This is a genomic window from Vreelandella indica, from assembly GCF_037070225.1.
GTDB lineage: Bacteria > Pseudomonadota > Gammaproteobacteria > Pseudomonadales > Halomonadaceae > Vreelandella > Vreelandella arctica.
On the sequence record NZ_JBANSO010000003.1, the window covers coordinates 1 to 115,343 of the forward strand.

The 115,343-nt window shown below is 54.0% G+C and carries 101 protein-coding genes, 3 pseudogenes and 2 riboswitches (1 of these 106 running past the window's edge); of the genes and pseudogenes, 39 read left to right on the forward strand and 65 right to left on the reverse strand.

The window, feature by feature from the left end; genetic code table 11:
- Positions 1–110: 110 nt before the first annotated feature.
- From V8L71_RS02595 to V8L71_RS02635, 9 genes are all read right to left on the reverse strand, one after another.
- Positions 111–566 (reverse strand): MCP four helix bundle domain-containing protein, encoded by a 456-nt coding sequence (locus tag V8L71_RS02595; protein WP_336273114.1) that lies wholly within the window; start codon positions 564–566, stop codon positions 111–113.
- 128 nt (positions 567–694) lie between these two features.
- Positions 695–2,560, reverse strand: a complete 1,866-nt coding sequence (locus V8L71_RS02600) for an ABC transporter ATP-binding protein (RefSeq protein ID WP_336273115.1) — start codon at positions 2,558–2,560, stop codon at positions 695–697.
- Positions 2,561–2,704: 144 nt separating this feature from the next.
- Positions 2,705–4,312 (reverse strand): gamma-glutamyltransferase family protein, encoded by a 1,608-nt coding sequence (locus tag V8L71_RS02605; protein ID WP_176304903.1) that lies wholly within the window; start codon positions 4,310–4,312, stop codon positions 2,705–2,707.
- A gap of 46 nt (positions 4,313–4,358) precedes the next feature.
- Positions 4,359–5,873 (reverse strand): tripartite tricarboxylate transporter permease, encoded by a 1,515-nt coding sequence (locus tag V8L71_RS02610; protein WP_336273116.1) that lies wholly within the window; start codon positions 5,871–5,873, stop codon positions 4,359–4,361.
- A 13-nt stretch (positions 5,874–5,886) separates the two neighbouring features.
- Positions 5,887–6,357, reverse strand: coding sequence for a tripartite tricarboxylate transporter TctB family protein (locus tag V8L71_RS02615; protein ID WP_335597292.1), 471 nt, complete (start codon positions 6,355–6,357; stop codon positions 5,887–5,889).
- 65 nt (positions 6,358–6,422) lie between these two features.
- The gene (locus tag V8L71_RS02620; protein WP_336273117.1) at positions 6,423–7,403 is read right to left on the reverse strand and encodes a Bug family tripartite tricarboxylate transporter substrate binding protein; all 981 of its coding nucleotides are present in this window, start codon (positions 7,401–7,403) and stop codon (positions 6,423–6,425) included.
- Positions 7,404–7,442: 39 nt separating this feature from the next.
- Complete coding sequence (locus V8L71_RS02625; RefSeq protein WP_336273118.1) at positions 7,443–8,435, reverse strand: Bug family tripartite tricarboxylate transporter substrate binding protein; 993 nt, start codon at positions 8,433–8,435, stop codon at positions 7,443–7,445.
- A gap of 141 nt (positions 8,436–8,576) precedes the next feature.
- Positions 8,577–9,107: a chromate transporter gene (locus tag V8L71_RS02630; RefSeq protein WP_176304723.1), complete on the reverse strand. Its 531-nt coding sequence runs from the start codon at positions 9,105–9,107 to the stop codon at positions 8,577–8,579.
- Positions 9,104–9,673, reverse strand: coding sequence for a chromate transporter (locus V8L71_RS02635; RefSeq protein ID WP_336273119.1), 570 nt, complete (start codon positions 9,671–9,673; stop codon positions 9,104–9,106). The genes V8L71_RS02630 and V8L71_RS02635 overlap by 4 nt, the downstream gene beginning before the upstream one ends.
- A gap of 179 nt (positions 9,674–9,852) precedes the next feature.
- Here V8L71_RS02635 and V8L71_RS02640 point away from each other — a divergent pair, with 179 nt between their 5' ends.
- Complete coding sequence (locus tag V8L71_RS02640) at positions 9,853–10,539, forward strand: GntR family transcriptional regulator (RefSeq protein WP_336273120.1); 687 nt, start codon at positions 9,853–9,855, stop codon at positions 10,537–10,539.
- A 104-nt stretch (positions 10,540–10,643) separates the two neighbouring features.
- The gene (locus tag V8L71_RS02645; RefSeq protein WP_336273121.1) at positions 10,644–11,207 is read left to right on the forward strand and encodes a DUF1415 domain-containing protein; all 564 of its coding nucleotides are present in this window, start codon (positions 10,644–10,646) and stop codon (positions 11,205–11,207) included.
- Here V8L71_RS02645 and V8L71_RS02650 read toward each other — a convergent pair.
- From V8L71_RS02650 to V8L71_RS02680, 7 genes are all read right to left on the reverse strand, one after another.
- Entirely contained in the window at positions 11,195–12,880 is a 1,686-nt protein-coding gene (locus tag V8L71_RS02650) for a sensor domain-containing diguanylate cyclase (RefSeq protein WP_336273122.1), read from the reverse strand. The genes V8L71_RS02645 and V8L71_RS02650 overlap by 13 nt on opposite strands.
- A 196-nt stretch (positions 12,881–13,076) precedes the next feature.
- A complete protein-coding gene (locus tag V8L71_RS02655; protein WP_336273217.1) occupies positions 13,077–13,571 on the reverse strand; it encodes a GNAT family N-acetyltransferase in 495 nt (164 codons plus the stop codon).
- A gap of 26 nt (positions 13,572–13,597) precedes the next feature.
- Positions 13,598–14,590, reverse strand: a complete 993-nt coding sequence (locus tag V8L71_RS02660; RefSeq protein ID WP_336273123.1) for an LLM class flavin-dependent oxidoreductase — start codon at positions 14,588–14,590, stop codon at positions 13,598–13,600.
- A 169-nt stretch (positions 14,591–14,759) separates the two neighbouring features.
- Positions 14,760–15,446 carry an SDR family oxidoreductase gene (locus tag V8L71_RS02665; RefSeq protein WP_336273124.1) on the reverse strand — a complete coding sequence of 229 codons (687 nt, stop codon included), beginning with the start codon at positions 15,444–15,446 and terminating at the stop codon, positions 14,760–14,762.
- A gap of 110 nt (positions 15,447–15,556) precedes the next feature.
- Positions 15,557–16,840, reverse strand: coding sequence for a nitrate- and nitrite sensing domain-containing protein (locus V8L71_RS02670; RefSeq protein ID WP_336273125.1), 1,284 nt, complete (start codon positions 16,838–16,840; stop codon positions 15,557–15,559).
- Positions 16,841–16,943: 103 nt separating this feature from the next.
- The gene (locus V8L71_RS02675) at positions 16,944–18,296 is read right to left on the reverse strand and encodes an MFS transporter (protein ID WP_008957708.1); all 1,353 of its coding nucleotides are present in this window, start codon (positions 18,294–18,296) and stop codon (positions 16,944–16,946) included.
- Between the two features lie 372 nt (positions 18,297–18,668).
- Complete coding sequence (locus tag V8L71_RS02680) at positions 18,669–19,688, reverse strand: patatin-like phospholipase family protein (RefSeq protein ID WP_336273126.1); 1,020 nt, start codon at positions 19,686–19,688, stop codon at positions 18,669–18,671.
- A gap of 246 nt (positions 19,689–19,934) precedes the next feature.
- On the opposite strand from V8L71_RS02680, the gene V8L71_RS02685 reads away from it, so the two are divergent.
- Positions 19,935–21,662 carry a methyl-accepting chemotaxis protein gene (locus V8L71_RS02685; RefSeq protein ID WP_336273127.1) on the forward strand — a complete coding sequence of 576 codons (1,728 nt, stop codon included), beginning with the start codon at positions 19,935–19,937 and terminating at the stop codon, positions 21,660–21,662.
- A gap of 112 nt (positions 21,663–21,774) precedes the next feature.
- Here the strand turns inward: V8L71_RS02685 and V8L71_RS02690 are convergent, their stop codons facing one another.
- Together V8L71_RS02690 and V8L71_RS02695 are read right to left on the reverse strand one after the other, a co-directional pair.
- Positions 21,775–22,902 carry a CZB domain-containing protein gene (locus V8L71_RS02690; protein ID WP_336273128.1) on the reverse strand — a complete coding sequence of 376 codons (1,128 nt, stop codon included), beginning with the start codon at positions 22,900–22,902 and terminating at the stop codon, positions 21,775–21,777.
- Between the two features lie 282 nt (positions 22,903–23,184).
- Positions 23,185–23,907, reverse strand: coding sequence for a murein L,D-transpeptidase catalytic domain family protein (locus tag V8L71_RS02695; protein WP_101145878.1), 723 nt, complete (start codon positions 23,905–23,907; stop codon positions 23,185–23,187).
- A 105-nt stretch (positions 23,908–24,012) separates the two neighbouring features.
- Between V8L71_RS02695 and V8L71_RS02700 the strand changes: the two genes are divergently transcribed.
- Positions 24,013–25,653 carry a L,D-transpeptidase family protein gene (locus V8L71_RS02700; RefSeq protein WP_336273129.1) on the forward strand — a complete coding sequence of 547 codons (1,641 nt, stop codon included), beginning with the start codon at positions 24,013–24,015 and terminating at the stop codon, positions 25,651–25,653.
- 110 nt (positions 25,654–25,763) lie between these two features.
- Here the strand turns inward: V8L71_RS02700 and V8L71_RS02705 are convergent, their stop codons facing one another.
- The gene (locus tag V8L71_RS02705) at positions 25,764–27,491 is read right to left on the reverse strand and encodes a peptidoglycan DD-metalloendopeptidase family protein (RefSeq protein WP_176304715.1); all 1,728 of its coding nucleotides are present in this window, start codon (positions 27,489–27,491) and stop codon (positions 25,764–25,766) included.
- Positions 27,492–27,928: 437 nt separating this feature from the next.
- On the opposite strand from V8L71_RS02705, the gene V8L71_RS02710 reads away from it, so the two are divergent.
- Positions 27,929–28,852 (forward strand): LysR family transcriptional regulator, encoded by a 924-nt coding sequence (locus V8L71_RS02710; RefSeq protein WP_336273130.1) that lies wholly within the window; start codon positions 27,929–27,931, stop codon positions 28,850–28,852.
- A gap of 92 nt (positions 28,853–28,944) precedes the next feature.
- Positions 28,945–29,937: a glutathione S-transferase family protein gene (locus tag V8L71_RS02715; protein ID WP_336273131.1), complete on the forward strand. Its 993-nt coding sequence runs from the start codon at positions 28,945–28,947 to the stop codon at positions 29,935–29,937.
- Positions 29,938–30,032: 95 nt separating this feature from the next.
- On the opposite strand, the gene V8L71_RS02720 is transcribed toward V8L71_RS02715, so the two are convergent.
- Entirely contained in the window at positions 30,033–30,515 is a 483-nt protein-coding gene (locus V8L71_RS02720; protein WP_035586732.1) for a PRC-barrel domain-containing protein, read from the reverse strand.
- Positions 30,516–30,647: 132 nt separating this feature from the next.
- Entirely contained in the window at positions 30,648–30,845 is a 198-nt protein-coding gene (locus V8L71_RS02725; RefSeq protein ID WP_008957698.1) for a CsbD family protein, read from the reverse strand.
- Positions 30,846–31,097: 252 nt separating this feature from the next.
- Between V8L71_RS02725 and V8L71_RS02730 the strand changes: the two genes are divergently transcribed.
- The 3 genes from V8L71_RS02730 to nfi all read left to right on the forward strand — a co-directional run bounded on the left by V8L71_RS02730 (position 31,098) and on the right by nfi (position 33,920).
- Entirely contained in the window at positions 31,098–31,286 is a 189-nt protein-coding gene (locus V8L71_RS02730; protein ID WP_035559269.1) for a hypothetical protein, read from the forward strand.
- A 91-nt stretch (positions 31,287–31,377) separates the two neighbouring features.
- A complete protein-coding gene (locus V8L71_RS02735) occupies positions 31,378–33,093 on the forward strand; it encodes a DEAD/DEAH box helicase (protein ID WP_101145883.1) in 1,716 nt (571 codons plus the stop codon).
- A gap of 143 nt (positions 33,094–33,236) precedes the next feature.
- Positions 33,237–33,920 (forward strand): deoxyribonuclease V, encoded by a 684-nt coding sequence (gene nfi / locus V8L71_RS02740; RefSeq protein ID WP_336273132.1) that lies wholly within the window; start codon positions 33,237–33,239, stop codon positions 33,918–33,920.
- A gap of 6 nt (positions 33,921–33,926) precedes the next feature.
- Here the strand turns inward: nfi and V8L71_RS02745 are convergent, their stop codons facing one another.
- Positions 33,927–34,643, reverse strand: a complete 717-nt coding sequence (locus V8L71_RS02745) for a glutamine amidotransferase (protein WP_101145885.1) — start codon at positions 34,641–34,643, stop codon at positions 33,927–33,929.
- A gap of 136 nt (positions 34,644–34,779) precedes the next feature.
- Here V8L71_RS02745 and tpx point away from each other — a divergent pair, with 136 nt between their 5' ends.
- Entirely contained in the window at positions 34,780–35,280 is a 501-nt protein-coding gene (tpx, locus tag V8L71_RS02750) for a thiol peroxidase (RefSeq protein ID WP_008957693.1), read from the forward strand.
- Here the strand turns inward: tpx and V8L71_RS02755 are convergent.
- Positions 35,263–35,961, reverse strand: a complete 699-nt coding sequence (locus V8L71_RS02755; protein ID WP_008957692.1) for a gamma-glutamyl-gamma-aminobutyrate hydrolase family protein — start codon at positions 35,959–35,961, stop codon at positions 35,263–35,265. The two genes, tpx and V8L71_RS02755, sit on opposite strands and share 18 nt — an antisense overlap.
- 70 nt (positions 35,962–36,031) lie before the next feature.
- Positions 36,032–37,042 carry an amidoligase family protein gene (locus V8L71_RS02760; RefSeq protein ID WP_336273133.1) on the reverse strand — a complete coding sequence of 337 codons (1,011 nt, stop codon included), beginning with the start codon at positions 37,040–37,042 and terminating at the stop codon, positions 36,032–36,034.
- Positions 37,043–37,185: 143 nt separating this feature from the next.
- On the opposite strand from V8L71_RS02760, the gene V8L71_RS02765 reads away from it, so the two are divergent.
- Positions 37,186–39,690 carry a mechanosensitive ion channel domain-containing protein gene (locus V8L71_RS02765; RefSeq protein ID WP_336273134.1) on the forward strand — a complete coding sequence of 835 codons (2,505 nt, stop codon included), beginning with the start codon at positions 37,186–37,188 and terminating at the stop codon, positions 39,688–39,690.
- On the opposite strand, the gene V8L71_RS02770 is transcribed toward V8L71_RS02765, so the two are convergent.
- Positions 39,607–40,038 (reverse strand): hypothetical protein, encoded by a 432-nt coding sequence (locus V8L71_RS02770; RefSeq protein ID WP_336268630.1) that lies wholly within the window; start codon positions 40,036–40,038, stop codon positions 39,607–39,609. The genes V8L71_RS02765 and V8L71_RS02770 overlap by 84 nt on opposite strands.
- Positions 40,039–40,077: 39 nt before the next feature.
- Positions 40,078–41,106: a J domain-containing protein gene (locus V8L71_RS02775; protein ID WP_101145890.1), complete on the reverse strand. Its 1,029-nt coding sequence runs from the start codon at positions 41,104–41,106 to the stop codon at positions 40,078–40,080.
- A gap of 106 nt (positions 41,107–41,212) precedes the next feature.
- Here V8L71_RS02775 and V8L71_RS02780 point away from each other — a divergent pair, with 106 nt between their 5' ends.
- Both V8L71_RS02780 and V8L71_RS02785 read left to right on the forward strand, forming a co-directional pair.
- Positions 41,213–42,661, forward strand: coding sequence for a hypothetical protein (locus tag V8L71_RS02780; protein ID WP_101145891.1), 1,449 nt, complete (start codon positions 41,213–41,215; stop codon positions 42,659–42,661).
- Between the two features lie 151 nt (positions 42,662–42,812).
- Positions 42,813–43,502: a CBS domain-containing protein gene (locus V8L71_RS02785; protein WP_336273135.1), complete on the forward strand. Its 690-nt coding sequence runs from the start codon at positions 42,813–42,815 to the stop codon at positions 43,500–43,502.
- A gap of 64 nt (positions 43,503–43,566) precedes the next feature.
- Here the strand turns inward: V8L71_RS02785 and V8L71_RS02790 are convergent, their stop codons facing one another.
- The 8 genes and pseudogenes from V8L71_RS02790 to V8L71_RS02825 all read right to left on the reverse strand — a co-directional run bounded on the left by V8L71_RS02790 (position 43,567) and on the right by V8L71_RS02825 (position 51,826).
- On the reverse strand, positions 43,567–44,691 hold the full coding sequence (locus V8L71_RS02790) for an aminotransferase class V-fold PLP-dependent enzyme (protein ID WP_336273136.1): 1,125 nt from the start codon (positions 44,689–44,691) through the stop codon (positions 43,567–43,569).
- Positions 44,692–44,825: 134 nt separating this feature from the next.
- Positions 44,826–45,248, reverse strand: coding sequence for a cytidine deaminase (gene cdd, locus V8L71_RS02795; RefSeq protein ID WP_431313161.1), 423 nt, complete (start codon positions 45,246–45,248; stop codon positions 44,826–44,828).
- A 56-nt stretch (positions 45,249–45,304) separates the two neighbouring features.
- Positions 45,305–46,030: a purine-nucleoside phosphorylase gene (deoD, locus tag V8L71_RS02800; RefSeq protein WP_336273137.1), complete on the reverse strand. Its 726-nt coding sequence runs from the start codon at positions 46,028–46,030 to the stop codon at positions 45,305–45,307.
- 152 nt (positions 46,031–46,182) lie between these two features.
- On the reverse strand, positions 46,183–47,427 hold the full coding sequence (locus V8L71_RS02805; protein WP_336273138.1) for a phosphopentomutase: 1,245 nt from the start codon (positions 47,425–47,427) through the stop codon (positions 46,183–46,185).
- Entirely contained in the window at positions 47,424–48,779 is a 1,356-nt protein-coding gene (deoA, locus tag V8L71_RS02810; protein ID WP_336273139.1) for a thymidine phosphorylase, read from the reverse strand. The genes V8L71_RS02805 and deoA overlap by 4 nt, the downstream gene beginning before the upstream one ends.
- The gene (deoC, locus tag V8L71_RS02815) at positions 48,779–49,576 is read right to left on the reverse strand and encodes a deoxyribose-phosphate aldolase (RefSeq protein WP_336273140.1); all 798 of its coding nucleotides are present in this window, start codon (positions 49,574–49,576) and stop codon (positions 48,779–48,781) included. The genes deoA and deoC overlap by 1 nt, the downstream gene beginning before the upstream one ends.
- A gap of 84 nt (positions 49,577–49,660) precedes the next feature.
- Positions 49,661–50,944, reverse strand: a complete 1,284-nt coding sequence (locus tag V8L71_RS02820; protein ID WP_336273141.1) for a NupC/NupG family nucleoside CNT transporter — start codon at positions 50,942–50,944, stop codon at positions 49,661–49,663.
- A gap of 36 nt (positions 50,945–50,980) precedes the next feature.
- Positions 50,981–51,826 (reverse strand): annotated as a pseudogene (locus V8L71_RS02825) (outer membrane protein OmpK).
- A 311-nt stretch (positions 51,827–52,137) separates the two neighbouring features.
- Here V8L71_RS02825 and V8L71_RS02830 point away from each other — a divergent pair.
- The 6 genes from V8L71_RS02830 to cyoE all read left to right on the forward strand — a co-directional run bounded on the left by V8L71_RS02830 (position 52,138) and on the right by cyoE (position 58,124).
- Positions 52,138–52,905 carry a DeoR family transcriptional regulator gene (locus tag V8L71_RS02830; protein ID WP_336273142.1) on the forward strand — a complete coding sequence of 256 codons (768 nt, stop codon included), beginning with the start codon at positions 52,138–52,140 and terminating at the stop codon, positions 52,903–52,905.
- A gap of 324 nt (positions 52,906–53,229) precedes the next feature.
- Positions 53,230–54,255, forward strand: a complete 1,026-nt coding sequence (gene cyoA / locus V8L71_RS02835; protein WP_336273143.1) for a ubiquinol oxidase subunit II — start codon at positions 53,230–53,232, stop codon at positions 54,253–54,255.
- Positions 54,256–54,258: 3 nt separating this feature from the next.
- Positions 54,259–56,301 (forward strand): cytochrome o ubiquinol oxidase subunit I, encoded by a 2,043-nt coding sequence (cyoB, locus tag V8L71_RS02840; protein WP_336273144.1) that lies wholly within the window; start codon positions 54,259–54,261, stop codon positions 56,299–56,301.
- Complete coding sequence (gene cyoC, locus V8L71_RS02845; RefSeq protein ID WP_176304701.1) at positions 56,301–56,912, forward strand: cytochrome o ubiquinol oxidase subunit III; 612 nt, start codon at positions 56,301–56,303, stop codon at positions 56,910–56,912. Before cyoB ends, cyoC begins: the two co-directional genes overlap by 1 nt.
- 1 nt (position 56,913) lies before the next feature.
- Positions 56,914–57,243 (forward strand): cytochrome o ubiquinol oxidase subunit IV, encoded by a 330-nt coding sequence (gene cyoD, locus V8L71_RS02850; protein WP_035559337.1) that lies wholly within the window; start codon positions 56,914–56,916, stop codon positions 57,241–57,243.
- A complete protein-coding gene (gene cyoE / locus V8L71_RS02855; protein WP_336273145.1) occupies positions 57,201–58,124 on the forward strand; it encodes a heme o synthase in 924 nt (307 codons plus the stop codon). Before cyoD ends, cyoE begins: the two co-directional genes overlap by 43 nt.
- A gap of 86 nt (positions 58,125–58,210) precedes the next feature.
- Here cyoE and pta read toward each other — a convergent pair whose 3' ends face one another.
- The gene (pta, locus tag V8L71_RS02860) at positions 58,211–60,394 is read right to left on the reverse strand and encodes a phosphate acetyltransferase (protein ID WP_336273146.1); all 2,184 of its coding nucleotides are present in this window, start codon (positions 60,392–60,394) and stop codon (positions 58,211–58,213) included.
- Positions 60,391–61,575: an acetate/propionate family kinase gene (locus V8L71_RS02865; protein WP_101145908.1), complete on the reverse strand. Its 1,185-nt coding sequence runs from the start codon at positions 61,573–61,575 to the stop codon at positions 60,391–60,393. Before V8L71_RS02865 ends, pta begins: the two co-directional genes overlap by 4 nt.
- A gap of 178 nt (positions 61,576–61,753) precedes the next feature.
- Between V8L71_RS02865 and V8L71_RS02870 the strand changes: the two genes are divergently transcribed.
- The 4 genes from V8L71_RS02870 (at position 61,754) to V8L71_RS02885 (ending at position 65,345) form a co-directional block, all read left to right on the forward strand.
- Positions 61,754–62,674 (forward strand): EamA family transporter, encoded by a 921-nt coding sequence (locus V8L71_RS02870; protein ID WP_295712533.1) that lies wholly within the window; start codon positions 61,754–61,756, stop codon positions 62,672–62,674.
- Positions 62,675–62,875: 201 nt separating this feature from the next.
- Positions 62,876–63,937: an HlyD family secretion protein gene (locus tag V8L71_RS02875; protein WP_295712536.1), complete on the forward strand. Its 1,062-nt coding sequence runs from the start codon at positions 62,876–62,878 to the stop codon at positions 63,935–63,937.
- The gene (locus V8L71_RS02880; RefSeq protein WP_232774705.1) at positions 63,927–65,036 is read left to right on the forward strand and encodes a DUF2955 domain-containing protein; all 1,110 of its coding nucleotides are present in this window, start codon (positions 63,927–63,929) and stop codon (positions 65,034–65,036) included. Before V8L71_RS02875 ends, V8L71_RS02880 begins: the two co-directional genes overlap by 11 nt.
- Before the next feature lie 123 nt (positions 65,037–65,159).
- On the forward strand, positions 65,160–65,345 hold the full coding sequence (locus V8L71_RS02885) for a CsbD family protein (protein ID WP_336273147.1): 186 nt from the start codon (positions 65,160–65,162) through the stop codon (positions 65,343–65,345).
- A 124-nt stretch (positions 65,346–65,469) separates the two neighbouring features.
- Here V8L71_RS02885 and V8L71_RS02890 read toward each other — a convergent pair whose 3' ends face one another.
- Positions 65,470–66,936, reverse strand: coding sequence for a DASS family sodium-coupled anion symporter (locus V8L71_RS02890; RefSeq protein WP_041157793.1), 1,467 nt, complete (start codon positions 66,934–66,936; stop codon positions 65,470–65,472).
- A gap of 205 nt (positions 66,937–67,141) precedes the next feature.
- On the opposite strand from V8L71_RS02890, the gene V8L71_RS02895 reads away from it, so the two are divergent.
- Positions 67,142–68,221 (forward strand): NAD(P)-dependent alcohol dehydrogenase, encoded by a 1,080-nt coding sequence (locus V8L71_RS02895; RefSeq protein ID WP_035559355.1) that lies wholly within the window; start codon positions 67,142–67,144, stop codon positions 68,219–68,221.
- 189 nt (positions 68,222–68,410) lie between these two features.
- Here the strand turns inward: V8L71_RS02895 and V8L71_RS02900 are convergent, their stop codons facing one another.
- The 12 genes from V8L71_RS02900 to tenA all read right to left on the reverse strand — a co-directional run bounded on the left by V8L71_RS02900 (position 68,411) and on the right by tenA (position 83,096).
- A complete protein-coding gene (locus tag V8L71_RS02900) occupies positions 68,411–69,298 on the reverse strand; it encodes an esterase/lipase family protein (RefSeq protein ID WP_336273148.1) in 888 nt (295 codons plus the stop codon).
- Positions 69,276–70,304 (reverse strand): hypothetical protein, encoded by a 1,029-nt coding sequence (locus V8L71_RS02905; protein WP_336273149.1) that lies wholly within the window; start codon positions 70,302–70,304, stop codon positions 69,276–69,278. The genes V8L71_RS02900 and V8L71_RS02905 overlap by 23 nt, the downstream gene beginning before the upstream one ends.
- Positions 70,305–70,406: 102 nt before the next feature.
- Positions 70,407–71,054 carry a TetR/AcrR family transcriptional regulator gene (locus V8L71_RS02910; protein ID WP_045812156.1) on the reverse strand — a complete coding sequence of 216 codons (648 nt, stop codon included), beginning with the start codon at positions 71,052–71,054 and terminating at the stop codon, positions 70,407–70,409.
- On the reverse strand, positions 71,047–71,568 hold the full coding sequence (locus V8L71_RS02915) for a universal stress protein (protein WP_041157794.1): 522 nt from the start codon (positions 71,566–71,568) through the stop codon (positions 71,047–71,049). Before V8L71_RS02915 ends, V8L71_RS02910 begins: the two co-directional genes overlap by 8 nt.
- Positions 71,569–71,621: 53 nt before the next feature.
- Positions 71,622–73,913 (reverse strand): DUF3141 domain-containing protein, encoded by a 2,292-nt coding sequence (locus V8L71_RS02920; RefSeq protein WP_336273150.1) that lies wholly within the window; start codon positions 73,911–73,913, stop codon positions 71,622–71,624.
- Positions 73,914–73,994: 81 nt separating this feature from the next.
- Entirely contained in the window at positions 73,995–74,741 is a 747-nt protein-coding gene (gene phbB / locus V8L71_RS02925; RefSeq protein ID WP_035559361.1) for an acetoacetyl-CoA reductase, read from the reverse strand.
- A gap of 4 nt (positions 74,742–74,745) precedes the next feature.
- Positions 74,746–75,063, reverse strand: coding sequence for a hypothetical protein (locus tag V8L71_RS02930; RefSeq protein WP_041157795.1), 318 nt, complete (start codon positions 75,061–75,063; stop codon positions 74,746–74,748).
- A gap of 46 nt (positions 75,064–75,109) precedes the next feature.
- Positions 75,110–76,234, reverse strand: a complete 1,125-nt coding sequence (locus V8L71_RS02935; protein WP_035559367.1) for an ABC transporter permease — start codon at positions 76,232–76,234, stop codon at positions 75,110–75,112.
- Position 76,235: 1 nt separating this feature from the next.
- The gene (gene rbbA / locus V8L71_RS02940) at positions 76,236–79,004 is read right to left on the reverse strand and encodes a ribosome-associated ATPase/putative transporter RbbA (RefSeq protein WP_336273151.1); all 2,769 of its coding nucleotides are present in this window, start codon (positions 79,002–79,004) and stop codon (positions 76,236–76,238) included.
- Complete coding sequence (locus tag V8L71_RS02945; RefSeq protein WP_336273152.1) at positions 79,001–80,077, reverse strand: HlyD family secretion protein; 1,077 nt, start codon at positions 80,075–80,077, stop codon at positions 79,001–79,003. Before V8L71_RS02945 ends, rbbA begins: the two co-directional genes overlap by 4 nt.
- 418 nt (positions 80,078–80,495) lie before the next feature.
- Complete coding sequence (thiC, locus tag V8L71_RS02950) at positions 80,496–82,385, reverse strand: phosphomethylpyrimidine synthase ThiC (RefSeq protein ID WP_336273153.1); 1,890 nt, start codon at positions 82,383–82,385, stop codon at positions 80,496–80,498.
- Between the two features lie 27 nt (positions 82,386–82,412).
- The gene (gene tenA, locus V8L71_RS02955) at positions 82,413–83,096 is read right to left on the reverse strand and encodes a thiaminase II (RefSeq protein ID WP_336273154.1); all 684 of its coding nucleotides are present in this window, start codon (positions 83,094–83,096) and stop codon (positions 82,413–82,415) included.
- A 79-nt stretch (positions 83,097–83,175) separates the two neighbouring features.
- Positions 83,176–83,335, reverse strand: a riboswitch (TPP riboswitch).
- A gap of 280 nt (positions 83,336–83,615) precedes the next feature.
- Between tenA and V8L71_RS02960 the strand changes: the two genes are divergently transcribed.
- Positions 83,616–85,328, forward strand: a complete 1,713-nt coding sequence (locus tag V8L71_RS02960; protein ID WP_336273155.1) for a DUF262 domain-containing protein — start codon at positions 83,616–83,618, stop codon at positions 85,326–85,328.
- 37 nt (positions 85,329–85,365) lie between these two features.
- Here the strand turns inward: V8L71_RS02960 and V8L71_RS02965 are convergent.
- Positions 85,366–85,518 (reverse strand): annotated as a pseudogene (locus V8L71_RS02965) (type II toxin-antitoxin system YoeB family toxin); the annotation flags it as partial.
- Positions 85,519–85,832: 314 nt separating this feature from the next.
- Here V8L71_RS02965 and V8L71_RS02970 point away from each other — a divergent pair.
- The gene (locus V8L71_RS02970) at positions 85,833–86,438 is read left to right on the forward strand and encodes an outer membrane beta-barrel protein (protein ID WP_336273156.1); all 606 of its coding nucleotides are present in this window, start codon (positions 85,833–85,835) and stop codon (positions 86,436–86,438) included.
- 178 nt (positions 86,439–86,616) lie between these two features.
- On the opposite strand, the gene V8L71_RS02975 is transcribed toward V8L71_RS02970, so the two are convergent.
- Complete coding sequence (locus tag V8L71_RS02975) at positions 86,617–87,645, reverse strand: NADP-dependent oxidoreductase (protein ID WP_336273157.1); 1,029 nt, start codon at positions 87,643–87,645, stop codon at positions 86,617–86,619.
- Between the two features lie 107 nt (positions 87,646–87,752).
- Between V8L71_RS02975 and V8L71_RS02980 the strand changes: the two genes are divergently transcribed.
- The 5 genes from V8L71_RS02980 to V8L71_RS03000 all read left to right on the forward strand — a co-directional run bounded on the left by V8L71_RS02980 (position 87,753) and on the right by V8L71_RS03000 (position 92,980).
- Positions 87,753–88,637: a LysR family transcriptional regulator gene (locus V8L71_RS02980; RefSeq protein ID WP_336273158.1), complete on the forward strand. Its 885-nt coding sequence runs from the start codon at positions 87,753–87,755 to the stop codon at positions 88,635–88,637.
- Between the two features lie 243 nt (positions 88,638–88,880).
- Positions 88,881–89,036: riboswitch (TPP riboswitch) on the reverse strand.
- A gap of 205 nt (positions 89,037–89,241) precedes the next feature.
- Complete coding sequence (locus tag V8L71_RS02985; protein ID WP_336273159.1) at positions 89,242–89,739, forward strand: hypothetical protein; 498 nt, start codon at positions 89,242–89,244, stop codon at positions 89,737–89,739.
- A gap of 130 nt (positions 89,740–89,869) precedes the next feature.
- Complete coding sequence (locus tag V8L71_RS02990; RefSeq protein WP_336273160.1) at positions 89,870–91,306, forward strand: SEFIR domain-containing protein; 1,437 nt, start codon at positions 89,870–89,872, stop codon at positions 91,304–91,306.
- Positions 91,307–91,388: 82 nt separating this feature from the next.
- Positions 91,389–92,078, forward strand: a complete 690-nt coding sequence (locus tag V8L71_RS02995; protein WP_336273161.1) for a hypothetical protein — start codon at positions 91,389–91,391, stop codon at positions 92,076–92,078.
- Positions 92,078–92,980 carry a hypothetical protein gene (locus V8L71_RS03000; RefSeq protein WP_336273162.1) on the forward strand — a complete coding sequence of 301 codons (903 nt, stop codon included), beginning with the start codon at positions 92,078–92,080 and terminating at the stop codon, positions 92,978–92,980. The genes V8L71_RS02995 and V8L71_RS03000 overlap by 1 nt, the downstream gene beginning before the upstream one ends.
- A 76-nt stretch (positions 92,981–93,056) precedes the next feature.
- Here V8L71_RS03000 and V8L71_RS03005 read toward each other — a convergent pair.
- A pseudogene (locus V8L71_RS03005) lies at positions 93,057–93,137 on the reverse strand (type II toxin-antitoxin system YoeB family toxin); the annotation flags it as partial.
- 67 nt (positions 93,138–93,204) lie between these two features.
- Between V8L71_RS03005 and V8L71_RS03010 the strand changes: the two are divergent.
- Positions 93,205–94,325 (forward strand): IS3 family transposase gene (locus V8L71_RS03010; RefSeq protein ID WP_431313162.1). Its coding sequence is split into 2 segments (ribosomal slippage): positions 93,205–93,463 and positions 93,463–94,325, totalling 1,122 coding nucleotides; the frame shifts between segments, so codons are not numbered across the junction.
- Here the strand turns inward: V8L71_RS03010 and V8L71_RS03015 are convergent.
- The 6 genes from V8L71_RS03015 to V8L71_RS03040 form a co-directional block, all read right to left on the reverse strand.
- Positions 94,278–94,517 carry a Txe/YoeB family addiction module toxin gene (locus V8L71_RS03015; RefSeq protein WP_336273164.1) on the reverse strand — a complete coding sequence of 80 codons (240 nt, stop codon included), beginning with the start codon at positions 94,515–94,517 and terminating at the stop codon, positions 94,278–94,280. The genes V8L71_RS03010 and V8L71_RS03015 overlap by 48 nt on opposite strands.
- A complete protein-coding gene (locus V8L71_RS03020; RefSeq protein WP_022520613.1) occupies positions 94,514–94,765 on the reverse strand; it encodes a type II toxin-antitoxin system Phd/YefM family antitoxin in 252 nt (83 codons plus the stop codon). The genes V8L71_RS03015 and V8L71_RS03020 overlap by 4 nt, the downstream gene beginning before the upstream one ends.
- A 183-nt stretch (positions 94,766–94,948) precedes the next feature.
- Positions 94,949–95,620 carry an MFS transporter permease gene (locus tag V8L71_RS03025; RefSeq protein WP_336273165.1) on the reverse strand — a complete coding sequence of 224 codons (672 nt, stop codon included), beginning with the start codon at positions 95,618–95,620 and terminating at the stop codon, positions 94,949–94,951.
- A complete protein-coding gene (locus tag V8L71_RS03030) occupies positions 95,617–96,564 on the reverse strand; it encodes an aldo/keto reductase (RefSeq protein WP_336273166.1) in 948 nt (315 codons plus the stop codon). Before V8L71_RS03030 ends, V8L71_RS03025 begins: the two co-directional genes overlap by 4 nt.
- Positions 96,561–96,974, reverse strand: a complete 414-nt coding sequence (locus tag V8L71_RS03035; protein WP_336273167.1) for a hypothetical protein — start codon at positions 96,972–96,974, stop codon at positions 96,561–96,563. Before V8L71_RS03035 ends, V8L71_RS03030 begins: the two co-directional genes overlap by 4 nt.
- Before the next feature lie 51 nt (positions 96,975–97,025).
- A complete protein-coding gene (locus V8L71_RS03040) occupies positions 97,026–97,847 on the reverse strand; it encodes an aldo/keto reductase (protein WP_336273168.1) in 822 nt (273 codons plus the stop codon).
- Between the two features lie 280 nt (positions 97,848–98,127).
- Between V8L71_RS03040 and V8L71_RS03045 the strand changes: the two genes are divergently transcribed.
- Together V8L71_RS03045 and V8L71_RS03050 are read left to right on the forward strand one after the other, a co-directional pair.
- A complete protein-coding gene (locus V8L71_RS03045) occupies positions 98,128–98,571 on the forward strand; it encodes an ester cyclase (RefSeq protein WP_336273169.1) in 444 nt (147 codons plus the stop codon).
- Positions 98,572–98,718: 147 nt separating this feature from the next.
- The gene (locus V8L71_RS03050) at positions 98,719–99,033 is read left to right on the forward strand and encodes an antibiotic biosynthesis monooxygenase family protein (protein WP_101145932.1); all 315 of its coding nucleotides are present in this window, start codon (positions 98,719–98,721) and stop codon (positions 99,031–99,033) included.
- On the opposite strand, the gene modF is transcribed toward V8L71_RS03050, so the two are convergent.
- Positions 99,030–100,532, reverse strand: coding sequence for a molybdate ABC transporter ATP-binding protein ModF (gene modF / locus V8L71_RS03055; RefSeq protein ID WP_336273170.1), 1,503 nt, complete (start codon positions 100,530–100,532; stop codon positions 99,030–99,032). The two genes, V8L71_RS03050 and modF, sit on opposite strands and share 4 nt — an antisense overlap.
- Positions 100,533–100,651: 119 nt before the next feature.
- Positions 100,652–102,124, reverse strand: a complete 1,473-nt coding sequence (gene ilvC, locus V8L71_RS03060; RefSeq protein WP_336273171.1) for a ketol-acid reductoisomerase — start codon at positions 102,122–102,124, stop codon at positions 100,652–100,654.
- Between the two features lie 244 nt (positions 102,125–102,368).
- Between ilvC and ilvY the strand changes: the two genes are divergently transcribed.
- A complete protein-coding gene (ilvY, locus tag V8L71_RS03065) occupies positions 102,369–103,247 on the forward strand; it encodes an HTH-type transcriptional activator IlvY (RefSeq protein WP_336273172.1) in 879 nt (292 codons plus the stop codon).
- Between the two features lie 73 nt (positions 103,248–103,320).
- Here ilvY and V8L71_RS03070 read toward each other — a convergent pair whose 3' ends face one another.
- The 3 genes from V8L71_RS03070 to V8L71_RS03080 all read right to left on the reverse strand — a co-directional run bounded on the left by V8L71_RS03070 (position 103,321) and on the right by V8L71_RS03080 (position 106,077).
- A complete protein-coding gene (locus tag V8L71_RS03070; protein WP_232774718.1) occupies positions 103,321–103,452 on the reverse strand; it encodes a putative transporter small subunit in 132 nt (43 codons plus the stop codon).
- A 71-nt stretch (positions 103,453–103,523) separates the two neighbouring features.
- On the reverse strand, positions 103,524–105,176 hold the full coding sequence (locus V8L71_RS03075; protein ID WP_336273173.1) for a sodium:solute symporter family protein: 1,653 nt from the start codon (positions 105,174–105,176) through the stop codon (positions 103,524–103,526).
- A gap of 340 nt (positions 105,177–105,516) precedes the next feature.
- Positions 105,517–106,077 (reverse strand): manganese efflux pump MntP, encoded by a 561-nt coding sequence (locus V8L71_RS03080; protein WP_336273174.1) that lies wholly within the window; start codon positions 106,075–106,077, stop codon positions 105,517–105,519.
- Between the two features lie 590 nt (positions 106,078–106,667).
- On the opposite strand from V8L71_RS03080, the gene V8L71_RS03085 reads away from it, so the two are divergent.
- Positions 106,668–108,077, forward strand: coding sequence for a diguanylate cyclase domain-containing protein (locus V8L71_RS03085; RefSeq protein ID WP_336273175.1), 1,410 nt, complete (start codon positions 106,668–106,670; stop codon positions 108,075–108,077).
- Here V8L71_RS03085 and V8L71_RS03090 read toward each other — a convergent pair.
- Positions 108,074–109,033 carry an AraC family transcriptional regulator gene (locus V8L71_RS03090; RefSeq protein ID WP_176303809.1) on the reverse strand — a complete coding sequence of 320 codons (960 nt, stop codon included), beginning with the start codon at positions 109,031–109,033 and terminating at the stop codon, positions 108,074–108,076. The genes V8L71_RS03085 and V8L71_RS03090 overlap by 4 nt on opposite strands.
- 321 nt (positions 109,034–109,354) lie before the next feature.
- Between V8L71_RS03090 and V8L71_RS03095 the strand changes: the two genes are divergently transcribed.
- Together V8L71_RS03095 and V8L71_RS03100 are read left to right on the forward strand one after the other, a co-directional pair.
- Positions 109,355–110,542, forward strand: coding sequence for an efflux RND transporter periplasmic adaptor subunit (locus tag V8L71_RS03095; RefSeq protein WP_176303808.1), 1,188 nt, complete (start codon positions 109,355–109,357; stop codon positions 110,540–110,542).
- Positions 110,543–110,547: 5 nt separating this feature from the next.
- Positions 110,548–113,730 carry an efflux RND transporter permease subunit gene (locus V8L71_RS03100; protein WP_336273176.1) on the forward strand — a complete coding sequence of 1,061 codons (3,183 nt, stop codon included), beginning with the start codon at positions 110,548–110,550 and terminating at the stop codon, positions 113,728–113,730.
- Here the strand turns inward: V8L71_RS03100 and V8L71_RS03105 are convergent.
- Positions 113,703–114,662 (reverse strand): sodium-dependent bicarbonate transport family permease, encoded by a 960-nt coding sequence (locus V8L71_RS03105; protein ID WP_101145942.1) that lies wholly within the window; start codon positions 114,660–114,662, stop codon positions 113,703–113,705. The two genes, V8L71_RS03100 and V8L71_RS03105, sit on opposite strands and share 28 nt — an antisense overlap.
- Positions 114,663–114,770: 108 nt before the next feature.
- Between V8L71_RS03105 and V8L71_RS03110 the strand changes: the two genes are divergently transcribed.
- A protein-coding gene (locus V8L71_RS03110; RefSeq protein WP_232774720.1) for a LysR family transcriptional regulator crosses the window boundary here: on the forward strand, positions 114,771–115,343 show its 5' portion. Its footprint extends 387 nt past the window's final position; only the first 573 of its 960 coding nucleotides appear in the window; the start codon lies at positions 114,771–114,773; its stop codon lies beyond the right edge, outside the window.

A 115,343-nucleotide genomic window follows, 5' to 3' on the forward strand; every position in this document is an offset into this window, starting at 1 on the left:
CGGAGGTCAGCGTCTGTTGTTCAGGTTCAGTGAGAGGGGCAACGAAGCGTTTTTCCATGGTTCTGTCCGTGTCAGAAATCCTGGCATGGATATTACACGAAAACTTTAGATCAGGTACTTAGCATACTCAATGCTTCAGCCGTTTCTCCGTTTTGATGCAGCTCGAAAACGCGTGTTGCTTCTAGTTTCCAATCGCTATAAAGAACTTCGAAATTTGCGGTTTGAGTGTTGGTTTCAGGTTGCTCTTGCATCAGTTGGAGATAAGCCTGCATGCGATCATAAGCTTGCTGGGCATTCTCTTCAAATTCGGCGATGAGTACTGGTGCGCGCTCGGAACTGGGGGCTGATAACAGGTATTCGATTTCAGCCACTCGTGCTTGATACAGGTCGCGGTCTCCGTTCAGTACGGTTGATGTAGCAGGGATATAGTTAGTAATAAAGGTATGTAAGCGGGCTTTTATCATGTTAACGAGCAGTGCGTCTGCTACGACAATAACCAGTAGAGCTAATGCAACACTTATAAAAGCAAGTGCGTATTTAACTTTTATCTGATGAAAGCGGTTCATTTTTCCACTCCAGTAGTGAGGAATAATGAGCGCAGCTTACCTTTAAAGTATTAACCTGGTCGATCGCTTTGTAATACCTGTCACTTTTGTTTACATTTTAACTTGAGTGGATTGATTAAGAATTGTTTTTATTTGTATCCCTTGGCCTGTAGCCTAAACAGATTTGCGTATCGTCCATTAGCTTCCAGCAGTGCTTCATGGGTGCCGCGTTCAATAATATGCCCTTGGTCGATCACTAAAATAAGATCAGCACTGCGTACTGTGGAGAAGCGGTGCGAGATCAGTATCGCCATCTTATCGCGGCTGTGTTCACGAAAGCGGGCGAAGACTTCAGCTTCAGCGGCGGCATCCATCGCCGCCGTGGGTTCATCAAGCACTATAATATCGGCGTTTTCACGCATATACGCACGTGAGAGAGCAATCTTCTGCCACTGGCCGCCAGAGAGTTCCTGGCCATTTTTAAACCAGCGGCCCAGTTGGGTTTTGTAGCCGTTCGCCATGCGGGTAATAAAGTCGTCCGCCATGCCGTGCCGTGCGGCTTGCTTCCAGCGCTGCTCATCGTCAAAGGCATGGGTATCGCCCACGCCAAGGTTCTCACCCACCTGTAGCTGATAGCGCACGAAGTCCTGAAAGATGACGCCGGTACGCTCTCGCAGTGCTTGAGCGTTCCAATCACGTAGATCGCTGCCATCTAATAGAATGCGGCCTTGAGTAGGTTGGTAGAGCCGCGTCAAAAGTTTGATCAGCGTGGTCTTGCCAGAGCCGTTTTCACCCACCAACGCCAAGCTCTGCCCAGGGGAGAGGTGCAGCGAAATATTGTGTAGAACCGGATATTGGAGAACAGAATCGCTGCCAGGATAAGAGAAACTGACATTTTCAAAGCGCAGCCCATCTCCAGGCAGTGCACCCTGGGTTAGGGTACCTGCATCGGCCTCAACCGGCTGCTCCAGGTACTCATAAAGATTGGAAAGGTAGAGATTGTCTTCATACATACCACTAATGGCAGTCAGGCTGGCGGAAAGTGCCGCTTGGCCTTGCTTAAAGACCATCAAATACATGGTCATTTGACCCAGGGTAAGTGCTCCGGCAATCGTTTCAATCACTACCCAGCCATAGGCTAAATAAAACGTTAGGGTGCCGAGCAAGCCGAGCAGAAATCCCCAGCTTTCCCGGCGAAGGGTTAAACGACGATCTTCTGCAAACAGTTGGGTAAAAATATCGCGGTAGCGTTTAAGAAATAACCCTTCAAGACCAAACAGTTTGACCTCTTTAATGCTGTCTTCCCGTGCAAGTACCGTCTCTAAATAAATCTGCATACGGGTTTGCGGTGAGCGCCAGCGGAACAGGCGAAAAGCATCACCCGAGAACTTGGCCTCCGATACAAATACTGGCAGCGCGCCAGCTACCAGGATCAGCAGTGCCCAAGGAGAGAACTGCACCAGCAATACCCCAAAACTACCCAGTGAGATCGCATTTTGCAGCAGCCCAAAGGTTTTATTCACCAGCGCAAGTGGGCGCGTAGAGGCCTCACGCCGTGCACGCGTGAGCTGGTCGTAAAGCTCAGAGTCTTCGAATTGACTGAGTGACAGCGTGCCCGCTTTTTCCAGGATCATCACATTGACCTTCTGACCCAGCAGCGCTCTTAACAGCGACTGCTGGGCCGAAAGGCCGCGCTGGGCCAACGCGATTAAGCCAATGATCAGGGCTTCAAACCCCACCAGTTTCAACACCGGCGTGATAGAAACCAGCAAATTGGGATCGTTGGCTTCGCGGTGTGTCTCCATAGCATTTACCACGCCATCGACAATTAACTGCCCGACCCAGGCCGCCACCGCGGGCAGTACCCCCGCCACTAAGGTGCAAAGGGCTAAGCCCAGCATCATCCAGCGAGAGGTTTCCCATACTAAACCAAGCGCGCGTCGGCTATAGCGGAATACGCCAAAAAAACCGCTTAACGGTGAGGAGGAAGTAGATTCAGAAGGTGGTGGTGACATAGTTAGACTGGCAAAACACCGAGTAAAAAAGGAGTGCCATGATGCGGTGGTTAAGCGTGGATAGCCAGCTCAACCGCCGGTTGCCTTCAACGGCAACGCGGCGGAGAGGGAATTACCAGTATGGATAATTATCAGGACAGCGATTTACCAGGGCAGCACTGCCCCGTCGGTGCGCGGCTCGGTGCCGCCTTGCAGTACGCCCGTTTCAGGGTCGCGTAAAATGATTTGACCTCGGCCAAAGCTAATAGAGTCAGCAACTTTGACGATGTCGTGGCCACGGCGGGCGAGGGCCAGCGCTAGGTGATTGGGAAAATCGGCTTCCACTTCGATGGTTTTGCCTTTGGTCCACTTCCAGCGGGGCATATCGAGGGCTGCTTGGGGGTTAAGCTGATCTTCTAGCATCGCCGTTACTACCTGCACATGACCTTGCGGCTGCATATAGCCGCCCATCACGCCAAACGGCCCAACGGCTTGATTATTTTTGGTGATAAACCCGGGGATAATGGTGTGATAGGTGCGTTTGCCGGGCGCCAAAGCATTAGGGTGCTGTGGGTCGAGGGAGAACGACCAGCCACGGTTTTGCAGGCTGATGCCAGTGCCGGGAACGACCATGCCTGAGCCAAAGCCTTTAAAGTTACTTTGGATCAGTGACACCATATTGCCATCGCTGTCAGCCGTTGCCAGATACACCGTGCCGCCCTGAATCGGGTTGCCGTGTACTGGGTCAACTGCCTGTTCGCCAATCAGTGCAGCACGGGACTTCAAATAGTCGTCGGCCAGCATCTGATCAATGGTGGGGCGCATAGCATCCAGGTCGGTAACATGTGCGAAGCCATCGACATAGGCTAGTTTGGTGGCTTCAATACGACGGTGCAGCGTTTCCACCGGATCGCGTCCTTCTTCGCCTAAGTGCTCCAGCATACCCAGCGCTTGAAGTACGATCATGCCGCTGCCGTTGGGCGGTATCTCCCAAATATCATGCCCTTTGTAGCGAACGCTAATCGGGTCGACCCACTCCGGCTGGTAAGCTGCCAAGTCTTCTTTGCGCAACAGGCCGCCGTGTTCGCGGGAAAAGGCGTCGATAGCCTCGGCCAGTTCGCCTTCATAAAATGCCTTGCCGTGGGTGTCGGCAATCGCTTTTAGGCTTTTAGCATGGCCTTCCGAGCGCCACAGCTCGCCAGCTTCCGGTGCCCGACCTTCGGGGGCAAACGTATCAAACCAAGGTTTGAAAGAAGCCTCGCTATAAGCTGAATAGTTGGTGAAGGCGTCCTTCCACATTTGATGAATAACGGGAGAGACGGGGAAGCCTTCTTCTGCCAGCGCAATGGCAGGGGCTAGCAACTCTGCAAACGGCAGCTTGCCAAAGCGCTCAGACAGAGCTGCCCACGCAGCAGGAGCGCCGGGTACCGTAACGGGCAGCATGCCGTGGTTTGGCACGGTGTCATGGCCGAGTGCTTTCAGTGCTTCAATGGTAGCCTTTTGCGGGGCGGGGCCACTGGCATTGAGGCCATGCAGTTTGCCGTCGACCCAGACAATAGCAAAGGCGTCGCTTCCTATCCCATTCGAGGTGGGTTCCACTACCGTTAATGCAGCGGCGGCGGCAATCGCGGCGTCAATCGCATTACCACCTTGCTGCAGAATGCTAATACCCACCTGCGCCGCTAATGGTTGAGAAGTAGCGACCATGCCGCGTTTGCCAAATGTGGCCATTCTGCGCGAGGCGCTGGGATAGTACAGTGCATCTTGTTGCATACCAGTTTCCTTTTAAGCAGTGCTGTTGATCTAAATTATTTGAATATCAAATGTTTTCGCGCAGAGCGGCATTTTTTAAGCGCTGGATCTTACGATCCTGATAGAGCGAAAACAGAATGGAAGCGACGGCTAGCGCTAAGAAAAGCGCAGATAGTGGTCGAGTTAAAAAGGTCATCCAACTTTCATTAAGCTCAAGGGCACGGAATAGCTGGCGCTCAAGATTGTCGCCGAGCACCACACCCAGTATTAACGGCGTCAGCGGTACTTCCGCTTTCCAAAGCAGGTAGCCAATGATGCCGAAGATGAATAGCACCCAAATGTCGAACAGGTTGTTATTCAGGGCATAGGCGCCAATGGCACACAGCATTAATACGACGGGAACGAGGATCTGTTGGGGGATCAACGATATTTTGGCGAACCAGCGCACGAGCAGCAGGTTGCATAACACCATGACGACTGCGCCAATTAGCAGGCTGGCATAAATAGCGCCCACCAACACCGGGTTTTGTTCAAACATCATGGGACCTGGCGTAATACCGTGCAGAATCAGTACGCCCATCATGATCGCCATGGGCAAATCGCCCGGTATCCCCAGTGCAAGTGTTGGCACGAACGCACCGCCTGCTACCGCGCTATTGGAGGCTTCAGAAGCCACGATGCCACTGGGGGTGCCGGTGCCAAACTCTTCCGGATGACGAGAGAATTTCTTGGCTTGGTCGTAACTCAAAAAGTTAGCGACGGTGCCCCCCGTGCCAGGAAGGGCGCCCACCAAGCTGCCAATTAAAGAAGAGCGCAGCGTATTCAGCTTTTGCCCCGTCATATCTTTGATTATTTGGCCGTAGGGAATCGTCACATTGGTATCGATTTTCTTGGCTTCGCTTTTCTCATCCTTAAGCTTTTCGATATTGCCAAGCAGTTGGGAGAAGGCAAATATGCCGATCATCACGGGCAGAATTTCGAACCCAGAACCCATCGCCGGAAGACCAAAGTCAAAGCGCAGATTGCTGTTGCGGTCATAACCAACGGTTGTAATCAAAAGCCCCAAAGCAGCGGCCATCAGGCCTTTGAGCAGAGCGCCGCTGGAGAGCCCTGCCACAAGCGTCAGCGCGAAAACGATTAACGCAGTGATTTCCCAAGGGCGGAAATTCATGCTGAAGCTGGCAATTAGCGGGCCGAAGAAGACCAGGACCGCCACGCTGATGATGGTGCCTAAAAACGATGAAGCGACGCCAATGCCTAGGGCGCGGCCCGGTTCGCCTTTCTGTGCCATTGGGTAGCCGTCATATACGGTGGTGATCGAAGAGGGTGTACCGGGTATGCCCAGCATAACGCCAGACACAATGCCGCCTGAGTAACCCCCTACAAACACACCGACCATCAATGAAACGCCGCTTACCGGGTCCATGGCAAACGTGAATGGGAAGACCACTAAAATGGCCATGGTGACGGTAAAACCAGGAATACTACCGCCCACAATCCCAAACAGTACGCCAATAACGATCAGGCCCAGGACCGATGGTGTGCCGACCTCAGCGAGCGCTTGGAGGAAAAAGTTCGTCATTATTTACTCCAGGTTAAGGCAGCCAAACATTCAGGCCATAGCGGAAAACGACAAATATCACGATAGCCAAGGTGAAGCTGAGCGTGAGATTGATCATCCATTTACGTCGCGTATTGATCCCCATTAGTAGCGCAAGGGAAGCGACCAAGAAGCCTATGGTGGCTGCGATATAACCCACCACTGGAAGGAGCGCGGCATAAAGCCCAAACAGTAGAAACAGAGCGAGTATGGTGCGCCGGCTTTGAAACCACTCATTAATGAGCTGCTTTGCGCCAGCCCGTTCAGGTACTTTTACCAATAAGGAGCGCACCAGAATTAGCAGTGAAAAAATGCCGATCACTACCAATAAAATGCGTGGAAACAGCGCTGACCCATACGGCTGCCAGCTGGTGGGCGGGGCAATGCTGCCTGATTCCACCCACATGACGGCCACAATCAAGAGCAGCGCCAGCGCCAGGGCGCGGTCTTTAGTTAGCGTCAGCATAGAAAACTCTCCATAGCGTTCTCCCGCGCATGCCATCTAGATACTGACCTGCGGGGAGAAAAGCCTTAACTGTCGAAATCAATATCGTTAGCCGCTTCCGCCAATCGTTCCTCATTTTTCACGAGGAACTCTCTGTACTCTTCACCAGCCAGGAAGCGAGGAACCGATCCAAATTCATTCTCTATGCGTGCGATCAACTCTTCATTCTGAAGCGCTTTTTCATAGGCGTCTGCGATGATATCTATACGCTCTTGAGGTGTGCCTTCAGGCGCAAATAACCCCCGGCTAGTGGCGTTTTCCATATCAATACCCAACTCATTAAGAGTTGGAACATTCTCTAAACCGTTTAGCCTTTCAGAGTGTGCAACCCCGAGTGGACGCAGTGTTTCATTCTCATAAAAAGATGCGCCTGATGGGATATTGGTAATTGTGAAATCTATTTCTTCAGCCATCAGAGCCGAGACTTGTTCACCTGTATCGGCATAACCAATTAGCCTTACATCACTTATATCGACGTCAATTGCCTCAAAGAGCTGCGCCCAGAAAAAATGATCAGTGGAAGTTGGGATCATGCTGAAGCGAACTTCACCGGGATTCTCACGAATGTAGTCAGCCATTCCTCCTGCATCTTCAACAGGATGCCCTGGATAAGTGGTGGGGATATTGACCGTTTGAGTCAACAACGCGACGGGTTCAAATGCGTCGTATGAGTAATCGACCATGCCTGCTAATTTGGATAGCGCAATGGTGTCGTGGCTACCAAGCAAGGTATAGCCATCGGGGTCAGCATCTTTTACGTTGCGTGACCCTAATGTTGCTCCTGCTCCTGCCATATTGACGGGCACAATTGATACCCCAAGGTGTTTCTCCGCTTCTTGGGAAACCAAACGGAAAATAATATCCGTAGCCCCGCCGGGCCCGTAAGGAATAATCATACGTATATCTTGAGTTGGAAATTCGTCAGCCTGGGTGGTGGCGGTGAAGCTTCCAACTGATATCGCGGCCATCGTGGTAATTAAAAAGGTTGATTTCACAGGATTTATCATGTGTTTGCTCTCTTAAAGATTGATGCAAAATTGTATGAATTAGTTCTGGAAATCGATGTTTTCGGCAGCAGCACTCAGCGCAGCTTCGTTTTCATCTAGGAACGCTTGATAATCATCGCCCGCTAGAAACCTGACGACAGAGCCAAATTCATTTTCGATACGGCTCTGTACTTCTTCGTTTTCCAGGGCTTGTCCATAAGCGTTAGCGATGGTGTCGAGGACTTCTTGAGGTGTGCCTTTGGGAGCGAAAATGCCGCGACTGGTGGAGTGGTCCATCTCAATGCCTTGCTCGCGCAGGGTGGCGACATCCGGCATGCTTTCAAGACGTTCTGGATGAGCGATGCCAAGGGCGCGGAAGGTACCGTCTTCAAAAAATGCACCGCCTGATGGCAAGTTAAACATGGCGAAATCGACTTCTTCCGCCATCAGCGCCGATACCTGTTCGCCCGTATCGGGGTAACCAACTAAGCGCACATCAGCCATATCGATGCCCGCTTCCTGGAAAAACTGTGCCCAGAAAAAGTGGTCAGTAGAGCTAGGAATCATGCTGAAACGTACTTGGCCTGGGTTTTCGCTCACGTAATCAGCAATTGCGTCGGCGCTCTGCACAGGGTGATTGGCATGTGCAGTGGGAATATTGATGGTTTGGGTGAGTAGTGCGACGGGCTCGAAGGCATCAAACGAGTAATCGACGGTGCCTGCTAACTTAGAAAGCGCAATGGTGTCGTGGCTGCCAAGGAGCGTGTAGCCATCGGGGTCGGCATCTTTCACATTGCGAGAGCCCAGGGTCGCCCCTGCGCCCGCCATATTGACGGGAACGATGGATTCACCCAACGTCTTTTCAGCCTCTTGGGAGATGAGCCGGAAAAGAATATCGGTTGCTCCGCCCGGGCCGTAAGGGATGATCAAGCGGATATCCTGCTCCGGATAATCAGCCTGGGCGGTGGAGGCGATTGCCATGCTAGACGCAAGTCCGATGGCGGCGAGGGTAGTACTTAGAGTCGTGCTTAGAGTAAATGTTGAACGCGTCATTCTTATACACCTTTATAGATTGAGTTTGGTGTTGTGGGATGCCGCCCCAACTGCAGCGGCGTGGTGAGCGCGTGGTCCCGTTATCGGGTTCTTGTTGTCACCACACAATCGTCTTTGTAAGAGATCGTGTGTTAATGAGTGTTAGCCGAGAAAGAGCCCTCCATAAATCAAGGCGGCTATGACCACAAACGCAGGATGTGTGTGGAAGCGAATCAGTGCAATAGCCGCCACTGCACCGATAATCAGCGTATGAATCGCTCCGCTGGTGTTAAGACTCTCAAGTAGAAACCCCAAGGTGAGCCAGGCCATCATCATGGCAATAACCGGGCGAACCCACTGGCTCATGCGCTTAACCCTTGGTGAATCGCGATGGCGGTACAGCAGCCCCAGTGCGCCGAGCATCAATAGCAACGTCGGGATGACCGTGGCGGCCACCGCGATGAAGGCCCCGCCAATACCAGCGACTTCATAACCCACGTAGCCCGCCATTTTGGTGGCGATAGGGCTGGGCAGGGCGTTGCCGAGGGCTAATGTTTCAGCAAACGTTTGCGCGGTCATCCAGTCATAACGGCCAACCACCTCAGCCTCGATCAGAGGGATAATCGCCGGGCCGCCGCCGTAGCCAATAATGTTCGGGATGAAAAAAGCTAAAAAGAGCTCCCAATAAATCATGCTGGCCCCTCCGCTTTTTTCTTACCGGCAGGGCGCAGTAGGGCGGCAGCGAGAATGGCGCCAATCACCCAGCCGGGGTGAATGCCAAGCCAATAGATCAAGCCAGCGGCAATAACGGCCATGACAATACTGACCAGCCAGCCAAGTGCAGCCTTTGACTTATCAAAAAAATCCCAGGTGAGTTGTGCCATCATCACCATCACGACGGGGACCACCGCTTGCCCCATGCCGCGAATCCACGCGACATCGCGGTATCGGCTAAAAATGCCTAACATGACAATCATTGCCACAATCATGGGCAAGATAATGGCAATAACGGCAGCGATACAGCCGATCACACCGCCTACGCGGTAGCCAATATAGCCTGGCATTTTGGTGGCTATGGGGCCGGGTAAGGTATTGCCGATCGCCAGTACGTCGGCAAACTCTTCATCGGTGAGCCAGTGATGGCGGGTGACAACTTCGGCACGCACCAGGGGAATCATGGCGGGCCCACCACCGAAGCCAAAAATGCCGACGCGGAAAAAAGCCCAGAACAGTTGCCGGCAGGCGCCGCGTGTTTTCATGGACGCGTTTCCCGCAAAGCTAATGGGGTGATCAGAAGCATACCCAGACCTTATTTATCGTTTGTTGGTTAAAAAATCGATTATCTTGTCTAAAATAGAATATAGGTAGTGCCCGATCCGACGTCAACCGTGAAAAACTAAATGGACAGCGGGAGCTGAGATGAATAAAGGATATCGTCATGAATAATTCTTTACCCAAGGTAGCAACGCCAGTAGGTCCAGCAGGTACTGCATCAAGTCGCGTATTTGATAATTTACGTAAGGATCTTGTCGGTGGACGCTTTGTAGCGGGAGAAAAACTCGCCATCAATGCGCTCAAAGAACGCTACCAAGTCGGTTTAAGCCCGCTGCGGGAAGCACTTAATAAATTGGCGGCTTATGGATTATTAATTCAGGAAAATCAACGCGGTTTTCGTGTGCCGAAGCTTTCACGGGATGAGCTGGATGATATCGCCCAGATGCGCCTGGAAATGGAGGGCATGGCATTAGTGCGGGCCATTGCTAACGGTGATTCGCTCTGGGAGGCTGACTTATTAGCCGCGGCGCACCGCCTCAAGCGGGCCGACATCACTCTGGATAAAGGCGAGGAGTGGGAGCGGCTGCATACTCAATTTCATCGTACGTTAGTCGCCCCCTGTGGCTCTGTTTGGTTATTGCGTTTTATTGAGCAGCTGCATGATCAGTTTGACCGCTATCGCCGCCTGGGGCCGAAAATGCCGACGATTCGTCAAGAGCTGGACGAGCAGCATCATCAACTCGTGGAGCTGGCATTACAGCGTGATGCCAAAGCAGCGCGTGAATTAATGGATGATCATATTCATAAATCTTACGAAGTTGCCCTAAAACGTTATCAAGAGCACGCCTAGCAGGAGAAACTGCCTCAGTAGCGACGACACAGCGTGTCTGCAGTGTGTAAACTGCTACCCATATAATGTCCTCCGTCGCCGTCCAGATGAGTAAAGGGAGTGCTATGCACACAGATAACCAAATAGTCGCGCAAACGCTGAACTGGGTGCGCACCTTTATTGTGGCGCATGACATTTGCCCGTTTGCGCAGCGGGAGTTGGAGCGTGAAACGATTCGTGTGGAAGTGGTGCGCTCTAAAAAAATTGAAGTGGCGCTTGAGGAATTGATGGTGGAAGTGCAGTGGTTGGATGAGCACCCCGAAACAGAAACCACGCTGTTGGTGTTCCCGACGCTGTTCAAAAGCTTTGATCACTATTTGGATTTTGTGGAGCTTGCTGAAAGCATCCTGGTCGATCAGGGCTATGAAGGTGTTTATCAGTTAGCCACGTTTCACCCAGATTATTGCTTTGACGGTGCCGAACCCGATGATGCCTCTAATTATACCAACCGCTCTCCCTACGCCATGGTGCACCTGCTACGCGAAGAGAGCGTTGAAAAGGCTATCGAGTTTTATGGCGATACCGACGCTATTCCCGAACGCAATATTGCCAAGTTAACGGCGATGGGCAGCGACACTGCAGAGCAGCAGCTGCAACGCTGTTTCGAATCCGTTAATCAGGCGGAGTGAATAACAAGCTGATGTTTGCCTTTAGCTTTAGCCGCATACAGCGTGTCATCCGCAAGTTGCAGAACGGTATTGATATGAAGCCCGTGGTGGGGCCACCAAGCGGCGCCTAAACTGCTTCCAACGCGTGCCTGCTCGTTATCAGGTAATAAAACGGGTTGGTCGATGGAGCTCAGTAAGCGTCTGCTAATCTCATGGGTGAGCATTTCAAGATGCTCTTCCTTCGTTTTAAGCACCATAACGAACTCATCACCGCCCATTCGGGCTACCACATCACCGCTGCGTAGTGCGCTTTTCAATCGCTGGGTAATCTCAATCAACAGGAGGTCGCCCGCATGATGGCCTAGCTCATCATTGACCTGTTTAAAACCATCCAGGTCGATAAAGATGACAGCCATACTCTGTTGGTTTCTTTCCGCCTCCGGTATCGCAAGCTGTAAGTACTGATTTAAAAACGCACGATTCGGCAGGCCTGTTAACGGGTCGGTATTGGCTAAGTCTTCTAAGCGGTTAATAGTGCTGCGCTGATCCAGTAAGCGGGTGGCCATGTTGCGCATAGAGGTCGATAGGTGCTTAAGCTCTGGAGAGCCACCTTCAAGCGGAATGCTATCGGCGTGTTCGCCATCCTGCATTCTGTCGGCAGCATTGGCTAAGCGAGTGAGAGGAGCCGCGAGTCTTGACGCGATTATCCAGCCAACTATAGCAAACAGTAATGCAAGTAATAGACCTGTTCCCATAATGGCATCTTGCAGTTTTTCAACAGGTGCAAAGGCGGTAGCCACGGGTTGACGGCTAACCGCTATCCAACCTAAACCAGGAAAATCTTCAAAGCCGCTGCTGTGTGCATAGCCCGTCACAAAGCGTTCGCCGTTGGGCCATGTTTCAATCGCCCATTGTGGTGATGTCGTGGTGGAACTCGGTATATGTTTCAGGCTGTCTAACGATTGGCCAATCAGCGTCTCTGGCCCTAATAGCACTGTGCCGTTAGCGGAGAGCAGCAGTGTCTCAGTGTCTTTCAGATATCCAGAAGGCGTAAGCATGGATTGTTGGACGTACTCAGCCCATTGCCAGCTTAAATGCACCGCCAGGACGCCTTGCAACTCTTCGTTGCGGTCAAACACCGGAGTCGCGATATCGACAAACTGAAGCTCTTCACCGCTGGGGTTGGTCAGCAATTGAGCCAACATGACAGCTTTATGCACGTCACCTACCCAGAGCGCCTTGCGTCCTTCCATAAAGACGGGGCGTTGAGCGACTGAAACGCCTTCTAAAATCCCCTCAGTAGCGGCTTGAACAACACCATCAGGGTCGGTGAAGCCGATCCACGACACAACGTTATGATTATCTTGCAAACGCTCTAGCTGCTCACGTAGCAGGCTAGTATTCGTGCCGTTAGTGAGCGCTTGGATACCCAGTAGCAGCTTCACTTCTTTAATACGGGCATCCATGCTGCGATCCAGCTTATCAACCATTTGGTAAGCCGCTTCAGAGGCCGCATTGCCAATATTGGCTTCCATTTGCTCAGCCGATTCACGAGAAGCCACCCAGCCAAGCAGTAGCGTCGTGGCAAATACCAAGGCGGCAATCAAGGTGATAAAACGCGAGCGCAGCGAGAAGTGCGAGAAAAACGAGGAGCTATAGAACATTACAAAAAGCTTTACCGTGGTTTGAGTCATACCGAATGGTTAGGGCGATCAATAGATGCTTATCAACCAAACGTTTAATTTATGTTATGAGAATGACTTTACCGGAAAAGCTTTCAATATGCGCGACGTTTGCTGCAATGAAACGGTCAGAAAAAGTGTCATGTGCAGCAAAGCGTCACAAAAAGAGTCAATGTCTAAACTGACTGAGAACCGCCTGACGCTATCGCTATAGCGCTTTATACATCACGTGGGTATCGACAAAACCAAGGCGCGCGTGTCGGTAGGCATTAGGAACGGTGCCTACAATCTGAAATCCCAGTTTTTGCCATAACGCGACGGCAACCTCATTCGTTGCTACAACGGCGTTGTATTGCATGGCCTGAAACCCTAACTCCTTAGCCTGCGCCTGTGAATGCTCACACATGGCGCGTGCTACCCCTTTTCCGCGTGCGGCGAGTGTCACCATATAGCCACAGTTACAGATATGGTCGCCGGGGCCTGCCGCGTTGGCTTTTAAATAGTAAGCACCCAGTACGTGGCCGTGTTCATCTTTAACGACCACGCTGGTTTTAGGTGTGCGGCACCATAGCTCTCGGGCAGCTTCAAAGCTGATGTCGGGATCAATGGCGTAGGTCTCTTGCGCCTCGACAATCGCCTTGAAAGTAGGCCAAAAACTGGTGAAGTCTTCGTCCGACATAGGGGCGAAATGCAATGTAGACATAAATGTAGACATAGTAGAGCCGCCGTTCAGCGGGCGACCTCAGCCACAATCTCGTAGCTGCGCAGCCGGTCGGCATGGTTATAAAAATCACTATTAATCATTAATTCATCAGCACCGGTACGGGCTTGGAACTCTTCAAGCTCTGCTTTGACCGTCTCTGGCCCACCAATAATCGCTGCACCTAAAAACTGACTGACTTGGGCTTGCTCAACCGGCGACCAGTCTAGTTGCTCCACGGGCGGCTGCGACTGGGTTGGCTTGCCGCGGATAAGATTCAGAAATTTCTGCTGCGCGGTGGTGGCCAAGTAGTGGGCCATCGCATCGCTTTCTGCCGCCATCACGGGCAGGCCGACCATCGCATGGGGCTTATCCAAGTGCTCGGAAGGGCGGAAGTTGTCGCGATATAAGCGCAGTGCCTCAAATAAATAGCCTGGCGCAAACTGAGCAGCAAACGCAAAAGGCAAGCCCAGTTTAGCTGCCAACTGTGCGCTGTAGCCGCTAGAGCCCAGCAACCAGATGGGCACATGGGTGCCTTGGCCTGGGATAGCTTTCACCCGTTGCTGCGGGTCTGCATCCGCCAGGTAGCTGCGCAATTCGTTCAGCAATTGCGGAAAGTCGTCGACGCCGGCATGGGCGTTGCGCCGCATGGCTTGCATCGTCGCACCGTCTGAGCCGGGCGCGCGGCCTAGCCCCAAATCAATACGATCAGGATAGAGCGTTTCCAGCGTGCCGAACTGCTCAGCAATCACCAGCGGTGGGTGGTTCGGTAGCATAATGCCGCCGCTACCCACGCGGATGGTGGACGTTTGCCCAGCAATATGACCGATCAGCACAGCGGTGGCGGCGCTGGCGATACCGGCAATATTGTGGTGCTCCGCTAGCCAGTAACGGTTATAGCCTAGCCGCTCGGTTAACTGTGCCAGCGAGACGCTGTCTTGAAAGGTCTCAGCGGCGCTGCCGCCCTGGCGGATAGGGGCCAGATCAAGAACGGAAAGCGCTGTGGAAGCGAGTTGGCTCATGGGTCACCTGCAAGTTAATTCGTGGGCGCATTGAGTGGAAAAATTACTTAGCGCGCTTGGTAATTACACGTTATGCGGTCAGTGAACATAAATTGCAAGGTCTGAGCCATGTAGATGTGACGTGTGCCGGTATAGATTGGGTGAGAGCGGAGTGACGGTACGATTACGCTTACTCAAGCGGCGGGGTGGGGCGAATAAGAATTTCATTAACATCCACATGAGCAGGTTGTGCAAGCGCATAAACCACGGCATTGGCGATATCACGATCTTCTAGTGCATGCTCTGGTGGTTCATTAAAGAAAGGCGTGTCGACCATGCCTGGCTCAATCAACGTCACGCGCATACCGGTGCCACGTAGCTCTTCACGCAGGTTATAGCCAATCCCCGTGACCGCCCATTTCGTAGCGCTATACATTGAGCCTGGGATAGTCGTCCGGCCTGCCGCTGAACCGGTTAATAACACATGCCCTTTGCTACGCTTTAAGGCGGGCAAGCAAGCTTGAATCGTGAGCCCAACGCCATAGACATTGGTAAGAATCATCTCACGCCATGCGTCGTGATCCGCACCGCTAAACCCGCCTGGTGAGCCGCCGCGACCGGCGTTGGCAAAGATCGCATCCAGGCGGCCAAAGGTTTCAAGTGCGTGTTCCACCATGGCTTGCTGCTGCTCAAAATTAGTCACGTCCAACTCGCAGGTCAGTACGTTTTCTGGGCCCAGCTCTTGAGCCAGAGCGGTGAGCTTTTCATTTGAACGGGCGGCCAGCACCAGTTTGTAGCCTTCGCGAGAAGCTGCTCGGGCGGTAGCCGCACCAATACCGCTGGATGCGCCGGTAATCAATAACACGCCTTTATGCATGGGTTGCACTCCTTGCTTGTTTAACTAAGTAAGCCTTTAGCATGGCTAAGAGAGTGGCATCCTGCAAACATACCTAACTAACCATTGCGGTACGGCTCTGCTACTTAACGTTAGCGGGCGTGTCCATCTTCTTTGCGTTTCAGCATTGCAGAGAGATCCAGAATAGCTTGGGCCATATCCGCCATGCTTTTGCTTTGATCCATGGAGGTTTTACGCAGAAACCGGTAGGCCTCTTCTTCGCTCATCTCTTGATGAGCCATAATAAGCCCCTTCGCACGTTCAATCAGTTTGCGTTCACGCAGCGCTTTACGGGTGTTTTCAAGCTCATCGCTAAGCCCTTGTAAGCGGCTGGCCTGGGCCTGGGTGAGTTCAATCAGCGAGCGCCCGAGCGGTGAGGTTAGCGCGTTGGCTGTCAGGTCACCTAGTGGTTGCGCACCCGCCAGCGTTAGTAAGTGTTCGCAGGGGGCAGGCGTAGGACGAGAGGGCCCTGCTTTGGCTTTTTCCAATCCGTCTTCGGCCTGAGCGATTTTGCGGTGACAAAGCACACTCAGCTGAGTGATCAATGCGTCCTCAACTGTTTTCATCGAGTCGATACGTAGCGTTGTCAGTTCGTACCAGGTTTCACCCAGTGAATCGGATGTGTCTTTAGGTGGTGTTTGTGATGCCGAATGACGCTGGCAGGCGATGTCGCGTAAATGGCAAATACCGGCCAGGGTGCGAGGCGAAAGCTCTTTTTGCCATGACTGCTGCGCCTCAGCCGTAGCAAACTCAACAAACGTGTCAAAGCAGCGCTGCTGGTCAGTCACTAGCTGATTCAATAAAGCGCGGTGTGCTTCATCGAAGTGGCCATGGGTAAAGCCGAATGCGCCACAGGCTCGCTCCTGGCCAGCTAATTCTTTGCCCTGCATTAAGTGAAATATGGCAACCAGGTGGCGAGTGATATCAGGGTCGATAGAGGAGTCAGCGGCTTCAAATACAATCGCTAGCAGCCCACTGGTCAGTTGATTAAAAGCCTGAGTGGCTGCATCAGGCGAGATGGCAAAGGTGTCGATAGCCAGACGAAGCTCATCAAGCTCATCAAGGGCATACCAAACGGCGGCAATCCTGCGTAGTAAGCGTGCGGCTGCCTGGGGGCGAGCCTCTTGGCTGAGCGCTTCCAGCCGTTGGCGCATTAGGGTTTCCGCCTGCTGGCTGTGTTGGCGGTAAGTATCGCGGCGGGTTTTGAAACGCTGGCCTTGAGAGGCTAGATAGATCGTTGATGCTCCTCGTTCACGTTGGAGCATATGAATAAAGCGGCTAATGTCACCAACAATATCGGCGGTGGTGGCAAGGTGAGTAAGGTTTTCGATATCGCAACGGATGGCGGTTAAGAGCAGTTGCTGCGCTGAAGACATAGAATTTTCCTTAAGGGCTCGCCGCCTAAATGTAAACACTCCCATATCGCTACCTAACTGGATAAGGGCGTATGGGAGTGTACTTGAGTGTGTTGGAAAGCACTTAACGAAGCGAGAGAGCGCCTGCTCCAACGTCGTCACCAACCGCATCGCGGTAGGCTTTGGCCTCTTCGGCTTCGGTGGCGTCGCTAAAGCGTACCAGCAAAACACAGGATGCCAGTACCAGCACCGTTATGCCCAGGTAGAACAGGCCTTGCTGATAGCTCAGGCTTTCGCTGCGGAACAGGAAGGCAGCGCCGACCGCGCCCACGTTGCCGCCAGCACCGACTATGCCCGCAACAGCACCCAGGGCTTTTTTATTGATGAACGGGACGACCCCATAAGTGGCGCCTTCGGCCATCTGCACAAACAGGCTAAACACCAGCATGATACCAATCGCTAGGCTGAGTACATGCATTTGCGAGAACGCTACCAGCGCAATCCCTTCGCAAATCAAGGCAATGAACAGCCAGCGTACACGCCCCTTTAGGCCGCCTTGCTTGGCGAATAAATCAGAAAAGACACCGCCCAGAGTACGGGCAAAAATATTCATCAGGCCGAATAAGCCAGCGATCAGGCCCGCCGTGGCTAAAGTGAGGTCAAATTTATCAAAAAAGTAGATAGCGGCAATATTATTAATCGTAAGCTCTACGCCAAAGCATAGGCCATACACAACAAACAACGCCCATACCCGAATATCTTTGGCGGCGGCTAAAAAGCTATGTTTTGCGCCGTTTTCACCGGTCGCCTCAGGCAGCTCGCCAGTTGCGCGCAGGTCACTGAAGTTACCGTTGGGTGCATCTTGAGTAAAGAACCAATAACCGATCCCGGTAAAGAACATCACAACGCCGGGTACCATCATCGCTAAGCGCCAGCCAAAGGCTTCGTTGACGCCCAGCATCAGCATGCCTGAGAAGATCAGCGGCATCAGAATTTGTGTGGTACCGCCGCCTAAATTACCCCAGCCAGCGCTGGTAGCGTTGGCGGTGCCAACCACATTGGGGGCAAACATCATTGAGGTGTGGTATTGGGTAATAACGAAGGAGGCGCCAATGGCCCCAATGGCTAAGCGCGCTAATAGAAAGGTTTCAAAACTATCGGCTAAGCCAATACCCATCACCGGAATAGCACCTAACATCAGTAAGCCGGTATAGGTTTTACGCGGCCCAATACGGTCACACAGTACACCAATGGCTAGGCGCACAATGACAGTGATCGCCACCGACGCAATAATAGTATTGCCGATTTGTGTTTGGGTCAGCGAAAGGTCTTCACGAACAATCGCCATAAGAGGGGCGATGCCGAACCAGCCGAAAAAGCAGATATGAAACGCAAACCATGAAAAGTGGAAAGCGCGCATTTGAGGGGTCGAGAAGTTAAGCAGCCGAATGCGGTTGGCTTTGTTGCGTATGTCCATGGGATGGCCTCACGGGGCATAAAACGAGTTGATCACTACGCTAAACGCGAAAATTAATGCGTCGCGCCAGCAATTGACGAGAACATGCCTTCTCCATTGAAGGTCAGGCTCGACGCACTCGTACCCAATTGGGCCTGGTCCACGCCTACCACCACTACTGAAAATATGCAGGTAGTTTGCCAGTTGAATATTTGTTGTTAAAAATCATAATCTTAATTTATTTTTGTTGTTTTGTTAGCGCATGGGCAAAGTGAATATGCTGCATGAGTGGGCATGCAGTCTTTTTTTTGCGGCATCTTGGTGCTTAAAAGGGCATCGGTCGAGCCGCTAAACATCGGCGCTATTTGCGTAGCCCGTTATTGATGTAGGCCGCTAGTCATGTAAATAGACAGCGTCTACATCGAGCGTGGAGTATTCGCCAATGGCATCGAAATGTTCACCTAGCCAGCGTTCAGCGGCGTCCTGGCCCTGTTCAAAAAGGTGGCAGAGAAAAGGCCACTCGGAATTGGATTTACTCGACACAGAGAGTCCTTCAAGCGCCAGCTCACCGCTGATACGATGAAAAAGCGCCTGCTGGTAGCAATTTTCAATTCCCTGCTCATCAAGCGCATGTTTAAGCAGCGCGATCATGCGAATCTCTTTAATCAGTGCTGAATTAAACGTGATCTCGTTGAGACGGTTCATAATAGCTGACGCAGAGGTGGGTACATCATTGCGGCTAATGGGGTTGATTTGAATCAGCAGAATATCCCGTGCGCTGCACTCTTCCATGAGTGGGAACAGTGCCGGATTGCCCATATAGCCGCCATCCCAATACGCTTCGCCGTCAATCTCTACGGCTTGGAAGATAAACGGCAAGCAGGCGGAGGCCATCACGGCGTCCACACTCATCTCTTCTCGGCGAAACACGCGCTGCTTTCCTGTGCGCACGTTGGTAGCCGCCACAAACAGCTTTAGCTGTTCGCATTTTCGAACCCGTTCAAAATCAATATGCTCAGCCACGATATCGCGTAACGGGTTAATGTTGAGCGGATTGAGCTGATAGGGCGAGGCCACGCGGCTTAGCAGATCCATAGCAATAAAGCCGGGTGAGTGATCCAGGCTCCAATTGCCGGTCAATATATCCAGGGGCGTACGACGGATTGGGCTTGTCATACCCGCTCGACTGACGGCTTTCCAAAAGTCGTACAGTGCCTGGCGAGCCGTCTCTTTACCACCGCGTGTTAATGCATCGGCCATGACGACACCGTTCATCGCTCCGGCGCTGGTGCCGCTGATCCCTTCAATTTCAATGCGTTCATCCGCTAATAGGCGATCAATCACGCCCCAGGTATACGCCCCGTGAGCGCCACCACCTTGTAATGCGAGGTCTAGCTTTTTGACCTGTGCCATATGCTTTTTCCCATTGCGACTGGTGTGATGTGTGGTTGCAGTAAGACCAGCATGGCATAGGCAGTTAGAGAAGATACAAGGCTATTTAACGGGGAATACAAAAGGTAATACCAAATTATGATTGGCCTAAACGATAGAGTGTGGTCGACTGCATGCGATAAGTTTAATAAACAACAGTTACGTTAACGTAAACTGTTCCTATAAATATATGAATTATAACAAAACATTACAAGGGGATTGTCGAGCATGGCGCAAAAAAATAAAGCACGCTTTAGCATGAGTCTGCAGGCGAAAATGGTCGCTTTAGTGTTACTTCCCATGCTGATTTTGGCCTTGGTGCTGTCAGCGCTGGAGGTGCGCAGCTCAATAACGAGTATGCAAGAAACGCTCGATAAGCAGCGTGATGTGTTGGTCAGTGAGCGTGAAACGACGGTGCGCTACTTAGTTGAGTCCGCCCGTAATGCGGTCTCACACCTCGTTGACCATGCTGAGCTTAGCCAGTCAGAGGCACAAGAGCAGGCGCAAGAGATACTGCAGAATTTTCGCTACGGCAATGCCAACTATGTTTTCGCCTTTGATTTTGACGGCACGGCGCGAGCGATGGCCGCTGCGCCAGAGCGGGTGGGTACCAATATGGTGGGGCTGGTCGATAGTGAAGGCAACGCCTTTGTGGAAGACTTAATTGAACGTGCCCGTTCGGGCGACGCGAGCTTTTACGACTATCAGTGGATTAATCCCGCCACCGGCGACATCGAGCCAAAGCACTCCATGGCGATTGCTATCCCTGAATGGGATTGGATGATCGGTACCGGGATCTACCTAAGCGATATTGATGTGGGGTTGGCGCAGGTAGAGGCGCTGGCGTGGCAGGAGTTTCGTCATGACCTGATCGCCAAGGGCGTTGTCGCACTGGTGCTATTGTTAGGCGTGGGGGTGCTGGCAGCCTGGCTGGTCAAGCGGGCGCTGAGCCCGGTGAAGCGTGCCGCCGCTGCGATGCATGACGTTGCCACGGGCGAGGCGGATTTAACTCAGCGCCTCCAAGTGGAGCGCAATGACGAAATTGGCGACTTGGCCCAGCAATTTAACGCCTTTGTCGAGCGGATGCAGATCACCCTTCAAGACGTGCATCGCACGACCCAGAGTGTGCTGCTTGCGTCGCAGAATATCGATCAAGGCACTAACGAGTTAGCCACACGCACGGAACAGTCGGCGGCTAATTTGCAGCAGACGTCTTCTTCCATGGAAGAGATTACCTCTACGGTTCATCACACCACCGAAGCCGCTGATCAGGCATCGCAGCTGTCTCAAGGGGCTGTGGATGTTGCCCGTAAAGGTAACTCCGTTATGCAGCGTGTTGAGCATACGATGGATGAAATCAATCAGTCGGCCACACAAATTGGCGACATTATCACCCTCATCGACGCTATTGCGTTTCAAACCAACATCCTGGCGCTCAATGCCTCTGTTGAAGCGGCGCGTGCTGGTGAGCATGGGCGGGGCTTTGCCGTGGTCGCTGAAGAAGTGCGCAATCTTGCCAGCCGTTCGAGTGACGCTGCCGGAGAGATTCGCCAGTTGATCGACAGCTCAATGGAGCGCACTCAGGATGGCACTGCCTTGGTGCGCGAAGCGGGTACCACCATGCAGGAGATCGTCGATAGCATTACCCGGGTGACCGATGTAATTGCTGAAATTAGCTCAGGCGCGCGGGAGCAAAGTGCGGGTATCAGTGAAGTGAATACGGCGGTGGCCGAGATGGATTCAATGACCCAGCAGAATTCCTCCATGGTGCAAGAGAGTGCCACCTCAGCCCAGCGGCTGCGAGCAGGGGCAGAGCATCTTTCACGCTTGCTTGAGTCGTTTGTGCTGGGGGATATGGAAGCAACTGCATCAGCGCTGCCAGCCGCTCAGTCACGATTGAGGCCCGCGCCGCGAAATAGCGATCAGCGTCACCCAACTGAGTGGGAGGCCTTCTAAGCCAAGAGCAATCTAAAACAGGAGCAATCTAAGACAGAAACAATGCCAATATCGGCTGCTCATCCGTAGCAGCCGATGCTTTTTTAGCATCTGTGAAGTCATCGTCTGTGCGTTAAGGCGAACCTGCTAACGGTGAGTGATGACTGGTTGAGTAGGGCGCCTCAAATATGGCGTGTTCCATGAGATTGTCCAGCTGTAGGGCTAGCTGTTGGCTGGCTTCTTCCATGACGCCTAAAGCAGCTAATTGACCATTGCGGTCGCCTAAGCGGGCAAACTTAAGCGCTTCAGCACCGCTTTCATGCATGCGCCTGTGCGGCGCCGTTAATGCTCGATAAGACTCAGTGCGGGCATAGCGCTGGTAGCCCTCACCTTGCTGGTGCCAGCGCCCTAAGCGGCATTGATGGTGATCTTCTAGTGGTGTGTCGGTGTTGGCAGATAATAACTGCTTATAGAGGCGACATTTCCACACCGCATGGTCAAGTTTGGCGGAGTGTAAAAATGCAGCGGTAGCACTGTGATGTATCACCTTGTGCATATGCTGCGTTTGATCCGTTAACCGATGTAATGCGTGCTTAGCTGACTGTGCCTTTTGGGCAGTGTCTTCGTCGGCTTGGCGTTTTTTCACCACTGCTTGCGAATGCGTTCTTACCTGGCTATTCATTTGCTCCATTAGCAGGCTGAGCTGATGGCTTAGTTGCTGCATATTAAGCGCTAAGCGATGAACGTCATCTGCAATGGCGGCTATTCCTGGTGATTGCTGACTAGCGGAATCAGCACTTCCCAAGCCTTGGCGATGCGCCGTTTCGAGTGCTGTGCTAACCGCTAATGCTTGCGCGTGACCCGCATTGCGAGCAAGCGCTACTTGCAGTTGGCTCAGAGCGTGTAGGGTTTTAGCTAATACTAACGGCGAGGCGGGGAGCGCTTCGGCATACTCAGGATCGTGACAACGCTGATCAAGGGTGTCGATGGCATGCTCGGCAGCGGCAATTAGGTTAAACGTCTCCGTTAGGGTGGCGCGTTCTCCGGCAAGCTGGTCGGCATACTCTTGAAGGCCGTTATTGAGCGAGGCCAGCATATCCGCCCCTCTCGCTTGCAGCATGCCGATGGATTGCGACGGTTTCATTAGGCTTAGCAGTCGGCTGCTGGGCGAGGGGGTAGCGGCGTCGAGCTGAGTGCGTAAGTCAGCGACCTCCTGTTCCAGGCGGCGAATTTTTTGAAAAGGATGCATAAAGGTGAACATGGCAGAGACACCTACGGCAGATAGCAATGTTTTGTGTTAATTTGTCACAAATTATTGCAGAGGGTTCCCCTGTACGCTTGGTTTAGCTGCTTTCAATGATGAAATTCAGCTGCCAATGGTCTGCGAGAATGAGATTATTAACGCCCTCTTTATTAAGAGTCTGAAGAGCGAAGAGGTTAGATAGTTAAAAGACGGGGTAGCTAAAAGCCAGAATAGCTAAAAGATAGAATAGCTCAACGTCGGAATAGCTCAATGTCAGAATAGCTAAGCATTTGGATAGCATCAGCGGCGGGCAAGTTGAGCGGCGGCGGCTGTGCAGCCTAGAAACGCTGAGGTGGCAAGCCACTCGGCGTCAGGATAATAAGCAAACACATATTGGTCTTCTTTAAGGCTATCAATCAGTGGGTAAGTAACGTCTTCACGTACTGCGGGGCAACCATGACTGCGTCCTAATCTCCCCGTTTGGGTAATGAACGCATCGCTCACATAGTCAGCACCGTGGATCACAATGGCGCGCTCGAATGCTAGGTCGTTGACGTTAGGTTCAAGGCCTTCCAGACGCAGCGAATAGCCGTTGCGGCCGTAATAGCTATTCATGGTGCGAAATAGGCCAATGCTGGATTGGTGGCTATCAGGCGTGTTGGAAAATGTCTTGGCCTGGGCATCGCCAGACCCTTGGCCATGAGAAACCAGCTCCTCAAAGAGCAGTTCATGCTGACGTAAATCAAATACCCATAGGCGTGGTTCGGTAGACGGCAGTGAGTAGTCAATGACTGCAAGGCGCTCGGCAGTGGGGTCGGCACAATTGAGTGCCTGAGCGGCTAAACGCAGTGCTGCGGGCGTTGCCTGGGGGGCGAGCTGCAATAACTGGTGATGTAAAGGCAGTACGCCGCGTGGCGGTGTAGATTCAACCTGGGCAAAGAAACTGGCGGCGTGTAGCGGTAATGTAAATAGTATAAAAGGTAGAGAAAATAATAACGTGGCAACATTTAAACGAAGAGCCATAAAAGTCGATCCTACCAGCAATATCAGTCATTATGAAAATTAGCCGACTAATATAAAAAACGGGGTCGGCGATGTGGAAGACTATAGTAACGCAAGGAGAGGGTGATGAACGAGAGACAGCCACTAAGACGATGGGCGATAGGGAGCGCTCTGTGTCTAACGCTTACCTACGGCCCTTTAGGCATCAGCCCTGTGTATGCGGATTCAGCCTCAGATCCATTGCAGCAGGCGATAGCTCAACAATTAAGCTCGGCAGACGCGCAACAACTTCCGATTACTGAGTTTTACCAACTCAGTGATGGTCAGCCCGCGTGGCAGGCAGCGGATGCGGTTGAGTCACTGGTCGAGGCGCTAAACAGCTTGGAAAACGATGGCTTGGTGCCGGCCGATTATCACGCTGATACGTTGCTTGGTGAGTTTCAGCGTAGTCAGTCGGGTGATGATGCCGCACAGGCCTCGTTCGATATCAAAGCCACTCGCTCGCTGTTGCTGGCACTGGATCATTTAGAGCGCGGCAAGGTGAATCCACGAGACGTAGAGCCACAGTGGGACGCGCCGCGACCAGAAAGCGACTACTCGCTGCTACGTGTTGTACATGCCGTTGAAGATCGTGCGCTGGATAATGCCACCGAGTTGGCTAGGCCTTCCTCAGGTGAATATCAGCAATTGCGTGACGCCTTAAAGCAGCATTACCAGTTGGCAAACCTGGGTAGCGCGCCCTACCTAGCCTCCAGGGAGGAGTCTCTTCGGCCGGGGGATGAAGCCGACGATGTTATTGTGCTGCGCCAGCGTTTGGCACTCTGGGGTGAAACGGACTTGATGGTGGCTGACAGCAGCGCTTATCCGCTAATTGATGTGCAAGCAGCGTCTAATCAGCGCGTGTTTGATGCGCCACTTGAATCCGCTGTGAAGCGTTTTCAGCGCCGCCATTTACTACAGGAAGATGGTGTGGTGGGTGAACAGACCCGGCTTGCGTTAAATACGCCGGTGTCGGCGCGAATCGACCAACTGCGGGTCAATTTAGAACGCGCGCGGTGGATTCGCCCTATGCAGTCTGCCGAGCCACGAGTGTGGGTCGATATTGCCGGTTACCGAATGCACTATGTGCGTCCTAACGGCCAGCACTGGGATGCGCGAGTGGTCGTCGGCTCGCCGCGTCGTGAAACGCCGATCATCCATTCCACTATCAGCCACTTAACGATTAATCCATCCTGGACCATCCCGCCGACGATTATGCGTGAGGATGTACTGCCTCGCGTGCGCGCGGATATCGATTACTTGGCGCGTCAAAATATTCGGGTGATTAGTCCTTCCGGCGAGCCGCTGGTGGCAGAAGAGATTGATTGGCAGCGCCCTGGCGGCGTGATGTTGCGCCAAGTGGCAGGCTCGGGTAACCCGCTTGGTCGTGTCGTGGTACGGTTCCCTAATAATGACATGATCTATTTGCACGACACCCCCGCACGCGGGCTATTTCAGCGTAACCAGCGCGCACTCAGCTCAGGCTGTGTGCGGGTAGAGGGTGTGGCTGAACTGGCGCAGATGCTGCTTCAAGATACCGGCAGCCGTTACCAATTTAGTACCCTGTTAAGTGGTGGGAGTGATCGCAATGTGAACCTGACTCAACGCATCCCGATTGCCCTGCACTATTTGACCGCCTGGCCAAATGCACAAGGGGAAGTGGAGTTTAGGCCCGATATCTATCGTCGTGATGCAACACTACTAGCAGCGCTGCAGCGTCCTGTTTAAGTGCAGCGTCCTGTTTAAGTGTTTCAATGCTAGTGACACAACGCAAAACACCGCCGAAGCGGTGTTTTGCGTTAAAGCATTTCTCAATTAAGCATCAGTGAATATGGAGGCTAGTCGTCACTTTCCTGCTGAAAGGTAGCTACGCTAACCGGACCTGTCTCACCGCTTTCTAAGGTTGCCAGTATTGGTGCTGCTTGGCTCTGGAACGCAATCAGCGTATCGCCGCTTAAACTGGTATTTTCGGGCAGGGCGACTGTCATCGCATTGACCGGCGAGTTGTTGACGATGACTTCATAATGCAGATGAGGGCCAGTGCTGCGGCCAGTGTTGCCTGATAGCGCTATACGCTCGCCCATGGTTACACGTTCACCTTGGCTAACCAGTGGGCGGGAAAGGTGCAGGTAGCGGGTACGATAACCGTTGTCATGACGAACGACGATATAGCGTCCTGCCGCATGGTGGTTGCTCACGCGCTCAACGACGCCATTGGCAGGAGCTGTTACAGGCGTGCCAATTGGCATAGCGAAGTCTGTACCATTATGCGGGCTAATACGGCCTGTTACCGGGTGCTTACGCTGTGGATTGTAGTTCGAGCTTAAGCGGTAGCTGCCTTCAAAGGGATGACGTGCAAACGCAGGGTCTAGGCTGCTGCCCTCAGGCGTATAGAAGTTATCGTCGGTGGCGTTACGTACAACGGTAAGGTCCATGCGCTCGCCATTGTATTGAACCGCCAGTACCCGCGAATCAAGCGTTTCACCGTCGATCATGTCTGATTCAACCAGCACCTGGAAGCGGTCGCCACGGCGGCTATCACGCCGAAAATCGAGCTTCTTCTCAAGTAGCTTCGTCAGTTCTGTCACCGCGCCACTGTTTAAGCCAGTTGCCTGGGCCGAGCGCGCGAAACTACCGCTGACACTACCGGCATAAAGGCGTTGGACAGGCTCACCTTGCCGCTCAATAGTGGTGATGGCGAACTGGTCTGCATCACGCTCCAATAAAATACCGTCACGGGTATTTTTCATCATGCGTAAGGAAAGTAAACGCCCATCCTCATCTAGCTGGTAATCAAAGCTGTGTCCGGCGCGCCAGTTGGTTAGCATGCGTTGATCGGGCAGATCCTCAAGCAGGGCAAGCACTTCGCTGTACCCAAGGCCTAATTCATTTTGTGCCAGCAAAGCGAATGTTTCGCCAGATTCAACAATATGCGTTTCCCACTCAGGAACAAACGGCTCTTCTGCGGCGAGCTCTAATTCCAAGAACGAGATGTCGTCAAACAGCTCAATGCCATAATCCTCGTAAGAGGTGGCATCCGCAATTTCAACCGAAGAGGTGTCATCCACATCCAGCATGCCGCTGGAGAGGGTGCCCAGCACAATCGCCATATGCAATGCGCCGTCATCCAGCCCCGCGCTACTTAGCGTTGCGATATCAAGGGCTGGTGCATCCAGGGCTGCGGCATTAAGTACCGTTACTTCGTCGCCCAAGGCGGCTTGCCCGGCCATGTCTGCTTGTGCACTGGAGATAACGTTCATATCGAGATCAACGATCTCGGTGGCGGTTAATTCGCTGAGCGGAATATTTTCGCGGGTGGCGTCGAGGGCGCGTGAAGCGCGATCGATCGCTTCTGCTACCGGCGTGCGTTCTTGACGCAGGGAAGGAACCCCCGGAGCAGAATCGCTAGGAAGCGGAACCAGCACGCTTTCAAGCGGTGTGTGTGATTGATTTAGATCTTGGTATGTCGTCAGTAACTTCTGTGTGCCCAGCACAGTGACCATAGTGGCCACAGGTAACAGTAATAATTTGTGCGTGCGGGGCAGCGAATAAAGGATTCGCAACATGGGTAAATGGACCGCCGAGTTCGTGATTAAAAGCAACAGTTAAGCGCATAAACCCAGGAACCATACCCCATGAGGGCAAGGGTGAATAGACTGTATGTCTATACATAAAATTTAATTAAAAAGAATTATGGCAACAATAGGCAAAGATTACTATTTATAAACACCGTTTGCTAACAAATGTAACTGAAAAAGCAGGCTAACTACATACTCTGTATCAATCATAGACGAAAACTGATTTATCTAAAGCATAAATATAGCAAATGTCTAAAATTTATATAGCATCCGAGTGTTCAAGCTTCTCAATACCTATAACTTAAGAGGAGTAACAAGCTTTTTATACACATAGGCGGCACTGATGACTGTTTCCTGGCATTCTAGTCATGTTTTTTTCGAATAATAAGCGCATTGTTTCGCTGTATTGCGTTGAGGAAATCGAAATGTCCCGGGTAACACTTTCACAATGGCAAATGTTGGCAGCCGTGGTTGACCATGGTGGCTTCGCGCGAGCGGCAGAAGCCGTACACAAAAGCCCTTCTACGCTCAACCATGCCGTGCATAAATTAGAAGAGCAGCTAGGGGTTCAGGTGCTGGAGCCCATTGGCCGCCAAGTACGCTTAACTGAAGCGGGTGAGCTATTGCTTCGTCGTGCGCGCCAGTTAATCGAAAGCGCAGCCTCGCTTGAAGATGTGGCTACCAGGCTAGCCGCCGGCTTAGAAGCAGAAATAGTGGTGGCCATTGATCAGGTATTTCCAACGGGTGCTCAAGCTAAGGCGCTAGAGCGCTTTTCTGAAACGTATCCTCAGGTGCGTGTTCAGTTGCACGAAAGTGTGCTCAATGGGGGCATTGAAATGCTCTACGATGGCCGCGCAGACTTGGTGGTCTCCGGCATTGAGGCGCAAGGTTTTTTGGGCGAGCCGTTGGTAACGGTTCGCTTTGTGGCCGTTGCGCATCCTCAACATGCCCTGCATCAGTTGGGCCGCTCGTTGGATCTGCGAGACCTTGCTCAACATCGCCAATTGGTCGTGCGCGACTCAGCGCTGCGTCAATCAACCAACGCGGGCTGGTTGAAAGCGGAACAGCGCTGGACCGTTACTCATCTCAATACATCGCTCGATATGCTGCGACGTGGATTGGGATTTGCTTGGATGCCAGAAACGCGTATTGGTGAGGAGTTAAAAAACGGCCAATTAAAAGTATTGCCGTTACCTGCAGGCGGTCTTCGTGAAGTGCCGATTCAGTTAATTTTCCGCGACCGAGACCGGGCAGGGCCTGCGGCTCATGCCATGGCCGCTGCATTAAAACAGGCAGTGATTAGCGAGTGTGACCAGCATGATTCGACTCACTCGAACGAAAAGGCGTAAAACATCCGCTTGAGCATCCTTGAGGCGGGGGTATGCTGAAAAAAGCGTAAGGCATTAAGCCAAGCACCCGAAAGACTTTCAGGAGACGCCCAATGGGACTGCTCGTTAATGGTAAATGGCAAGACCAGTGGTATGACACAAAAAAGCACGGCGGCGAGTTTGTGCGTGAATCCGCCCAACTACGCGACTGGGTGGGCGCCGAGCCCGAAACAGATGGCGACCGCTATCCTGCAGAAAAAGATCGCTACCATTTATATGTATCGCTTGCGTGCCCTTGGGCGCATCGAACACTGATCATGCGCAAACTGAAAGGGTTAGAGCCGCTGATAGGCACCTCCCATGTCAGCCCGCTCATGCTCGACCAAGGCTGGACCTACCGCCAGGATGAAGGCGCCAGTGGTGACCCGATTAACGAGGTGGACTTCCATCATCAGCTTTACACCAAAACCGATCCGCACTATACCGGCCGCGTCACGGTGCCCGTGCTATGGGACAAGCAGCGCAGTGCCATTGTGAATAATGAGTCTGCCGATCTGCTGCGTATGTTTAATGGCGCGTTTGATGAACTGACCGGCAACGACTTGGATTTTTACCCGGAAGACCTACGCAGCGTGATCGATGACGTTAACGCTGATGTTTATGACCACATTAATAATGGGGTTTATAAGTCGGGCTTCGCTACCGAGCAGGCGGTATACGAAAAACACGTAAAAGCGCTTTTTGACGCCTTGGAACGTATGGAAACGCGTTTAGCAGAGCAGCGATACTTGGCTGGTGAATGGTTGACCGAAGCTGATATTCGCCTGTTTACCACGTTGATACGTTTCGATGCGGTTTATTACGGCCATTTCAAATGCAATTTTAAGCGTATTGAAGACTATCCCAATCTTTCCAATTACGTGAGGGAGATCTATCAGTGGCCCGGTGTGGCGGAGACAGTGAATATGGATCACATCAAACGCCACTACTATTATAGCCACGACACGATTAACCCGACGCGGATTGTGCCAGCAGGTCCGCTGCTCAATTTTGAGCGTGCTCATGACCGGGAGCGTTTGCCGGGGCAGGGCGTACGACGTAAATAGCCCACCATAAACAATTCGCATCAAAAAAAGGGCCGCCTATTTAGGCGGCCCTTTAAACTTCGCTATTCAGTCAATCTAACGATAGCGTTTAGCCATTATTCGTCAGCATCTACTGCTTCTCGGGTGCGCTGCCAAGCGCTTTCAGCACCTTCTTGGGTTGTCTGCCAAGCATCACGGGCGTTGGCTTTGGTCTGCTCCCACCAATCGTTATCATATGCGGGGAAGGCTTCGACTTCTTCCTGGCTGGCTTCGACCATAATGCGATGCTCGGTATCACCGTCTTCTTCTGTATCGGTTTCCAGCGTGAAGTAATCGGTATCTACCACTATTTCACGACCGCCTAGTCCAAGCACGGAACCACTTTCGATAACAATGGCACTGATGCGCATCTCTTCATCGAACAAGATGTCGTCAACGTCACCGATTTCCTCACCGGAACCGCCGGCGAAGTAGACCTCTGCATCGAGGATGTCATCGGCAGAATACATCCCTTGAGGCTCATTTTGCGCGTGAGCACTCATAGCAAAGCTTCCTAGTAGGGCAGTGCCAATCGCTGTTGTGAGGATTGTCTTACGCATAGCATCTCTCCATGTGGCTACGATAAATGATCAATAAAAGTGTTTACTGAAAACTCTTCTGTAAATATAAGTACTGCAAAAACAGGTTCTGCAAACACAAGTATTGCAAATACAGTTACTGCGAATACAGGTTTACTGCTTATCAGCCCAGTCGTCTGCCTGACGCTCTGCTTCTTCACGCTCAAGGCCATATTTCTGCTGTAGCTTACCGACTAGCTGATCTTTCTTACCGCCAATCTGGTCCAGCTCATCATCGGTAAACTCACCCCAGCTAGAGCGGGCCTTGCCCTTCATTTCTGTCCATTTGCCTTCAATCTGATCCCAGTTCATTGCATCGCTCCTTGAGGGTAGTGAACTTGATTAGGCACTTCTTAGGTTAGACCATATCTGTATGAGCGCAAGTCCCTGATTCAGTATGGTGTAAGTTAAAAGTGCTGGTCAGAAGCAAAATGCGATGTTAGGATGCGCGCTCCTCGCATGTGCTGACCCCTCCATCACGACGGTGAGCGTTTACTTGCATAGTTATTGATGAGTCTTCATTAATAGTTATTAGCAGTATCGCTTGCGGGAACATCTTGCCAATTGCTAGATGTTCATTGCTGTGTAGATGGCGCGCCTCCAGTATTTCACCACACGGGTGAAATCGGCGCAGAAGGTCGCCACAACGGCTGGCCCGCGAATGCGGTGTTTGCCAACCGGATGCTAGGTGCGACCGGCGTCTCCGACTCCATTGATGGCTATGACCGCTACGGCGGTGCCTGTTTTCGATAACGACCATTTGATTGGCGTTTTTGCGATAACAGAGTCAGGGACGCTTATGATGTTTTTTGCCGGTACTTACCGGCCTACCAAGGTGTGATTAATGACCTCGACTTCTGTCGCTTCGCCGAGCTTCGGCGATCTTGCTCTTTTGCCTGCCGTTCTGTCTGCTGTTGAATCTCAGGGCTACGTAACTCCTTCGCCGATTCAAGCGCAAACCATCCCTGCGCTGCTTGAAGGCCGCGATATGCTGGGCCAAGCACAAACCGGCACCGGCAAAACTGCAGCGTTTGCATTACCGTTACTGTCACGTTTAGAGCTGACTCGCCGCGAACCGCAAGTGCTAGTAATGGCACCGACTCGCGAACTAGCTCAGCAAGTAGCTGCCTCGTTTAGTAAGTATGGCCAAAACCTCAAAGGTCTCGAAGTAGCGACCCTTTGTGGCGGTCAAGAATACCGTGAACAGCTAGGCGCCCTTAAGCGTGGCGCACAAGTGGTTGTGGGTACCCCCGGCCGTATTATCGACCACCTGGATCGCGGTAGCCTGAAGCTAGATGGCCTGTCCGCTTTAGTGCTGGACGAAGCTGATGAAATGCTGCGCATGGGCTTTATCGACGACGTAAAACGCGTGGTTGCCGATACCCCGAAAGATGCTCAGCGTGTGTTCTTCTCGGCAACACTGCCGACTGAAATCGAGCGCATTGTTAACCGTTATTTGGTTAACCCTGTGAAAGTAGCGATTGAGTCGGGGACCACGACTGGCGAAAACATCGAACAGCGCATTGTACGCGTTGACGGTGGCGCTAAGCTTGAAGCCCTGTCGCGTATTCTCGAAGTCGAACCGGTCGATGGCGCTATCGTCTTTGTGCGTACCCGTGCCGCTTGTACCACGCTAGTTGAGCAGTTGACTGCCCGTGGCGTTAACGCCGCTGGCCTGTCCGGTGATCTGGACCAGAGCCTACGTGAGCGTACCATTACGCGCTTGAAGCGTGGCAAAGTCGATGTACTGATTGCCACCGACGTAGCCGCCCGTGGTCTTGACGTGTCGCGTATTACACACGTTATTAACTACGACCTGCCGCAAGATGCAGAAGCCTACACGCACCGTATTGGTCGTACGGGCCGTGCGGGTCGTAGCGGTATTGCGATTACCTTTGCTGGTTTCCGTGAAGGCCGCAAAGTAGGTTGGATGGAGCAGGCAACCGGCCAGAAAATGACCGAAATGCCGCTGCCTGACGAAGCCGCTATTCGCGCTCATCGCGATGAAGTCTTCCATGAGCGCGTGATTGCCTCCTTGACGAAAGGCGCCGAAGAGCAGCGTGCTCTGATTGAGCGTCTGATCGAAGAAGGCCATGACCCGATCGAGCTAACGTGTGCGTTTGCCGCGATGGCGCGTGCTGATGAGCCGCCGATTGGTCGCCTACAGGCACCACGTAAAGAGAAGCCCTCGCGTGATGGCGCTCCTGCTGGTAAGCCGGGTGCCCGTCGTGAACGCACTAGCGGCCCGACCGAAGGTATGACGCGCTACCGCGTCTCCGTAGGTCATAAAGATGGCGTGAAGCCGGGTCAGTTAGTCGGTGCTCTTGCCAACGAAGGCGGCATTGAAGGCGCGCGTATCGGTCGTATCGATATCCGCAATGCGTTCTCTGTCGTCGAACTGCCGAGCGGCTTGCCCTCGACGATTCTGACCAAGATGGCACGTGCCCGTGTGGCCGGTCGTCCGTTGGAAATCAGCGAAGACAGCGCCCCGGCAGAGCGCGCTCCGCGCCGCCGTCGTGACGAAGGCGATGCGCCGGTTCGTCGTCGCGAACGCGCCTAAGTCTTCGCCGTAAGGATTAATCAGCTACCGCCAAGCGGCAGCTGAGAAAATCTCAAACGCCCTCGCTCCTTTACTGGTGCGGGGGCGTTTTTTTGCTACCTTACTCTTCATTCATTGGATTGATTATTGTCAGGGAGGATGACATGTCCGCACCGCTACACGACTGGAATTTAGCACCTAGGGAAGCGAGGGCATTACAGACACAGTTGGCGAAGGGGTTGGAATTATCCGACCGCTTGGCCCCTGTGAAGCATATTGCGGGAGTGGACATCGGTTTTGAAGATGGCGGCGAAACAACCCGGGCGGCCGTAGTGTTGCTGGAGTGGGGCCCTGCTACCGCACCCAGCTTAAACGTGGTGGAACAAGTGGTTCATCGTGAGCCCACCCGCATGCCATATATTCCTGGCCTGCTCTCGTTTCGTGAAATTCCGGCGGCGCTGGGGGCGTTTGAAAAGCTCAGCGTGATGCCTGAACTGGTCATGGTCGACGGGCAGGGAATTGCCCATCCACGGCGCTTAGGTGTGGCGGCGCATTTAGGGCTGTGGCTTGATTTACCCACTATTGGGATTGCCAAATCACGCCTATATGGCAAACACGCTGAAGTGGGCGAGCAGCGCGGCGACTGGGTGCCGCTTTACGCGGGGCAAGAAACTATTGGGGCCGTGCTGCGCTCTCGTGCCAAGGTAAAGCCGGTGTATGTGTCACCAGGGCATCGCATCACCCTGGAAACGTCGCTTAATTGGGTGATGCGCTGTTTAGGGCGTACCAAACTGCCTGAACCTACACGGCTTGCCGATCGATTAGCGTCGCGGCGAGATCAGCGTTAGTCGGGGCTATACAAACGCGAGGAAGCGCGTGAGCAGACTGGCTGCGTCTGATGCATCAGTCACCTCCGCTGACAGGCTTGCAGGGTTCTTACCCTGGTCGCGTAACGCAGCGCGTTGGCGCTCTATATAGGCGCGCATGACAGGTACGTTGAATTCGGGGTGGAACTGTACGCTCCATTGGCGCGGGCCATAGCGCAGTGCTTGATGGGCGTCGTGGCTGTTGTGGGCCAGCACGGTGCAGCCGTGGGGCGCCTGCATGACCGACTGCGCATGGGAAAGGTGCGCCGCAAAACTTTCCGGTAATTGGCTAAATAGTGGGTCTTGTTGGCCGGCCAGCGTCAGCCGCACTGTATGAGTGCCCGACTCGCGGCCCGCTGGGTGGTAATCGCTGACACCGCCAAAAGCGGCGGCCATGAGTTGATGACCATAGCAAACGCCCAGCATGGGCGTATCGTTTGCCAACGCGTCTTGCAGCCATGGTTTAAGTGCTTCGCTCCAGGGTTCTGCATCGCTAACCATGCTATGCGAGCCAGTGATCAGTATGCCAGCCAAGGTGTCTAGAGCGGGTGGGGTCGGGTTGCGTCGCGCGTCCCACACCTGTACCTCTAAATGCGCAGGTAGGGCAGTACTAAGCTGCTTTTCAAATAGCGTTTCAAAGTCGCCGTGCTGGTCGACGACTTCTGGATAAGCATCGCCGGTTTTAACGATTAATACACAGGCCATATCACTCCCTCGGTACGATGAAACGCAAATGTTAAACAAAGGTCTTTCAGGAAGAGCACAAAGGCGTGATGATAGCCTACCATGGCCTCTTGGATGGTAAGAATTCATTCGTTATTAACGACATAAGGAAACGACAATGCAACAAATTACCCGTGCGGGCGAGCCGCTGGATGTGGCTGGCACACTGCCTGCTAAAGATCAGGCAGCACCGGAAATGACACTGACCAACACTGAGCTGCAAGACGTTACGCTTGCGACCTATGCGGGCAAGCGTAAGGTGCTTAATATTATTCCCAGTGTGGATACGCCTACCTGCGCGATGTCGACGCGTCGCTTTAACGAACTGGCCTCTAACCTTGCTGACACCGTGGTATTGGTGGTTTCTGCAGACTTACCCTTCGCTGCCAAACGCTTTTGCGGTGCAGAAGGGCTGGATAACGTTGAAACGCTGTCTACGTTCCGCCACCCAGAGTTTCGTGAAGACTGGGGCGTCGCGTTGTGTAATAACTCGATGGAGGGGCTGTGTGCCCGTGCGGTAGTAGTGCTGGATGCCGATAATCGCGTGCTACACAGTGAGTTGGTAAGCGAGCTGAAAAACGAACCAGATTACGACGCAGCGTTAGCCGTCTTGAGCTGACAGCAGGCGTTTTCTAGCATGACGTCGTGAAGCCGTCACCAGCGCGCGAATCAAGCGCTGCTGGGGGCGGTTGAAAATTAGCCATTCAGGGTGCCACTGCACGCCAATCAAAAACTCATGCTCACGTGACTCGATGCCCTGTACCAAGCCGTCCCGGTCGCGGGCGACAATCTCTATCCCTTTGCCTGCGCCATAAACAGCTTGGTGATGCAGGCTGTTAACCCGGCACCACGTCACGCCGAGCAATCGGTGTAGCTTACTCGCGCCGACAATATCGACGGTTTTGCGCGGCAGTACCGTACGGCGTCGTTTTAGCCCTTCATGCGTGGTGTAAATATCCGGGTCTAAGGTACCACCGAGGTGGACGTTGATTAATTGCGCCCCCCGGCAAATGCCCAGCACGGGCGTATGCAGCGGAATAAACCGTTCAAGCAGCGCAAGCTCCAATTCATCCCGTGCCGGGTCAAGGCGTACATCCAGCTGCACTTCGCCACCGTAAAGGTGGGCCTGAATATCATCCCCGCCACCAATGATTAATCCATCTAAATGGTCAGGCTGGGGGCGTGAAGGCGATAACCGCAGCGGTTTGCCGCCATGGCGCCAGACGGCGAACCAATCAAACCACCATGCTAAGTGGCTTTTGCGGTCAGAGGTGGTAATTCCGATAAGCGGCCGAGACATGCAGGTGGTTACTCACTGTGGCAAGAAATAAAGTTGAAAAATGTGAAGTTGAAAATGAAACATTAAAAAATTAGTGCTCACGACGCAGCCAGCGGCCCAGTTTCTCTTTTACGCGGGTCAGCATCGGTCGGTTATGTTCGGTAATATACTCAGCGCAGCGAGCGAGCAGCGCCTCCGAGTTAGCGGCAAGTTTCTCAACTTCCACCCAGCGGTTCCACTCCATTGCCGAGCCCCAACCCGGTTGGGAAAGTTGGGCGTTGGGTAAGCGGTAGTGAAAAGTGGGGCGTGGTTTCGTGAGCTGAGCATGCAGCAACTCATGGCCATGGTCAGGGCGCAGATAAGCAAATAGTGGCAACATATCCAGCTCACGGTTGCGCGTTGGATTATGATGCAGGTAGTCGTCAATCAAGGTATCCAGATCAGGTGAGTAGCGGCTATCCAGGACCTTTAGCGCGTATGCTTTGTGAAAGGGGTTGGCATGAGGCAGCACCTCACGGGTAATATCGACTTTAATTTCATCGCGCAGCCATCCGGCAAGTAATAAATACGCGCGCAGCATGGCAAGCAAATAGTCGGCATCAAAGCGCTCTACTTCAGGGTTTAGATGCAACCCGAACCCATACATCAAGCTAGCATCGGTGCCCTTTGCGCCATGCTCTCGCAGTGCTTCAAACAGCGCGTCTAAATCTTCAAGTTCATTCCAGGGCACCGGTGGGCAAACAATTTCGGTAGGCACTAGGCCAGTGACCATATCACCAATCAGTTCGCGGGTTTTTTGATGGAACTGGATTCGTCGTTGGTGCTGGTGGCGCGCCCACTCGCTGTCTTGAGCGTGAGGGTCTTCAAGTAGGGCTTTGTCAGGGTGAGCGTATTGAGTGTCGAGTTCAATGCCAAATTCGCCCCAGCGGGTATTCTCTACTAGTAGCCGATGAGGGCTTACCACGTTAAGCTCCCCGCCAAACAGTTCGCGTACGATCATCGCCGTGTCTCGGGGTGGCAGGCCAGCAAATTCAATTTCGACGCCAACCTGCCGGATATTCCCATGACTGTTTAAGCGGTTAGGTGGAGCTTGTAGCGTCATCTCGGCATCCTTGAGGTGAACGTTTAAGCATCCAGCCTATCATAGTCACGCGTTGAGGCTGAGTGCATTCCTAAGGGCTATAAACTAAAGCGGCGGTAAACGGTAAGCAGGACGCCATTCAGATTAATATTCAGGAGTAAGGCGTGCGACAGCACTGGTTAATTAGCGCGGTAATAGGCGTTGTCTTGTTTGTATTGGCGAGCCTAGCACTGACGAGCATGGCAATCACTCAGGCCCAGGCGCAAGTGGTGTCAATACCTGGTTTGGGCGGTGGCTCTGAGGAACAGGAAGTTGAGGTCAGCGGCGAAGAGTTCCAGGCCTCGTTAACTGATGTCATCACCATGCTTGAAAACGAGGAGCAGCGCACTGAGCTGCTCACGTCGCTGCGCGAGCTGCAGGTAACCGCAGATGCTGCCACCGAAGACGAGGGCGTGGTGCGCCAAGGGCTGCTGGGGGCCCTGGCCGATACGCTAAGCGACCTTGGCGACCAGGCGCAGGCAGGCGACTCGCCGGTTGACCAGTGGGCACGTCAGCTGGTTCAGGGGGCGGACGATTTACGCGCCCTGAACGATGGTGCCGACCAAGGCGAAGCCATTCGTGCGGTTGCTGAAGGAGCTGTCCTGGCTCTGGTTTGGATCGGGCTGCTGGTGGTAATGATTGCTTTTGGGCGCATGGTCGCTACCCGCCGAGAGTGGCCGCTGGATCTGCCACGGGACCCCAAAGCCTGGCTAATGGCGGTGCACTTCTTGCGCCGTATGCTGCCCTGGGCGTTGGCGTTTGCGATTACACTCGGGATTGGCCAAGTATTACCTGATAGTCCTGGGCGGACGCTGGTGCTCGTGGTGGCCTATATCTGCCTATGCGGGCGGGCGCTGTCGGTGGTGTTTGAAACGGTCATCGCCTTCTTTAGCCGCGGCCATCGGTTTACGGCGGTTCAACTGCTTCAGCAGCATGCCCTGCGCGGTATGTTTGTGATTGGCGCGTTGATTGCGCTTGGCGATGCGGCTAATTCCACCCGCTTGGTCGAGCTGTTGGGCAGCGAACTATCGAGCCTGGTCTCGGTGCTTTCCAATATGCTGGCGGCGCTGCTTTCAGCGCGGTTTATTCTTAAATTCAAACGCCCAGTGCGTCATTTGATTTGCAACCGACCGTTCAAACAACGCCGTGACGCCAGCACTGCGGTTGAGATGATCCGCTCGCTGGGCGGGCTATGGCACATTCCCGCGCTACTCCTGGTGAGTGGTTCGCTGCTGGCGATTTTTATTACCGTTGGCGATGTCGGCACTGCGCTGGCGCGCTCAATTATCTCTGCCAGCCTGCTGGTACTGACGCTGGTAGTGACCGGGCTGCTGCGCCGCCAAGCGGAGCGGATGGGCAAGCGCCGTCACCGTCATCGTCAGAGCCAATACCGCAAACGCTTAGAGCGTTTCGGCTTTGTTCTTGCCCATATCTTTGCATGGATGGTGTTTGCCGAGCTCTCAATGCAAGTGTGGGGCAGTTCATTCTTTGGCCTGGGCCAGCAAGCAGTCGCTAGCGCCCGCATTGGGCAAGCGCTGGTCAGTCTTGGCGCCACGGTGCTGTTGGCGTGGCTGGTGTGGATTTTTGCCGATACCGCCATTCAGCGGGCGCTTACCTCGTCAGCGCGTTCACGCGGGCGGCGAGTCAATCAAGCCCGGGCGCAAACCATCACGCCGATGATTCGCAACGTCATCTTCGTGACTATCTTGATTATTGCCGTCATCGCCGGGTTGGCGAACCTGGGTGTCAACGTGACACCGCTGTTAGCCGGTGCTGGTGTGATTGGTCTGGCGATTGGTTTTGGTGCCCAAACATTAGTGCAGGATCTAATCACCGGCATCTTTATTTTGATCGAAGATTCCCTGGCGGTAGATGACTTTGTGCAGATCAATAACCACATGGGCACGGTCGAGGGGCTGACGCTGCGCACGGTTCGCCTTCGTGACCTGGACGGGATCGTGCATATCATCACCTTTAGCCGCATTGAGTCGATTCATAATATGTCTCGGCAGTTCGGCATTGCGCTGATGCGTATCCGTATTCCGTTTGATATGAAAATCGACGATGCCATTACGCTGATGCAGGAAACCGCGCAGGAGCTGCGCCGTGACCCGATGATGCGTCACTACATCTGGTCACCACTGGAGATGCAGGGGGTTCAGGGGTTTGAAGATGGCTGCCCCATCCTGCGTATGCGTTTTCGCACCGCGCCAGAGATGCAGTGGGATGTTTCGCGGGCCTTTAATCTGCTGCTCAAACAGCGCATGGAAGCTCAAGAGATCGACCTGGGCGTGCCGCGTCTCAGCATCAGTATGGAATCGCGCTCAGAAGACCGCATGGAGGCGACCGCGGGCACGTCGTTTTCGCTGGACAATGACGCACCAGAAAGTGACCAGGGTGAGTCAGATACTGAGCAAGAAAGCGAAACAGACACAGACGATCATAAGAAACCCGCACCACCGAAGCCGGCATCCCGCCCGACCAAGGCAGAAATACGGCGCGATGAGCAGGCGCGCAAATACGATGAGACGACTAATCGCGCCGCCTCACACCGGCAAAAGTCCCCAGCACAAGGCAAGCCCCAGGCCGATACCTATGCCAGCACCGGCGGCGAACACGGCGATGAGTAACCACGGCCCGCGTAAGCGGCGCCAACGGTTATACAAAGAGACCGCGTGGCTAACGCGGTCAACCAGTTCGTCGTGACGCGAGATCGCATGATCGGGAGGCAGCGAAAAGTCATTAGCTACATCGCCTTGCCAGTGGGCGCCGTGGCTGAGTCCCAGGCGTGCGCGTAACTTGCCAATATCGCTTACAGTGTCGTGCAGCGTATCGTAGGCTTCGCGGCGCTCAGCAACGCTAAATACCGCCTCGGCATCTTGGCGCAGCGCGCTATGCTGGCAACTCGCCACGGCGTGTTGGATCGCTTGTTCATTAGCCTCGGGGGGGATCGCGAGGCGCTGGTACAAATCGCGCATAGGGGGCTATGGTTTCTCTTAGGCTAGCGTTGCATGGTCTCAGTAAGTTTGCATCAAATAATCATAGGCGTTTTTGATACGTTGAAAGCGTGCCGAGGCCAATGCAACCTGTTGTTCGCTTTCTGAATAGTAGCGGTCTGGGTGGTGTAATTGTGCCATACGCCGATAAGCGTGCCGAACCTCTATGCGCGTAGCGCCGGGATTAAGCCCCAGAATGGAAAGCGCCCGTGTGGTGCGATCGGGAGGCGGTGGTGAAGCGCGCTGCTGGCGTGAGTGGTTATTGCGTCGCTCCTCCTGGTAAGAACTGCGTTGCTGTTGCGAGTCTTGCTGTCGTGAGCGTTGCTGCTCCCGCTCGGCTTGCTCGCGCTGGCGTTGGCGCTCCTGTTCCTGCTGACGCTGCTGTGCTTGTTCCCGCGCCTGGCGGGCTTCCTCTTGACGCCGCTGCTTCTCTTGTTGCTTTTCTTGCTGTTTTTGCTGCTTCTGATGATGGCGTTGTTCTTTCTCTCTCTGCTGCTGTTCTGCTCGTGCATTGGCCTGTTGTTGCTGCTGCTCGGCCGCTGCGGCATCGCGTGCTTTGCGGGCATGGTAATCTGGATCGTGGGTTTGCCAATAAGTATCACGACTAGGGTCTTCAGGGCTGGCCAGCGGTGTGCCCGTCAGTTCCTTAAATAGGGTGTTTAAGGTGGTGGGGGCAACGCTTAGTAAGTCCGCAAAAAAGCGTAATATATAGTGGTTGGCAAGCGACAGCTCGCCATCATCGGTGGCAACCGTAATCGCTTGGTGAATAACGCTTAGGCTGCGCTCTTTACCGCACTCTTTGCGCACGACCTCGGCGGCTAACTGGATCGCTTGCAAGTCTTGGCTATGCGCAATACTCATGACCGGGCCCAGCTCATGCCCGTGGCGAAACTGTGCGGTTACCTGGGCCAGGCGACGACGGCGCTGACCTTCAGAAACGTGTTGGCGGTGCACCAGCACCCAAGCCAACAGCAGCAGGGTTGCCGTATCCACTTGGCTGCGGCTCTTTAGTAACAGCAGCTCAAAGGGTGAAAAACGGGCAATGGACATTTCCTAGCTCCACAGATGAAGAGGCGGCAGTGATCTTGTGCAGCGCCATGATTATTTTAGCCATGGTATATCATCACGTTAGGCAAAGGAGTAGGAGATTGGTGGGTTGATCAACGTTGAGCGTAAAAACAGCTTTCAGCTGCGTCTTACTCGTCGGCTCAAGGAAGAGACGTCGCATAACCTCGACGTCTATCTTTTTGTGCCTGGCGAGCTGGGGTTAAGTACTCAGCTTATCTCAGAGGAGGCTTTTTATCATGCCGCCATTCATGTATCGCGCACTTACTACAGTGACGAATACCTGCTGCCGCTGGTGCACAGCCGGTTGGCCAGTCGTAATCGCCTGGGGAGTGACTCGTACCGGCTGAGTTTGAGCCTCTACGCCTACCAATACGTGGAAGCGATGGAGCGCACCACGCAAGCGATGTTAGTAAGCGCCAAAAAGTTACGTCATACCCGCCAGCAACAGCGGGAAGAGACCAGCGAGGAGCAAGAAAGTGCGGTTGCCTTACGTGACCAACTGCATGAAATGATTGACTTGAGTGACGGAATCCTCAAGCGCCTGCGGCGCAATCAGCCGGATGACGAAAGCTTCAAAAAATACTTCGCCAATATTGATAATTACCTCTCCTGGTTTACCGAACAGCAGTTACTGGCGTTAGTGGCGCATATGCCCCGTGGTGGTGAGTTTACTGAGATTCGTCGACGCTTTATCAGCGTGTGCCACCGGGAGGGCGAACATCGCCGCGAACAGCAATACAACGCCGAACGAGTAATGGCGGACCCGACGCGCATGTCGAACAAAATGCGCCTACTGCGGCGTTTGATTGAACATCCGATTACGCTGAAACAAGAGGCATTGGAGCTTGGCGGCGGCGAGCAGAAAGCGGTCAAAGCCCTGGCCACGGCGGTGGTAATGGGGTTTGTGACGTTAGGTGTGCTGCAGTTACGTAGCGCGTTAGGGGATCTTTCTGCGCTATTCGTGTTAGCCATGGCGCTGCTCTACGCCATGCGTGAAGTTTTTAAGGATGATTTGCGCAATACCCTTTGGCGCTTGCTGCGCAAAGGCCGTCCTAAGTGGCGCCGCCAGTATCTAGACCCCACGCGAAATGCCGTGGTCGGTCGCCAGCTGGAGTGGTTTGACTACAAGCGCTTCGCTTCGCTGAGTGATGACATCCAACAATTGCGCCGTCGCAAGGTGGCCCAGCGGGAAGAGGTAGTGCTGCACTACCGCTCAAGTTCACGTATGTCACCCACGCGCTTTTTAAGCGGCTACGAGCATACGCGCGAAACACTGAATTTGGATATTTCCATGCTCACGCGGCTAATGAGTAAAGGGAAGCACCACATCTATCGGCTTAAAGATGGCCAGGCAGTGCGTGAAAGCGTCGAACGCCGCCACCTGTTTAATCTGGTGATTCGTGAAACGGGCAGTGAAGATACGCCCTACCTTGCCCGCTGGAAAGTCGTGGTAAGTCGCTCAGGCATTGTTGATGTGGAGAAAGTGGAAGAGAGTAGCGCCACAGAGGCGAACACACCAACAGGCAAGCAAGCATAAAGCTGCGCTAGATCAAATTAGTCTCAATGCGTTCTTTTAGATAGCCAGCCAGCATAGGCAAATTTCCAGGAGCGAACTAGGCTCAAAGAGAAGGCAGGGTGACCTGCAGCTGCGGCTCAGTCTTTAAAGGTTGAACGCAAGGAGAAGCGCCATGCAAGCTATTGATATCATGACACCCAAAGTGGTGAGTGTGGGACCCGATACGGAAGTGCGTGACATCGCGCAATTGCTGCTTAAGCATCGTATCAGCGCCGTTCCTGTCGTCGATGGCGATCACCGGGTGATCGGTATTGTCAGCGAAGGCGATTTGATGCGCCGGGTAAAAGATGACAGTGACCACGGTCACTCATGGTGGTTATCGCTATTTACGGGCGGCAAGGATGCTGGCGACTATGTCAAAATGCATGGTCGTAAAGCCCACGAAGTGATGACGCCAGACCCACTGACCGTGGAAGAGAACACGCCACTGCATACCATTGCGCGAATGCTGGAAAAGCACCACATCAAACGTGTACCCGTCGTGCGTGAAGGTAAGTTGGTGGGGATCGTCAGCCGCGCCAATCTGCTGCAAGGTATTGCCAATGCGGCGGTAGCGCCGACCCAGTCACCCTCGGACGATCGACACATCCGCGAGGCCATACTGGATGAGGTGGAACACAACACCGGCGTGCAAACCGCAGGCATTAGCGTGATTGTGGATGGCGGCGTGGTGGAAATCTGGGGGCTGGTCGAATCGCTTGAGCAGAAGCAGGCGGTAACGGTCGCAGCAGAAAATGTGGCTGGGGTAACTCGCGTCGAAAACCATCTAGGGATGATGCCGCGCGGCGTGGGATATATTTAATCGTTACCTAATTCGTTTCTAGCCTGCATCAGTGCCCGCTATTTTATAGCGGGCATTTTTCAGCTTATATGACTGCCTTGATTGCCTTTTCCAGGCTATCCACGCTGCGCTCTGTGTGGTGCAACTTATCTAGACCAAACAGGCCAATGCGGAAAGTTTGGAAGTTATCACCTTCATCGCACATCAATGGTACGCCGCCTGCTACCTGCACGCCCGCCTGGGCAAGTTTGCCTACCAAGCCGCTATCCTCGCTGTAGCAGACCACCACACCCGGCGCCTCAAAGCCTTCCGCAGCCACGCTGACAAAACCGTGGCGCTTGAGCATGGCACGGACTTCACGGCCAATGGCTTGCTGCTCCTCTTTTACCTTGGCAAAGCCGTAGGCGCGGGTTTCCTGCATGATATCGCGCAGCTGTCGCAAGGCGTCCGTGGGCATAGTGGCATGATAAGCATGCCCGCCGTTTTCATAGGCTTGCATGATGCTGTGCCACTTGCCCAGGTCGCAGGCAAAGCTGTTGCTCTGGGTCTCGCTCAAGCGCTGCGTAGCCCGCTCGGAGAGCATCACCATGGCGCAGCAGGGCGAACCGCTCCAGCCTTTTTGCGGCGCACTTACCACCACATCAATGCCTAATGCCTGCATATCCACCCATAGCGTGCCAGCGGCAATGGCGTCTAACACGAACAGGCCGCCTACCTCGTGGGTCGCCTCGGCGAGTGCTTGAATATACGCGTCCGGAAGCAACAGTCCTGCCGAGGTTTCTACCTGTGGGGCGAAGACCACCGCTGGTTTTTCGCGACGAATCTGTGCGACGGCTTCATCGATGGGTACCGGCTGAAATGGCGAGCGCGAGTCATCGGCGTTAAGACGCCGTGCTTTTAGCACTGTGTGCTGATCGGTTAAACGGCCCATTTCAATGATCTGCGTCCAACGGTAGCTGAACCAGCCGTTGCGAATCACCAGGGTTTTCTGATCAACGGCAAACTGACGCGCCACCGCTTCCATCCCAAAGGTCCCGCTACCGGGAACGATGACGGCCGAGTGAGCGTTGTAGACCTCTTTTAGCGTGGCCGATATATCGCGCATCACAGATTGAAATTGCTGCGACATATGGTTCAGCGAGCGGTCGGTGTAGACCACTGAGTATTCCAGCAAGCCGTCGGGGTCGACGTTGGGAAGTAAACCAGCCATGGCGTTCTCCAAATAAGGGCGGTGCGCTCATCGGCACACTTCATCAAAAATATACAGTGGCTGCTAAGAGTACGAGCAATAAAAGCACAAAACCAGCCCGCGTGGGGCTGGTTTTGATTGCTGAAGGGACTGGCTTAACGCGGCGGTAACTGCTCGGGCCCAAAGGCGTCGGGCAGCAGCGTTTCCATGGTGTAGGTTTTCATCAATTCACCGCTGCCGGAAAGTACCTTGATTTGGGTTTCTGGCGTCGCGAATTCGCGAATCCGCTGACGACAGTCGCCGCAGGGTGTGCAGAGGTGGTCACCTGGGCCCATCACGTAGACCGTCGCCAACTGGCGTTGCCCGGCAGTGATCATGGCGGAAATGGCCGAGGCCTCGGCGCATAGGCCTTTGTAGTGCGCCACTTCCACGTTAGTGCCCGCAAACTGCTGACCATCAGGGGTGACCATGACTGACGCCACCGGGTGAGCTGAGTAAGGCACGTAGGCGTTAGCCCGCGCGCTCAACAGCGTTTGAACTATCTCTTCTGATACGTGCTCTTCTGATACCTGTTCCATCATTTTTCCTTTTGGCCGCTTCTACGCGCTCTTTTCAACGTTCTCGCTTTAACGTTCTAGGCGCGGGCAGCGTCGTCGCGCAACACGGTGTCGAGTGCAATCAGCATCATGTCGTCGAAGGTGGTTTGACGATCGGCGCTGGAGAGCGAATCGCCTTTCAGGATGTGATCCGACACGGTGCAGATGGTCATGGCGCGGGCGCCGAACTCGGCGGCGACGCCGTAAAGGCCAGCAGCTTCCATCTCGACGCCGACAATGCCGTAGCGCTTGAGCATTTCAGCCATGTCGGTTTGCGGGTTGTAGAACAGATCCGCTGAGAAGATGTTGCCCACTTTGACCGGCACGTTCTTGGCCTTGGCGGCCGCGACCGCGTGCTGGGTCAGTTCAAAATCCGCAATCGCAGCGAAGTCGTGATCGTTAAAGCGCATGCGATTGACCTTGGAGTCGGTGCTGGCGCCCATGCCGATGACCACATCGCGCACGTTGACGTCGTCGCGTACCGCGCCGCAGGAGCCCACCCGAATCAGTGATTTAACGCCATAGTCGGTGATCAGCTCTTTGGCATAGATGGAGACCGAGGGAATACCCATGCCGTGGCCCATCACGGAGATCTCGCGGCCCTTGTAGGTGCCGGTGTAGCCGAACATATTGCGCACATCGTTGACCTGGCGAACGTTCTCCAGGTAGGTATCGGCGATGTATTTGGCGCGCAGCGGGTCGCCGGGCATCAGAATGGTATCAGCGAAATCGCCCATCTCTGCATTAATATGTGGTGTAGCCATGTAACGCTCCCATATCAATAATTTAACGATCCGAATAAACCCTAGGCGGGGGCGCTGTGAACCCTTCCCTGGGCGCTACTTTCGCCATCCATGGCGAAAGACCCCCGCTACGGGTTGATTCTGATCTTGTGCTAGTGGTTTACCACTTATCCTTAAGCGGCTTCAGGAAGAAAGCTTTTGCCATCGGCCATGGCCGGAAGCAGGAAAAAGTCAGCCAGGGTTTGGCCAATATCGGCAAAGGTGCCGCGCTCGCCCAGCGGGCCGGGGGTGAAGCCGGGACCGTGTACTAGAATCGGAATGTACTCGCGGGTGTGTTCGGTGCCGTGCCAGCTCGGATCGCAGCCGTGGTCAGCCGTCAGAATCAGTAGATCGTCTTCGTTTAGCGCCGCCAGCAGCTTAGGCAGCTTGGCATCGAAATCTTCCAGCGCGGCGGCGTAGCCCGGCACGTCCCGGCGGTGGCCATAGACCGAGTCAAAATCGACAAAGTTGGTCATGATCATGGCGCGTTCGCCTTCTTCGCGTTGGCTGGTGCGCGCGATCTCGTTGAGCGTCGCGTCCATCAGCGCGTCGTGCCCGCTGGCTTTTACCTTGTGGGTAATGCCGCAGTGGGCGTAGATATCGGCAATTTTGCCAATCGAGACCACTTCGCCACCGGCATCATCGAGCTTTTGCAGCACGGTGGGCGAGGGCGGCTCGACGCTGTAGTCGCGACGGTTGCCGGTGCGGGCGAAGGTGTTGCTGTCTTCGCCGATAAACGGGCGCGCGATCACCCGGCCGATGTTGTATGGCTCCAGCAGCTCGCGGACGGTTTCGCACAGCTTATAAAGCCGCTCCAGGCCGAAATGCTCTTCGTGGGCAGCGATCTGAAACACCGAATCCGCCGAGGTATAAACAATCGGCTTGTCGGTGGCGATGTGCTCTTCACCCAGGCGGGCAATGATCTCGGTGCCGGAAGCGTGGCAGTTGCCAATCACGCCAGTGAGGTCAGCTTCCTGAACGATGGCGTCGAGCAGCTCAAGAGGGAAACTGTCGGTTTTATCCAGAAAGTAGCCCCAGTCAAAGCGGACCGGGACACCGGCGATTTCCCAGTGGCCGGAGGGAGTGTCTTTGCCGCTGGAGGTCTCTTTGGCGTGGGCGTAAGCGCCTTCCAAACTCTCCGGCAGCGTGACGCCTTCGGCCACGTTGCCCGTGGCGTCGCGGTGGGCGTGAAATAGCCCCAGCTTGGCCATGTTGGGCAGCTTGAGCGGACCTGAACGGTTGGCGTTATCGGCTTCGCCACGAGCGCAGGCGGCGGCGATATGGCCCAGCGTATCCGCACCCTCGTCACCGAAGGTGGCGGCGTCCGGGGCGGCGCCAATCCCAAACGAATCGAGTACCAATAAAATCGCGCGGCTCATGAGGCTTCTCCACGGAAAGTGTCTTGTAGCAACGTATCGGCGCTGACCGCCCCTTCGCCAATCGTAAACGCCGCGCGTAGCTGCTGGGCGGCGCGCTCGGCGGCGGTTTCATTGCGGGCGTGTACCATGGCAATGGGGCGTTGGCTGTCTACGCTGTCGCCGATCTCGACGATATCGGTGAAACCAACGCTGTGATCGACGCTGGCGTCGTTACGCAGGCGGCCACCGCCCAGTTCCACCACGCTCATGCCCACGGCGCGGGTATCGATGCGTTGTACGATCCCCGATTGCTCGGCATACACCGGTTTGATTACCTCGGCCTTGGCCAGGTAGTGCTCTGAGCGCTCCATAAAGTCGCTGGGGCCACCCAGTTCGCGCACCATACGGGCAAACACTTCAGCGGCGGCGCCGGAGGTTAGCGCCTTCTCGAGCTGCGTCAGCGCGTCTTCACGCGAGCCTGCGAGTTTGCCTGCCATCAGCATTTCCACCGCCAGCTCGCGGGTGACTTGCATCACGCGGCTGTTGGAGCGATCACCGCGCAGCAGGTCCAAGGTCTCGACGATTTCAACGGCGTTACCGGCGCAGGGCGCTAGCGGCTGGCTCATATCGGTGAGTAGCGCCGTGGTGGGCGTGCCCGCCTGGGTGGCCACATTGGCGATGCTTTTGGCCAACTCGCGGGATTTTTCCGGCGTGGGCATAAAGGCGCCGCTGCCAACTTTTACATCCATTACCAGCGCGTCCAGCCCGGAGGCTAGCTTTTTGCCCAAGATGGAGGCGGTAATCAGCGGAATCGATTCTACGGTGGCGGTCACGTCACGCACGCCGTAGATGCGCTTGTCGGCAGGTGCCAAATCACCGGTTTGGCCGATGATCGCCACGCCAGTGGATTTCACCACTTCACGAAAGCGCTCAGGAGCGGGGTAGGGATCGTAGCCGGGGATCGATTCGAGCTTGTCCAGGGTGCCGCCGGTGTGACCTAAGCCACGTCCGGAAATCATCGGCACAAAGGCACCGCAGGCAGCGACCCAGGGGCCGAGTACCAGTGAAACCAAGTCGCCCACGCCGCCGGTGGAGTGCTTATCCACGATCGGGCCGGGCAGGTTGAGGTCGCGCCACTGCATCACGTGGCCGGAGTCGCGGGTAGCGGTGGTCAGCGCAACCACTTCTTCACGGCTCATGCCGTTGAGAAACACTGCCATGGTAAAGGCGCCAATCTGGGCATCGCTGATGCGATCATCGGCAATGCCCTGTACAAACGCTTTGATCTCTTCCGCAGGCAGCGGCTGGTTATCTCGCTTAAGGCGAATCAGCTCCTGGGGGAGCAAGGCGTGTTGGGTTGTGTTGGCAGACATTAGTAACCTCCTTGGCCTTGGGGTGCTGCGCTGGTGCTACCGGTCAACGTATCCAGCAGGTTGCCCAGCAGGCTGGATGCGCCGAAGCGGAAGTGCGCAGGCGTCACCCAGGCCGGGCCCATAATGTCATTGGCAAGGGCCAGATATTCCGCTGCGTCTTCGGCGGTTTTAACGCCACCGGCTGCTTTAAAGCCAACGTCTTTGCCACTGGCCTTGATGGCTTTGAGCATGATCTCGGCGGCTTCCAGCGTTGCGTTGACGGGCACTTTACCGGTCGACGTTTTAATGAAATCCGCGCCGCCTTCAATGGCGAGTTCGCTGGCGCGTTTGATCAGCGCAGGGTCTTTGAGTTCGCCGGACTCAATGATCACTTTGAGCAGTGCTTGGCCGGCGCAGGCGGCTTTGCACATCTCAACGAGCTCGAGGCCAGTCTCTTCATCGCCCGCCATCAGGGTGCGGTAGGGGAAGACGACATCGACTTCATGGGCACCAGAGGCAACCGCATCGCGCGTTTCACGGGCAGCACCCATGATGTCGTCGCCGCCGTCGGGGAAATTGGTGACCGTGGCGATCTTCACTTGGTCGTTAAGGGTGTGAGCGGTCAATGCACGCTGGGCCGTGACAATAAACTGGGGAAAGACACACACTGCCGCAGGCGTGCCAAAGGGCGTTTTTACTTGCTGACAAAGTGCTTCAATGGTGCTGTCAGTGTCGCTATCGTTCAGGCTCGTCAGATCCATGAGGGTAAGTGCTTGGCGGGCGGCTTGGACAATATGGGGGGAGGCTGTCGCAGTCATGGAGTTCTCACAAATCAGTAAAAGATAAAAACGGGCACTGCGGATAAAGCCGCAGTGCCCGTCACCTTCAGTAAGCCCGCTGCATTAAGCAGTGGCGTTACTTAGGGCGATAAAGAAGCCAGCAATCGAGGCCGACATTAAGTTGGATAGTGTACCGGCCAAGACGGCTTTAACACCAAAGCGAGCAATCTCTTTACGGCGCGTCGGTGCAATGCTGCCCAGGCCACCCAGCAAAATCGCAATGGAGGAGAGGTTAGCAAAGCCACACAGTGCGAAAGAGAGAATCGCCATGGTGTGCGGTGTCATCATCTGACCCGTCGCCGCCACCACCTGTTCCCCATCAATGTAGGGCGCTAGATTGATATAGGCGACAAATTCGTTGACCACCAGTTTTTGACCGATGAACGAGCCGGCCAGGGTAGCTTCTTCCCAGGGTACACCTAAAAGGAACGCCAGCGGGGCGAACAGCCAGCCCAAGATTAGCTCCAGGCTCAGCGATTCAAAGCCCACCCAGCCACCAACGCCGCCGAGCATGCCATTGATCAACGCGATCAAACCAATGAACGCGAGCAGCATCGCGCCCACATTGGCAGCCAGCATCAAACCCGATGTAGCGCCGGAGGCCGCCGCATCCAACACGTTGGCGGGCTTATCTTCCTGGGCTTCAATCTCTTCTTCTACCTTGGAAACGCTGTCGCTATCGGACACATCTTGAGTTTCCGGCATGATCAGCTTGGCAAACAACAGCCCGCCCGGCGCCGCCATAAAGGAAGCCGCTACCAGGTACTCCATGGGAATACCCAGCGCTGCATAACCCGCCAACACCGAACCCGCCACTGACGCCAAGCCGCCACACATAACGGCAAACAGCTGTGAAGGCGTCATGCGGGCGATAAACGGACGCACCACTAGCGGTGCTTCAGTTTGGCCAACGAAGATATTCGCGGTCGCGGAGAGCGATTCGGTACGTGAAGTGCCCAGGGCTTTTTGCAGAGCGCCACCCAGGATGCGGATTACCCACTGCATAATGCCGATGTAGTACAGCACGGCGATGAGAGAAGAGAAGAAGATAATGACCGGCAGAACCTTGATGGCAAACACAAAGCCGACGTTTTCTACGTCCGCTAAACCACCAAACAGAAAGCCGATACCATCGTTGGCGTACACCAAAATTTGGCTAACGCCAGAAGAGATGGCTTGCAGCACCGCCTGACCGAAAGGCACATAAAGGACAAATGCCCCAATGCCCGCTTGAATCGCAAAGGCGCCCAGCACTGTACGTAGCCGAATAGACTTACGGTCGTAAGAGAAAATCAGGGCAATGGCCACCAGGGTGACCATACCCACCAAGCTCATAAGGAGTGTCATAAGGGGATCCTTCGAGTCTGCGCGAACGTGCCGCGCTTATAGTAAGTTGAGCTTGACGGAGTAGATCATCGCATTCTGATAATTATTGGGCGTGCCCAATTTATTGTCAGAGTAGCGGTACTGAATACCGGTGGTGATCAAGTCGCTTGGATGTCACCACAGGCTCAGTGCTCCGTTGGTGCCCACACTGCCTGCTTTTTCGCCCACATAGTTCTGTTCCAGGTACTCATCGTCACGGCCAAAGGTCTGCTCGTGCCAGTTAGTCACGCTGAAGTTCTGGTCGAGCGCGGCAAAATCATAACCCGCGACCCAACCAGCCATAAAGCCGTTCATCCCGCTGTAGCTGTTGCTTTGCACCCGCGCAGCACCGATAAACGGTTTGAACCATAGGCCGTTATCGAAGGTAGTACGGTAGCCCAAGCCTAGAATCTGATCCTGCTCGCGGCTTTCAAAACCGTAATCACGGAAGTCGTAAAGGTGGGCATAGATCGACAACGGGCTATCGCCCAGATAGATGTGCGAGGTTATTTTGCCCGCGGTACGGAAGTTATCTTGACCGCCGCTCGACGCATCGAATTGATCGTTGGTGGGGTTCTCGAAATCAAAGAAACCGTAAAACTCGCCCCAGCTAAAGCCAGCGCCGCCTTCAATTTCGAGAAACATAAAGTCGCTTTTCGCCGCGTTAGAGGCGGTGCGTGCTTCGGTGCCGTTCGACCAATCGAGATAGTTGACCGAGACATTGGCAAACGACCACAGCCGGTCAAGCGGGTGGGGCTGAGCGTCATCTGCCAATGCGGGAGTGACGAGGGCGGTACTTGTCAGTAAGGCGCCAGCACTAAGGGTGACAAGCGATGAAGAGCGAGTGTGTTTTCGAGCAGTCATGTAAGCCTCAACGGGGGTTGTCGCGGAGCCATTTGAGTGTGGCTATCCGTGGTTATAGTCGTGCGGGCTGGCGTGAATGTTAAAATTATAACATTTAGTGTTATTTTTCTAACGTTGATTTGCAAGTGTTGTCACATCAACGCTATTTAAATGTCATATAACTATCGTAAGCAGCATGAATAGCGTTAATGGTCGTTGTCGCAGTGGAAATTCCGTCGCTGCTCGCTCAGCATAGAAACGAAACAAGAGGCAACATGAAGGCTTATGTTGCGCTAATCACAACAAGAGGGGTTTTTAAGGAGATGCCCACCATGAATGGCCGCAGCGCTCAGCGCCTTGCCAAACTTCAGGAAGCGCTTGCCAGTGGCGGCACTCTTCATCTGCGCGATGCTGCAGAGCTTTGCGATGTGTCTGAAATGACTATTCGCCGCGATCTCACCACCCAGCCCACAGCGATGAGCCTGCTGGGCGGGCGCTTGGTGATGGCGAATTACCCCGGTGTCACACCGATTTACGATTTAACCGAGCAGCAGGCGAGCCACTACCAGGCAAAGTATCGCCTCTGCCAGCGAGCACTCGCGTTTATTGAAGAGGGCGATACGCTGTTTATTGACTGTGGCTCGACGCTGATCCCCCTATTGAGCCAGCTAAGTCATTTTCGTGAGCTAACGGTGGTGACCTATGCACTTAACGTTGCCAATGCCGTGGCTGCCTTGCCCAACGTGCGCCTGGTGTTATTGGGCGGATTGTTTTATGCCGCTTCGCAATCCTTTGGCAGCGACAACATGGCTGCGGCGATTGAGCGCTTAGGTATCAATAAAGCGCTGATTTCAGCGGCAGGGGTGGATCCGGAACGGGGGGTGAGCTGTTTCCACTTCCATGAAGTGGCGCCTAAACAGGCGGCCATTGCTACGGCGATGCAGCGCTTACTCGTCGTCGATGCCAGCAAGTTTGGCGTGGTGCGTCCGGCTTATTTTGCTGCGCTGGATGATTTTGATGTGGTGGTGACTGACGAAGAGGGCGCGCCGCAACTGCTAGAGGGGAATGGCCGCGAGGTGCCAGTGGTAAGCGTTGCGTAGAAATTTTTCGTTTGCCTATACCCGTCAATAGCTTGGGTGCGGCAATGCGCCACTTCTTTCGTGATCTCGATCAATAGAAAATACTTTCGTCTTACCTGCTGTCGCTTTTAAAGCCTAGGCGAGCAAGACCCGCCGCTATTCCCACGTGGCGGCGCATATTTTTCCCGGAGCAGTGACGCTCAGTGCACGACGCATGTTCCTGTGCTCGTATGAGCATGTTTTGGGAAGAGTATGGAGTGATTGTTAGTCTGCTATTTAGCTTGCTATATAGAAGGCTAATGTTTATTGAACGACTTGTTTTTAAACCTCTAACGAGATCACACCATGCAACGACGCTCACTATGGCGCAGGCGAGGCACACTAGTGCTCCTTGCGCTTTGTCTGTTTCTAGCAGGCTGTAGTTCAGCGCTGCTAGACCCGAAAGGCCAGGTTGGCGCTGAACAGCGCTCGCTGATTCTGACCTCCTTTGGCCTGATGTTGATTGTGGTTATTCCTGTCATTGCCATGACGCTGCTGTTTGGCTGGCGCTATCGGCGTAGCAATAGCGTGGCGAAATACCTGCCTGATTGGGCGCACTCTAACGCGATTGAAGCAGTGATCTGGATCGTTCCCTGCGCGATTATCGCGGTGCTTGCGCTGTTAACCTACAAAACCTCCCATAGCCTTGACCCGCACAAACCGCTGGAAAGCGACGTAGCGCCGATCGAGATTCAGGCGGTAGCACTGGATTGGAAATGGCTATTTATCTACCCCGAGCAGGGCGTGGCCAGTGTTAATGAAGTGGCCTTCCCGGTGGATACCCCGGTCCGTTTTCGGGTCAGTTCCGGCTCAGTGATGAACGCCTTTTTCATTCCCCATCTTGGCAGCCAGATCTACGCCATGGCGGGCATGGATAACGATGTGCATCTGATTGCCGATGAAATGGGCAGCTACCCAGGTCGCTCTACCAACTACAGTGGCGCGGGTTTCTCCGGCATGACCTTTGAAGCCAAGGTAACCACCCCCGGTGAGTTTGATGACTGGGTTGAAACCGTGCGCGATGCCTCCGAAACGCTGACCTACCCCGAAGGCTACGAAGCATTGGCAGAACCTAGTGAATCGCACCCAGTGGAGTACTTCTCGGCCATCTCGCCAGCGCTGTACGAAAGCATTTTGAACAGCTTCCACACTGGCGGTGAGCACGATATGGGCGGCGACCATCAAGTAAGCAGCGACCATGCTGATTCTGCCGATGGCGATAACGCCCATACCACCCATCAAGCGGCCGTCTCTGGCCACGACACTAATAACCACGCTAGTCAGGAGCATGCCATGCGCACGCAACCTTCTAGCGTTGAAGCGGGAGGTTAAGCCGTGTTTGGAAAACTCAGTTTAGAGTCAATTCCCTACCACGAACCGATCATTATGGTGGTCGCGGCCTTTATGGCCATTGGTGGGATCGCGCTGTTTGGTTTAATAACCTATTACCGTAAATGGGGCTGGCTGTGGAACGAGTGGTTTACCTCGGTTGACCACAAAAAGCTCGGTATCATGTACTTTATCGTTGCGTTGGTGATGCTGCTACGCGGCTTCTCGGATGCGATTATGATGCGTACCCAACAGGCCATGGCCGCCGGGGGCGCCGCGGGTTATTTACCGCCCGAACACTACGATCAGATCTTCACCGCCCACGGCGTGATCATGATCTTCTTTGTCGCTATGCCCATGGTCATCGGTTTGATGAACCTGGTGGTGCCGCTGCAAATTGGTGCCCGCGACGTCGCTTTTCCCTTCCTGAATAACCTGAGTTTCTGGCTGTTTGCCGTCGCCGCGATCTTGGTCAATATCTCGCTGGTGGTGGGGGAGTTCGCCAAAACCGGCTGGCTAGCTTATGCGCCCTTATCGGGGATCGAGTTCAGCCCCGGGGTGGGGGTCGATTACTGGATATGGGCATTACAGATATCCGGGATAGGCACGACGCTCACCGGTATCAACTTCTTCGTGACGATTCTGAAGATGCGCACCAAAGGCATGACCATGTTCCGCATGCCGATCTTCACTTGGACATCGCTGTGCGCCAACGTGTTGATCATCGCCTCGTTCCCTATTTTGACCGCCACCATTGCGCTGCTGACGCTGGATCGCTACTTAGGCATGCACTTCTTCACCAATGATTTTGGCGGCAACATGATGATGTACGTCAATCTCATCTGGGCGTGGGGCCATCCGGAAGTTTATATCCTGATTCTGCCCGCCTTCGGCGTGTTCTCAGAAGTCATTTCGACGTTTGCCCGTAAGCGGCTGTTTGGTTACATGACCATGGTATGGGCGACGATTGCGATTACGCTGCTGTCGTTTATCGTCTGGCTGCACCACTTCTTCACCATGGGGGCGGGCGCTAACGTTAATGCCTTCTTCGGCATTATGACGATGATCATCGCCATCCCCACTGGGGTGAAAGTCTTCAACTGGCTGTTCACGATGTTCCGCGGCAGTTTGGAACTGACGTCGCCGGTACTCTGGACCCTGGGCTTTATTATCACCTTTACGCTGGGCGGTATGACCGGTGTGATGCTGGCCGTGCCAGCCGCTAACTTTGTGCTGCATAACAGCCTGTTTGTTATCGCTCACTTCCACAACGTCATTATCGGCGGTGTCGTGTTCGGCATGATGGCTGGCCTGACCTTCTGGTTCCCCAAAGCGTTTGGCTTCACGCTGAGCGAGAAATGGGGCAAGCGTTCATTCTGGTGCTGGTTCATTGGCTTCTATGTCGCCTTTATGCCGCTCTACGTGCTGGCCTTCTTTGGTGCCGTACGCCGCATGCAGTCTTACGCGAACCCTGAATGGCAGCCGTGGATGATTCTGGCCTGGGTAGGCGCGGTGATCATCATGATGGGTATCGCCTGCACCGTGATTCAGTTCTGGGTCAGCATCCGCGACCGCAAGCTGAACGCTGATGTGACCGGTGACCCGTGGGATGGCCGTACCTTGGAGTGGTCAACCTCTTCACCCGCGCCGTTCTACAACTTCGCGCGTTTGCCGGAAGTGGGCGACATCGACAGCTTCTGGTCGCAGAAAGAGCGCAGTAACGAAGAGCTGGAAGAAGCGCCTTACACCGATATTCATATGCCTCGCAACACCGTTGCTGGCCCTGTCATCAGCTTTTTTGCGCTGATTATCGGTTTTGCCTTGGTATGGCACATCTGGTGGCTGGCCGGGGTAGGCGCTATCGGTGTCTTTGTTAGCTTTATGGCGCGGGTGTTTAACGACGATATCGACTACTACGTCTCCGCTGAAGAAGTAGAGCGCATCGAGCGCGCGCACCAGCAACGCGTTAAAAACTCCGACCCTTACAAGCCGTCTGCCGAAGTGGAAGGACGCGAAGGTAAGCAACGCTACGTGGAGGTGAATGCGTAATGGCAACGGATACGTTACATCACGAAGGATCGGTCGTGCATCATGAGCATCACGATGCCACAGAAACCAAGCTGTTTGGTTTTTGGGTTTACTTAATGAGCGATTTGGTGATCTTCGGGTCACTCTTCGCCACCTACGCCGTGTTGATGAAAGGCACGGCCGGTGGGCCCACAGCGGCTGAGATCTTTGAACTGCCGTTTGTACTGGTCGAGACGTTCCTGCTGTTGTTCAGTAGTTTTACCTTTGGCATGGGCGTGCTGGCGATGAATGCCGAACGCCTGGGTCAGGTGAAAGCGTGGCTGGCCATTACGTTCGTGCTGGGCGCGGCGTTCGTGGGCATGGAGATTTACGAATTCCAGCACCTGATTCATGAAGGCTATGGCCCCGACAAAAGCGCCTTTTTGTCGTCGTTCTTTACCCTGGTGGGCACCCACGGCCTGCACGTTACCTTTGGTTTGATCTGGATTTTGGTCATGCTGATTCAGCTCTCAACCAAAGGCTTGAACGACATGACCCGGCCGAGGATTTTGTGCCTAAGTCTGTTCTGGCACTTCCTGGATATCGTGTGGATTTGTGTCTTCTCATTCGTCTACCTGATGGGAGTGCTGTGAGATGAGTCATTCTCCGACTAGCCCCACTAATAACCATGGCAGCGTAAAGTCGTATGTGACAGGACTGGTATTGTCGCTGATACTGACCATTATCCCCTTTGGGGTGGTGATGAGTGGCACACTTAGTGTGCTGACCACTGTCATCGTAGTGGCCGTGACCGCTGTGTTGCAGATACTGGTGCAACTGGTCATGTTCATGCACATGAATACCAAAGCCGACGAAGGCTGGAACGTGATGTCCTTCGTCTTCACACTGACGATTCTCGTCTTAGTGGTAGGAGGCTCGCTGTGGATCATGCAGCATCTGCATCTCAACATGATGATCGGCTGACCACGGCACCTAGTCGTTGGCGGGATCTGCTCGAACTGACCAAGCCCGGCATTATCGGCGGTAACCTGATTGCCACGCTGGGCGGCTATTTTCTGGCCGCGCAGGGGCAGTTTGAGTGGCTCAGCTTTGTTTCGGTCATGGTGGGGATTGCATTAATCATCGCGTCGGGCTGTGCGTGTAACAACGTTATCGACCGCGATATTGATGCACTGATGGCGCGTACGCGCCATCGCCCACTGGTCAGGGGCAGCATTTCCATCACTCAGGCATTGGGCGTTTCGGCGCTGCTGGGTGTGTCGGGGGTGGTGTGCTTGGCGCTGGGAACCAACGGGTTAACCGTGGCGTTGGCGGTGATTGGCTGGGGCGTATATGTGGGTCTTTATAGCCTCTATATGAAACGCCGCTCCGAATACGGCACCTTGGTTGGCAGCCTTTCGGGTGCCATGCCGCCGGTGGTGGGGTACTGCGCTGTTACGGGGCAGTTCGACAGTGGCGCCATTATGCTGCTGGTGATCTTCTGCCTATGGCAGATGCCGCACTCCTATGCCATCGCGATCTTCCGCTACGCCGATTATCGCCGTGCATCGATCCCGGTGTTGCCGGTGGTGCGCGGGGTCAAAATGGCTAAGCATCATATTCTGGGCTACATCGTGGCGTTTATTCCCGCCTCGCTGGCGCTGGGGTTGGCCAGTCAAGCGGGTGCCGGGTATCTCTGCGTGGCGCTGACCATGGGGGGCTACTGGCTCTACTTGGCACTGCGCGGCTATCGGTTAGAGGACGATGTTCGCTGGGCCAAGAAGGTGTTTGGGGTCTCTATCCTCACTATCACCGCGATGAGTTTGGTCATGGTGCTGGAGGCGATGGTGCCGATGTGGGTCTAGGCCTCACACAGTGTTAAGTCGTTAATAAAAGGCCCCGAGCAGTTATCTGCTCGGGGCGTTTTTATGGGCGGAAGCGTTTCTGTTACTCAGCTTTCCCGCTGGCTGGCCTGAATTGCGGTTAGCGCAATGGTGTAAACGATATCGTCGACCAGTGCGCCGCGGGAAAGATCATTCACCGGCTTGTTTAAGCCTTGCAGCATGGGGCCAACGCTGATGACGCGGGCGCTACGCTGCACTGCTTTGTAAGTAGTATTGCCGGTGTTGAGGTCGGGGAATACAAACACGGTTGCTTTACCCGCGACCGGCGAGTCGGGGGCTTTCTGTTTGCCCACGCTCTCGATTGCAGCGGCGTCGTACTGAAGCGGGCCGTCGATGGCCAGGTGCGGCGCGCGCTCTTTAGCAATGCGAGTGGCTTCGCGGACTTTATCCACATCCGCACCGGTGCCGGAGTCGCCGGTGGAGTAGCTGATCATGGCGACGCGTGGCTCGATACCGAAGGCTTCAGCGGAGCGGGCGCTTTGCAGGGCGATTTCGGCCAGGGTTTCAGCATCGGGGTCGGGGTTCACTGCGCAGTCGCCGTAGACCACCACCTGTTCGGGCAGCAGCATAAAGAAGATCGACGAGACTTGGTTATACTCTGGCGCGGTTTTAATCAGCTGAAACGCTGGCCGCACGGTATTGGCGGTGGTATTGAGGGCGCCAGAAACCAGCCCATCGACTTCATCCAGCTGCAGCATCATGGTGCCGAGCACCACGTTGTCTTGTAACTGCGCTTCGGCGGTTAGCTCGTTGAGCTTGCCACGACGGCGCTCGACCATCGGGGCAATATAGCGTGCGCGGCTGCTTTCGGGGTCAATAATCGTTAACTCTTCGGGCAGAGTAAGTCCGCGGTTGCGAGCAACGCTTTCAATATCGTCACGCTTGCCCAGCAGTACGCAGTCGGCAATGCCGCGGCGCTGGCAGATGATGGCCGCTTCGACGGTGCGTGGCTCATCCCCTTCCGGCAGTACTACGCGCTTTTTAGCCGCCTGGGCAAGTTTAACCAACTGGTGGCGAAACGCCGACGGCGACAGGCGACGGGTATAACCGCGGCTTAGGCGGGATTTCAGCCACTCAAGATCGATATGAGCCGCCACATAACGGGCCACCTGTTCAGCGCGCTCGAAATCGTCCATGGGGATTTCGCTGCTTAACTGGCTCAAGTTCTGGGCCGTGGTCAGGCTGTCAGTCTCTACCGCCAATACCGGCAGACCCGTTTTGAGCGCTGGGCGGCACATCTCGATCATGTTGTCGTTAGGCATAAAGCCGTTGGTCAACAGTACGCCCGCTAGCTGAATGCCGTTCATGGTCGCGAGCGCCGAGGCCAGAACCACATCGTCACGGTCGCCGGAGGCCACTACCAGGCTACCAGGGGTAAAAATATGCAGCGCGTTGGCCGCACTGCGGGCGCAGAGGCTGGTGGAGAGTACCCGGCGGCTGGCCGCCTCGCCTTCGTTGAGCAGCTTGGCGTTAAGCGCGCGGGCCACATCCAGGGTGCGCGGGGCGCTAAGCGTTTTGCTGTAAGGCACCACGCCAATCAGGTGGAATTTATCGGTTGCCAGGGCAGGGGAGTATTGACGTAGCTCAGCCAGCACCGACTCTTCCAACTGCGGTTTGAAGGTGCCCGGCGCGGCAGAAAGATCGTCTTCCTGGGCGTAGGGCAGGTTCTTCATGCGCATCAAAATGCCGCCCAGGGTGCGGCTGGAGCTAACCCCACCAAAGCTGCGGGCGTGCATATCAAGCTGTTCGGCCAGCGCCTGGGGCTCGTTTAAATCACCGGTGCCGACGAGAATAATTCGCGCATTAAGCGCGTTGGCGAGCTGTGCGTTAGTTTGGGTGGCGTAGGTAGTGTGCTGGGTGGGTACTACGCCCTCTACCACGACTAAGTCTAGGGTGCTGCCATCGCGGTGGGCCTGCTGAACGACTTGCTCATAGAGTTCGACGGCGTTCTCCATTAGCTCATCGGTTTGGTCGTCGCGCAGCAAACGCTCCAGGCGTGCCTGGGAAATCGGCGACGGCGGGCGCTGGTTAAGTGCCCGGGAAACCAACGCGGTTGAGCGATCCAAACCTGGGCCGTTCAGCTCGTTCTGCATAAACGGCTTTAAAAAACCGGCTTTGAGGCCGATGGTATCCAGCGCTTGAATCAACCCCAGGCAGGCCGAAGTAAGCCCGACGCCCTGGCTGGTGGGCACTAGTAGAATAGCTTGTGGCTGTTCGGGGGGAAGCGTCATGCATTTGACTCCAAGCAGTGACGAGTTTCCATGGCAATACGCCCCTCTTCATCGGTAGGAATCACCCACACCTGGGGGCCTTGGTGACCAGCGCTATCCAACTTGCCCTCTTTGCCACGGATAGTCGCTTCGTTCGCGTCGTTATCCAAGGCAAAGCCAAAGTGGGGCATAAGCGACAGCACACGGCGACGCACAATAGGCGAGTTCTCACCGATGCCACCGGTGAAAATAATCCCATCAAGCTGGGGCAGTGCGCAGGAGAGCGCCGCCAGCGATTTAGCAATCCGGTAGCAGAATACTTCCACCGCCAACTGCGCAGCGGTGTGCCCCTGTTCAGCAGCCTCTTCAACTTCGCGCATATCGTTGGTCAAGCCTGACAGTCCCAGTAGGCCGCTCTCTTTATTGAGCACGTTGTCAATTTTGTCTAACGACCAGCCCAGTTGGCGGTGCAGATGGGCGTGCAGGCCGGGGTCAACGTCGCCACTGCGGGTGCCCATCACCAAGCCTTCCAGTGGCGTCAGGCCCATGCTGGTATCCTGGCTTTGATTGTTCCAAACCGCGCTGGTGGAGCAGCCATTGCCAAGGTGGGCGGTCAGCCAGCCGCCTGCATCGCGGCCGCTCAACTCGCCTGCGCGCTGGCTAACGTAAGCGTGGCTGGTGCCATGAAAGCCATAGCGGCGAATGCCATGCTCAGCATAGAGGCTTTCAGGTAGGGCGTAACGGTACGCTCGCGGCGGCATGGTTTGGTGGAAAGCGGTATCAAACACTGCCACCTGGGGCAACTCAGGAAAAACATTTCGGGTCGCCGCAATACCCGCTAAATTCGCTGGGTTGTGCAGTGGGGCAAGCGCTGCGGTGGTTTGGATAGCCGCGATAACATTGTCGTCAATAAGGGCGGCTTGGGTGAAGTGCTCACCACCATGCACGATGCGATGGCCCACCGCCGCTGGCAGGCGACCCTCCATGCGCTCAAGTATGGCATTCAGTGCTTGGGTATGGTCAGCGCCTGGAAGTGGCTGATTAAAACGTTCCCCTGCGCTGTTTTTGCCTTTTAAACGCGCCTCCTCGCTACCTAGGCGCTCTGCTATGCCCTCAAGTCGCGGTGCCTGAGGATCAGCATCAATCAGCGCGTATTTGATAGAAGAAGAGCCGCAGTTAATGACCAGCACCGGTGCGTTCATAAAAACCTTTCCACTAGGAGGTTAGTGAGCAAATGGGTAGACTTTAGTTTAACATGCTGCGCTGCGGAAAAGCAGCGCCAGTATTTCGTTAGCCTTCTATGCAAAAGCTTGGCATGCTGGATTCTTTACCTATCTACTTACACCCACTCTAGACCTTCTAACGAGCCATACCGTTCCTATGTCAGCATCCCCATTGCCCAAACTATTGCCGCGTCATTTAGCGATTTTGCTAATGATGACCGTCGCCACTATGTTCGCCGCTAACCACGTGTCGGCGCGCTTAGCGTTTGATAATGGCACGGGGCTGCTGCTAGCCGTTTTAACCCGTTCAGGAGTGGCTTGCCTAATCCTGCTAGCGCTGGTCATCGTGCAGCGAAAGCGCCTATGGCTGCCCGCTGGCTCATGGCCGTGGCAGCTCTCGGTGGGGCTGCTGATTGCGGTTCAAAGCGTCAGTTTATACTCGGCAGTGGCAAGGCTGCCGGTGGTGATTGCGCTACTGCTGGTGAATACCTTCCCGATTCAATTGGCCCTGCTCAGTTGGGCGCTGGGTGGTCCGCGCCCAACGCTGCGTAGCTGCCTGATTATGGGCACGATTTTAATCGGCTTACTGGTGGTGCTGGATATTCCCTCATGGATTGCCAGCGCCGATGGAATGGGGCCGGGTTGGATAGCAGGCATTGGGTTTGGGCTATTGGCGGCCTTCGTATTTGCCTGCGCGCTGTGGGTCACTGAGCACCGCCTCGCCGGGGTCGGCAGTACTCTGCGCAGCCTGCTGACCATGCAAACGGTGTTTATAGTGATGCTCATTGGTGGCATCGCCGGTGTGGTGCCTGGGGGAATGAGCCTGCCTGATAACAGTACCGGCTGGCTGGGTCTGACGCTTCTCGGTCTACTGTATGGTTCGGCGTTTTCAACACTGTTTATTTTTGTGCCGCGGCTGGATATGGCGCGCAATGCGCCGGTGATGAATATCGAGCCGGTTGCCTCCCTGGTGCTCGGTTACTTTGTATTGGGGCAAATGCTTAGCCCTGGCCAGTTGGTGGGTGGGGCAGTCGTCGTAAGCGGTATTGTCGTGCTGAGTTTATCCAAGGGGCGGTAATCATCTTCGTGTGATTTATTCAATATAAAGCCCTGTGGCCAATTGGTTATGGGGTTTTTTATTGTCGTCATTTAATAAGCATATTGTTAGCGTGCTAATTAATAGTTAGACTAAAGTCTTTCGTGCTATTCCCTATACGATACGTGCCCGTTGAGAGGCGCTGGCCAGGTGGTTGCCTGGTGACTAACAAGTGAGCTCTGCATGACCCCTGATCAAACATTTGCCCGCTGGGTAAAGCTAGCTATAGCTGCTTTTTTACTACTTTTTATCTATTTTCTGGTGGCCGATAGCTTTATGCCCATGACGCCGGAGGCGAGGGTGATGCGGCCGGTAACACGTATAGCGCCAGAGCTCAGTGGCCCAGTAAGCGAGGTGTTGGTGAGTGATCACCAGCATGTAGCCAAAGGTGATGTGTTGTTTCGGATCGACCCGGCGCCGTTTCGCTTAGCCGTTGAACAGGCTCAGCTTAATCGCGAGCAGGCCGAACTGGAGAATGCCCAGTTGGAAGCAGAGCTAACCTCTGCCCAAGCGGAGCTGGCCTCCGCTGAGGCCACGGCCGCCGAGCGGCAGGGTGAACTTCATCGCGCCGAAACCCTAGTGGTGCAGCAGAGTGTATCCCGCCAACAGTACGAACAGCAGGTGGCTGCTGAGCGCACCGCACAGGCTGGCGTAGCGGCAGCCAGAGCTAAAATTGTCAGCCTGGAAGTGCAGTTGGGCGATGCTGGTGAGACAAACCTGCGTTTGCGTCAAGCAGATAATGCGCTCTCGCAGGCACAGTTGGATCTTGCCCATACCCAGGTGCGCGCCGCGCAAGCCGGGCGGGTTGCCAATCTGCAGCTAGGTGTAGGTGACTTCGTTCAGGCGGGGCAGCCAGCGGTAGCGGTAGTGGCGGATGGGATAGATATCATTGCTGATTTTCGTGAAAAAAGCCTGCGCCATGTGGCTCCCAGCGATGCCGCGCAAGTGGTGTTTGATGCCTGGCCGGGTCAGGTATTTGATGCGCAAGTGCTTGCCATGGAGGCCGGTGTTCTCGAAGGGCAGTTGGCCGCCAATGGTCAGCTCGCCGATATTTCCACCACCGACCGCTGGGTACGCGATGCCCAGCGTATGCGCGTACACCTAGCGCTTACCCAGCCAATCGTGAATTTATTACCCAGCGGTGCACGCGCCACGGTGCAGCTTCAGCCCGGTGATACTGCCTTGGCGAAGCCATTTGTGTGGTTACAGGCGCATCTGATCAGTTGGCTGCACTATGTTTATTAAAATCAGTTCTAGGTCTATAAAAAATAGGCTTCCCAGATTGCGGTCTTCGAGCGTAGCGACAACTAAGCGCAAGCCCGAACTCTCAAAGAATGGCCTGCGTCAGTGCTTTAGAGTCGCCGGGGGTGGCTTGCTAGGATTTGTGGTCAGCCAATTGATGGGGTGGAACTACGGGGTGTTTTTTACCGTTTTTCCGATGTTTTTACTGGGTATGGTGCCGATTCTTAACGGCCATATCATTCGCCAGTTTTTAGCTAATATATCGATCAACGTGCTCGAAGTTAGTCTGGTGGTGGGCTTGCTCAAGCATATGCCGGTAGTGATGACTTTGGCCGTAATGGGCATTTTTCTATTTCGCTTTAACCTGATGGCGAAGGGGCCACTGTTTCTATTTGGCGCCAATGGCGTACTGACGCTCAGTATTTTGCTGCACTTTGCCAGCTACACCAATGTGGACTTGAGCGATTTACTCGCCTGTAATCTCGTCGCCAGTGGTCTGGCGGTATTTATTGCCATGCTGATGCATACGCTGTTTCCCGACGTGGAAGCACGCAAGCCGCCGCCACGGGTTACCAAAACATCCTCGCAAATTCGCCATGAAACCTTAATGGGTGGGTTAACTGCCACGCTCTCATTTGTGGTGTTTCAGGTATTCGATTTGCAGGGCTCACTGTCTGCGCAAATGGCCACCATTCTGGTGCTGTTTACGCTGGGCTACTCTGGAGCGAAAGTATCAGCCGCCAAGCGAGCGGTAGGAACGTTGTTAGGGTGTAACTTGGCGCTACTCATGCAGCTACTTCTTTATACCCAAAGTCACCATTTTTTGCTGGTGGTGTTGCTCTACTGGCTGGGGCTCATGCTCTTCGCTCGGGAGCATATTCATGAAGGCGGTGGCTCGGGAATCGGCTTTGGCGGGATGACCACCCTGGGGATTCTGTTTGGCCAGTCGCTGGGCCCGCAGCAGGACCTGGTGTATAGCGCCCTCTATCGCTTCTCTTCGATGAGCATTGCTCTGGTCCTTACACTGCTGACCTTAGCTTGCTTGCATTTTGCGTTTAACCGCTGGACGCCTACGCGTTTACCCGCGAGCAACTTGCCATAAATTAATTAGCGCAACTTTTTTAATAAAGGCTACTCTGATGAATGTGTCGACGTGTGATTAGCCGTGTTACTCGCACCTTTCACACACGGCGTTTTCCCTACTAACGGATTAGAGGTGTTCGTCATGGCAACGGGTAAAGATGATAAAGCTAAAGGCGCAGGCAACAAAGCAGCAGGCAAAGTGAAAGAAGCCGCGGGCAAGGCGACGGGTAGTCATAAAACAGAAGCCAAAGGTAAGGCCCAGCAGGCGAAAGGCGAACTGCAAAAAGGCAAAGGCGAAGCCAAGGAGAGCCAGAAAAAACAGCGCTAGTGCTAGTTATGGAATACTGATACCAACAGGGGGCTTCGGCCCCCTGTTGGTGTTTATGAGCTCGGAAATTACTGTATCTCACCTTCAGTACTGAAGCATTGGGCAATAGCTTTGAAAGCCTTCCTTAGTAGTGACCCAGTAATTTCCACCACAAACCGCCGACAACTACCCAGATCACAAGATTGACCACGCTCATAATAAAGCCCGCTTTCCACCACTCGCCCAGCGTTAGGTAGCCCGACCCAAAAATGACGGGCGACGTGCCAGTGGCGTAGTGAGTTAAGGTCATCATGATGGAGGAGGTGGCGGCCATGATAAGCACAAACGGCATGGGCGGTGCGCCGAGTGTTAACCCAACGGTAAGAAAAGCCGCCATCATGGCAGTAATATGTGCGGTGGTGCTGGCAAAGAAGTAGTGAGTGTAGAGGAAAGTCAGCACTAGCAAGGCCGATGCTCCCATCCAGCCGATGCCCATCATGGTGATCCAGTCTTGCATATTGGTGGAAAACCAATCGATCAAGCCCGTCTGGTTGAGCTGGGTCGCCATCATAATTAGGGCGCCGAACCAGAGCAGGGTATCCCAAGCGTTCTTTTCTGCCAGTACATCATCCCAGGTTAATACGCCGGTCAGCAGCAGTATCGATAGCCCAATAAACGCGGAGGTGGTGGTATTGAGGGTGACCGAGTCGCCCATAAATAGCGCCGGTATATCTGCCCACAGCAGCAATAGTACCAAGAAGACAAACAGCATAATGCCTTCATCCCGGCTGATCTTCCCCATTTCGGCAAGTTTGTCCCGTGCCATCTGCGTGGCGTGTGGAGTCTGTTTAATGTCCGGTGGATAAAGCAGGTAAAGAATATAGGGCATGGCCAGAATGGCGACCAAACCAGGAAGTAGCATGGCGAGCGCCCAGGTCATCCAGCTCAGTTGGATTTCCGCCCCTGTAGCGATGGAAATTAGCTCCACGGTCAGTGGGTTGGGAGCAGTGGCAGTGACAAACATTGCTGAAGTAATCGGGTTGCTGTGATAGTTCACCAGTGCCAAATATTTGCCGATTTTGCTCGAAGTGCCGTCTTCCGGCCGTGAGTCAAAACCTTTAGCAATAGAGCGCATGATGGGGTGCATGATTCCGCCGCCGCGAGCGGTATTGCTGGGAGTAACCGGTGCAATGCAAAGCTCTGAAAACGCCAAACTATAGCCGATCCCCAGCGTCTTCTTGCCGAAGATGGAGATAAAATAGTAACCGATGCGGGCTCCTAGCCCTGTCTTGATTAGCCCCCGAGAGATCATAATCGAGATGGCAATTAACCAGATCAGCGAGTTGGAGTAGCTGCTTAAAGCATCGTTAATGGCGGTACCTGGGTTGTCGCTGGTCACCCCGCTCGCCGCCACAATCGCAATGGCAATAATTGAGATGGCCCCTATGGGCATTGCCTTACCAATAATCGCGGCAATCGTCCCCACGAAAATTGCCAGCATCAGCCAAGCGTCCGAAGTGAGACCCTCCGGCAGTGGAATAGCCAGCCATATCAGTAGAGTGATCGCCACCGCAATAGCGGTTGGCAAGGGCTTGAAAGGTAGCGTCGGCATCGTGGAACCCTATAGTAAGTAGGTGGCTGCGGTACGCTCACAGGCAATAAAGCAGTGCTTGAGTGGCTACTTAAGTCTAGAGCGGATGGGCGCTTGGCAACTTGCCTCACGTCAATTCGAAGCTTGATCTAGCGCAATCATTTCCGCTTCCAACTATGCCTTAATGGTGAGGTGCCATTGACTCCCCTCACTGAGGAAGCGACCCATGCCTACCATGATGAAAGCGGCCATCTTCGTTGAACCCGGCCGTATCGAAATTGACGATAAACCCATCCCCGAGATTGGCCCCAACGATGCCCTGATGCGCGTGACCACCACCACGATCTGCGGCACCGATATCCATATCCTGAAAGGTGAGTACCCGGTGGAGCGTGGCCTGACCATTGGCCATGAACCCGTGGGCGTGATCGAAAAACTGGGGGCCAACGTAAAAGGCTACCAGGAAGGCCAGCGGGTAATTGCTGGCGCCATTTGCCCCAGCTTTACTTCTTACGCCTGCCAGGATGATTGCTGCTCACAAGATGGCGGCCACCACGGCCACGGGTATAAACCGATGGGCGGCTGGCGCTTTGGTAACACCATCGATGGTGCCCAGGCCGAGTACCTGCTGGTACCGGATGCCCAGGCTAACCTATCGCCAGTGCCGGATGGCCTAACCGACGAACAGGTGCTGATGTGCCCGGACATTATGTCCACCGGTTTTGCCGGTGCCGAAGCCGCCGGTATCAAAATCGGCGACACGGTGGTGGTCTTCGCCCAAGGGCCGATTGGCCTATGCGCCACGGCGGGGGCGCGGCTGCGTGGGGCCGGGATGATCATTGCGGTAGACGGGGTTGATGAGCGTTTGGCCATGGCCAAGCAGATGGGCGCGGACGTAACGCTGGATTTCCGCAAGGTGGATGTGGTCGAGGAAATTCTCAAGCTCACCGGCGGGCGCGGCGTCGACTCCGCGATTGAAGCGCTTGGCCTGCAACAGACCTTTGAATCCGCCCTGCGGGTGTTAAAACCCGGCGGAACGCTCTCCAGCCTGGGCGTTTACTCCCAAGACCTAACGATTCCGCTGAGCGCTTTCTGTGCTGGCCTCGGCGACCATAAGATTATCACTTCGCTATGCCCCGGTGGTAAAGAGCGCATGCGCAGGCTGATGAGCATCATCGACGCCGGTCGGTTGGATCTTGGGCCCATGGTCACCCACCGCTATGCGCTGGAGAATATCGTCGAAGCCTACGATCTCTTCGCCCACCAGCGAGACGGCGTATTGAAAGTGGCGCTTGAGGTCTCCTGAGGTTCAAAGCTAAGATTGATGTTCAGCAGCAAGGCTGTTCTTCAGTAGGAGGTGTGCTCAGCTCACGCCTCCTGGTACAGTACTCTGCTTTTGTGGCGAAATTTCTCCGCCCGTTCTTTTATACCTGTCATCATTGCTTATCTGCGCAGAGCACTAGGCAGTGGTGGTAAGACGCAGCTGGGTTGAATTTCAATTACTATATTCGGTTAGGTCTTGATGCAAGATACGCCTGATTTCCAGAATCGCTTGGGCCGTTTCCTGGACGCTGTGCCCAGCGATAAACACTTTTTCTGATATGGCTCCCGGCAAATGTGCGCTGGCGTACGGCACTATCCCATCATCTGAAACCTCTAACGGTACACTGGTGTCACGCTGGGCAATGATAGAATGGTAGTGAACTTGAGGGGAGATAGGCAGATTGGCCGTTGCTCTAATGAACGGATCTGCCTCACTCAAATTATCGATACTGTTGGGAAGGCGCAGGTATGCCCCATCTGATTCGGCGTCAGTATTAGCCAGAGCCCTGATGACATCGTCGAACTCTTCCAGCAAGGTGAGTGGTAGACGAACGAAACGAGAGACTGCTCTCCCTAGACGATTACCGGCCACCGGTGTGCCGCGATGTGGTGCTGCGATGAAAATTGCTCGTTTTATCTCTGGTAGCGATTCGAAACGTAGTAGGGGAGCTAGGCGTTGTTGGGCGAGTTGCCTATGTGCCTTTGGCAATTGGCGTTGTTCCACGAATTCGCTCCACAACCTACCTTGGCTAGAAGAGACCATCAGGCGTGCCAATACACCCCCCATGCTATGGCCAATTAGAACGATACCTTGTGAAGCCAGCGTTTCTGTGGTGGGATCAAGTTCCAGTAGTGTTTCATTCACAGTGCGTCGTATCGCCGTATGATTAATCGACAGTGGCATATTGGTAGGGTAGTAGATTTGCCATACCTGAAAATGTTGCCGCAGGCTCTCATCGCCCAGCACTTCATTAGCTACATTTACCCAGGCTTCGGGACTACTGCCAAGGCCATGCAGCATGAGGATGATGCGTCGCTCAGGATCGAAGGGCTGCATCATATAAAGGTGTGGTCGGTTGATACCTTGGCTGTGGCCTAGCAGAGAGCGTATGGCCTGAATGCGCCAGCCATAGTCCATAGCCCGCAGTGAAATTTGCGGCTAGGGGAATCTGTTGCCCATGCAACTGTATGCTGTCGTCTTGGTAGGGGTCTCTTACGATCACCTCTAGTGATTGAGTCGATAGCACCTGAGCCAAATCCTCACCGGAAAAATGGATTAGTGCGGTGAGTGCCGGAAAAGGCATTTCGCTATAAGGTCGAGCGCGATGAAGCGCGAGGCTATCGTCTAATACCGCGACCAGTTCGGCACCAAAGCCGTCACGGCGATAAGTGCTACGCAAGCCGGAAAAGACCAGTGAAGATGCTGGAACTAGGTTCTCGGGTAAGTCGATGTCGCCGGCGAAGCGTACGCCGGTGAGATCGGTTGTAACCTTCCAGCCAGAAAGCCTAGGCGTATCCAAAGAATAGGAGCGGCTTTTATCTTCAATGGCTGAGAGATTCTGTTGAAAAAGCCCTGAAACAATCTGTTGAACTGAATAGTTATAATAGTCGCGTACTTGTATCTGACGATCTTCGAAGGCGCGTTCCCCAGGAGATCGTTCGGAGAAAAACAAGTAAGCATAAGCATGTCTGGCAACCTCAATCCAAGCGTAAATGTCAGCCTCGGTACTCGGGATATCACTTGATGATCCTGCTTTTGACATCGCTTCTTGAAGCCACAGCTCTGCCAGTGCGGAAAGTCTGCGTTCTTCAGCTATGCCAGCGGTGCTGGATAATATATCTACACAGTTTTGGGAGTGCTCACGGCATCTCCCTTCATCCAGCCCGATAACTTTGATGGTTTCCTGGGTAGCTGCGCTTAGCTCGCCACTGGTAAGCAGGTCTCCGCGTTTAAGCGCGATATACTCACCAGGGCTAAGCGAAGAGACGCCAACCATGGCACAACCATTCACTATTAGGATAATAAGTAGCGTGTTGAGTAAGGTGATAAGCTTAGCTGGTTTCACAACGACACCTTATTGATAGGTCATGTGGCGCTTTCGGGGCGATTTTTAGTGAATGAACTTTACCTACAGTTAACGGTGATTTGGGAGTCAACCATCAGTTGATCATGGTGCTAAGAATTCATGCAGCATTCGCAAATGGGCTCGGCGCAGCGAGCCAACGGTGGCGGCGGCAGTCGCTTCATCAAAAATCATTTGCCAAATGGCACCATATAGCGCTGGTGCCATTAGCAGCGCTGCGTCTTCAAGGAAGGCGCTGTGACGAAGATGCCCTTTATCGGCTGCAGTTTTCAAAATGGCCTGTTGTTCTGCGAGGTATTTGTCAATTACCTCCCTGCGCCAAAAATCAACAAGATGAGGGATGCGTCGGCTTTCCGTCATCAGCAGCTTCAGCATAGCTATGACATCTGGATCACTCAGTTGGCTATAGAGGTGATCAATAAAGGATTCGATAGCTTCGCTCAGGGAGTCGCCGCCGCTGAGCACCCACTGCTGATTGTTGAACCTTGGTGTCAGGCGTTTTAATAGTAGTGCTTCAAATATCGATTCCTTGCTCTTGAAGTGAGCATAGAGGCCGCCTTTCGAGAGTTCCGCCCGCTGAGCAATATCCTCCATGCGGGCAGAGGCGAACCCGTGTTGCGAAAACTCGTACAAAGCCGCACAGAGGATCTGCTCTATACGCACATCGGGGGGGAGTCGGCGATGTTTGCGAGCTTGTTTAGTAGGAGAGGAAGGCAAGGTGCAGTTACTCATCAGTTGGTTGCTTTAATGCGGCACCTTTTATCATTTCTTTGTCTAGAGTACGAGAAATTGCTTGTGTGTTTACGTCTCTGACCAGCATGACGGGCACCGGCGCAATACGTGCCACTTGCTCGGCGTCGCTGCCGAGGAGAAGTCGTTGCATGCCACGTCGGCCATGGGTGCCTAGAATTATCAGATCGAACTGACACTTAGCTGCGTGATCCGCAACGTGTTCTGATACTCGTTTGCCCTCGGCCTCGACAAGTACTGTGGTGACATTGAGTTCTTGGGCTTCCAGCTGTATCCGAGCGTTGTCGAGCAGATCATTGCCGACTTTCAGAAAATAGGGTCTGACTTTTTTTATATAGGCGCGCGGGCTTTCGAAACCATTGGAGTACTCCATTGCATTAACCACATGTAGTAGCTCGATGCTGGCTCCCGTCAGCTTTGCTAAATAGCTTGCCTGTGCCAAGGCTAAAAGTGAGGTGCAGCTGCCGTCTATAGGTACCAGCAATTTGGTGTACATGGATGACTCCTAAGTGAATACTTCTAATATAAGTCAGGCACGAAGCTTGGCGGTTATGGCTCTCCAGGCTTGGCAGTGTTATTTTCGTTCGACCTTCCTAGGCTGCGTTTACCTGCTGTGACGATGGCTTCCTGTTCATGGGCTGCATCGTCGAACACCTTCAGCATTTGCGCTAAGCTTGCCTCTTCTTCTGGCAATAATGCTTCCGTGGCGGTCAGCATCTGCTCAAGAAGCCGCGCCTGATCGCGTATCTCGTTCGCGGCGCTGTCCGCCAGCAGTCGCGGGATGGCAGCGGTTGCAGCATCAAGATCAAGGCGCATCAGGTTGGCCTGACGACGTGCTAGCTGTCGGAATGATGCCATATCTAAGTGGACGAGATAGTCTGGCTGTTGCAAGCTGGCCGCTAGGTTAAAGCGGCGCTCGTCGGCTTCGCCGCGAAAGCGGCTGACGTAGAACAGTGCGCGGATACTGGCTTCAAGCAGGCCCCCCTGGTTAATTTCGGCGCGCAACCGCTCAATTTCCTCAGCGACGAAAGCACGATGCTCGGGCGAGACCCCAGGATGCGTACGCACGAGATGGTCATCGGCGCCCAGCCCGGCCAGCGCTTGCACCCACGGGGACCCATAGACCAAGTTAAATATTTGTTCGTAGGCGTTGTCACGCTGTATTCGCCAATGATCCAGCGCAGAGATCACGGTATTGGAATAGGCTTGTTGCCACTGCAGGAAAGGATTGTCTGCCGCTACTGGTTGGCGTGTTGCGCGGATTTTCTGTGCATGTTCAGCCACTGTCAAAGCCATCGGGTTGCGGCTCGACCAGCGTTCGTAAGAGAGACGCAACGGATGTACGCTCTGCAGCCATCGTGCCGATTCGGGAGTAGTCCAGGTACGTACCCAGGGCTGAACGAACTGGCGATAAAGTCCTAAGTTAATTCGCGATATCTGGTTGACTGCGGCGAATTTGCGGTCGCTCTCAGCATCCACCTGCACAATCTGGCTCACATCCTCGACGCTGCGCCGCTGGATCGACAGCAGATAGTCACCCTCGACGAGTTCCGCGAGGGGCATATCCTCTCGCTTATCCTGAATCTGCGTCTGGTAGATACCGGCGGGTAGCACATCAATTAAGTCGATATTGTTGGTGAATTCGCGGTGCTCTTTGCGGCCGACACTGCCCGAAACAAAGATGCCTAGATGTCCAATGTTATCGTGAGTGGTATAGACAATGGTTTGGTCGTGGCTGAGTACTTCATCATCATCGCGATAGAGGTCTGTGATCCAGCCCAGTGCCTGCGGCGGCGGCGAGATATTGTCGCCGTTGGAGCAAAAAACCACGATGGGCGAGCGGATATTGCGCAAGTCCAGGCGGATACCTTCGGAGGTTATCAGTTCGGCACTTGACAGCCGATTGCCAATGAAAAGGTTGTCGACGATGTATTGCATCTCTATATCGTTGAGGAATACGTAGCCACCCCAGTATTTTTCGAAGCCCAAGTAGCGTGTCGCCTCACTGTCGGCATTTGCATACAGATTGTACTGCTTGCCCCATAGTGTATTAGCTGGATTGAGGTTCTCGAAGTTCTGAACCAGGTAAGCACCATCGAAGCGACCATTGCCCAGATCGCTGGCGAGTGCGGTTAGCCAACTGCCGCCGAGCAGACCGCCAGCGTAGCGCATCGGATTCTTGCCTGGCCAGCCAGCCCAGTACGACACCGGCGTACCAGCCACGATGATGGGTCCGAATAGCTCGGGGCGTAGGGCTGCGGCCATCAATATCTGCCAGCCAGCCTGGCAGTTGGCGACCACCGCCGGCTTGCCCTCGCTGTGCGGGTGAAGTGCGATGACTTTCTCGAGGAAAGCGACTTCGGCGAGCACCACGTCTTCTATTGTCTGACCGGGCTCAGGGTCGGGTCCAAAGCCGATAAAATAGCAAGGGTGTCCTGCGCCGAGAGCGGCGCCAACCTCGCTTTCGGCCTTAAAGCCGCCGATGCCGGGGCCATGGCCAGCACGCGGGTCAACCACGACGAAGGGGCGTTTGCTCGTGCTTGGCGCGGTGGGAGCACCCTCTAACGGCAGAATGCGTGCCAGCCCATAGTTGACCGGGCGCGGCAGCTCATGGCCAGATATCACTACCTCATAGGGGAAGTCGAGCACGTGAGGAGCGTCATCCTTCAGGTGTGCTTGGTACTGATCGCCACGCTGGCGCATCACATCGGCGTAGAGTATCGAGCGTTGCCATGCATCGGTAGTGTAGCTTAGCGCGGCAGCTGCGTAGTCTTGAGCCATGCTCAATAGTGGCCATGCGTCCGTATACCAGGGGCGATGATTGGAACCTTCGCTTGCCATGGGAACTTCTCCTGCGTGAGTGCGAGAAAATACTGGACGAGGGATAGATGATATGGCCACCCATCCCGCTAGGCCGCATGTTCAAAACATATGCTGGCCGCCATTCATTGCTACGTTACTGCCGGTCATGAAACCGGCTTGTTCGCTGCAGATGAAGGCGACCAGCGCCGCTAACTCGTCTGGTTTGCCTAACCGCCCAACCGGGATCTGCGAGATCACCTTCGATTCCAGTATCTCCTTAGGAACCGCTAGCACCATCTTGGTCTCCAGGTAGCCGGGTGAGACGGTATTGACAGTGACACCCCGCTTTGCCACTTCCATTGCCAGCGACTTGGTGAAACCGTGGATGCCGGCCTTCGCCGCGGCGTAGTTGGTCTGGCCAAACTGGCCCTTGGAGCCGTTAATCGAAGAAATATTGACGATACGGCCCCAGTTGCGCTCGACCATACCTTCGCAAAACGGCTGGGTTACATGGAACATCGAGTCCAAATTAGTTCGCATCACTGCATCCCAGTCGACCTTGGAGAGCTTCCGGAAAGTGGTATCGCGAGTGATGCCAGCGTTATTGATCAATATGTCGACAACGGTGCCTTCGGCTTGGATATCGTTTGCGAGTCGCTGGCAGTCGTCAAAATCGGCCACATCGACAGAGTAGGCAGAGAAGTGGTAGCCCTCACTGGCCTGCTTCTGCAGCCAGGTCTGGACATGGTCGTTGTTTGGCGAATGGGTGACGAGAACGCTATGCCCTGCATCGTGCAGAGTTCGGGCGATGCTTTCACCCAGGCCACCCATACCGCCGGTGACCAGAGCTGTGTGCTGATAAGTCATCGGTTCAATCTCCTTTATTTGTTGTACCCGGATCGTCTTGCGAACTGGCGGTTAACCAGTAGAGTGCTGGGGAGACAACGCTGACAGTCTCAATCAAGGCTTTTCCCGTTTGTACCTGCCAGGCTTGCATCGTATCGAAGAGGCCAAGCAGCAGAGCGCTCTGATTATCAAAGATCTGCTGCATTGGGGGGCCGCCAGCGAAGGGTTGTGTACCCAATTCGTACCATGTCTGCTGACTTTTCTGCACTAGCGCTATCGTTTGTTGGCAAAGGTTCTGATTAGCTTGATAAAGTGCCAGAGGTAAGATGGTATTGTGGTTCATTGTATATTCCTTCTGGTGTGATGCGCCGATGTGCGCGCGGGTTGCATCAGGCCATCTGGCTGATGGTCTTGCGAAAGCGAGAGAGCGAAATGGCGAACAGAGCGCTGCCAATGACTAACAGTGTCAGAAACTGTCCCCATACAACGTCGATGCCGGCACCGCGAAACAGAATGGCCTGGCTTAGCTCGACGAAGTGGGTTGTGGGTGCCAGCAGCATAAGGTTCTGGACGAGCTCGGGCATGCTCTCGCGGGGCGTGGTGCTTCCTGAGAGCATCTGTAGGGGTAGCAGGAACAGGATCATCAGCATGCCGAACTGGGGCATGCTACGGGCCAGCGTCGCCAGGAAGATGCCCATTGAGGTGGTGGCAAACAGGTGCAGGGCCGCGCCAGCCAGAAACAGTGCAACCGATCCCTCTATCGGCACTTGAAGCAGGCCGCGTACGACGAAAGTCAGCGATAACGTCACCGCTAGCAACACCACAACCCCCATCGACCACACCTTGGCCAGCATGATTTCGGCAGGGGTCACTGGCATCACCAGCAAGTGCTCGATGGTGCCGTGCTCGCGCTCGCGAATTAGTGCCGCGCCAGTGAGGATGATTGAGAGCATGGTCACGTTGTCGATGATCGACATCAGTGAGCCAAACCATGCTTGGTCAAGGCCCGGATTGAAGCGCGCTCGTAGTGCCAAGTTGACTGGTGGGATGGTGCTTGCGCGGTAGCGGCTTACGAACTCATTGATCTCGCCCATGACGATCTGCTGTACATAACTATTACCCGAGAAGGCCTGGCTCATGCGCGTGGCGTCGATATTGAGCTGAATGTCGGGGCCGCGTCCGGCCAGCACGTCGCGCTGAAAGTTGGCGGGAATAACCAGTACGAACGTGTAGTCTCCGGCATCTAGACCCGCATCCATTTCCTGGAAGGTGATGATTTGCGGGTGCACGAACTGTGGTGGGTAGAAGGCCGATACGATACGCGTGGAAAGCGGTGAGTCGTCTTCGTCGACGATAGCGATAGGAGCGTTGTTCAGCGTCTCGGGCATTGCCGTCGCGGAAGTGTAGACCGAAGCAGTGAACACATAGACGATCAGCACCAGCATTATGGGGTCACGCAATAGACTCCAGAACTCTTTGACGCCCAGGCGATAAATGTTTGCAATCCTGCGCATCTCAGCTCTCCTGCTTTTTCAGTAGGGCGATCGCCATGCCCATGATCACCGGTACCGCCAGCAGCATCGGCAGGAACGACCCGATAAGGTCACCTAGCCCTAGGGACTTGCTGAATACGCCGCGGCTAATGGTGAACATGTAGCTGGCTGGATAAATATTGCCGATGAAGCGTCCGGTGCCTTCCAGCGACGAGACCGGATCGGTGAGGCCCGAAAATTGGATGGCGGGAATCAGCGTACCGATCATAGCGAAGAACATAGCGGCGATCTGGCTGTGGGTGATGGTCGAGGCCAGCAGGCCCATGCCGGTGGCGATGATGGAAAATACCAGGGCCGACAGCGCTAGGGTCGGGAAGCTACCGGTGATCGGTACGCCGAACAATGTGATCGCCAGCCCGGTCATCAATAAAAAATTGACCATTGCCAAGCCGATGTAGGGAATTTGCTTGCCGATCAGAAACTCGGCGCGGGTGACAGGGGTGACATAAAGGTTGATGATTGAGCCCATCTCTTTTTCACGCACCACCGAGAGTGCCGTGAGCATTGCTGGCAACATCAGCAACAGCAGTGGAATCACGGCAGGAACCATTGCTGGCAGGCTCTGAATGTCAGGATTGTAGCGGTAGCGGTTCTCGATATTGGCTGCCGCTCCGCTGACGGCGGTTCCGGATTGCCTTGCTTGCGCCAGCAGCCACTGCTGGTGGATGCCCTGTACGTAGCCTTGCACGGTTTCGGCGCGTTGAGGCATGGCGCCGTCGATCCATGCTCCGATCTCGACATTGTGGCCACGCTTTACATCACGACCAAACCCGGGGGGAATTTCGATTGCCAGGGACAGCTCCCCGCTGCGCATACGTCGATCCAACGCGGCATAGTCTGAGATAGGCGGGCGCTCTCTAAAGTAATGGGGCGATCCCGAGAGGTTCAGCGCGTAGCTCTGACTTAGCGACGTCTGGTCGCGGTCAAGGATGGCGTAGCTGAGCTCCTCCACGTCCATGCTGATGCCAAAACCCATAACGAACATCAGGATCAGCGAGCCAACCAGCGCCAGGGTCGCACGCACCGGATCGCGGCGTAGTTCGAGAGTTTCGCGCCACATGTAGCTGAGCATCCGCTGGAGACTGAAGCGTCGATGGCGTGTTGTGTCGTGATGAGTCTCTGCGGTGACGAGCGGCGTATCCGGGGCATCGCTGGCTTTTTGTGGTGAAGTCTCCTGCGCGGAATTCTCCTGATCGGCGCCAGCTTCGAGCAGGTAGCCGATGAAGGCTTCTTCCAGGGTCGCCGCACCGCGTTTCGCTACCAGTGCTGAGGGGGTATCGCTGTCGAGCACCTTCCCTGCGTGCATCATCGACATGCGGTCGCAACGCTCGGCTTCGTTCATGAAGTGGGTGGAGATGAAGATCGTCACGCGGTCGCGGCGCGACAACTCAATCAGCAGGCGCCAGAAGGCGTCGCGGGCGATGGGGTCCACGCCGGAAGTGGGTTCGTCAAGAATCAGTAGCTCGGGTTTATGGACCATTGCCACCGCCAGGGAGAGACGCTGACGGATGCCCAGTGGCAGGCTCTCCGGCAGGGCGCCGAGCGCCTGCTCGAGACTGAACCGTTCGACCATCTCGGCGACCCTTGCCGATATGTCATGTTCTGCGATCTGGAACAGGCGCGCATGCAGCACCAGGTTCTGACGTACGGTCAGTTCGCCGTACAACGAGAATGCCTGGGACATGTAGCCAACCCGGCGACGCGTGTTAATGTCGCGGGGATCCACTTCCTGGCCAAACAGCCAGGCTTGGCCCTCGCTGGCGGGTAGCAGCCCCGTGAGCATCTTCATGGTGGTCGACTTACCGCAGCCGTTGGAGCCGAGAAAGCCAAAGATCTCGCCACGCCGGATGCGGAAGCTCACATGGTCGACGGCGATGAAGTCGCCAAAACGCATGGTGAGGTCCTTGGCCTCGATGGCGACTTCATTGTCATCCTGCGCCAGCGGCGGGATGTGCACCGGCGCATAGCCGCGCTTTTTTTCTTCCGGCAACAGCTCGATGAACGCCATTTCCAGGGAGTCGCTGTGGGTGCGTGCAAGTAGTTCCTGCGGGGAGCCGGTGGCAAGTATTTTGCCGGCGTCCATAGCCACCAACCAGTCGAAACGCTGGGCTTCGTCCATGTACGCGGTGGCGACCAACACACTCATCTGCGGGCGGTCAACACGAATGCTTGCAATTAACTCCCAGAATTGGGCGCGGGCCAGCGGGTCCACGCCGGTCGTGGGCTCGTCGAGAATCAGCAGGTCGGGGTCGTGAATCAGCGCGCAGCAGAGTCCGAGCTTCTGCTTCATGCCGCCAGAGAGTTTGCCAGCGGGTCGCTCGAGGAAGGTATATAGCCCGGTGCTGCGGGTCAGGTCGTCGATACGCCGCCGGCGTTCACCGGCTCCGTGGCCGAATAGTCGGGCGAAGAACTGCAGGTTCTCCTCCACCGAGAGCGTAGGGTAGAGGTTCTTACCTAGCCCTTGTGGCATATAGGCGATGCGCGGGCCAACTGAGTTACGGTGGCGCTTGTCGCTCATGTCGCCGCCCAGCACCTTGATCACACCCTGTTGCACGGCACGAGCGCCAGCGAGCAGCGACAGCAGGCTGGATTTGCCGACGCCATCCGGGCCAATCAGCCCGACCATACAGCCGGACGGCAGGGCCAGATCCAGCGCGTCCAGGGCTATGGTGCGGCCGTAGCGTAAGGTGAGCGCGCTGACTTGGGCTACGGGTTGCGTCTTCTCGCTCATGGGGTGACATTGACCGCTAGGTGGTCGGGCCAGGTGGCGTCATCCTCGAGCTTCAGGTAGGCCATGCCGGGCAGGCCCGTCTTGACCTGCTCAATATGTTCAAGCAGCAACTTTGGATCGATTTGGGCGCGCACGCGGAACATCAGCTTCTCCCGTTCGCTCTCGGTTTCCACGGTTTTGGGGGTGAACTGGGCGACGCTGGCCACGAAACTCACTCGCGCCGGGATCACGAAGTCAGGGGCAGCGTCCAGCACCAGGCGTACCTCGTCGCCAATGGCCACCCGACCAGCATCTCGAGTGGGCATAAAAAAGGTCATGTAGACCTTGGTGAGGTCGATCAGGTTGAGTACCTTGCCCCCGGCACCGAGCACCTCGCCCGGTTCGGCCACCCGGAGCTGTACGCGGGCCAAACGGTCGGCTTTGAGCTCGCTGTCGTCCAAGTCGGCCTCGATGCGCTGGATCGCGGCCTGAGTGGCCTCCACTTCCGACTCGGCCTCGATGACCTGGGATTCGGTAGCGCGGATGGCAGCCTGGGCGGAGAGCACCTGGGCATTGGCCGAGGCCAGGGCGGCCTGCTGGCTCTGGTAGTCGGCCAAGGCGTCGTCGAACTGCTGGCGAGAGATGGCGTTGCGCTCCACCAGATTGGCCGAGCGCTCGTAGCGCTTGCGCGAGGCGTTCAGCTCTGCCTGGCGCTGGTTGACCACGGCTCTTGCGGTTTCCAGCTCGCTCTGGCGCATGGCGACCATGGCTCGAGCCGTCTCCAGGGCATTCTCGGCCCGGCGGGTCTGCGCTCTGGCCTGGGCCAGCTCGGCCGCCAGGGTGGCGGTATCCATGCGGGCCACCGTTTGGCCGGCCTCGACGAACTCGCCTTCCTCGACCAGTACTTCTTCGAGGCGACCGGCGACCCGAGTGGCGATATCGATCTCGGTGGCTTCGATGCGCCCGTTGCCTTGGGTGATGCCCTCGCCTAGGCCCTCCGGCTGCAGTTCCCACCAGGTCAACCAGGCCGCGATGCCTATAACAACTATGGCTGCCAGGCCCTTGAACCACTGTCTTTTACTGCTGAACTTCATAATGTTGCATCCTCGGTTGGCGGATGGCCAGACGATTGATGAGCAGCTCAGAGGATGGGCCAGGGCCAAAGGGCTTAAGCTCGTCGCTCTGTGCCAGCGGTGGCGCATCACAGAACGTAATAAACGGATTCTATTATCCTATTATTATTAATTGTGATTTTGATTTAGGTCAATTAAATACCGACTAGTCGGTATTTAATTGATAGTATTTGCTATGAGCTGGGTAGCTATACCAAGGTTTTTTTCGTCACTCTCAAATGTTAAATGAGCTACGTTGCGCAAAACTACTGTTAAGCCATACTTTTGGGGCAGCGCTAGAAAACAAAGGAGCACACAAGCGATGGGAGGTTGCGGCCATTTTTTAGCGCTCCCCAGGGAAAAGCCGCAGCAAGCAGTAAATTATCGTGCGTTGGTAGATTTAAACTTCCTGATACAGCTCACTCCCTTTGTTGCGGAACTTCTCCGCCTGCTCCTCCATGCCTTTCATCACCGCTTCCTGATCACCGTTCAGGCCGTGCTCATTGGCATAGTCACGCACTTCCTGGCTGATCTTCATGGAGCAGAACTTCGGCCCGCACATGGAGCAGAAGTGCGCCACCTTGGCGGAATCCTTCGGCAGGGTTTCATCGTGGTATTCACGGGCGGTATCCGGGTCTAGGCCCAGGTTGAACTGGTCCTCCCAACGGAATTCGAAGCGCGCCTTGGAAAGCGCGTTGTCGCGCCGCTGTGCCGCCGGATGGCCCTTGGCCAAGTCCGCTGCGTGGGCGGCAATCTTGTAGGTGATGATGCCGGTTTTGACATCGTCTTTATTGGGCAGGCCCAGATGTTCTTTCGGAGTGACGTAGCAGAGCATGGCGCAGCCAAACCAGCCGATCATCGCTGCCCCAATACCCGAGGTAATATGATCGTAGCCGGGAGCGATATCCGTCACCAGCGGCCCAAGGGTATAGAAGGGCGCTTCGTCGCAGTACTCCAGCTGCTTATCCATGTTCTCTTTCACCAAGTGCATGGGCACGTGGCCGGGACCTTCGATCATCACCTGCACATCGTGTTTCCAGGCGATATGGGTCAGCTCGCCAAGGGTCTTGAGCTCCGCCATTTGCGCTTCGTCGTTGGCATCCGCCACCGAGCCGGGGCGCAGACCATCGCCGAGGGAGAACGCCACATCGTACTGCTTGCAGATCTCGCAGATGTCCTCGAAGTGGGTGTACAGGAAGCTCTCCTGGTGATGGTACAGACACCACTTGGCCATGATCGACCCGCCGCGGCTAACAATGCCGGTGACTCGTTTGGCGGTGAGCGGCACATAGCGCAGCAGTACCCCGGCGTGAATGGTGAAGTAGTCCACGCCCTGTTCGGCCTGCTCGATCAGCGTATCGCGGAAGACTTCCCAGGTGAGGTCTTCGGCAACACCATTGACCTTCTCCAGCGCCTGATAGATAGGCACCGTGCCAATCGGCACCGGCGAGTTGCGCAGAATCCACTCGCGGGTTTCGTGGATGTTCTGCCCAGTGGAGAGATCCATAATGGTGTCCGCGCCCCAGCGGATGCCCCAGGTCATCTTATCCACCTCCTCTTCAATGGAAGAGGTGACCGCCGAGTTGCCCAGGTTGCCGTTAATCTTGACCAGGAAGTTACGGCCAATAATCATCGGCTCGCTTTCCGGGTGGTTGATATTATTGGGAATAATCGCCCGCCCGCGGGCGACTTCATCACGCACGAATTCAGGGGTAATCTCATCCGGCAAGCTGGCACCAAAGCTTTGGCCGGGGTGCTGATGGCCCAGTATCCGCTCTACCTCAGCGGTACCTAACGTTTGGCGACGCTGGTTTTCCCGTAGCGCGATAAACTCCATTTCCGGGGTAATAATCCCTTGGCGGGCGTAGTGCAGTTGAGTCACGTTCTTGCCTGCTTTAGCCCGGCGTGGTGTGCGGGTTAAATCAAAGCGCAGCTGGGCAAGCGTCGGGTCGTTGGCGCGACGGTTACCGTAATCAGACGTGGGGCCTGATAGGAATTCGGTGTCGTTGCGCTCTTCAATCCAAGCGCGGCGCAGGGCGGGCAGGCCCTGACGTAGATCAATCAGAGCATCGGGGTCGGTATAGGGGCCGGAGGTGTCGTACACCAGCAGCGGCGGGTTCTCTTCGTCAATGCTGCTGGTTTTGGTGGGCGAGAGGGTGATTTCCCGAAACGGTACGCGAATATCTGGCCGCGAGCCTTCCACGTACACCTTGCGCGAAGCGGGCAGCGGCGCAATGGCGGCGGCATCGACCTGGGCGGTTTCGGCTAGAAAATGGCTCGTTTTGCTCATGGATTGGTTCCTTTTAGTTGTTAGTAATTAATGAGAGAGGTCTTCGTCTATCAGCTCTAGGCCCATCTGCCAGAAGTCGATTTCCAGGCGGGTGGCATCGCGGAATATCTTGGCAAGCTCTTTAAAGCGGGCGGGGGTCACATCGGCAAGGCGGGCGTTGAGCCATTCAAGCTCCGCCTGCATGGCAGCCTGAAACTCCTCGCCTTCGTACATGGCAATCCAGGCATCAAAGGGGTTTTGTTTACCGCGCAGCGTGGAAGGCTGGGCGTTTAGCCAATTGGCGATTTCGCCATAGCCCACTAGGCAAGGGGCTAATGCCACATGCAAATCGAGCAGGTCGCCACGGTTGCCGGTATCTAATACATAGCGGGTGTAGGCCAGCGTCGCTCTGGCTTCGGGAAGCTCCGCCAGTTCTTGCTCGGAAATCCCCCACTCCTGACAAAAGCCCACATGCAGGCCCAGCTCCACGTCCACAATGGCTTTCAAGCCTTCATGGGCTTGGCGCAGATCCGCCAGGGTGGGGCTTTTATAGGCGGCCAGCGCGTAGGCGCGGGCGAAGTGGATCAAAAACAGGTAATCCTGTTTCAGGTAGTGGCGAAACGACGCCTCAGGCAGCGTGGCATTGCCCAACTGACGCACAAAATCGTGCTCAATATAGGCGCGCCAATCTTGCTGGCAGGCGGTGGTGAGATCGGTAAAGCGGTAGCCCATGATGCCTCCGGTAGTAATGATCCGGAGGGCAGGCGAAAAAGATCGAGGAAATGGCACGGAAAGGTGGCGTAAAGGAGCGCCGCGGCCATCGCTTGATCCCTACGCCGGTACCCGCGCCGCAACTCATGTGAGCAGCAGCGCATTAGCCGGATCAGGTTCAGCGGGACCAGCGCTCGGCAGCAAAAATGCTAGCCCTGCGCCATCTCAGCCGGATTTCACCGGCACCCCGTCAAGCTGTTCGTTAGCGGAGTCTAGGCTGCGGATGGGGGAGATGCAAGGGGGCATGATTGGAGATAAAAAATCGTGCAAGCTGCGACTTTTGGTTAAGCGGCCAAAATTGGCTTTGCTATAAAGGGAGTCTATGGGTAGAGTCAAATTGGTGGCTGCAAACCCCCAGTTAATGTGCCGTCGCGTTTATTGAAGCTGTGTGGCTAAGTATATTTAGCATGCATCTCTAGCTGCCTATATTCGCTTGAGTGTATTAATAGGTGAAAATTATTTTTTATAAGAGCTATTTTAATGAAGATAGAAGCAAGCGATAAAGAAGTTCAAGAAGTTTTTTCTTCTGGTTATTTCAAAATACCTAGATTCCAACGCCCCTATTCATGGGGTAAAGATGAAGTGGATAATTTTTGGTCTGATATTATTGGCGATAAGAGTGATAGTTACTTTATTGGGTCAATGGTTGTTTATCAGGCAAGTAAGCCATACTTTGGTATTGTTGATGGACAGCAGCGACTAACAACTATAACAATAGTTTTATCAGTAATTAGAGATGCATTTTTAAAGTTAGGCGAAGAAAATCTTGCAAAGGGTGTTCATAAGTTTATTGAAACCCCCAATAATGACTATGTGAATGAGTTTGTACTTAACGCAGAAACTTCATTTCCATATTTACAGAACCATATTCAGTCATTTGATGAATCAAGCTCTGATATCAAGATAGATTGTGAAGTTGGTGTGGAAGAATCAAATTTAAAGTTTGCCTATGAGCTTTTAACGCAAAAGCTAGGGCAACTTATACCCTTGCATCAAACGGCTGGCTCTCAGATTGAGTTTTTTGCACATACTGATCCTGTTCTTAAGTTAAAAGAGCTAAGAGATAAGTTTTTATCGCTTAAGTTGGTTTTTATCCAATTAGATAACGAGGATGATGCTTATTTGATTTTTGAAACACTTAATGCTCGCGGTCGAGACTTAAAAACCTCTGATCTTGTGAAAAATTTAGTGTTGAAAACTATTAAAAATACTCATTCAACACTTGATAGCCCGAAAGAAGCATGGAATCGCTTAGTAAAACGCTTTGATGATATTTCTGATAGTAGTGTTATTGATACATTCTTATTGCACTACTGGATTTCTAAGCATGAGTATACGACAGATAAAAAACTGTTTTCTCTCATTAAACGTTATATAAATAAGGACTTGGGTAACGCAAGGGTTTTGCTAAAAGACTTGAGTGAGCATGCTGTAAGTTACTCGAAGATGCTTAGCCCAGAGAGCTCTGGTTGGGGAAAAGAACAATATGAAGTCCAGCAATCATTGACTGCCTTAAATGGTTTTAAAGTTAAGCAGCAATCGTCTTTTGTATTGTCCTTGCTCGTAGCCTATTCAAATGGAAAAGTATCACTTAAGCAGCTTAAAACAACTCTGAAGAGAATTGAGCATTTTCACTTTGTTTTTAATGCCATTACTCAGCAAAGATCTTCAGGGAGTATAGCGACGATGTACTCACAACATTCTATTGATTTGTCAAAAGCTCACGACAATGATTCTGTGCAAAAAGTTTTATCAAGTATAACAAGAAAGCTAAAAGAAAAGCTTCCGTCATATAGTGAGTTTGAGGTCAAGTTTTTAGAGTTGAACTATCTATCAAATAGAACTAAGTATAAAAGCATCATTAAGTACTCACTTTGTAAGCTTTTAGGTAACCAGTTGAGTGGTTTAGATATTCATCATGGAAACCTGACAGTTGAACACCTAATCCCTGAGTCAAAAGCCAAACAAGGAGTAAACCCTGAAATCATTGGTAATGTGGGAAATTTGCTTTTAACTGATGCAAGTACGAATGGCCATAAGCTGAAGAATAAAGATGTAGTCGAAAAAATTGCGATACTCGAAGCTGCTGGGTATCCATTAGGTGTCAACTTTATAAATGATAATCAGTGGAGTGAGGAAAAGGTAATAGAACGAGCCGAGAAGATTGCGAAATTTGTATATTCGGAAACTTGACGCGACCAAACCCGTTGTGTAAAAAAGCGTTAAATAAGTAGTGATACCGAAGCTGGGCGATAAGCAAAGCGTCATCCGTGACTTTGTAAACCATTCGGTGTTCTTCGTTGATTCGGCTAATTACCTTTTTGTCGGTTTTCTGCCAGTACAAATAGTCTTCCCAGGCGCTCTCGGAGAAGATCAGCTTCAGTCAAGAAGTTCCTTTTCCTGACCACCTCTATGCTTCAGTTCGGCAACACTGCAATGCTCACAATATTGATGAACCGTTTTCAGCGCTGAGTCGATGACCGAAGTGCCTCTACCTTCCCGGTACAGGCACTTTTCTGCTACAAAAAATTACCTTTCGTAACCCCCTCCTTCCTTGTTGTCGAACAGTGTTTTGCCTATGTTTGATACGTGTGAATTAAACGACTATCACATTGCGTGAATCACGGCAGGATAGCCTTTCAATACCATGACGATTCATAGAATCGTTCACAGCAAGTCGTCACAAGGAGAACACACGTGAAACTCAGAACCCTACTTACCGCCTCGTTTGCCTCTACCGCTCTGCTCGCCGCGGCACCGTCGGCATTCGCCGCACCCAATGCTGATGGACTCTATTTGGGTATCGGTACCGGCTTCAGCTCGCTGGAGAACGACGACGATGAAGTCGGCGATTTCATCTCTGATGGCGCCGAAGACTTTGATCTGGACGATGAAGAAGACAATAGCTTTAAAGGTTTCGTCGGCTACGAATTCAATCCTTACTTCGCTACCGAAATCTTCTATGCCGATCTTGGTCGTACGCGCCTGAGGGGTAACAGTGACGCCAATACCGATTTGGAATCCGACGCCTATGGGGCGAGTCTGGTCGGTCAATTGCCCATCACCTCCTGGTTTACCGCCTTCGCCAAGGCCGGTGTGGCCAAGTGGCAAACCGACGTCGACGGTAACCTTGGCGGGGCTAGCGTTGATCTTGAAGATCAGGACGGCACCGATCCAGTCTACGGTGTTGGCGCGCAGTTCAACTTCGACCCCTTCTTGGTCCGTGCCGAATACGAGCGCTACGACTTCGACAGCGACTATAAGATCGACTCCTTTACCGCGTCAGCTGGTTTCCGCTTCTAACCGTCAATTTGTTTTGCCATGTGCAATATCAGCGCCGGGGCGAGCCCCGGCGCTGCTGTTTTATCTCGCGCAGCCCTCGCATACTGCTAGGTGGCACGCCGCCAGCGTTGCTAAGGCGCTGATGATCATGGGTGAATGGTCTTCACAGACCTGCTCCCTGGATTTTGCTAGATTGGTTCTAGCGGCCGTAGTGCCTAACGACAAGCACGACCTTACCTTGAACACTGCCTTGCATAGCTCTCTGATGCGCAGCCGATGCTTCTGCCAACGAATAGGTACTGTCGATCACGACCCGAATGGTAAGGTCGTCAAGCAAGCGACCGGCCTGTGCCAGCAGCATTCCGTTTGAGTGCACCTGTAGTGAGGAAACCGTAATCCCTAGCCTGTCCGCTTCATCCCTGGCAGAAAAGCCCAAGGGGTTGACCAGAAAGAGTGAGCCGCCTGGTTTAATAATGCTGAGGAAGCGTTCCATGTTCGGGCCACCCACAGCGTCAAGCACCAGATCCACATCATGTGCGACCGTTTCGGCGGCTACCTTGGTGTAATCAATGAAGTCGTCAGCGCCCAGCTCGCGAAGCAGCTCTTTATGCTTGCCTGAGGCAACCGCGATCACACGTGCCCCTTTCCATTTGGCGACTTGAACCGCTACATGCCCCACGCCACCGCCAGCCCCATTGATCAAGACGGTCTTGCCTTCGAGCGGTAGAGGCACATGCCGGAATGCCTGGAATGGGTTGAGTCGGTCATGACCAGGGTCAACCAGAAATTGCCAGGCAGTAAGCAGTGACATTGGGGCACCTGCTGCCTCGACATGAGAAATGCCCTTTGGCTTCAACGCTAGTTGGCTTTCAGGAACGCTGACATATTCGGCATAGGCGCCGCTGCCCGTCATCAGGTCTTCGGGGAAACGCACCATTGCAAAGACGTGGTCACCTACGCTGACCTTGGAAACCTCGTCGCCTACGGCAGCAACGACCCCCGACACATCAGTGCCTAATATCAGCGGAAAGTTGGGGCTAGGCTGCCATTCTGGCGGTAGCGCACGATAGCCGTCGCGCAGGTAAAGGTCTGGTGGGTTAAGACTTGCCGCATGCACTTGGATAAGCACTTCACCGGCTTGTACTTCGGGGCGAGGCGTATCTTCGTAAAGCAAAACCTCTGGGCCACCGAAACTATGCAGTTGCACTGCTTTCATCATCTCGTTCATCACAACCTCACTAAAGAATAGTCACATGACAAATAGTAAGGAGGTTCCTTGCCGTTGATAATGGTGCGTAGATTCGTTTTAATAGTTCCATGAAGGAACAAATCGGATTGGAACGCCTCACGGGGCTTATTGCATTTGCTCGCGCCGGCTCTTTAGGCAGCTACACTGCTGCGGCGCGCTCGCTGTCTGTTTCGCCCTCTGCAATCAGTAAAAGCATCCAGCGGTTGGAGCGTCACTTCGGCGTCTCTCTTTTCACGCGTACGACACGCTCGCTGTCTTTCACGGCCGAGGGCCGTGACTTGCATGGACGTGTGCTAGAGCTACTGCGCCAAGCAGAAGAGATAGAACAGGTGGTGAAGTCTGCTCGTTCCGAGCCCGCGGGCACGTTACGAATTGCGACATCACTTCCACTGGGTCTGCACCTGATTGCTCCTGCTATTACGGATTTTCGAACACGCTACCCAAAGGTAACGATCGACCTGCGGCTGAGCGACCACTTCGTCGGTATGGTTGAAGAGAGCATTGATCTTGCAGTGCGGATCGGTGACCTTGCGGATTCGTCACTTTTGTCCAGGCGACTCTCACCTTACAGGCTCTCTTGCTACGCTTCGCCAGACTACCTGGCTAGGTATGGTGCTCCCGAGCATCCAGATGAACTGGTGGGGCACGAAACGATCAATTTGCGCTACCAAAGTACGGGGCAAATGTTTCGCTGGCCGTTCCGGATCGGCGAGAAGGAGGTCGAGATAGTGCCATCTTCCCCTGTCATCGTGGATTCAAGCGAAGCCGTCATAGCTGCTATGACAGCGGGTGCAGGCATTGGGATGGCTGCCAGTTTCATGGCTGCCCCGCGGGTTAGGCGAAAGGAACTGGTACCAATCCTGCCCGACTTCGATGTAGAGCGGCATAATATCGTTGCGCTATGGCCACAGAGTCGTCGCACCAACCCCGCTGTACGCGCCTTCATCGATATGTTGATCGAAAGGCTTTGAATACCTAACACTTGATACACACAAACCGCTGGAATCAGCGAACAGCAGTTTTGCCTCGCTTTCGTCAGCGTTTCAGTGCTTCGCAACAGTCCAGCATCGTGCTCAACATAGGCGCGCCAATCTTGCTGGCAGGCGGTAGTGAGATCGGTAAAGCGGTAGCCCATGATGCCTCCGGTGGTAATGATCCGGAGAGCAGGCGAAAAAGATCGAGGGAATGGCACGGAAGGGTGGTGAGAAGGTGCGCCGTGGCCATCGCTTGATCCCTACGCCGGTACCCGCGCCGCTCTTTATAGGAGCAGCACATTAGCCGGATCAGGTTCAGCGGGACCAGCGCTCGGTAGCCAAAAGCTCACCCTGCGCCATCTCAGCCGGATATCACCGGCACCCCGTCAAGCTGTTCGTTGGTGGAGTGTAGGAGGCGGGTGGGGGAGATGCAAGGGGAACGCACAAGCACACGAATTTTGGGTATGCTGCCAAAATTTGCTTTGCTACAAGAAGAATCAATGGGGTAGAGTCGATTGGGTAGCTGCAAAACCTCAATCAATGTGCCATCGCGTTTATTGAGGTTTTGCAGCGGGGAGTAGAATCACTGTTAGGCATATTTATGACTGAGCTGGGCGAGACGCTGCTCCAACTGACGGAGCTGAGATATAGACGGCTGCCGGAGCTAATGGAGCGACTTCAATCAGGCGACGATTACCTCGCTGGAGTCCTTCAGTGCCACTTATTCGTGGAAAGCCTTTTAGAAGATTTGATTCGGTTATGTCTTGGACGACACGCCGAAGCCGTTCTTTCTGTCCAACTGACCTTCAAACAGAAAGTTGCGGTAGTCGGCAAGCTAGAACTGGAGCCAGGCTGGATGTTGGTAGAGCAAGAAGCTATTGGCTCTTTGAGAAAATTGAACTCGCTACGTAACAAATTGGCACATCGCTACGGTCATGAGCTATCAGAAGATGATATTCGAGGACTTTTCGTAGGATGCGAAACCACGCTCGGGTACGGCGATGTATTGGATGCAGGAATAAAAATCGGCATCAGTCGATACGCCGCTTTTATATTCGGCAGCTTGTTGCCTAAGTATGAGCGCATCGAGGATGCCTAACAGGTCGCTGCAGTTGACCATCCAAATCGCTGGCGCGCTTTGGCCGGCAACTGAGCTTGGGCGTTATGCGCAATCAAGTTCAAAGCCCTTTACTTAGAATTAGAGTTTGTAATTAAGGATCTATGAATATATGGAAAGCCCTAAATTATTTATTTCATATAGCTGGTCTAATGCAACGCATGAGCAGTGGGTAATTGATTTGGCCAACGAGCTGACCGAATCAGGTGTTCATGTAATTCTTGATAAATGGGATCTTAAAGAAGGGCATGATGCCGTTGCGTTCATGGAGAAAATGGTTACAGATCCACAGATAACTAAGGTGGCTATGATATGCGACGAGGTATATGCATCAAGGGCTGACGGGCGATCCGGCGGTGTAGGTACAGAAACACAAATCATCTCTCGTGAAGTATATGAAAATCAAGAGCAAGGAAAGTTTGTAGCCATAATTCCTGAGAGAAATGCGCAGGGTAAGGCATATCTTCCTACATACTACAAATCGAGAATATATATCGATTTAAGTGAGCCCGATAATTATGCAGATAATTTTGAAAAATTGCTGCGTTGGATATATGACAAACCTCTTCATGCCAGGCCAGAAATAGGTAAACGGCCATCCTTTCTTGATGAGCCAGATGGAATATCTTTAGGAACTTCGGCAGCGCACAAAAGGGCTGTATCGGCTATCAAAGAGAAGAAATCGTTCGCTTCAGGGGCGCTTGATGAGTATTTGTCAACTTTTTCTAGTAATCTTGAAAAATTTAGAATCACTGAAAAGGAAGGCGAGTTTGACGATCAGGTTGTTGATAGCATAGAAAAGTTTATTCCCTACAGAAATGAACTGATTAACTTATTTGTCACTCTCGCACAGTATGCGCCGGAAGAAGAAAATATCCGCAAAGTGCACCGCTTTTTCGAATCTTTGATTCCATATATGAGCAGGCCGGAAAATGTTAACAGCTGGAGTGAGTGGGATTTTGATAATTTTAAATTCATAGTTCACGAACTTTTCTTATATGTAGTTGCAATATTCATCAAGTTTGAAAGATTTGGTGAAATTAATTTTTTGTTGGCGCAGCAGTACTACGTAGCTGGTAGAACCGATTATGGCAAGGACGTAATGGTTGGCTATGAGGTTTTCCGAGAATACTTGCGTTCATTAGAACATAGAAATAATAGATTAGAACTAAGGCGTCTATCTGTTCATGCAGACCTTCTTGAGCAGCGCAGTAAGCATTCAGGAATAGAATTTCGTTACCTTATGCAGGCCGATTTCGTACTGTTTATGCGTGCAGAAATAATGCGATCCGACTTTTATTCTCATTGGTTTCCTGACACATTGCTGTATGTAGGTCGATTTCATAGTGCGTTTGAAATATTTGCGAGATCGTCATCAAAGTCATACTTTGAAAAAGTTAAGTGCGTCCTATGTATAGATAAGCCATCAGATCTAAAAGAATTAATGGAAGCCTACAAGACAGATCGCCAACGGCTACCAAGGTGGCAGTTTGAGTCATTTAGTCCGGCTTTACTAATTGGCTACGATCAATTAGCAACCAAGGCATAACAAGTTGCCGCACTCGGAAAAATTACTCGCTGCGCACCTAATTTTCCGGTGAGCAAGGCGTTAAATCGAAAAAAGGATAGTAATGACATTGGCAGAATTTGAAGCTCTCGCGTCCTCAAAGCTCGAAAAGAACGACGAGGAATCACGCGAGGCTTTTCTTCGCTTACTTAATGATGGCTTATTGGTTTCTATCATAAATAATATGATGAAAAGTCAATCTCAACTTCATGAAGTGGCAAATAGATCGTATTGGCATAAGAACGGTTTTTTAAAAGTACTATTGCTGGATAAGCGACCAAAGTATTCTATTAGGTTACACATTTGGCCTGACTCTCCACTACAGGAAGGTGATGTGCATAACCATCCATGGAATATGTCTGGCTTAGTTCTAACTGGCTCGTACGAATGGCCAATCTATACCTTTGAGCAGGTCAAAGAAATAACAAAATTCGCATTGTATAAATGCCGATATTTGGAGGATTATTCTGGGTACTCATTCCACAGAGTTGGTAGTGTAATATTAAAGGAAGTGAAAAATTCAATTATGCAGGAAGGTGAGTTTTTTCAATTTCCGAAGGAGAAATACCATAGCGCTAAAAAAGAGAATTCTGATCCTGCGGATTCAATTATAATAACTGGCACATCAGAATCTTTGACTGCAGATGTCGTATCGAGTCGAGAAATATCTTGTGATAAAATCATGTATAATGCTCCCGTAAAAAGCTCATTTCTGAGAGAAAAATTATCTGCTTTTATGGGCAGGAATAGCTAATGGTTATTAAAGATATAATAAAAAGCCCCGCAAAGATCAGGTTGTATTTCATCACTTTGGCTGCATTTCTTGCGTTATTGATAATTGCAAATTATTATCTACTGCCTAAAGCTTTCGTTTATTTTGGCGGTGTCTACGAAGGAGCAGTTCTTTCATTTTTTAATAATATGATTGCTCTTCTGGGGTCAAGTTTGCTTGCTTCCGGTTTCTTTTGGTTTGTAACTCCTAGTGGCCTCGATAGCAGTGATGTTAATGTCATTGCACCTCATGACGTTAAAAACATATTAAATTCTATGCTAGATAAAACTGAAAGATTTTATTATTATGGTCATACTGCTAGGTGGAACAGAGCTGTTGCCTTTCCAAAAATTCTAGAAACTGCCAACGACTCTAGGACTACAAAGTATATTGAAGCACTAATCATAGATCCGGACTCTGAAGATGCCTGTAAATTTTATGCTTCGTTTGGACATGCAAATAGAGTTAAAGGACGAAATATAAGGTCGGTCAGGGACGTGAGGCTTGAACTACTTACCACAACCTTGGTCTGCTTAAGAATTAATAGTTCACCATTTATCAATTTTGAGCTGTCGGTCACAAATAAAGTTGCCATTTCCAGATTAGATATCTCAGATAGTGCTCTGATTATGACAAAGCCGTATCCTGGTGATCCTGCACTCCATTTTCCGAAAGATACATTTTTTTATGCTTCCTATAAGGAAGAGTTTAATATAGCTAAACAGCAAGGCAGAAAAATTAATATGGAAGCCTCAAAAATTGATATCAGTAGTGAAAATATCAAGGAAATATTATTTGAGGCGGGATTTGACGTGAGTTATTTTGATGTTGATTTTGAGAGAGATCTTCTTCATGCGTTAAACAATATCGAAAAGCCATATTGATTTAACAAGACGCTGTTGTCGGACAATTTTTACACCGCCTTGCGGCTCCAAAACTGCCGCAAAGCTCCACGTTAAATCAGTAGTGATAACGCAGCTGAGCAATAAGCAAAGCGTCATCCGTAACTTTGTAAACCATACGGTGTTCTTCGTTGATTCGCCCGACGTCACCCCCAGATTGAGTAGCGCTACACTTTAGAGTCCGATCCTACGAAAGGAGATTGGACATGAAGAAGCGTTTCAGCGAAGAACAGATCATTGGTTTTCTGGGCGAAGCCGAAGCAGGACTGCCCATCAAGGAGCTATGCCGTCGGCACGGTTTCTCAGAAGCCAGTTACTATCTATGGCGCAGCAAGTTTGGCGGCATGAGCGTACCCGATGCCAAACGACTCAAAGAACTCGAAGCCGAAAATGGGCGCTTGAAAAAGCTGCTCGCGGAGTCGCTACTGGAAATGGAGGTCACTCGCGAGGCGCTGAGAAAAAAGTGGTGAGTGCCCCGGCACGCCGAGACGTGGTGCGCTTTATGGTGTCACGTGGTCTGAGTGAACGCCGAGCGCTCCGTGTCATCCATATGAGTGCCAGTGCATTGCGCTATCAATCGGCCCCTGACCGCAATGGGGCATTGCGTGAACGCATCGTTGCCTTGGCGCATCGGCATCGTCGCTATGGCGCTGGCATGATCTACCTGAAGCTGCGTCAAGCCGGTGAACGGGTCAATCATAAGCGTGTCGAGCGTCTCTACGCGGCGGCTCGATTGCAGGTAAAACGCCGCAAGCGCAAGAAGGTTCCTGCGTCTGAGCGAAAGCCCCTTGGCCGTCCTTGTGCCGCCAACCAGATCTGGTCAATGGATTTTGTATTTGACCGTACGGCAGAAGGACGCGTGATAAAGAACCTCACCGTTGTCGACGACGCCACCCATGAAGCCGTGGCGATCGTGCCTGAACGGGCCATTGGCGGTCTGTCGTTAACACGGATTCTAGATCAACTGGCTTTACAACGTGGCCTACCTAGCGCCATTCGTACGGATAATGGTAAGGAATTTTGTGGGCGCGCCATGCTGTTGTGGGCTCACCTACATGACGTTGCGCTGTTTTTAATCGAACCTGGAAAACCCAATCAAAACGCCTACATCGAATCGTTCAATGGGCGCTTTCGAGATGAATGTCTGAATGAGCAATGGTTCACCAGCCTTCATCACGCCAAGGTTGTCATCGAAGCATGGCGCCGGGAGTACAACGAAGAAAGACCGAAAAAGAGTCTTGGCGGACTGACACCTTCAGCCTATGCCGAGCAACTGGTGTTAAAACACGATAAAGTTACGTCTGACTCTAAACCCAGGTGCTACTGAAGATGGGGTGACGTCGCGCCGAGACCAATAACCGGCGAGGCTGTGTTTGAGAGGCTCTGGTTTACCGACACCTTCAAACGGCTCTCGCTTGGTTTCTTTGATTAGCTTGTTAATTCGGCCAAGAATCTTCTTATCGGTTTTCTGCCAGTACAGATAGTCTTCCCAGGCGTTCTCAGAGAAGATCAGTTTCATTCAAGAAGTTCCTTTTCTTGACCACCACCTTGTTCCAACTCGGCAACGGACTCCAGCAAACGGCGAGCGTTCTTAGGTGCGCGCAGGAGATAGGCTGTCTCTTGCAGTGCCTCATAGTCTTCGAGAGAGATCATTACCACGGATTGCGCCTTGCTTCGGGTGATGATCATAGGTGAGTGGTCTTCACAGACCTGCTCCATAGTTTTTGCTAGATTGGTTCTAGCGGCCGTGTAGCTGATGGCATCCATAAGGTAGCTCCTGTACGGGATGTTGTTAATGTACAGAATATCGTACGTTATGAGTTTTGACAATCGCCTGCACAGCGTTCGGTTTTCCGCCGCTTAAAACCAGCGGCTGAGCCCAGGCGTTAGGGGTTAAATTGTCGATAAACCAGAGCCTTGCATACGTTCATTATCTAAGATGCTGCGGCGTTATCGCTTGGCCTTGATGGATTTCCAAACAAGCCCAACCAGCACAATCGCCAATACGTCGAACAGCCCGACTGCGCCTGTTGAATCCAGCACTTGTAACGTTAGGCCTGACACAACCAGCCAGAGCGCTGGAACAATGACGGTGATCCAGAGGGCGAAACCCCGGAGCATGATAAGCATCAGGCCCAGCGTGGTCACCGCCGTTGGGTCGGCATGAATGCCGAACACCTCCGCCTGGTACCAGGAGCCGCCGCTTAGCGGCACTATCAGCGGCATGATGATCAGGCCGAAGAGGGTGATGGCTATACCTATAGCAACCGGTGGGTTTGTTGCACGTGGCGCGTTATCCATTCCCCATCCCGTTAGCGCCATCAATACCAGCAGCACGGCTTGGGCGATAAAAGCGTAGCCAACATAGCCCCCGGCCCAGTTGAGCTCCGCATAGCGCTGAATGAAAAACGCGACGGCGACGAAGGCCCAGAGTGGGGCGGGGAGCAGGCAGGCGATTCGTGTGCGGTGTTTTAGCGCCAGCATAAGGGCGGCGGCGCCGAGACCGAGGGTCAGCAGATGCAGTGGCCAGAAGGTTTCGCCCATGCGCTCCAGCAGGCGAAAGTAAACCTCCGCCGTGAAGGGAATAAAGTCCTGCAGTTGGTAGCTTGTCCACTCGTTCATAGCGACTCGATAGTGGCGGTCATCCGCTGCCGTGCGTCGGGCGAGGGCATGGGGGAGTGGCCAGCACGCATATTCTCGCGGAGGTGCTCGACCTGGGTGGTGGCGGGTATCGCGCATGTTATCGCCGGGTGGCTGACGATAAACTTCAGCAGGAAGTCCGCCCAGGTTGTACAGCCGCATTCCGATTTTGCCCATTCGGGCAATGGCGCGTTACGGCGCTTGAGGTTCTTGATCAGGCTGCCACCATCGTAAGGCCGGTTGGCGATCACGCCGATGCCCCGTTCTTCTGCCAGGGGCAGTAGCCGGTTTTCGGCCTCGCGGTGGGTGATGTTGTAGGTGAGCTGAACGAAGTCGATATCATCTGACGTCATGATCTGCTCGATCTCGCTGTGGCGTCGCCCGTGCGAGGTGGTAATGCCGACATGGCGGACGACGCCTTCGGCTTTCATCTCCTGCAGCGCGGCCAGGTGCTCGCGCCAGTCGGTCAGATTGTGTACCTGCACCAAATCGAAGTTCTCCACCTTCCAGCGTTCTTTCAGTTCGGCCACCTGCTCGCGGGCTGAACCACCGGCGGGGCTCCAGACCTTCTCTGCAGCAAACAGGCTCTCGGGTGTGCCGAGCTGCTGTAGGGCATAGCCCAGCACGTCCGGCGCCGAGCCATACATGGGCGAAGAGTCGATCAGGCCGCCGCCATGTTCGAAAAATGCCTTAACCACCTCGGTGCGCGCATCGAGCAATTTTGGGTCGCTGCCAACGTTGAAGGTGCGCCAGGTGCCCATGCCAATCACGGGCAGCTTTTTTTCCGTGCCCGCAAAAGCCTTCTGGCGCATCCCGTTTGTGTTGGCAAAAAGCGATGCGGTGGGGAGCGCCATGGCGGCGAGCGTGGCGCCGATGAGCGTAAGGCTTTGTCTGCGCGTGATGCGATGCTTGGTGTGATGCTTCATAGCGGTCGCTCCTTCCGATTTTTTTGAATCGGCACCGTGGCAGCCAACACCAGAACAAAGCATGTCAGCACAAATACCTTATTCACAAACCAGTTGGTGCGCCAGATCGACCATTCGGGGTCAGCGAGAAAACCCACAAACAAAGTGCTGATGATGAGGATCTCAATAACGGACATGCTCACCGCCAAGGCACGCGTGTAGCGAGGCTGCTTGAGCAGCGCCCAGCCTAGCCATACGTGCGCCACTGGCCATAGATCCCAATAAATATAAGTCGCCCAGGGCTCGCCGTATGCCAGCGCGTAACCAATGGGAAACAGATATTTGATGAACAGCGTCCACGCCGCGAGGATAAACAGCAGGTGGGCGAGGAAGCTGATCCAGCCATTGGGTTTCGGGGCGGGCAGTGACATGACAGCGCTCCTGTCCTAGTCCGTTAATCCTAGTCCGTTAATGGCTCGTCCTCACACCATCTGCAAAGACTGCTTACGCGTTGGCGAGGGGTAGGCGGCGTCGATTTGTGCCAGATCATCTTCGTCGAGTCTGACCTTATCTGCCTTGGCGTTCTGTTTGAGGTGCTCCAGATTCACGGCTTTAGGAATAGCAATCACACCGGGGTGGCGCAGCGCCCAGGCAAGCGCGACTTGCGCGGGGGTGGCGCTGTGTTTGTCGGCGATGTGTTGCAGGGTGGCGTTATGCAGCAGCGCGCCGCCTTGCCCGATGGGGCAGTAGGCCATCAGCGGCATGTGGTGTTGTGCCTGCCAGGGCAGCAGGTCGTACTCAATGCCCCGTGCTTCGGGGTTGTAGAGCACCTGATTGGTGGCGCAAGTTGGCGCGTCTAGCTCGGTTAGGTCGTCAACGTCAAAGTTTGACACGCCCCAGCGCAGAATCTTGCCCTGCTCACGCAGCCGCTCAAACGCTTCCACTGTTTCGCTCAGCGGGTACTGGCCGCGCCAGTGCAGCAGGTAGAGGTCGATAGTGTCGGTGCCCAGTCGGCGCAGGCTGCGCTCGCAGGCGGCTTGAACACCCTTAGTGCTGGCGTTGTGCGGGTAGACCTTGCTGACCAGATACACCTCATCACGCCGGCCTCGGATCGCTTGGCCAACGACTTCTTCAGAACCGCCCTCGGCATACATCTCTGCGGTATCGATCAGCGTCATGCCCATATCCAGGCCTTCACGCAGCGCTCTGACCTCAGCCTGCCGCTGCCCGGCATCCTCGCCCATGTGCCAAGTGCCCTGGCCTATACGGGGTACGCTGTCTCCGCCTAGTTCGATCGTCTGCATATTTCACTCTCCTAGTGTATTTCCTGCTGTGATGCTGTTCTGACTGCCTAAGGCAATCGCCGTTCATGGACCAAGCGTAGACGATCCGTATCGAAAGCCGCCCCATTTGAGAAGCACATCGGTGATCTTGCTGGCGCTATTACGCGTCGTAGATCTCCAGCGGTATTATCGAAACGGGCCGCTATACTGCCAAATACCCCTATTAAACATTGGCGAATAACGACCCGTTGGAGGCGTGACAGAGGGCGCCTAGCCCACTGATCCTCAACAGGAGGCTCACGTGTCAGAACAACATAAGGCCCACATTGCAGCGTTTCTCGACCGCGTTCTCACATCCGGTGAGATTGCCGCCACTGGTGAATACTTCCATGAAGATATGGTGGAAGAGGTTCCGTTTCCGGGCCAGGGGCCAGGCCTTGCAGGGCTCATGGAAACGCTAGCTGGGCTGCGAACCGCCTTTCCGGATATGCGCTGGCGCGTCGAGGAGCAGATTGCAGAAGATAGCCGCGTCTTAACACGCTTCGTTTGGGAAGGAACTCAGCGGGGGGAGTTCCTGGGAATACCACCGACTCACCGTGCCGTCAGCGTGTGGGGCATGGTCATTGATCAGTTTGAAGGGGAGAAGGTGAAGTCCACTCGCATCCTCATGGATACGATGAGCCTAATGCAGCAGCTTGGGGTTTTACCCGGTGCGCCTGAACAAGGTGACGATCCTGCAGCGTAACCGCCTTTAACATCTCGTATAGGAATCCAAGAAATGAATTCTGACATCGTTGCGGAAGCTGATCGTGCCACCCTTGATGGACGATGAACTCAATGAGATTTTCAGCTAATCTCGATTAACGCAGACGTAACGCAAGCAGAGGATTGAATGGCCATCGCTAACACCCCCAGCCCACCTTATTACGCGGTTATTTTCAGCTCTGTGCGCACCGAGGGAGATAATGGATATGGGGCCATGGCTGACAGAATGCTGGCGCTGGCTGCCGAGCAGGAAGGCTTTCTGGGTATTGAGTCAGCGCGTGAGGAGGTGGGTATTACCGTGTCGTACTGGGCAAGCGAGGAAGCCATCAAGCAGTGGAAGCAGAACGCTGAGCATCTTGAAGCTCAGCGCCTGGGGCACAAAGCGTGGTACGCCGAATTTAAAGTCCGCGTTGCCAAGGTCGAGCGGGCTTATGGCATCTAGTGATTCTTTTCCAGCGCTAAATAATGCTCGATGCCTGATATCTGGTCTTCTGCGTGGTGGTTGACGTAGAGCACGGTGGTTTCGGAGCCCTGGCAGATTTTTTCGATCAGGGCGAGAACGAGTTGGCGGTTGATGTCGTCCAGGCCAAGGCAAGGCTCGTCTAGAATCAACAGGGGCGGATGTTTGACCATGGCGCGGGCAATGAGCAGCAGGCGCTGGTCGCCGTATGAGAGCTTGTTAAACGGCTGGTCTGCGCGGTCTTTCATACCGAGTAGTTCGAGCCACTGGTCGGCAATTTTTTTCTGGCAGTCGGTGGACTTGGTGTACATGCCGATGCTGTCGTAGAAGCCGGAAATAATCACGTTTTTACAGCTGGTGCTCACCCGGTATTCCCACTGCAGGTTAGTGGAGACATAGCCGATAAACTGTTTAATTTGCCAGATGCTTTCGCCGTTACCGCGCTGGAAGCCAAACACGAAAATATCGTTGGTATAGCACTGCGGATGGTCGCCGGTGATCAGCGATAAAACGCAAGTCTTGCCGCTACCGTTAGGCCCACTCAGCTGCCAATGCTGCCCCCGTTCTATCGTCCAATCGAGCTTATCGACAATCAACGTGTCGCCGTACTGGATGGTCGCTTGGGTTAATTTGACTAATGGCTGGCTCGGGTCGAGAGCGGGTAGCTTATGGGTAGGGTCGGCCTCCGGCACGCTTAGGTCGGTGGTTTTTAAATGCAGCAATTGGTATAGCTCATTGAAGGCGGCGTTGTCTTGACGGTCTACCGTGAGCTTCAGTCGGCCTTTGTCTCCACGCTGTTTATCCGAACGGTCTTTATCCCCCCGTTTTTTATCTAAGTAGGCCACATGGGTGATGAAGTCCGGCATTTCATCAAAGCGGTTCAGCACCATGACCATGGGAACGGTGTCGATGAGGGAGGCGAGATGGGCTTGCAGCATGGCGAGCGTTTCGACATCCAAGCCATCGAAAGGCTCGTCTAAAATAAGTAAATCAGGCTGGTTGGCCAGTGCGCGAATCAGCATGACTTTACGGGTTTCGCCGGTGGATAGTTTGCGAAACGCGCGATCGAGCAGTCTGCTTAGGCCAAACTTTTCGACCAAGGTTTGAGCGAGCTCAGTGTCTTGGCAATGATCGAAAATCATTTCACTGACGGGGGTGCCGAGTGAGATGACGTCCATAATATCGGCGTCGTCTTTCTTCAACTCTTGGGCGATGAGCTCCGCCTGGACTTCAAAGGAGACGATTTCCACACGGTTGGGAATGCCTTGAATGCTACCGCTCTGAAGGTCACCAATACCCGCGAGCGCAGCCGCCAGGGCGGATTTACCTGCGCCATTGGGGCCGGTGATAACCCAGTGTTGTTCTGGCGTAATGGTCCAATCAATCTCGCTTAGCGTGAAGCGGTCATCAAAGCTGACCGTCGCTTTTGATAGGCGGATAGGGTTTTGGTGAATATCGTCTAGGCGGGTTAACGAATCCATTACTCTCTTCCTTACGCTGTGCGATGAACCAAAAAAGCCGAGCATATCGTGATGATATCTCGGCTTTTTTTGGCGGCCTATGTGTTGAAGACCTGAGTGTCTATCGGTTAATCAGACGATTAAACGATTTTTTTCATGTCAGCCATGTAACCGCGAAGAACCGAGCCAACGGCTTCTACGGGGTGTGAACGAAGGGCGGTGTTAACTTCGATCAGGCGTGCGTTATCAACGCCGTTGTCATCTACCTCAAGGCCTTTACCGATCACGTCGGATTTGATGCCTTTCATAAAGTCAGCCAACAGCGGTACGCAGGCGTGGTTGTAAAGGTAGCAACCGTATTCCGCAGTATCGGAGATAGTTGCGTTCATTTCGTACAATTTCTTACGCGCGATGGTGTTCGCGATGAGCGGCGTTTCGTGCAGCGACTCGTAGTAAGCCGATTCAGCGATGATGCCCGCTGCGGTCATGGTTTCGAAAGCAAGCTCGACGCCGGCTTTCACCATTGCCACCATCAAAATGCCGTTGTCGAAGAACTCTTGCTCAGTGATTTCTACATCACCAGCGGGTGTTTTCTCGAAGTTGGTTTCAGCGGTTTCGGCGCGCCATTTGTGCAGGTTCGCGTCGTCGTTGGCCCAGTCTTCCATCATGGTTTTAGAGAAGTGGCCACTCATGATGTCGTCTTGGTGCTTGTTGTACAGCGGACGCATGATCTCTTTTAACTCTTCAGAAAGATCGAATGCTTTGATCTTCGCTGGGTTAGAAAGACGGTCTAGCATGTTCGTAACGCCTCCGTACTTCAGGGCTTCGGTGACGGTTTCCCAGCCGTATTGAATCAAACGAGAGGCGTAGCCTGGGTCGATACCCTCTTCGACCATTTTGTCGAAGCACAGCAGAGAGCCCGTTTGCAGCATGCCGCAAAGAATTGTTTGCTCACCCATCAGGTCGGATTTCACTTCCGCAATGAAAGAGGACATCAGCACGCCCGCTTTGTGGCCGCCCGTACCGACCGCGTAGGCTTTGGCGAGCGCAAGGCCTTCACCTTTGGGGTCGTTATCTTCGTGAACAGCGATCAAGGTGGGCACACCGAATCCACGTACGTATTCAGCGCGAACTTCAGAACCTGGGCACTTCGGCGCCACCATGATGACGGTTAAGTCATCGCGAATTTTCATGCCTTCTTCTACGATGTTGAAACCGTGAGAGTAAGACAGGCAGGCGCCTTCCTTCATCAGCGGCATCACTGTGTTCACTACCGAGGTGTGCTGCTTATCAGGGGTGAGGTTCAACACTACGTCTGCGGTGGGGATCAACTCTTGGTAAGTACCCACTACAAAGCCGTTTTCCGAGGCGTTCTTCCAAGACTGACGCTTCTGCTCGATGGCTTCCGGGCGCAGTGCGTAAGAAACGTCCAGGCCGCTGTCGCGTAGGTTCAAACCTTGGTTAAGGCCTTGTGCGCCACAACCAATAACCACCATCTTTTTGCCTTTCAGCGCTTCGACGCCGTCAGCAAACTCAGCGGTGTGCATGAAGCGGCATTGCGCTAGCTGAGCCAATTGCTCGCGTAGCGGTAAGGTATTGAAATAATTAGCCATCGTTAGCTTCCTGATTTTATGATCGATGTGTCGGTGTAAGGTACACCGATATTAAAAAGGGTGACACCGTCGCTAGTGGTGAGCGCTAGCGCCAAGTCAGTAAGAGCGTGTGATGAGAGGTAATGTATACAAATGTGACTCTTTCTTAAATTGATATATTTGCAATAACACGTCCCATTTTTCGCAACTGTCGGTTAGTATTCGGACACCGCCATAAACGCAGTCGCGGAGCGCCGACGTTGTTATGAATATTAAACTGTTAAAGCAATTCCTCGCCCTGGCAGAAACGCTGCATTTCGGACGCGCCAGCGATGAGTGTCATATCAGCATTTCTGCGCTGTCGCGCAACATTCGACATTTAGAAGACGAGCTGGGTGTGCCGCTGTTTAATCGCGACAACCGAACCGTAGCGTTGACCCAGGAAGGCCAGAAGTTTCTTAAATACGCGCGGGATACCAGCAGCCAGTGGAACTTGATCCGCCATGAGTTAACCGACAACGCTGATCAATTAAGCGGTGAAATCAGCTTGTACGGTTCCGTCACCGCGAGCTACAGCTTTCTGCATGAGCTGCTGCGCCGCTTTCGTATTGCCTACCCTGCGATTGAAATAAAGCTGCGTACGGGAGACCCGGAACACGCCATTGCGCATGTGTTGGATGGTAAGGAAGATCTCAGCATCGCGGCACGCCCCGCCAACTTACCTCGCGGTTTAGCCTTTAAGCCCATTGCGACGTCGCCGCTGTTATTTATTGCACCGCTTGAGCAGCAAGTACCGAACGTTCCCACGACCTCGCCAACCGCATCGAAAGAGTGGGCGGGTATCCCGATGATTTTATCGGAGAGCGGTGTCTCAAGAGCGCGTGTGGACGAATGGTTTCGCCAACGCGATATTGCCCCGCGCATTTATGCACAGGTGACGGGAAATGAGGCGATTGTGAGTATGGTGAGCTTGGGCTTTGGTATTGGCGTGGTGCCAAAAATTGTGCTCGATAACAGCCCATTGGTGGATCGTATTCGGGTGCTCGACGTGACGCCGGAGCTGGAACCCTACGATATTGGCTTGTTTACGTTGAAGAAAAACTTAAAAAATCCGCTGGTCGATGCTTTTTGGAGCTTGATGTAGGCCTATAAGTCACGGCAGTCCTTTGCCGCACTTATTTCCCCTACTACTACTTGCTCATCTATGAATAACTATGTCACACCAGCTCACGCTTATAACGTCGTGCAATGCGGATGTCTTTGACGGTGGCGATGCCGATGATCGCGAATATGGCGAGTGATATTAACGGCCAGATCAGTACGTATAACGCCAAGATAAAGGTTTGCATGTGCTTTCCTATTGTCTGGCTGGTGCGCTTGGCGCACCAGCGGATGAAGTGATTCTAGCGTGACGCTGGGCTTAGCCTTGAGTCGCAGGCTTGGCCGGGTCGTAGTTGATCACTTTTTGATTAATCTGCGTGAAGTCGAACTTGCTGGAACTCATCAGGCTGACGCCGATACAGACAATGGTGCTGACGCCGTAGGCCATGAGTGAAGCCAGTAGCACCGTGTAGTCCCGCAGGAATCCGACGCAGAAGTAGGCCAGCACGATGGCGCAGAGTGCACCGAAGATCACACCCACCCGGCGTCCGCAGAACCCGAAGGCCATCAAGCCGAGCACCACACCACCGCCGACGGCGGCGAGTAGTTCGAACAGCCCCGCAATGACGCCCATCATCGGTACTAGCTCGAATCGTGCGACGCAGAACATCAGCAGGCCTGCGACTACCGCGGCGGTAAAGGCCGTATTGGTGACCCGGCTCCAGAAACAGCTGGCGATGACCGGGAACACAATCGCGCCCCAGAGAGCACCAACAAAGACCAGCATGATCAGAATATCCATCGAGAAGCTGGCGAGAATCACCCCAATCAGCGTCGCAACGATCATGGTCAGTCGGCCGATAAACAGCATCTTGGTCGGGTCGGGCTTATTTTTGGCGATGTTCTTGCCGTACACATCGGCCATCACAATCGCGGACATGGCGGAGAGGTCCGAGTCCGCGGTAGAGGAGAGCGAACCGATCACCAGAATAAAGAACAGCCCGATAAACACCGGCGAGAGGTACATCGAAACCATCTGCGGGATCAGGTTATTCATGTCGCCATCAATCGGCTCCATGCCGGTCATCAGTGCCATCAAACCAATCATGCCAAGGCCAATAACGATCGCACCGTAACCAATGGTCGCGGTGATAAAGGTCGGTTTGATGTGGTCTTCACGCACGGCAAATAACCGCTGTGAGATAGTCTGGTTGCCAATCGCGTAAGCCAGCACCGCCACAAAGAAGGGCGCACCCTGATTGAGGATCGCGTCCATCGAGAACAGGTTGGCTTGCTCTGGCGTAAGGAGACTCATGCCATCTGACAGCGTTTCCGGGCCGCCGAGGGCGAACATCACCGCTGGAATAATCAGAATGGCCACGGCCATCATCGCCATTAGCTGGGCGAAATCCGTCAGCACCGAGGCGCGGAAACCTGACCATAGCGTATAGGAGAGCACCCCCACCCCGGCAATAATCACACCGGCCTGGAACGAGAGGGGCGAAAGCACCGAGACCAGCGCGCCGGAAGCCGTAAAGTTGACCATCAGGCTGATGATGCTGCCCAGAATGTTGGAGGAGGCGAGAATCAACTGGCTGGAAGAGCCATGGCGGGCATGGATCAGCTCACCGAGGGTGTGGGCGTTGGGCGCCAGTTTGCGAAAGCGACGGCCAAAGGGGTAGATGAACAGAATCATCAACGCGCCCCATAGGCCATAGTGCAAAGGGCCGGAAATACCGTAGGTGTAACCCGAGGTAGCGGCGCCGTAGAATGAGGCCGCCCAGATCCAAGTGGCGGTCATGCTGGCAGCGCCAAGGCCAAAACCGATCTGGTGATTGGACACCATGAAGGCGTCGGTATTCTCCTTTTTCTTCTTGATCAGCAGAGTGAGCAGGTAAGTGCCGCCATAAAAAGCCGCCAGCAAGGCGAGCACAGTCAGCGTCGAGAATTGATAGAAATTTTCTTCGTTCATTGAATACCCATAGGCTTTGCAGCCCTAGCATCCTAAATAGCAACCACAGTTCCCTTTACGGGGTGGCCGCGACAGGACGTAAGTAAAAAACAGAACATCTTTCTAGGTATGTCTGTAGCGAGATGAGACTGCGGTTGGCAGCCTGGTCGTGCAAGTTCAGGCGTTGGAAGCGCCTTAATAGAGGGGCCGGATTAAACGCGCGCAGAAAGCTGCAACAAAGCAGCAACAAAGCGCTGAGAGGATCAATCCAGATGGCTACCCTACTCCCTAAGGCTTGAACAGTACAGGTAGACGCGCTAACGAGCTGGGGAAGTAGGAAGCCTGGAGGGGAGGGGATTCTTCAAAAAAACGCGGTGTGTTCTGCCAATACTGCTAAACCAATACCAATCAATACGACGCCGCCAATCAACTCCGCCCAGTGGCCAACAAACTTGCCGAGTTTGTGGCCCAGGAAGGTGCCCATGGAAGCCATGACGGTGGTGGCGAGGCCAATCGCTAAGCTGGTGGCGATAATGTTGGCATCAATAAACGCAAGGCTGGCACCCACGGCCATGGCATCAATACTAGTCGCCGTGGCGGTTAACACTAATAACCAGAGTGTTTGTTTGCGCTGTTCTAACTTGTCGTCTTTCTTGAGCCCGGCATACATCATATGCAGGCCAATAATGGAAAGTAGCGTAAATGCCACCCAGTGATCCCAGGCCTGCACATACTGCTGCGATGCCTTACCCGCCGCCCAGCCAAGCACCGGTGTTATTGCTTCAATCACGCCAAATACCAAACCAATACCGATAGCATGCCGGAAACGGGGCTTTTGCAGCTCGGCGCCTTTGCTGAGAGAGGCCGCAAAGGCATCTGCCGACATGGAAACGGCCAGGAATAGCAGGGTGATAGGCGTCATGAAATATGCACTCGCTCACTGAAAAAAGTACCGCGTAGAATCCCGTCAGTATGGAAGCAGAAAACATACTTGAGTTTAATCGTCGGGTATTTAATAGCGCTGAATCCTATCAGCTTTTAATAAACAAACAAGGTGGTTTTATAAAAATAAAGTTTGAAATAGCGAACTAACATAGCCTTGGCTAACAATGTGTCCAATAGCTGATTTTGTTGCTTTTTTTAATATTGTATCTACTTTGGTTAATAGGCTCGGTTTTTTAATGTTTAAGATAGTGTTAATTATTTTGTGGGTTTTAAATCATGGCTTAAATGTTTAGATAGAGGGCCATGTTTGGTTGTTTAAGCTAATAAGGTTAAGTGCTGTTATTTAGCTGCTCACTGTCCAAGCACTTGGTCGTCACTGCCGGGCAGACAAAATCATGCTTCACCATTGGGTGCTCGTGTTACAGTATGTACGCACTGAATTTCCGCCGGTATTCGCTAGCATGCTGAGTATGGTTGAAACAGTGCTATTAAGTGAAAGTCCCCATGAAGCGGGCATTTTCTTGATCTTTTCTGCTGTTACTTTGAGCTAAATAAGTAGAGATTAATATGCGATTAGCGGCGTTTATTCGGGCTGAAATGGAGGCGATCCTGCTTGATTGGGAAAGATTTTCTAAGACCCTCTATCATGCTAAGGATATGAGTAGAGAGGGTCTGCGCGATCATGCCAAGGAAATGCTATTGGAGATTGCCGCTGATATCGATTCACAACAGGATGCGTCCGAACAGGCTGCTAAATCGAAAGGGGTCGCACCAAAGGGTGAGGAAGACACTTGGGCAGAAGTTCACGGTGGGGACCGGCAAAATAGCGGCTTCACCGTTATTGAAACGGTATCTGAGTTTCGGGCGCTGCGCGCGAGCGTGGTGTCGCACTGGAGTAAAGCGCACCCAACGCTTGCGGGCCAACGGCTTGAAGATCTCACCCGTTTCCATGAAGCGATAGACCAGGCCGTCGCAGAGTCATTGGAGCAGTACGCTACCGAAAAAGAGATGGAAACACGCCTGTTCGGTGCCATTCTGCTTGCATCCCCAGACCCAATTTATGTATTGGATCTTGAAGGCCGGTTTATATACGCCAACAAGGCCACTGCCGATTTGTTCGCGATGGCGCCCGAGGCGATTATTGGTAAATCCACGTTTGACCTTGGCTTTTCCTTTGCCTCTGACTTTCAGCGCAATTTGGATAAGGTGATTGCTGAACAGACTACTTTTCGCGGTAAGTTCGCCCATACCTTTGCTTCTGGCCAGGGTGAGCGGTTCGAGTATCTACTTGCCCCCGTGCTTGATGAGCAGCAAGACACCGAAGCGACGGTCTGCATTTCCCGCGATATTACTGAGCAGGCTATTGCGGAAGAGGAAGTGTGGCATAACGCCCACTATGACCTTTTGACCGGCTTGCCGAACCGGCGCCTTTTTCTGGATAGGCTGGAGCAGGAAATCAAACATGCCAAGCGCCGTAGTCGGCCTCTTGCGCTGCTCTTTATGGATCTTGACGGCTTTAAAGACGTCAATGACTCGCTTGGCCATGAAGCGGGGGATCGCATACTGTCTGACGTGGCGGAACGCCTTGCTGACTGTGTTCGAGCCAACGATACGGTTGCCCGTCTAGGTGGGGATGAGTTTACCGTGATGCTCACCGGCGCTGAGCAGCGCAAAGATGTCGAGCTTGTAGCACAGACGATCATCGATGCCCTGGCGATGCCATTTTACATGGGGCAACAGCGCATTCAGATTTCCGTCAGCATTGGGGTCGCGTTTTATCCTGGCGCCGCCGCCACTCCTGATGCGTTGTTAGAAGCCGCGGATCAGGCGATGTATCAAGCCAAAAAAGCCGGTTCTAATCAGATGTGTTTTTACGACACGTTCGATAAAACAGGTGCCGACGCAGCCAACGTTTGCCTGCATAGTGAGTTTGCTTCCCCTCCAACTGCGTTAGATACCAATAACGCTGCCGACTAGGCGGGCAGCGGTGATGCTCCGGCTGCACGCAACTGGCTAACATCTGCCCGCGGCGGGGCGCCAAACATGCGGCTGTATTCACGGCTGAAGTGGGAAGGGCTTTCATAACCTACCCGGTAACTGGCGGTGGCTGCTTCCAACCCTTCGGCTAGCATGAGCCGCCGCGCTTCGTGTAGGCGTAGCTTCTTTTGAAACTGTAGCGGCGACATACGGGTGACTTGCCGGAAGCTGTGGTACAGGGTTGATTCGCTCATATTGGCGACTGCCGCCAGCTCGCGGATTTTTAGCGGCTGGGCGTAGTGCTCATTAAGAGCGTAGATGACCCGCGCAATTCGGTTAGCCTGGGAGTCCGAGGCGGTAAACCGGCGCATGTGAGGCCCCATTGCACCCATCAGTGCTCGATAGATCAGCTCACGACGGGCCAGGGGCGAAAGCACCTTAATATCTTCTGGGGTGTCGAGCAGGCTTAAAAGTCGGTAAAGCGCGCTCTGCATACGTGAATCCATGGGGGCAGACTTTAAGCCGCAGTCCATCTCGGGGCAGATAGTGTCATTCCCCGCGGGCGGCGCTGTGTCGCCCAGTTCCAGTATCAGCCCCGCTACCTCCTGAGGATTCACCGCAACCTTTACCGCCAGATAGGGGAGCTCGGGAGTCGCATGATCAATCCTGCCTACCACCGGTAGGTGAACGGCGCTCGCCATGTAGCTGGGGCCGGTGTATACGATCTCCTTGTCACCCAGTAGCACGGTCTTGCTGCCCTGAATGACAAAGCATAGACACGGCTCGTATACGGCACAGTGAAAGCTGGTGGGCGCGTCAGCACGCACGAGTTGCACTTCGGCAATCGCCGTATCCTGGAGTTCTTCCAAGGGCGTCCAGCGGCGGGCGATTTGGCTCAGCTGCTGAGGCAGGCTGTCGCAGAAATGGGCGATCTGCTCAGGTACGATAACGGTCAATGGCTCTCCTCCCTAACAGCTCGAAGTATATGCCTTCGCCTCACCAATCGAAGGCTTTTTCATGTATTTTTGCAGGTTCAGGCAAGCACCTCGCAGAAACCCGCTACCTCGAATGCGTTAGCGTCGCCTATGGTGAGTAACGTCCGATTGACAGTAAGTCACTGTTCGATCATGCCAGCCCATTCAGTCCTCCTGATAACAATAAATGACTGTCGATTCTGACGCTGCGTAAACGACTAGTTAATCGTCAACCGCCCGCGCGGTGTGAAATGTATAACGAACGTTGCTATCGGTTTTCGGTAGCCATTGGAGCAAGTCATCATGGGAAGTCTGTCTCAAAGAAGCCGCTTTGCAAGCAGCCGAACAGTGATTCTGTTCCTATTGTTAACGGCCTTGTTGACCGGATGCGAGGCCAAAAGTGAGGAGGCAGCAGCGCCTTCGTCACCGCCGCCGCCGGAAGTCGATGTCGCGGAAATCATCGCTCAGCCGGTGGTGTTGAGCGAGTCGTTTACCGGGCGGGTGGAAGCGGCTGAAACGGTTGCGTTAAGAGCCCGGGTGAGTGGTTATATCCAGGAAGTCGCCTTTGAGGAGGGCGAGCTGGTAGAGCAGGGTGATCTGCTGTTCCTGATTGATCAGCGGCCTTACCAGGCCCGTGTTGGCGCCGCCCAGGCGGATCTCGCTCAGGCCAAAAGCCAGCTGGCTCAGGCTGCCAGCGAAGCCGAGCGCGCCAGGGTGTTGCTGGGGCGTCAGGCCATTTCCCAAGAGGTGCATGATCAGCGTCAAGCGGCCCTGAATAATGCTCGTGCCATGGTGGATGCCGCCGAGGCAGCGTTAGATACCGCCGAGCTAGACCTGGAATACACTCACATTACGGCGCCGGTTAGTGGCCGTGCCGGTCGGGCAATGGTAACCCGCGGCAATCTGGCCAACGCCGATCAGAGCCTTTTGACCACGCTGGTGAGCATCGATCCGGTACATGTCTATTTCGAGGCGGACGAACAGGCCGCGTTTGCGAGCCAGACACTGCTAATCGGTGATATGCCGAACAGCCTCACCATTGAGTTGGGCGGCGACCCGCAGCGGCAATATACAGGCGCTTTGGACTTTATCGACAACCATTTGAACCCCAATACGGGAACTCTGCAGTTTCGAGCGGTGCTGGCCAACCCGGATGGTCGCATCCGGCCTGGGGAGTTTGCGCGGGTCGAAATGCCGATAGCGCGTTTAGAGCAGGCGTTGCTGGTGGACCGCAAGGCGATCTTGACCGACCAGGATCGCCGCTACGTTTATGTGGTGGATGCCAATAACCGGGCAGAACGTCGCCAGGTAACCACCGGGCGCCAAGTGGCAGAACAAACCGTCATCACTGAAGGACTCACCGCCGGTGACCGAGTGATCGTTAATGGGGTGCAAAAAGTCTTTATGCCGGGTATGGAAGTCGCCCCTCACAAGGTGGCTGATGTACCGCCGGTGAACGCTCAGCCCACCATTGCTGCCAGGGAAGATTAATCGCCATGAATTTCTCCCGTTTCTTCGTGGATCGACCGATTTTTGCGGCGGTGCTATCGATCATCATTCTGGCGGTGGGGCTGATCTCCATTCCCAACCTGCCCATCAGTGAGTACCCGGACGTGGTCCCGCCATCGGTGGTGGTGCGTACGGTTTATCCCGGCGCTAACCCGAAGGAGATCGCCGAGACCGTGGCGACGCCGTTGGAAGAAGCCATCAATGGCGTCGAGGACATGATGTACCTCAAGTCCGTGGCGGGCTCTGACGGCGTGCTGCAGATGACCGTCACCTTCCGCCCAGGCACGGATGCCGAGCAGGCCGCTGTTCGGGTGCAGAACCGCGTTAGCCAAGCCGAGGCCCGGTTGCCGGAAGCCGTGCGTCGTCAAGGCGTCACCACTCAGAAGCAGTCGCCTACCTTTTTGATGGTCGTTCACCTGACCTCGCCCAGCGGTGAATACGACACACTCTACTTACGCAACTATGTGCGGCTGAATGTCCGTGATCGCTTGGCCCGGCTTGAAGGCGTAGGCGACGCGCAAATATTCGGCGGGGGTGACTACGCCATGCGGGCGTGGCTTGATCCCGATCGCATAGCCGCCCGTGGCCTGACGGCCAGCGACGTGGTGGGGGCCATGCGCGAACAGAACGTGCAGGTATCCGCCGGTCAGTTGGGGGCCGAACCCATTGAAGAGAGTGACTTTCTCACCCTGATCAATGCCCGAGGGCGGCTGGAGACGGTGGAGGAGTTTGGTGACATCGTGCTGAAGCGCGGCGAGAACGGCGAGATCCTGAGGCTCTCGGACGTGGCCCGGCTGGAAATGGGTGCCGGGAACTATACGCTGCGCTCGCAGTTGGACGGCCAGAACGCGGTCGCCATCGGTATCTTCCAGGCGCCGGGGGCCAATGCACTGGCTATCCGCGAGCAGGTGGTCGCCGCCATGGACGAGCTGTCCGAACAGTTCCCGGAAGGCGTTGAATATGAAGCGGTTTACGACACCACGATCTTCGTCAATGACTCGATTGAGTCCGTGGTGAAAACGCTGATGGAAGCCGTACTGCTGGTGGTGCTGGTGGTCACGTTGTTCCTGCAGACCTGGCGGGCCTCCATTATTCCGCTGCTGGCGGTGCCGGTCTCGGTGATCGGCACCTTTGGGGCGCTTTACCTGCTGGGCTACTCCATCAACACACTGACCCTGTTTGGGCTGGTGCTGGCCATCGGTATCGTGGTGGACGACGCCATCGTGGTGGTGGAAAACGTGGAGCGGAACATCGAGGAGGGCCTCAAGCCCCAGGCCGCCGCGCATCAGGCCATGAAGGAAGTTTCCGGGCCGATCATCGCCGTGGGGCTGGTGCTGTGTGCAGTGTTTATCCCCATGGCCTTTCTCTCTGGCGTGACCGGGCAGTTCTACCGCCAGTTCGCGGTGACGATTGCCATCTCCACGGTGATCTCCACCATCAACTCGCTGACCCTGTCGCCCGCGCTGGCGGCGATGCTGCTTAAGCCGCATAACGCGCCCAAAGACCGACTCACTCGCGTGATCGATACACTATTCGGCTGGATCTTCCGGCCCTTCAACCGTTTCTTTAACGCCAGCTCCCACAAGTACCAGGGCGGTGTAGCCCGCTCCCTGAAGCATCGTGGCGCGGTGTTTGTGGTCTACGCGCTGTTGCTGCTGGGCACCGGGGTGATGTTCAAGGCGGTGCCACCCGGCTTTATTCCAGTGCAGGACAAGCTTTATCTGATTGCGGGCGTCATTCTGCCGGAAGGTGCGTCGCTGGAGCGAACCGATCAGATGCTTCAGGACGTGGTGGACATCGCCATGGAGACCGAAGGCGTGGAGCACGCCGTTGCCTTTCCCGGCCTTAACGCGCTGCAGTTCACCAATACTTCCAACACCGGGGTAGCTTTTCTTACTCTCAGCGCCTTTGGTGAGCGCAGCCTGAGCGCTGCGGAAATAAATGCCCGCATCAACCAGGGCATTAGCGGCTTGAAAGAAGGCTTTGCATTCTCCTTTATGCCGCCGCCGATCCTGGGCCTGGGCAATGGGTCGGGCTTTCAGCTGTTTATCGAGGATCGCGGCAACCTTGGCTATGGCGCGCTGCAGCAGGCGGTCAATCAACTCCAGGGTGCGATTGCGCAAACGCCGGGGATGGGCTTTCCAATCAGCAGCTATCAATCCAACGTGCCGCAACTGGATGCCGAGGTGGATCGGTTGAGGGCCAAGGCCCAGGGCGTGCCGTTGACCGAACTGTTCGACACTCTGCAGACCTATCTTGGCTCGACCTATGTGAATGACTTCAACCGCTTTGGCCGTACCTGGCAGGTGATCGCCCAGGCGGACGCACCTTTCCGGGCCAGCGTAGAAGATATCGCCCGGCTGCGTACCCGTAATGACCAGGGGGAGATGGTGCCCATCGGTACGATGGTGGATATCCGGCAAACCTTCGGCCCAGACCCGGTGCTGCGCTACAACGGCTATCCAGCAGCGGATCTGGCTGGTGAGTTCGATCCTCGGGTACTCTCTTCCACACAAGCAATGGATGTTATTACCGCCCTGGCGGAAGAGGTGCTGCCACCGGGCATGGAATTAGAGTGGACCGACCTGAGCTATCAGCAATCCACCCAGGGTAATGCGGCGCTGGTGGTCTTTCCGTTGTCGATCCTGCTGGTATTTCTGGTGCTGGCGGCCCTCTACGAGAGCTGGACGCTACCGCTGGCGGTGATTCTGATCGTGCCCATGTCGATGCTTGCGGCGCTAATCGGCGTCTGGTTTGGCGGGGGTGACAACAACATCTTTGTACAGGTGGGGCTGGTGGTGCTGATTGGCCTGGCGTGTAAGAACGCCATCCTGATCGTGGAGTTCGCCCGCGAGCTGGAACTGCAGGGCAAGGACGTAGTGGAAGCGGCCCTGGAAGCCTGCCGGTTGCGGCTGCGGCCGATCATCATGACGTCGATCGCCTTCACGGCGGCGGTGTTGCCTTCGGTAGTTGCCACCGGCGCGGGTGCCGAGGTACGGGCAGCACTGGGTACGGCGGTATTTGCCGGTATGATCGGCGTCACCCTGTTTGGCCTGTTTTTAACCCCGGTGTTCTACGTGGCGCTGCGTAAATTGTCTGGCCCATTGGTCAGCCATCACAGCTCTACGTTGGATACTTCACCTCATCCTACCAGCCATGCCCAAAGTTGATGATAGAGCGGAATGCCGATTAGCACGTTAAAAGGGAAGGTCAGTCCTAATGACGCCAACATGGCTAGGCCAATGTTGGCGTCTGGGATAGCGGCGCGAATGGCAACGGGGGCGGCAATGTAAGAGGCACTGGCGGTAAGACTCGCCAAAATTACCGCTGAGCCAGTGGGTAGCCCTAGCCAGTACGCCACTAGCAGGCCAAAGCAAGAAAACACGATAGGTGCCGCCAGCGCGAATATAATCAGACGGCTGTGCCCCCACCGCAGGCTGCGCAGTGTTTCTGCCGCGACCAGGCCCATCTCCAACAGAAACAGCGCCAGAATGCCATGGAAGGCTTTGGTATATAGGCCAGTCACCGACTCACCAGCATCGGGGCCATATAGCCAGCCAATAAGGACACCGCCCACCAACAGGATCACGCCGCGATTGGTCAGAGTTTCGTGCCACAATCCGGAAGTTTTGATCGGCTCTGACGTTGTGTCAGTGGCCTTTTTACGGCTGAAGCGCCGGTAGAGCAACAGGCCCAGCATGATGGCCGGTAGTTCGAGCAGTACCAGGTAGAGCGTCACCTGCCCACCTGTTATTAGGCTATGCGCTTCGGTATACGCCAGGGCCACGGCGAACGTACCGGCGCTAACGGAGCCATAGTGGGCGGCAAGGCTGGCGCTGTCGGCAATGGATAGCCTCACCAAATAGTGAACCACCGGAAAGATAATCAGTGGAATGATGATCCCCAGCAGAGTGACACCAGCTAACTCGACCAGCAGCGATATGCTCAAACTGCCATGCAGCGCCATGCCGCCTTTAAGGCCAATGGTCAGCATCAGCAGCAGGCTCAATATGTCATAAGCGGCTTTGGGAATACTGAGATCAGAGCGCACCACACCGGCAACCACTCCTAGTACAAAAAACATCACCACAATATCCGGCACGGCCAATCTCCTTGATGGGTTTTAAAGCGGTTACTTTAGCGATCCAAAGAGATTGATGAAAACAAATAGACTTTATACAGTCATAGATGATTTTCTATGGTGCTGGCTATGAAAGTACGACAACTCACTTTTCGTTTGCTACAGGTCTATGCCGACGTGGTTCGCACAGGCTCACTGACGGCCACTGCAAATCGGCTCCACCTGACCCAACCCACGGTGTCTCAGCAGTTAAAGCGGCTGAGAGAGATTGTCGGTGAACCAATTGTGAGCCACGAGGAAGGTCGCTTGGTGCCCACTGAGGTTGGTCAGGCGCTTTATCAACTTAGCCAAGATTTGCTTAGCCGTGCCGATGTGTTTAATCAGTACCTGGAAGAGTACAACCGCGGAGGGCGCGGGCATTTCAGTATCGGCTTGGTGAACACCGCGCAATATGTACTGCCACGGCTGTTAGGGCCGTTTGGTCAGGCTAACCCCCAGGTAGATGTCACGGTGGAGATAGGTAATCGCCAGCAGATGCTCAATCGTTTTGAACGCCATGAGGATGACATCTACGTATTTAGTCATCCACCCATTGATGACGATGTGTTAGCCGCGCCTTTTCTGAGCAATCCATTGGTAGTGGTGGGGCCCCAGCATTGTCGTTGGGCAAGCGTAGAGGGTCTCAACATGGACGCACTCAAA

Bases quoted from the DNA above. Each gene is read 5' to 3' on its own strand.
- V8L71_RS02595 (WP_336273114.1), bottom strand. From the start codon at position 566: ATGAACCGCTTTCATCAGATAAAAGTTAAATACGCACTTGCTTTTATA.
- V8L71_RS02600 (WP_336273115.1), bottom strand. From the start codon at position 2,560: ATGTCACCACCACCTTCTGAATCTACTTCCTCCTCACCGTTAAGCGGT.
- V8L71_RS02605 (WP_176304903.1), bottom strand. From the start codon at position 4,312: ATGCAACAAGATGCACTGTACTATCCCAGCGCCTCGCGCAGAATGGCC.
- V8L71_RS02610 (WP_336273116.1), bottom strand. From the start codon at position 5,873: ATGACGAACTTTTTCCTCCAAGCGCTCGCTGAGGTCGGCACACCATCG.
- V8L71_RS02615 (WP_335597292.1), bottom strand. From the start codon at position 6,357: ATGCTGACGCTAACTAAAGACCGCGCCCTGGCGCTGGCGCTGCTCTTG.
- V8L71_RS02620 (WP_336273117.1), bottom strand. From the start codon at position 7,403: ATGATAAATCCTGTGAAATCAACCTTTTTAATTACCACGATGGCCGCG.
- V8L71_RS02625 (WP_336273118.1), bottom strand. From the start codon at position 8,435: ATGACGCGTTCAACATTTACTCTAAGCACGACTCTAAGTACTACCCTC.
- V8L71_RS02630 (WP_176304723.1), bottom strand. From the start codon at position 9,107: ATGATTTATTGGGAGCTCTTTTTAGCTTTTTTCATCCCGAACATTATT.
- V8L71_RS02635 (WP_336273119.1), bottom strand. From the start codon at position 9,673: ATGAAAACACGCGGCGCCTGCCGGCAACTGTTCTGGGCTTTTTTCCGC.
- V8L71_RS02640 (WP_336273120.1), top strand. From the start codon at position 9,853: ATGAATAATTCTTTACCCAAGGTAGCAACGCCAGTAGGTCCAGCAGGT.
- V8L71_RS02645 (WP_336273121.1), top strand. From the start codon at position 10,644: ATGCACACAGATAACCAAATAGTCGCGCAAACGCTGAACTGGGTGCGC.
- V8L71_RS02650 (WP_336273122.1), bottom strand. From the start codon at position 12,880: ATGACTCAAACCACGGTAAAGCTTTTTGTAATGTTCTATAGCTCCTCG.
- V8L71_RS02655 (WP_336273217.1), bottom strand. From the start codon at position 13,571: ATGTCTACATTGCATTTCGCCCCTATGTCGGACGAAGACTTCACCAGT.
- V8L71_RS02660 (WP_336273123.1), bottom strand. From the start codon at position 14,590: ATGAGCCAACTCGCTTCCACAGCGCTTTCCGTTCTTGATCTGGCCCCT.
- V8L71_RS02665 (WP_336273124.1), bottom strand. From the start codon at position 15,446: ATGCATAAAGGCGTGTTATTGATTACCGGCGCATCCAGCGGTATTGGT.
- V8L71_RS02670 (WP_336273125.1), bottom strand. From the start codon at position 16,840: ATGTCTTCAGCGCAGCAACTGCTCTTAACCGCCATCCGTTGCGATATC.
- V8L71_RS02675 (WP_008957708.1), bottom strand. From the start codon at position 18,296: ATGGACATACGCAACAAAGCCAACCGCATTCGGCTGCTTAACTTCTCG.
- V8L71_RS02680 (WP_336273126.1), bottom strand. From the start codon at position 19,688: ATGGCACAGGTCAAAAAGCTAGACCTCGCATTACAAGGTGGTGGCGCT.
- V8L71_RS02685 (WP_336273127.1), top strand. From the start codon at position 19,935: ATGGCGCAAAAAAATAAAGCACGCTTTAGCATGAGTCTGCAGGCGAAA.
- V8L71_RS02690 (WP_336273128.1), bottom strand. From the start codon at position 22,902: ATGTTCACCTTTATGCATCCTTTTCAAAAAATTCGCCGCCTGGAACAG.
- V8L71_RS02695 (WP_101145878.1), bottom strand. From the start codon at position 23,907: ATGGCTCTTCGTTTAAATGTTGCCACGTTATTATTTTCTCTACCTTTT.
- V8L71_RS02700 (WP_336273129.1), top strand. From the start codon at position 24,013: ATGAACGAGAGACAGCCACTAAGACGATGGGCGATAGGGAGCGCTCTG.
- V8L71_RS02705 (WP_176304715.1), bottom strand. From the start codon at position 27,491: ATGTTGCGAATCCTTTATTCGCTGCCCCGCACGCACAAATTATTACTG.
- V8L71_RS02710 (WP_336273130.1), top strand. From the start codon at position 27,929: ATGTCCCGGGTAACACTTTCACAATGGCAAATGTTGGCAGCCGTGGTT.
- V8L71_RS02715 (WP_336273131.1), top strand. From the start codon at position 28,945: ATGGGACTGCTCGTTAATGGTAAATGGCAAGACCAGTGGTATGACACA.
- V8L71_RS02720 (WP_035586732.1), bottom strand. From the start codon at position 30,515: ATGCGTAAGACAATCCTCACAACAGCGATTGGCACTGCCCTACTAGGA.
- V8L71_RS02725 (WP_008957698.1), bottom strand. From the start codon at position 30,845: ATGAACTGGGATCAGATTGAAGGCAAATGGACAGAAATGAAGGGCAAG.
- V8L71_RS02735 (WP_101145883.1), top strand. From the start codon at position 31,378: ATGACCTCGACTTCTGTCGCTTCGCCGAGCTTCGGCGATCTTGCTCTT.
- nfi (WP_336273132.1), top strand. From the start codon at position 33,237: ATGTCCGCACCGCTACACGACTGGAATTTAGCACCTAGGGAAGCGAGG.
- V8L71_RS02745 (WP_101145885.1), bottom strand. From the start codon at position 34,643: ATGGCCTGTGTATTAATCGTTAAAACCGGCGATGCTTATCCAGAAGTC.
- tpx (WP_008957693.1), top strand. From the start codon at position 34,780: ATGCAACAAATTACCCGTGCGGGCGAGCCGCTGGATGTGGCTGGCACA.
- V8L71_RS02755 (WP_008957692.1), bottom strand. From the start codon at position 35,961: ATGTCTCGGCCGCTTATCGGAATTACCACCTCTGACCGCAAAAGCCAC.
- V8L71_RS02760 (WP_336273133.1), bottom strand. From the start codon at position 37,042: ATGACGCTACAAGCTCCACCTAACCGCTTAAACAGTCATGGGAATATC.
- V8L71_RS02770 (WP_336268630.1), bottom strand. From the start codon at position 40,038: ATGCGCGATTTGTACCAGCGCCTCGCGATCCCCCCCGAGGCTAATGAA.
- V8L71_RS02775 (WP_101145890.1), bottom strand. From the start codon at position 41,106: ATGTCCATTGCCCGTTTTTCACCCTTTGAGCTGCTGTTACTAAAGAGC.
- V8L71_RS02785 (WP_336273135.1), top strand. From the start codon at position 42,813: ATGCAAGCTATTGATATCATGACACCCAAAGTGGTGAGTGTGGGACCC.
- V8L71_RS02790 (WP_336273136.1), bottom strand. From the start codon at position 44,691: ATGGCTGGTTTACTTCCCAACGTCGACCCCGACGGCTTGCTGGAATAC.
- cdd (WP_431313161.1), bottom strand. From the start codon at position 45,248: ATGGAACAGGTATCAGAAGAGCACGTATCAGAAGAGATAGTTCAAACG.
- deoD (WP_336273137.1), bottom strand. From the start codon at position 46,030: ATGGCTACACCACATATTAATGCAGAGATGGGCGATTTCGCTGATACC.
- V8L71_RS02805 (WP_336273138.1), bottom strand. From the start codon at position 47,427: ATGAGCCGCGCGATTTTATTGGTACTCGATTCGTTTGGGATTGGCGCC.
- deoA (WP_336273139.1), bottom strand. From the start codon at position 48,779: ATGTCTGCCAACACAACCCAACACGCCTTGCTCCCCCAGGAGCTGATT.
- deoC (WP_336273140.1), bottom strand. From the start codon at position 49,576: ATGACTGCGACAGCCTCCCCCCATATTGTCCAAGCCGCCCGCCAAGCA.
- V8L71_RS02820 (WP_336273141.1), bottom strand. From the start codon at position 50,944: ATGACACTCCTTATGAGCTTGGTGGGTATGGTCACCCTGGTGGCCATT.
- V8L71_RS02830 (WP_336273142.1), top strand. From the start codon at position 52,138: ATGAATGGCCGCAGCGCTCAGCGCCTTGCCAAACTTCAGGAAGCGCTT.
- cyoA (WP_336273143.1), top strand. From the start codon at position 53,230: ATGCAACGACGCTCACTATGGCGCAGGCGAGGCACACTAGTGCTCCTT.
- cyoC (WP_176304701.1), top strand. From the start codon at position 56,301: ATGGCAACGGATACGTTACATCACGAAGGATCGGTCGTGCATCATGAG.
- cyoD (WP_035559337.1), top strand. From the start codon at position 56,914: ATGAGTCATTCTCCGACTAGCCCCACTAATAACCATGGCAGCGTAAAG.
- pta (WP_336273146.1), bottom strand. From the start codon at position 60,394: ATGACGCTTCCCCCCGAACAGCCACAAGCTATTCTACTAGTGCCCACC.
- V8L71_RS02865 (WP_101145908.1), bottom strand. From the start codon at position 61,575: ATGAACGCACCGGTGCTGGTCATTAACTGCGGCTCTTCTTCTATCAAA.
- V8L71_RS02870 (WP_295712533.1), top strand. From the start codon at position 61,754: ATGTCAGCATCCCCATTGCCCAAACTATTGCCGCGTCATTTAGCGATT.
- V8L71_RS02875 (WP_295712536.1), top strand. From the start codon at position 62,876: ATGACCCCTGATCAAACATTTGCCCGCTGGGTAAAGCTAGCTATAGCT.
- V8L71_RS02880 (WP_232774705.1), top strand. From the start codon at position 63,927: ATGTTTATTAAAATCAGTTCTAGGTCTATAAAAAATAGGCTTCCCAGA.
- V8L71_RS02885 (WP_336273147.1), top strand. From the start codon at position 65,160: ATGGCAACGGGTAAAGATGATAAAGCTAAAGGCGCAGGCAACAAAGCA.
- V8L71_RS02890 (WP_041157793.1), bottom strand. From the start codon at position 66,936: ATGCCGACGCTACCTTTCAAGCCCTTGCCAACCGCTATTGCGGTGGCG.
- V8L71_RS02895 (WP_035559355.1), top strand. From the start codon at position 67,142: ATGCCTACCATGATGAAAGCGGCCATCTTCGTTGAACCCGGCCGTATC.
- V8L71_RS02900 (WP_336273148.1), bottom strand. From the start codon at position 69,298: ATGATGCAGCCCTTCGATCCTGAGCGACGCATCATCCTCATGCTGCAT.
- V8L71_RS02910 (WP_045812156.1), bottom strand. From the start codon at position 71,054: ATGAGTAACTGCACCTTGCCTTCCTCTCCTACTAAACAAGCTCGCAAA.
- V8L71_RS02915 (WP_041157794.1), bottom strand. From the start codon at position 71,568: ATGTACACCAAATTGCTGGTACCTATAGACGGCAGCTGCACCTCACTT.
- V8L71_RS02920 (WP_336273150.1), bottom strand. From the start codon at position 73,913: ATGGCAAGCGAAGGTTCCAATCATCGCCCCTGGTATACGGACGCATGG.
- phbB (WP_035559361.1), bottom strand. From the start codon at position 74,741: ATGACTTATCAGCACACAGCTCTGGTCACCGGCGGTATGGGTGGCCTG.
- V8L71_RS02930 (WP_041157795.1), bottom strand. From the start codon at position 75,063: ATGAACCACAATACCATCTTACCTCTGGCACTTTATCAAGCTAATCAG.
- V8L71_RS02935 (WP_035559367.1), bottom strand. From the start codon at position 76,234: ATGCGCAGGATTGCAAACATTTATCGCCTGGGCGTCAAAGAGTTCTGG.
- rbbA (WP_336273151.1), bottom strand. From the start codon at position 79,004: ATGAGCGAGAAGACGCAACCCGTAGCCCAAGTCAGCGCGCTCACCTTA.
- V8L71_RS02945 (WP_336273152.1), bottom strand. From the start codon at position 80,077: ATGAAGTTCAGCAGTAAAAGACAGTGGTTCAAGGGCCTGGCAGCCATA.
- thiC (WP_336273153.1), bottom strand. From the start codon at position 82,385: ATGAGCAAAACGAGCCATTTTCTAGCCGAAACCGCCCAGGTCGATGCC.
- tenA (WP_336273154.1), bottom strand. From the start codon at position 83,096: ATGGGCTACCGCTTTACCGATCTCACCACCGCCTGCCAGCAAGATTGG.
- V8L71_RS02960 (WP_336273155.1), top strand. From the start codon at position 83,616: ATGAAGATAGAAGCAAGCGATAAAGAAGTTCAAGAAGTTTTTTCTTCT.
- V8L71_RS02975 (WP_336273157.1), bottom strand. From the start codon at position 87,645: ATGAACGAGATGATGAAAGCAGTGCAACTGCATAGTTTCGGTGGCCCA.
- V8L71_RS02985 (WP_336273159.1), top strand. From the start codon at position 89,242: ATGACTGAGCTGGGCGAGACGCTGCTCCAACTGACGGAGCTGAGATAT.
- V8L71_RS02990 (WP_336273160.1), top strand. From the start codon at position 89,870: ATGGAAAGCCCTAAATTATTTATTTCATATAGCTGGTCTAATGCAACG.
- V8L71_RS02995 (WP_336273161.1), top strand. From the start codon at position 91,389: ATGACATTGGCAGAATTTGAAGCTCTCGCGTCCTCAAAGCTCGAAAAG.
- V8L71_RS03000 (WP_336273162.1), top strand. From the start codon at position 92,078: ATGGTTATTAAAGATATAATAAAAAGCCCCGCAAAGATCAGGTTGTAT.
- V8L71_RS03015 (WP_336273164.1), bottom strand. From the start codon at position 94,517: ATGAAACTGATCTTCTCTGAGAACGCCTGGGAAGACTATCTGTACTGG.
- V8L71_RS03020 (WP_022520613.1), bottom strand. From the start codon at position 94,765: ATGGATGCCATCAGCTACACGGCCGCTAGAACCAATCTAGCAAAAACT.
- V8L71_RS03025 (WP_336273165.1), bottom strand. From the start codon at position 95,620: ATGAACGAGTGGACAAGCTACCAACTGCAGGACTTTATTCCCTTCACG.
- V8L71_RS03030 (WP_336273166.1), bottom strand. From the start codon at position 96,564: ATGAAGCATCACACCAAGCATCGCATCACGCGCAGACAAAGCCTTACG.
- V8L71_RS03035 (WP_336273167.1), bottom strand. From the start codon at position 96,974: ATGTCACTGCCCGCCCCGAAACCCAATGGCTGGATCAGCTTCCTCGCC.
- V8L71_RS03040 (WP_336273168.1), bottom strand. From the start codon at position 97,847: ATGCAGACGATCGAACTAGGCGGAGACAGCGTACCCCGTATAGGCCAG.
- V8L71_RS03050 (WP_101145932.1), top strand. From the start codon at position 98,719: ATGGCCATCGCTAACACCCCCAGCCCACCTTATTACGCGGTTATTTTC.
- modF (WP_336273170.1), bottom strand. From the start codon at position 100,532: ATGGATTCGTTAACCCGCCTAGACGATATTCACCAAAACCCTATCCGC.
- ilvC (WP_336273171.1), bottom strand. From the start codon at position 102,124: ATGGCTAATTATTTCAATACCTTACCGCTACGCGAGCAATTGGCTCAG.
- ilvY (WP_336273172.1), top strand. From the start codon at position 102,369: ATGAATATTAAACTGTTAAAGCAATTCCTCGCCCTGGCAGAAACGCTG.
- V8L71_RS03070 (WP_232774718.1), bottom strand. From the start codon at position 103,452: ATGCAAACCTTTATCTTGGCGTTATACGTACTGATCTGGCCGTTAATA.
- V8L71_RS03075 (WP_336273173.1), bottom strand. From the start codon at position 105,176: ATGAACGAAGAAAATTTCTATCAATTCTCGACGCTGACTGTGCTCGCC.
- V8L71_RS03080 (WP_336273174.1), bottom strand. From the start codon at position 106,077: ATGACGCCTATCACCCTGCTATTCCTGGCCGTTTCCATGTCGGCAGAT.
- V8L71_RS03085 (WP_336273175.1), top strand. From the start codon at position 106,668: ATGCGATTAGCGGCGTTTATTCGGGCTGAAATGGAGGCGATCCTGCTT.
- V8L71_RS03095 (WP_176303808.1), top strand. From the start codon at position 109,355: ATGGGAAGTCTGTCTCAAAGAAGCCGCTTTGCAAGCAGCCGAACAGTG.
- V8L71_RS03100 (WP_336273176.1), top strand. From the start codon at position 110,548: ATGAATTTCTCCCGTTTCTTCGTGGATCGACCGATTTTTGCGGCGGTG.